The sequence below is a fragment of the Ruegeria sp. CDSA034 genome (assembly GCF_059612275.1).
On record NZ_JBXWQH010000003.1, the window covers coordinates 1 to 112,201 of the forward strand.

The following is a 112,201-nucleotide window of genomic DNA, read 5'->3' on the forward strand; positions in this document are numbered from 1 at the left end:
GCGATCAACTCGATCTCGTCGCGCTGACGACCCAGCTCGGATGTGATCGAGCCGAACAGCTCGGGATCACGGTCAGATAGGGACTGGGTGAAAAATCCGGTATCACGGAGATTGGCGTTCATGGGGGCTCCACATGGCTGGGTAAGAATCTTGCGGATTTCCTATCGGAAACGGTACATGCGCAAAAGCTTTAAAGCGACGAATTGGCCCGCTGTGGCGTCAAGTCTGGCTTATCGGGGAAAGGTATGGTTGTTTCGGAACCAAATGTGCAAGACCGGAAACCGCAACAAATGATCCAGAGAATCGCTTTCCTCGCCAGCGACGTCAAAGTGGCCCAAACAGCCCGCGACGTGCTGGTGAAACGTTATGGAAACGCGGCACCGCGGGATGCCGATGTTGTCGTTGCACTGGGCGGTGACGGGTTCATGCTCCATACGCTGCACAGCATGCAGCACCTGGATACGCCGGTTTATGGCATGAACCGAGGAACAATCGGCTTTCTGATGAACGAGTTCCACGAAGCCGACCTTATGGCCCGTCTGGGCGAAGCCGAGGAAGAAGTCATCAACCCACTGGCCATGCGTGCGATGGATCAGTCAGGTAAGATGCACGAAGCGCTTGCGATCAATGAGGTCTCGCTGCTGCGCGCAGGGCCACAAGCCGCGCGCCTCAGGATAAGTGTCGATGGCCGTGTTCGCATGGATGAACTGGTCTGTGATGGCGCGTTGTTGTCCACGCCTGCCGGATCGACCGCCTATAACTACTCGGCTCACGGCCCGATTCTGCCAATTGGATCAGATGTTCTTGCCCTGACGGCTATTGCTGCATTCAGGCCGCGTCGGTGGCGCGGTGCGCTGTTGCCCAAGATCGCCAAGGTGCGTTTCGATGTGCTAGATGCGGACAAACGCCCGGTCATGGCCGATGCAGATTCGGTGTCATTCCCTGATATCGACTGGGTCGAGATCCGCTCTGAACCTGCAATCCAACACCGCATTTTATTCGACCCGGGGCATGGGTTAGAAGAGCGCCTGATATCCGAGCAATTCACCTAAATTTTGGGACTTACGAATTTTTTAGAAGTTGTGTGAAGCAGTTCACATGAGCTTCATTAACTTTCCGCTAATCTGATCTTGCCCGGAGAACACGTCTCGGTGGGAGTGAGTGGCCACCAAACGACGTTTTCGAACGATAGCGCAGTTTACGCGCTGGCGAGGGTAGGTGGTGCTACGCTCGTTAATGATATCTGGGCTTATTTTAGTAAGCGGACCCCGGGCACAAAAACCCGGGGTCTATTTTCGTTTTGGGTCGCACTACGTGCCCATCTTCTCCCACAACGGCAAGCACATCTGACCGACGCGCGCCTCAATTGCAGCGGCGGCATCCACGGCCATATCTTCGCGCCAGCGGCGGGCAGCGATCTGGACATTGATCGGCTGCGGGCCGCTGGGCAAATCCGCCAGCCGGGACGGAACGCAAGCGGCGGGCAGGCCAAGGAAGTTCATCGCATAGGAATAAACGGCGCAGCCAAGAACCTCGTGCACCCCTTCGGCACCTTCGGTGTCCCGATCCGGCTTGAAGAATGGTTGCGGCAGGAAGGGCGACAAGACCAAAGCATAGTCTTCCATAAACAGTGACCACTCGCGGGCGTAGTGGCTGCGCTTGGCCAGCATCCGGATCAGGTCGGTGTCCACGATGGGTGGGAACTCTTGGAAATAGACATCAAAGATTTCGCGGATGGTTTCAGATCCTGCTGCCTTGATGTCGCTTTGCATCAGGGTCAGAACTTCGCCCATCAAGGCGCGATACCCAGACCGACCGCACTCGAATACATCCGGCGGGTCGATCTCTTCCACCAGATAGCCAGCGTCGACCAACGCATCGCGGGCCGTGTCCAGCGCCTTGTCGACCTCGGGGTGCAGCGCATAGCCGAAGGTGTTTTTGGTGAAGGCCACTTTTATGGGGCCTTCCAAGGCTTCCCCGCGCCACGGCATTGAAACGTGAAACGGATCGCGCGGGTCGGCGGCGACCAAGCTGGGCATGGACAGATGCAGGTCGGCGGCAGAGCGGGTAATCAGCCCCTGCACCGACATGGATTGTGCCAGAATTCCGCGTTCGGCTTGTTGGCTGGGGTTCCAAGCGGGGACACGCCCCAACCCGGGTTTAACCGTGACCGCGCCATTGGCCGCCGCGGGAAACCGCAGACTGCCACCGATGTCGTTGCCATGCGCCAGCGCGCCGATCCCAGCCATCACGCCCGCACCGGCCCCGCCCGAAGACCCACCGGGCGAGATATGGCGGCCCCACGGGTTATGTGTCCGACCATGCAGCGGGTTGTCTGTATCGGCGCGGAATGAGAATTCGGGCGTGTTGGTCCGCCCGATCACGATGGCCCCGGCATTCTGCAGATTGCGCACAACCGGCGCGTCGTCGGGCGCGATCACATTCTTCAGGGCAACAACACCGTTCGAGGTCGCGTACCCCTTTTGATCGACGTTGATCTTGATAGTGACGGGAACGCCATGCAACGGCCCCACGGGTGCACCGCCCGCCACGGCCGCATCCAGTTCACGCGCACGCTCCAACGCCTCGGTGCTCAGGTCTTTGACCACCGCGTTCAGGTCTGGGTTGGCCTGATGCATTCGGTCGACTGCATTCTGAGTAGCCTCCAGTGCGCTCAACTCACCGCTGCGGGTCAAGGCGGTCAGGTCGGTGGCGTTCAGACGCCAGATATCGGTTTGTGTCATGGGCCCTCGCTGTCTTGGGATGACAGTAGGGGGCTTGTTTCAGGTTGCAAGAGAAAGACATGCGGGCGACGGATCGTCGCCCGCATGTCTGCTACTGAGCGTAGCCAAGGGTTTTCAACGCGACGGTGATCTCGTCCAGAATAGCCGGGTCATCGATGGTAGCTGGCATCTTGTAGTCCTTGCTGTCCGCAATCGACACCATCGTTCCACGCAGGATCTTGCCCGAGCGGGTCTTGGGAAGGCGGTCTACCACCACGGCTAGTTTGAACGCAGCCACCGGCCCGATCTTTTCGCGCACTAGTTTGACGACGTCTTGAACCACCTCGCCATGGTCGCGGTCACAGCCTGCATTCAGGCAAAGGAACCCTACTGGCATTTGACCTTTCAACTGGTCGGTCACACCAATCACTGCACATTCGGCCACGTCGGGGTGGGCGGCCAGAACCTCTTCCATCCCGCCGGTTGACAAGCGGTGGCCAGCAACGTTGATCACGTCATCGGTGCGCGCCATGATGTAAAGGTAGCCATCCTCGTCCACCATGCCTGCATCGCCGGTCTCGTAATAACCGGGGAATTGGTTCAGGTATGAACTTTTGAACCGATCCTCGGCATTCCACAGCGTTGGCAAGGTGCCCGGGGGCAGGGGAAGCTTGATCGCAATTGCGCCCAGCTCACCAGGTTTCATCGGATGACCACCTTCGTCCAATATCTGCACGTCATAGCCCGGCATCGGTTTAGCGGGCGAGCCCAGTTTGACCGGCAGTTCCTCGATCCCCAGTGGGTTGCCGGCGATTGTCCAGCCGGTTTCGGTCTGCCACCAATGATCGATCACCGGCACCTTCAGCGCGTCTTGCGCCCATTCGATCGTATCGGGATCAGCCCGCTCACCTGCCAGATATAAGGCGCGCAAGCAGGAGAGGTCATACTTCGCCAGCATTTCCCCCTTGGGGTCTTCACGCTTCACGGCGCGGATGGCGGTCGGGGCGGTGAAAAAGCTTTTGACCTTATGCTCGGAAATCACCCGCCAGAACGTGCCTGCGTCGGGGGTGCCAACAGGTTTACCTTCGAACACAATCGTCGTGTTGCCGTGGATCAGCGGAGCGTAGCAGATATAGGAATGCCCCACGACCCAGCCCACATCCGAGGCCGCCCAGAACACATCGCCCGGATCGACATCGTAGATGTTCTTCATTGTCCAGTTCAGCGCCACCAAATGGCCTGCGGTCGGGCGTACAACACCTTTGGGTGCGCCGGTGGTGCCGGAAGTATACAGGATGTACGCCGGATGATTGCCATCGACTGGAACGCATTCTGCCGGTTCGACACCATATTGGAAGCCATGCCAGTTGTAGTCGCGCCCTTCAATTAATTGCGCCACTTCCTGCTCGCGCTGGAAGACCACGCAGAACTCGGGCTTGTGGTTGGCCATGTCGATGGCCCCGTCCAGCAGCGGTTTGTAATGCACGACGCGACCTGGTTCCATCCCGCAGGATGCGGCGATGATGGCCTTGGGCTTGGCGTCGTCGATCCGGACAGCCAGCTCATTGCTGGCAAAGCCGCCGAAAACCACCGAGTGCACGGCCCCCAGACGGGCGCAGGCGAGCATGGCCTCCAGCGCTTCGGGGATCATTGGCATATAGATGATGACACGGTCGCCCTTTTCGACGCCCTTGGCGCGCAATGCCCCGGCCAGATTGGCCACGCGGTTGCGCAGTTCGACATATGAAATCTCGCGCTTGGTGTGGGTGATCGGGCTGTCATAGATGATTGCGGCCTGTTCGCCGCGACCGTTTTCGACATGCCGGTCGACCGCGTTCCAGCAGGTGTTCACCTTGGCATCGCTGAACCACTCATACAAAGGGGCGTTGTCGTCAAACAGGGCTTTGGTCGGCGGTTGAACCCAGTCAATAGCCTTTGCGGCGTTCATCCAAAAAGCTTCTGGGTCCGATTTCCAGCCTTCGTAAATGTCCTGATATGCCACGGTGAACTCCTCCTAAATCTCCTTGAGAAATGTGTTATGTGGCCAGGGGGCACCGCACAAGCGAGCGCTGTGACGGAGCGTCACTTTATCGCAAAAAATTTGCAAGAATCCGCAGGTTGGCCTGCAAATTTTTGCAAACCATCGCCTTTTTGCTGACTTTTAGCGATCAAATTTGCGCTTTTGCAAAGTTGAATATTTTGGCGTGCAAATTATTGCCTGCTGTGAATCAAACAGGGCGCCGATACTGGCGCCCTGAATACTGTGCTCAGGTTAATTAACCGTAATGCGCTACGGGTGTACCCGCGATCGCCGCCATATTGAGCAATCCGCGCGCAGTGATCGACGGCGTCACGATATGCGCCTTGTTGCCCATGCCCATCAGGATCGGGCCGACCTCTAAGCCATCGGCCTTCATTTTCAGGATATTGCGCACTCCGCTCGCCGCATCCGCATGGGCAAAGATCAGAACGTTTGCTGTTCCTTTCAGGCGTGAGTTTGGGAAGATCCGCGAACGCAGTTCAGGGTCGAGGGCCAGATCCAGATTCATTTCACCTTCATATGTGAAATCGCGCGGCTCGGCGTCGAGGATATCCAGTGCCGCCCGCAACCTTTTGCCCGATCCTTCAGCCTGATTGCCAAACTGCGACTGAGAACAGAAGGCGATTTTAGGCTCGATCCCGAAACGCCGAACATGACGCGCGGCACCAATGGTCGACTCGGCTAGCTCTTCTGGGGTTGGCAGCTGCCGAACATGGGTATCGGCAATGAACAGCGGTCCGTCCTCGAGGATCATCAGCGACAGCGCGCCATGCGGGTGCAGATCGACATCGCCCAGAACCTGTTCGACGTAGTTCAGGTGCCAACGATACTCGCCAAAGGTGCCGCAGATCATGCTGTCTGCCTCGCCACGTTGCACCATGATGGCCGCAATGGCGGTGTTGTTCGTCCGCATGATCGCCTTTGCCAGGTCCGGCGTGACACCGCGGCGTTGCATGATCTCGTGATACGAGTTCCAGTAGTCGTAATATCGCGGGTCGTCTTGCGGGTTTACAATCTGGAAGTCTTTGCCGGGACGGACCGTCAGCCCCAACCGTTCGCATCGTGCATTGATCACTTCGGGGCGGCCGATCAGGATTGGGGTTTCGGTTGTTTCCTCAAGAATAGCCTGAGCTGCGCGCAGAACACGCTCGTCCTCGCCCTCGGCAAATACGATCCGGCGCGAGGCCACGGCCGCGGCCTCAAAGACCGGGCGCATCAGCAGGGCAGACTTGAAGACAGACTGATTCAACCGTTCTTTGTATGCCTCGAAGTCGTCGATCGGGCGCTTGGCCACACCGCTTTCCATCGCGGCTTTGGCAACGGCCGAGGACACGACGCCGACAAGGCGCGGGTCAAAGGGTTTGGGGATCAGATAATCGGGGCCAAATGTCAGTTGCTCACCTTTGTAGGCCGCAGCCGCCTCGGCGCTGGTCGTGGCGCGTGCCATCTCGGCGATCCCGTCCACACAGGCGATCTGCATTTCGTCGTTGATTTCGGTCGCACCCACATCCAGCGCTCCCCGGAAGATGAAGGGGAAACACAGCACGTTGTTGACCTGATTGGGAAAGTCGCTGCGGCCGGTGGCAATGATCGCGTCCGGCGCGACTTCGCGTGCGGCTTGTGGCAAAATTTCCGGGCTTGGATTGGCCAGCGCGAAGATGATCGGGCGCTTGGCCATCTTCTCAACCATCTCGGGCTTCAGGACGTTCGGCCCGCTAAGGCCAAGGAACAGGTCTGCATCGCCGATTACATCGTCCAGCGTGCGCAAATCCGTTTTTTGTGCGAATTGATCCTTGTGCGGGTTCATGTCCTCTTCACGGCCTTCATAGACAAGCCCGTGAATGTCGCACAGCCAGATATTCTCGCGTTTGACGCCCAGTTTGACCAGCATCATCAGGCAGGCAATTCCCGCCGCGCCGCCACCGGTTGAGACCACTTTGACGTCTTCAAAATTTTTGCCGGCGACGTGCAGCGCATTCTTGGCCGCGGCACCCACGACAATCGCGGTGCCGTGCTGGTCGTCGTGAAAGACCGGGATGTTCATCCGTTCCCGGCACAGCTTTTCGACAATAAAACAGTCCGGCGCCTTGATGTCTTCAAGGTTGATCGCGCCAAAGGTCGGTTCCAATGCGCAAACGATATCCGCCAGTTTCTCGGGGTCGGGTTGATCGACCTCGATGTCAAAGCAATCGATCCCGGCGAATTTCTTGAACAAGACGGCCTTGCCTTCCATCACCGGTTTGGATGCAAGTGCGCCGATGTTTCCCAGCCCCAGAACAGCTGTCCCGTTTGAGACGACAGCTACCAGGTTCCCGCGTGCGGTATACAGCTCGGCGTTGGCAGGATCCGCTTTGATTTCCAGGCTGGCCTCTGCCACACCGGGCGAATAGGCGCGTGCCAGATCGCGGCCGTTCGCCATCGGTTTTGTCGCTTTGATTTCAAGCTTACCGGGCTTTGGATGGGCGTGATATTCAAGCGCGGCCTGCCGCAGGCTGGGTGTGTCCGACATCGGCGACTCAACTCCTCAGAAAATTTGATTTAGTGTTAAACTATTTCCCCGGCTTTGGCTACGCTACGTCATTTTGCAACAGTTTCGCTAAAGTTCACCGACTTCCCGTTGAAAAGCGTCGTATTGCTTTTACATTCGGGCAACTTTGGAGCCAACTTAGACCTGTCGAGCACTGAAAGCCATAAATGAGCTATAAAGACGAAATTCAGGCCGGGACTGCCTTCCCGGCGGAGCAAGTTGTGGTTGGCCCGGATCGCGCCGCTTACGTATCGGTTTTGCTGATCGCCATCCTTATCCTTGTCGCCGTCAGTATATGGCCGGTTCAAGCCCTTGCTCTGAACGAAGAGGGGGGATTGTTCGAAACGATTTCGGCCGCAGCGCTTTTTGCCTCAGGTCTGGCCGCGCTCTGGCGCTATCCCGGCATCACCCGTCTTTATATTGCGCTGGTCTGTCTGTTGCTGGCGGAAAGAGAGCTTGAGGCGGAAATCTATCCAGTCGACAGCCTGCCATATTGGGTCCTTAACGGTTTGGACAGTGTGCTTGATATGACGTCGGTCCGGATTGTTCTGGCCGTCATCGTGATCGGAGGTGCCCTATGGCATGGAGCCCCGACGGCATGGCGGGCGGCAAAGCGACGGGCGCCTTTTTTCGTGATTTTCGTGCTGGCGGGATTGCTGGCGGTAATCGCTCAGCTGCTCGAGGAAGTTTCCGGAATTTACCAGGCAGATCTGTCCACACTTATGACAGTGCGGCTCTTTGTGCTGGAAGAAACGCTTGAGATGTTCTTTTCGATTGGCATTTTGGCCTCTGTTCTGATCGGATGGCCAAAATCCGATGCCGAAGAGACGCTGAATGACCTCGACCTTGAACAACAGCCAGACGCGCGCTGAAATCCGACTGCCCACCAGCGAGCTGCGCGACGATATCCCGTTTTTCACAAAGACCCTCGGAATGAGGATGGATATGATCTATCCCGCTGACGATCCGAGTGTTGCCGTGTTTTCAGGCCACGGGTTGCGCCTTCGGGTTGAGAGGGACGCGCCTGAAGCGGCAGGCACGATCCGCATCCTGACAGACGATCCTGACGGTTTTGCGGGCGGACAGCGGACTCTGGTCGCGCCAAATGGTACACGGGTTGAGATTGATGAACTGAACCCGCCGATGGTGATGCCTGAAACGGTGCATTCCTTTGTGGTTCGCCGCCTCAAGGATCAAGCGCCCTGGATCATCGGGCGGGCGGGGATGCATTACCGCGATCTGGTGCCAGATCGGCTGGGTGGGTCGATCATCGCCAGCCATATCCGTATCCCCGATGGCGGCCCGGTGCCGGATATGGTGCATTTCCACAAGGTCGGGTTCCAACTGATTTTCTGCATCCATGGTTGGGTTGATGTCGTCTACGAGGATCAGGGCGACAAAATGCGCCTGACAGCCGGGGATTGCTTTATCCAACCCCCAGAAATCCGCCACCGCGTTCTTGAAGCATCGGACAATGTTCAGGTGATCGAAATCGGTGTTCCCGCCGAACATGTCACCGAAATCGACCACGAGTTGGACCTGCCTACGCCAAATTTCCGCCCGGACCGCGAATGGCAAGGGCAGCGTTTTGTTTATAACAAAGCCGAGAATTCAGAGTGGGGACCATTTCGCCTGCCAGGATATATCTGTCGCGACACGACGATTGCCGAGAATACCAAGGGTGTTGCAGGCGTGCTGGTCGTACGAAAAGGGCAGGGTGAACCGGTCTGGGCGACGCATGACACGGATATCCATTTTACCTTCGTCATGACGGGTGAGGTAACTCTGGAAGGTGAAGGGCGCGACCCCTACCGTCTGGAACAAGGGGATGCGTTCGTGATCCCGCCCGGTATGCGCACCAAACTGTCCGAACCTTCCGATGATGTCGAATTGCTTGAAGTCACCCTTCCGGGGGTCTTCAATACCGATCTGGGCTAGGAGAGAATTTGCCTGGGAATCTTGTACTCGGGGGTTCAACTCCCCGGGCAGTTTCCTTTAGGGTGTGATTTTCTGACCAGTTGATCAAAAATGGGGAATCGCCATGACTTTGAAAGATGCAGCACTGTCTGTCCGGGAAAAAGCCTATGCGCCTTATTCCAACTTCAAAGTTGGAGCTGCACTCCGGTCAGCCAGCGGTGAGGTCTATTCCGGCTGTAACGTGGAAAATGTGGCGTATCCCGAGGGCACCTGTGCCGAGGCCGGAGCTATTGCCGCGATGGTCGCTGCGGGCGAACAGGAACTGTCCGAGGTCTATGTTGTCGCCTCAAGTCCGCAACCGGTTCCGCCGTGTGGCGGTTGCCGGCAAAAGTTGGCCGAATTTGGCAAGCGGGACGTCAAGGTGACGTTGGCGACCATGGATGGCGCCGAGTTTGTAACCACGATTGGACAATTGCTGCCGGGCGCTTTCGACGCCTCGCACATGGAGGACGTGTGACCCCATGGACGCCCGTTCGATCATTGCAAAACTGCGCCGGAATGAAGTGCCGACCGGAGATGAGCTAAACTGGTTCGCGCAAGGTTTGGCCGATGGTGGTGTCAGCGACGCCCAAGCGGGCGCTTTTGCCATGGCCGTCTGCATGGGCGGATTGGGTACCAAAGGGCGCGCCGATCTGACAATCGCAATGCGCGACAGCGGTGATGTGCTCAGCTGGGATTTCGATGGCCCGGTAATTGACAAACACTCGACCGGTGGAGTGGGAGACAGCGTAAGCCTCGTGCTCGCCCCTGCACTGGCCGAGATGGGGGCTTATGTCCCTATGATCTCGGGGCGGGGTCTGGGTCATACTGGCGGTACCCTGGACAAGCTTGAGGCCATTCCTGGTGTCAGCACCCAGATCGGTCAGGACCGCCTGACGCAGATTTTGCGGGATACAGGCGCGGCCATTGTCGGGGCTACGGGGCAGATCGCCCCGGCCGACAAACGCCTTTATGCGATCCGTGATGTGACGGCGACCGTTGAAAGCCTGGACCTGATCACAGCGTCGATCCTGTCCAAGAAACTGGCCGCCAGCCCCGAGGCATTGGTGCTGGACGTCAAGGTCGGCAGCGGCGCGTTTATGAAGACGCTGGAGGATGCGCGCAAACTGGCAAAGGCCCTGTCGGAAACTGCGAATGCAGCAGGTTGCCGGACCTCGGCGGTCATCACCGATATGCACCAACCTTTGGCGCCTGCGCTGGGCAATGCGTTGGAAGTGGCCGAGGTGATGAAGGTCATGACGCAAGACCCCTATGCCCCGCTGGCCGAAATCTCGGCCGAGTTGGGCGGGGTTCTGCTGGCGGATGCCGGGATGTTCGCAACCGCCGAAGAAGGGCGCGACAAGATCACGGATGTCATCCGCGACGGTCGCGCGGCGGAACGCTTTGGGCGTATGATGGCAGCCGTAGGCGCACCGCTGCAGTTTGTTGAAAACTGGTCCCGGTACTTGCCAGAGGCCAGCGTGATCCTTGAGGTTCCGGCACCGACCAACGGACACATCAAAGCGATTAACGGTGAGGCGCTGGGCCTGACAGTTGTTGCACTGGGCGGCGGACGGCAGGTTGAAGACGACGTCATTAACCCGGCCGTGGGTTTGTCTGACATCGTCCGGTTGGGCGACAAAGTCGAGAAGGGCGCGCCTTTGGCGGTAATCCACGCTTCGCGGGAAGATGCCGCGCGGCGGGCCGCCCAGAGCGTTCTCAGCGCGATCACGATAGGTGCCGATGCCCCGGCAGAGCCCACTCTTGTCCACGAAAGGATTACGCCGTGACCCGCGCGTTTCTTGTGGTAATGGACTCGGTTGGCATCGGCGGCGCGCCGGATGCTGATCGGTTCTTTAATGGCGATGTGTCGGACACGGGTGCAAACACACTGGCCCATATTTCACAGGCCTGCGCCGAAGGGCGGGCTGAAGACGGGCGCTCAGGCCCACTGTACCTGCCAAACTTAGATGCGCTGGGACTGGGGGCCGCAACGCGGTTGGCGTCGGGGTCGGAAACGCCGGGGTTGGAGGTCGATCCGTCTGGGCGCTGGGGGTGCGCGAGAGAGCATTCACTGGGCAAGGATACGCCTTCGGGCCACTGGGAGCTGGCCGGTCTGCCTGTGCCGTGGGATTGGCATTATTTCCCGGATACCACGCCAACCTTCCCCGCCGACTTAAGCCGGGCTGCGGCCCAGGCGGCTAGAACAGACGGTATTCTGGGTGATTGTCACGCTTCGGGCACGACCATTATCGCCGAACTAGGGGCCGAGCATATGCGGACGGGTTGGCCGATCTGCTACACCTCCGCTGACAGCGTTTTCCAGATCGCGGCACATGAGGAGAGCTTTGGCCTCGGCCGCCTGCTGGACATGTGCAAGGCGCTTGCCCCGCGGTTGCATGAGATGAAAGTGGGTCGGGTCATCGCGCGACCTTTCACAGGCTCACCTGATCAGGGCTTTACCCGCACCACCAACCGAAAGGATTTTGCCATCCTGCCACCGGCGCCGGTTTTGACCAATTGGGTGCAGGATGCAGGACGCCGCGTCCATGCGGTGGGCAAGATCGGCGACATTTTCTCGATGCAGGGGATCGACACGCTACGCAAAGGGTCGGATGCCGAGTTGATGGGCCACTTGTCCGATTTGGTCGATCAGGCCGACGAAGGCAGCCTGACCTTTGCCAATTTTGTTGAATTCGACAGCCTCTATGGCCACCGCCGTGATATCAGCGGCTATGCCCGCGCCTTGGAATGGTTCGACCGCGAGATCGGTTTGATTCTGAACAAGCTGCGCCCGGGCGATCTTATGCTTTTGACCGCCGATCACGGCAATGACCCCAGTTGGATCGGAACCGACCACACGCGCGAACAGGCGCCCGTTCTGATCGCGGGGCAGGGCACGGGCCAAATCGGGGCCGTCGATTTTGCCGATGTCGCTGCAAGTATCGCACACCATCTGAACATTCCGGCACAAGGGTCGGGGAAGAGTTTTCTATGACCGTCGCAGACCTACCCAAAATCGAGTTGCACCTGCACCATGAAGGGGCAGCACCGCCTGAATTCATCCGTCAGCTTGCGCAGGAAAAACGCATAGACCTGAGCGGTATCTTTAAATCAGACGGAAGTTATGACTTCCGCGACTTCGCCCACTTTCTCAGTGTCTACGAGGCCGCCTGCGAGGTGCTTAAATCACCCGAGGATTTCCGTCGCCTGACCTTGGCCATTCTGGAGGAGAGTGCTGCGAATGGGGTGGTCTATTCGGAAACTTTCCTCAGCCCTGATTTCTGCGGCGGCGGGGATGTGCACGCCTGGCGTGACTATCTGAACGCCATTCAGGATGCGGCAGACGAGGCCGAGCGCAAGTTCGATATCACCCTGCGCGGCGTTGTCACGTGCGTCCGGCATTTCGGACCCGAACAGGCGAAACAAAGCGCCTATTGCGCAGCAGAAACCGCCGGTGACTGGATCACCGGGTTTGGCATGGGCGGTAATGAGGGCGTCGGGACGCAGGGCGATTACAAATGGGCCTTTGACTGCGCCCGCGAAGCTGGGTTGCGCCTGACCACCCATGCCGGAGAGTTCGGCGGGCCCGAAAGCGTACGCGATGCTGTTCGGAACCTCGGTGTCGAACGGGTCGGCCACGGCGTGCGGGCCATCGAGGACGACGATCTGATCCGGGAACTTGTCGACCGCGAAGTCACACTTGAAGTCTGCCCCGGTTCCAACGTGGTTCTGGGCCTGTTTCCCGATTTTGAGGCACATCCTATTGCCCGGTTGCGCGATCAGGGCGTGAACGTCACAGTTTCCACCGACGATCCGCCGTTTTTCCATACCACCATGCGGCGCGAATATGAGATGTTGCATCAGGCCTTTGGCTGGGACGCCGAGGATTTTGCGGCCCTGAACGACACAGCCCTGAACGCGGCCTTCTGCGATGATGAAACCCGCGAACGGGTCAAGAAAAGACTGGAGAGAACATGAGCGAACACCTGACCGTCGTTGACCACCCGCTGGTGCAGCACAAACTGACGCTCATGCGGGACAAGGGCACCTCGACCGCTGTTTTCCGACAGCTGCTGCGCGAAATCACCCTGTTGCTGGCCTATGAGGTCACGCGTGAACTGAAGCTGACCACCCGCCACATCGAAACCCCAATGGAGGAAATGGACGCCCCCATTCTGGCCGGTAAAAAACTGGCTCTGGTGTCGATCCTGCGTGCGGGCAACGGAATGCTGGACGGGGTGCTGGAACTGGTTCCCTCGGCCCGTGTCGGGTTTGTCGGGCTGTACCGCGACGAAGAAACCCTGAAGCCTGTGCAATACTACTTCAAAGCGCCTGAAGGTCTGAAGGATCGGCTGGTCATCGCGGTTGATCCGATGCTGGCAACCGGCAACAGCTCGGCTGCGGCGATTGATTTGCTGAAAGAAGCCGGGGCGACGGATATCCGTTTCCTCTGCCTGTTGGCCGCGCCCGAAGGCGTCGCCCGCATGAAAGAGGCGCATCCTGACGTGAACATCGTCACGGCGTCGCTGGATCGCGAGCTGAACTCAAAAGGGTATATCATGCCTGGGTTGGGCGATGCCGGCGACCGGATGTTTGGCACCAAGTAATCGGTTTACTCGCCACAGATATTCTGCAGCCGGACCCAATCGCGGTCCGGCAGCACTTGTGGCAGCGGGCGTCCGGCCATCGGGTCGGCCTCGATCAGGCCGAGAGTGTCTTCCCCCGTGACATCCACAGCATAGGCATACGGCGTTGAAGGCAGCGCCGCCTGGGCGAAAACTTCTAGCAAAGCTTGGTCGGGCAAAGTTGGGCGCGGTTCTGACAAGACCTGTTCCGTATAGGCGTCAACGATCTCGGCCGTCAGCTCTCCGGTTGTTAGCAGGCGGAATGCCGTGGTTGGGCCGGTTCGGTCCAGTACCTCGTCCAAGGGATCCTGTGCGGCAGCCCGCGCGCGTTCGGCGATGATGTAACCGGCGGCGATGGATGGGTCCTCGTGATCTTCAACCAATGAGCGGTTCAACAGAATGATCCCACCAGGCAGGCCGAGGCTTGTTTGCACCCCGGCGGGCAGAATAACGACCTCTCGCACTCCGGTTCGGGCTGCCAGTTGGTCCAACGCAGCCTGTGCATCCTCTGAGGTGCACGAAACACCCGAAACCCGTTCAATCCGGTGCAGGATCGCATCCCCGATATCGTATCGCTTGATCTCGGGGACAACAGAAACGACGTGGTTTTGCAGTGCGGCCGGAACCCAAAGCAGCAATAGTGCGGCAACTGCAGCAACCACTCCCGCAACACTAAGCCAACGCAACCGCCCGGGATGCGGGCGCGACCGATCAATTGCCTTTTGCAAACGGTCGATCGCCGCGATCATCGTCGTCTCGGTTTCCTCCAGCTCCAGCGTTTCGTCGGGGTCTCCGTCCGGGTTGAAGATTGCGGGATAAAGTCCTGGGTTCTGTCGCTCCAGCGCAGCCAATGACCAATGCGTCAATGCCCGATCGTTGAAATCAGAAATCGTCAGCGTTGCTTCGCCAATCGACACCACAACCTCGCGCCGCTGCACGTCGGGCGAGGGGCGCCACAGACCGGTGGCTTCGATCCGTTCGTACTGTTTCAGAGCCGTCATCAAGGTGAAGTTTGCTCGTTATTATTTTGCCCCAGCTTAACATGGTAAATTCAAAGGGCGCAAACCAGTTGCGCCGTCTGCAGTAAATGTGCTGGATACAACAGCGCGCGAAGGATCGGCCTGTCGTGCTCCACTGTTATGCTGAGGTGAATGATGCAGGCGGACACTCAGACGTCACCGATACTGGCATCGGTGCTGATGATCAGCGCGATGGCGATCATCGGCGTGATAGACAACGTAGTGATCCTGTTGGCGGAAACGGTTGGCCTGTGGCAATTCCACCTGAGCCGCGCGTTGCTGATGTTGCCGCTGATCTTTGGTCTGTCGCTATTGGGGCTGGGCAGTATGCGCCCGAAACGATTTGGCCCGGTGATTCTGCGCAGCGTACTGATCACCCTGGCCATGTTGTTCTATTTCGCGTCGCTTGCGGTCATGCCGATTGCGCAGGCGCTGGCCGGGTTGTTCACGTCGCCGATCTTTGTCCTGTTGATCTCGGCCTTGGCAATGAAACAACGGATTGGTCCTTGGCGTATCGTTGCGGTTTTGCTGGGGTTTGCAGGGATCCTGTGCGTGCTGCAGCTTGACCCCTATGATTTCGATACCCGCAGCCTGTTGCCGGTCGCCGGGGGCCTGTTCTACGCGTTGAGTGCCGTTATCACGCGCAGCCACTGTTCGGATGAAAGCACCGTCGCTCTGTTGGCCGCGATGATCATCACGCTGGGGGCAGCCGGGGGGATCGGTCTTCTGGTTCTCGAGCTGATTCCGGTGGCCGCGCCGGATGGTCCCGACGGTTTCGCCGCGCGGGGTTGGGTCTGGCAGATGCAGCCCGCATTGTTGTGGATCGCAATACAGGCGGTTGGTTCCACGATTGCCGTCTTCATGTTGATCAAGGCCTATCAGGTGGGCGAGCCGTCCTATGTCGCGGTCTTTGAGTACTCGGTCATGATCTTTGGTCCGCTCTTTGCTTTTGCGGCCTTCGGGCAGGCAATCGGGCCGATGCAGATTGCTGGGATTGGCTTGATCGCAATCGCTGGTGCCCTGTTGGGATGGCGTGCAGGGCGCGAGGCTGCTCGGCCAGAACCGGTTTAGCCGTATCCTGAGGCCAGCTTATTGTTTTGAGAGGGCAAGCGGGGATCATTCAGACCTGACCCCGATGGGTGTAACATGACCCGGGCGATTTCAATCGACGGGCTCCGACAGATTCGGCCGCACGGATAAGCGCTGGTGGTCATTATAGTTTCCAAAAACCTGCCAATATTTCCCAATTGCGCAGTGTTGTTCAAAGAATTGTTGTTTTTCACGGCTTTAAGAACGCAAATTGGGCAGCAATGTGTCTAAACAAAGTCGGCCATGTTTAAGTTGTGCTAGTCGTTATGAGTAGTTGTTTTTGTGTCAGAAGTGGGTGCGACACGTGTTAAAAGTACAGAGTGTTTTGAGTTATGAGGCGGTTCCGAACCATCAAGTGCAGGACAACCCTGCGGTTTCGCTGAACGCGCGTCGGGGTGGTTTTGTCCACGGAACTAAGATCGCGACGGATCGCGGTTGGCAGCCTGTTGAAGGACTGCAAGCAGGCGATCTGATCCGAACGATGGACAACGCGTTCAGGGCAGTCTCGCGGGTTGCGACCGATTGCATCGCAATCCCTGCCAGTGAGACCAAAGCGGAAAACCTGCCGGTCCGTGTGCCGTCAAACACTTTGTATAATGGCGATCCGGTCTGGTTGATGCCAGAGCAGGGCGTGGCGTTGGATAATACCAAATTGAACCGGGGTCCGATCACGCTGCCGATCAGCATGCCCGTGGTCCCTGCGCGGGTTCTCAGCGGTACGTTCCGGCTTTCGTCCAGCGCGCCATCATTGCTGTTTGAGGTTTGTTCGTTGTTCTTTGAGCAAGACGAAGTGATCTATATCGAGGGTGGTTTGCGCGCCTTTTGTCCTGCGGGCCGCTTTGGGTCGAACAGCCGGCCCGCGAACGCCTCTTACAAGGTGGTCGATGCTGAGCGGACCGAAGATCTGATCGACATGGTCGCGCATAGCAGGGATATAGCAGTGCTTGCAAACTCACTGGGCGCGCTACCGGCGCCGATCATGCAGAACCCGATATTTCCAGCGCGGCCTGTTATGGGCGCGCGACGTCCCGGGCGGCCGGGGCGGCCTGCTCCGATATTCTAATTTATTTAAAGCTATTAATTAAAGAATGGCGCTGGCGCGGTAACCCGCACCAGCGTCTATTTTTTAGGCAACTTTTGCTTCGGGGTCAAAGCGACCATAGAAGCTCTGGCCTTTCTCAGCCATCTCACGCAGCAGCGGCGGGCAGGCGAAACGTTCACCATACTGTGCCGTCAACTGGTCGCAACGCTCGGCGGCGTAGGGCGTGCCAATGATGTCCAGCCAGCTGAGCGGACCACCCGACCATGGCGCAAAGCCCCAGCCAAGGATCGCACCCACGTCGCCTTCGCGGATGTCCTCCAGAACGCCTTCTTCCAGCGCGCGGACCGCTTCCAGAACCTGCGCGAACATCAGCCGTTCCTGCACTTCGATCAGGTCAGGCTGGTCCTCGGCATGCGGGTATTTCTCCTGCAGACCCATCCAGTACTCGGTACGCTTGCCTTTTTCGTCATAGTCGAAGAAGCCCGCGTTTGCCTTGCGGCCCAGACGGCCCTGTTCTTCCATCCAGAAGATCAGATCATCGCCCGGGTTTTCCGGATAGGCATCGCCCATCGCGGCTTTGGTGGCGCGAGCAATCTTGGCGCCCAGATCAATCGAGGTTTCATCGTTCAGCTGGATCGGCCCAACGGGGAAGCCCAGCTGACGCGCGGCATTGTCAATCAGCACAGGGCTGACGCCCTCGGTGATCATGCGCAAACCTTCGTTGATATAGGGGATGATGCAGCGGTTGGCGTAAAAGAAGCGTGCGTCGTTGACCACGATCGGCGTCTTGCGGATCTGGCGGACATAGTCCAACGCCTTGGCCACCGCGCGATCACCGGTTTCCTTGCCCTTGATGATCTCGACCAGGAACATCTTCTCGACCGGTGAGAAGAAGTGAATCCCGATGAACTGATCCGGGCGCACGCTCGCCTTGGCCAGATCCGAGATCGGCAGGGTCGAGGTGTTCGAGGCAAAGATGCAATCCTCAGGGATAATCGCCTCGACCTTCTTGGTCATCTCGGCCTTTACGCCGACGTCTTCAAACACGGCTTCGATGATCAGGTCGCAGCCCTTGAGGTTGTCCAGATCCGGCGTCGCAGTGATGCGACCCAGCATGGCCTCTTTCTTTTCAGCGGTGACCTTGCCGCGCTTCATACCCTTGTCCAGGTAGCTCTCGGTGTAGGCCTTGCCTTTATCCGCGGCCTCTTGGTCACGGTCGATCAGAACCACTTCCATACCGGCCTGAGCTGAGACCAGCGCGATACCGGCACCCATCATGCCTGCGCCCAGAACACCGATCTTCTTGACCCGCTGATCGGGTACGCCCGCGGGGCGAACGGCACCTTTTTCCAGCGCTTCCTTGTTCAGGAACAACGAACGGATCATTGCGCCCGAAGACGGGTTCATCAGAACAGACGTAAACCAGCGCGCTTCAATCTTCAGCGCGGTGTCGAAATCGACCAGAGCACCCTCGTAGACGGCGCTCAGCAGAGCCTTGGCCGCAGGGAAGGCGCCTTGAGTTTTGCCGTTCACCATCGCCGACGCGCCGACAAAGTTCATGAAACCAGCAGGGTGGTAGGGGGCACCGCCGGGCATCTTATAGCCCTTCGCATCCCAGGGTTTGACGATATCCGCGTCCTTGGCGTTCAGCACCCATTCCTTGGCTGCGGCCATTGGCTCGGCTGCGATCTCGTCAATATAACCCGCGCCCTTGGCTTTCTTGACGTCCAGCATTTTTCCTTCCAGCAGCAGCGGTGCCGCGGCAATCGCGCCAACCTTGCGGACCATCCGGGTGGTGCCGCCCGCGCCGGGGAAGATGCCGACCATGATCTCGGGCAGGCCATATTTGGCCTTGGGGTTTTCGGCCGCAAAAATGCGATGCGTAGACAGCGGCAGCTCCATGCCAATGCCTGCGGCAGTGCCGGGCAGAACGGTAGCAATCGGCTTGCCGCCCTTCTTGGTCTTGGGGTCCATGCCCGCCAGTTCAATCTTGCGCAGCAGGGCGTGCATCTGCATCGTGCCCTCGAACAAGCCTTTTGCCGGGTTGTCGCCCGCCTGTTCCTTCATCACGGCCAGCAGGTTCAGGTCCATGCCGCCTGCAAAGGAGCCTTCTTTACCGGATGTGATAACGATCCCTTTGACGTCGTCATCAGCCAACGCCTGATCGACCAGATCGCTCAGTTGCGCCAGCCCGTCAAAGGACATCACGTTCATGGTTTTCCCGGGCACGTCCCAGGTAATAATGGCGACGCCGTCTGCGTCTTTGCTCAGAGTGAAATCAGTCATTGTCATCTCCAATCTGGTCAGCCGTCAGCGGGCTGCCATCCTTGCGGGTGAAGGCGAATCCGTTCTCGTCATCCTTCACCATCATGTCTATGTCGCTGTAATAGCCGGTCTCGGTCGGGGTCCGTGTGCCCACTACCAGAAAGGTCGCGGGCGCATCGGTTTTGTTCACAAGGTGGTGGCCATTGGCCTCACCTGCGGGCCAAGCGGCGCAATCGCCGGGCTGCATCTCATGCTCACCATCGTCATCGATCAGCACGCAGGTGCCGCTGAGCATGATGGCAAATTCGTCCTGCTCCATGTGGTAATGGCGCAGCGAAGACATGCCTTGCGGTTCCAACCGTACGATGTTGACCCCGTATTGGGACAGCCCGCCTGCATCGCCCACACGCTGGACGAAACGACCTACGGTCGCCTCGGCCAGTTTGCCGGGATAGGCCGAGCCACCCAGAAACGGGATCTGAGAGAGATCCAGCTTGGGCATCAGACGCGCTCGATGATCGTCGCTGCACCCATGCCGGATGCAATGCAGAGCGTGGCTAGACCGGTTTCCTTGTCCTGACGCTCCAGTTCATCCAGCAGAGTGCCGATGATCATCGCACCGGTTGCGCCCAGCGGGTGGCCCATGGCGATCGAACCGCCGTTGACGTTGACCAAACCGGGGTCGACATCAAACGCCTGCTGGAACCGCAGAACGACTGAGGCAAAAGCTTCGTTCACTTCGAACAGGTCCAGATCGCTGATTTTCATTCCGTTGTCGGCCAGAATCTTCTCGGTCACCGGTACCGGGCCAGTCAGCATGATGGTCGGGTCGGTGCCAATCTTGGCCGTCGCTTTGATGCGGGCACGTGGCTTGAGGCCGTACTTCTCGCCGAATTCCTTGTTGCCAATCAGAACCGCGGCAGCACCGTCCACGATGCCCGAGCTGTTGCCCGCGTGGTGGATGTGGTTGATCTTTTCCAGATGCGGGTATTTCAGCATCGCCACCTTATCAAAGCCGGGCATCTGTTCGCCCATCATCTGGAAGGCCGGGTTCAGGCCGCCAAGGCTTTGCATGTCAGTGCCAGGGCGCATGTATTCGTCGCGGTCAAGAATGGTCAGGCCGTTCTGATCCTTGATGGTGATAACCGATTTATCAAAGCGGTTGTCTGCCCATGCTTCCGCGGCGCGGCGTTGGGATTCCATCGCCAACGCGTCTGCGTCATCACGACTAAAGCCATATTCGGTCGCGATGATATCGGCCGAGATTCCCTGTGGCACGAAATAGGTGTCCATCGCCAACGAGGGATCAACGGCAATCGCTGCGCCGTCGCTGCCCATGGCAACGCGTCCCATCATTTCCACGCCACCTGCGATGTACGCTTGGCCAGCGCCGCCCTTGACCTGGTTTGCCGCCAAGTTCACAGCTTCCATGCCGGACGCACAGAAACGGTTGATCGCCAGACCGGGGATCGACTGGTCCAGGTCCGAGGCCAGAACCGCGGAACGTGCCAGACAGCCGCCTTGTTCCATCACCTGCGTGACATTTCCCCAGATCACGTCCTCAACGGCGTGGCCTTCCAGATTGTTGCGCTCTTTCATCGCATTCAGGGTCAGGGCGGACAGGCGTACCGAGGTTACCTCGTGCAGGCTGCCATCCTTGCGGCCCTTGCCGCGCGGGGTGCGCAGGGCGTCATAAATATAAGCTTCGGTCATGGGGTCTCTCCTTAAGCTCGATCCGACGGTTTGCCGGGCATCAGGTCATAGGGGTGTTTCCAGCCTGGCTGTCCCGACAAGCGGGTCAGCCAAGCGTCGATATGGGGCCAGTCGGAACGGTCAAAGCCGAATGGTTCAGGATAGTACAGATAGCTGCAGCAGCTGAGATCGGCATTCGTGACGTCATCACCAACAATCCAATCGCGACCTTTTAGATGAGTGTTTAGAACGTCATAAGCCGCTTTGAGGCGACCTTGATTGAAGGCAATTACATCAGGATTTCGGTGCTGTTCAGGCAGAAAGTTGATCAGGAAACGGGTCAAGCCAGCCATTGAGCTGAGCTTGTGATTGTCCCATAGCACCCAGCGCAGAACGTCGTAGTTCTCATCCCGGTTCTTGCCGCCGAACTTGCCGGATTTCTCGGTCACATAGGCCTGAATGGCACCCGATTGGCTGGTTCGGAAATCGCCATCGACCAGCACGGGCGCTTCGCCCATTTCATTGACTTCGGCGCGGTATTCGGGAGTACGTGTCACGCCTTTGAAGAAGTCTACAAAAACCGGCTCCCAGTCCAGCCCGGACATTTCCAGGGCCAAGGCGGCCTTGTAGCTGTTTCCGCTTTCTCCGAAGCAATGAAGTTCGATTGTCATGCGATCGCCCCTCCCAAGGCGTACGGTGCGAAGTCGAAACTCGCGTATTTCGAGAAAAACAATCCGCTTAGCTGAGCGCCAAAGGGCATTGTCTTGCTGAAAACACGCCCACCTGAGTGAAGGTGGCTGTAGTGTTTAACGCTTGCGGTCATCCAACTCGGAATTGAAGATTCGCAGGCGATGGGTCAGGTTGTCCTCGTTGATCACGCTGTTGAAATTCTCGAACAGAAACGACAGCGCCTCTCCTTCGTCCAATCCAGCATCACGCGCGAACGTTTTGAGCTTGCGATACCCGTCTTCGGTCATTGCGACGGGAAAGCGGCGGGTTAGTCGAAAACGCTTTGGCATGTAGTTCCTCCGGTAAGCTGGGTCCGGGCAATATCGCCCGGACCCAGACTGAGATCAGAAGTTCGCCGCGTCCAGAGCCATGACCGTGTCCGCGCCCGTCTGGATGCGTGCCAGATGCATGCCTGTAGCAGGCAGGCGGCGCGCCATGTAGAAGCGCCCGGTGTTGATCTTGGTCTCGTAGAACTCTTTGTCCGACGCGCCGCCATCCAGCGCATCTTGCGCGGCTTTGGCCATCTGCGCCCACATCAAGCCCAGGCAAACATGTCCGAACATGTGCATGAAGTCATAAGAACCGGACAGAGCATTGTTGGGGTTCTTCATGCCTTCCTGCATGAAGTACATGCCAGCGGCCTGCAGGTCTTTGGACGCAGCCTTCAGCGGTTCGATGAAGGCCTTGTCATAGGCTTCGTCTTTACCAGCGTTGTCTTTGCAGAATGTCTTGACCATGTCGAAGAACGCCATAACGTGCTTGCCGCCGTCTTGCGCCAGCTTACGACCAACAAGGTCCAACGCCTGAACGCCGTTGGCGCCTTCGTAGATCATCGCGATGCGTGCGTCGCGGGTGTATTGCGACATGCCCCATTCTTCGATGTAGCCATGACCGCCATAGACCTGCTGTGCCTGAACGGTCATGTCATAGCCCTGATCGGTCAAAAAGCCTTTGATGACCGGTGTCAGCAGCGAGATCAGTCCGTCCGCATCTTTGTCGTCAGACCGATGCGCCTTGTCGATCATGGTCGCGCCCCACAGGATGAACGCACGCGCACCTTCGGTGAAGCTTTTCTGATCCATCAGGTTGCGGCGGATGTCCGGGTGCACGATCAGCGGATCAGCTGGGCCGTCCGGGTTCTTTACACCGGTCACGTCACGGCCCTGCAGGCGGTCCTTGGCGTATTCTACAGCATTCTGGTAGGCGGCTTCGGCCTGCGACAGACCCTGCATGCCCACACCCAGACGCGCTTCGTTCATCATGGTGAACATGGCACGCATGCCTTTGTGCTCTTCGCCCAGCAGCCAGCCGGTAGCTTCGTCATAGTTCATGACGCAGGTAGAGTTGCCGTGGATACCCATCTTCTCTTCGATCTTGCCGACCGAGACACCGTTACGCTCGCCCGGCGTGCCATCTTCATTGACGATGAACTTGGGCACGATGAACAGGGAGACGCCCTTGATGCCTTCGGGGCCGCCGGGGATCTTGGCCAACACCAGGTGGATGATGTTGTCAGCCATGTCGTGATCGCCGGACGAGATAAATATCTTTTGGCCCGAAATCTTATAGCTGCCGTCGCCCTGCGGTTCTGCCTTGGTGCGCATCAGGCCCAGATCGGTGCCGCAATGCGGTTCCGTCAGGTTCATGGTGCCGGTCCATTCGCAGCTGACCATATTGGGTAGGTATTTGTCTTTCTGTTCGTCGGTTCCGTGCGCCAGGATCGCTGACGCCGCGCCGTGCGTCAGGCCCTGATACATCACGAATGCCTGGTTCGCAGCCGAGAACATCTCACCAACGGCGGTGCCCAGGACGTATGGCATATTCTGACCGCCATACTCTTCCGGCATGTCGAGGCCAGTCCAGCCACCTTCTTTCATCTGCTCAAAGGCGTCTTTGAACCCGGTGGGCGTGTATACGATACCGTTTTCCAACCGGCATCCTTCGGTGTCCCCAACCACGTTCAGTGGGTGCAGAACATTGGTGGCCACTTTGCCTGCTTCTTCCAGAACGGCGCCTGTGAATTCGGCTTCAAGCTCGTTGTACCCCGGAACGTCGGAGTCCGAGATTTTCAGTACGTCGTGCAGAATGAACTGCGTATCTTTGTTTGGCGCGTTGTAGACGGGCATGTGAAGCTCCCTTTAATTCATATGTCCGGGTGGTAGGCAGGCGAGGGCGTTACTCGGCAGCCTTTTTGTCTTGTTTGACCGAGGCGATGACTTTCTCGCCCCAGCGCAACTGTTCTTTCAGATCGTCGATCGCCTGGGTCAGTTCCTCACGGCGCGCTTCCATGTCTTCCAGACGCTCGCACGCAATTTCATAGGTGCGCGATATCTGAGTCATCTGTTGGTCGCCGACATGGTAAAGGTCCAGAAGCTGGCGAATTTCTTCAAGGCTGAACCCAAAGCGCTTGCCGCGCAGGATGAGTTTCAGGCGGGCACGATCACTTTTGGTGAACAGCCGTTTCTGACCTTCACGGATCGGAAACAAAAGCTCTTTGGCCTCGTAAAACCGCAACGTGCGGGGCGTGACATCATATGCCTCGCACATTTCTCGGATGGTCATCAGATCTTCGGTCATGGTTTCAGCACTCTCGTCACTGGCGTCAATGAAAGTCAGTTGCGCAGTCGATGCGCACGTTACAACATGTAGATGACGTTCACGTAATGTGAACGCTGCGTCACAACAGAAGTTTACGTAACTTCCGCGCGCGTCAAGTCGCGGATTTCCGACTTTTTCGGAATTAACGTAACGGAATTTGTGGGTGCCAATTCCCGCAGAGCGACCCAACACACCTTAAGGCATGACCGAAGTGTGCGAGAGTCGCTTCATTTTTTGAGTGCGCGATGGTGCGCCAACGGAATCACTCGAGCGATTTGGCAGTCTGGTCACGCATCTCGGTCAGGGCATCAATTGCCTCGTCCAATTGCTGTTTTTGCTGGTTCAGTTCGACGATCTGCTTGTCCGCGACGTCGACAAAAGCACGCATTTGGATCTCGTTGCCTTCATTTTCATAGATCAGCAGCCACTGCCGGATATCTTCCAGCGAAAACCCATATTTGCGGCCGCGCAGGATCAAAGTCATGCGTGCGCATTCCCGCGGACCATAATATCGCGATCTGCCTTCCCGATCGGGTTGCAGCAATTCGATGTACTCATAGTAGCGCAGGGTACGTGGAGTCACATCGTACTCGGCGCACATCTCTTTGAATGACAAACGGTTGTCGGACATTCCTGATCTCCTCTGGCGCAGCCTATGTTCTGTCAGCGGCAAGCGCAACCGGCGGGCTTGCTCTTTTGGCGGACACGGGCTCATAAAGGGATAAACCAAAAGAACGGATTCAAGTACATGGTCGACAAAGCCGCAATTGCGCGCCAGTTCATCGAGGCGATCCCGCATGCAAGGGCGTTGGGTCTGAAGCTGACCTCAATCGGAAATGGCGAAGCGGGTATTACAATGCCGTACAGCAAAGAGCTTGTTGGCGATCCGCGCACCGGGGTGATTCATGGCGGCGCTGTTTTCGCCGCACTGGATACCTGTTGTGGTGCCGCCGTCATGAGCCATCCGTCGGCCCCAGGGGGTACGGCGACAATTGACCTGAGGATCGACTATATGCGGGCGGCAACACCGGGACAGACGATAACGACCCAGGCGACATGCTACCACATCACACGGAACGTCGCCTTTGTGCGCGCGACGGCGATGGACGAAGACGAAGGTCTTCCAGTGGCCACAGCGGCAGGGTCATTCACGGTGGAGGGTCTGTAATGGCGCGTACTCGCCCGGAACCCGTCCAGGTCGTAAAACAACGCCGGGATGCGGCGTTGAACGCGATTGTCGATGGTGTGCCCTACATTCGGTTCCTCGACATCGGCTTTGATCGCCGCGGTGATGAACTGACTGGTGTTTTGAACTTTGACCAGAAACTGATCGGTAATCCGTTACTGCCCGCATTGCATGGCGGCGTCACGGCGGCGTTTCTAGAAGTCACGGCCGTCATCACGCTGAGTTGGGAGTTCTTGCTGCCCAAGATCGAAAGCGGGGAACTGAATGCCAGTGATATCGCCGACTACGAAAAAGTACGTTTTCCAAAGACCGTCGATTTCACCGTCGACTATCTGCGGTCAGGCCTGCCGCGTGATGCTTATGCGCGCGCGTTCATCAGTCGGGCCGGGCGTCGCTATGCCTCTGTCCGGGTCGAGGCCTGGCAGGACAATCACGCGAAGCTCTTTGCACAGGCTTCGGGGCATTTCCTGATGCCGCGGCCCACTACCGACGGAAAATAGAAAGCTATGCAGGACGCTTCGGCACCCATTACGCATAAGCGGGTGCTCCGGATTGCAGCGCCGATCGTATTGTCCAATGCGACGGTGCCAATTCTGGGGGCGGTGGATACTGGTGTCGTGGGGCAGTTGGGTCAGGCGGCCCCAATCGGTGCGGTCGGCATGGGAGCCGTTATTCTAGCGACCATCTACTGGGTGTTCGGGTTCTTGCGTATGGGGACAACCGGTCTTGCTGCCCAGGCACGTGGTGCAGGGGACACGGCGGAAACCGGAGCCTTGCTGATGCGCGGGCTATTGTTGGGCGGCGCGGCAGGTTTGTTCTTTATCCTGACACAAGTCTGGTTGTTCTGGGGGGCGTTCGCCCTGTCTCCAGCCAGTCCCGAGGTTGAATCTCTGACCCGCGCCTATCTGGAGATCCGTATCTGGGGTGCCCCGGCAACGATTGCGCTTTTTGCCGTCACGGGCTGGCTGATCGCGGTAGAGCGCACCAAGGGTGTGTTTGTTTTGCAGATCTGGATGAACGGGCTGAACATCGTTCTGGATCTCTGGTTTGTTCTTGGCCTTGGCTGGGGCGTCGAAGGTGTCGCCATCGCGACGCTGATCGCCGAATGGACCGGGTTGGCGCTTGGTCTCTGGTTGTGCCACGACGCTTTCGCTGGAAATCAGTGGCGCGACTGGCCCAGGATCTTTGACCCAGCGCGTCTGCGCCGAATGATGCAGGTGAACGGCGACATAATGGTGCGTTCGGTGCTTTTGACCGGCGCATTTACCACTTTTTTGTTTGTTGGTTCCGATCTGGGGGACGTCAATCTGGCGGCAAATCAGGTGCTGCTGCAATTTCTTGAGATCACGGCTTTTGCCTTGGACGGTTTCGCCTTCTCTGCCGAGGCGCTGGTGGGCAGTGCGGTCGGCGCGCGTGATCGGGCCCAGGTACGGCGCGCGTCGATCATGGCCTCGCAATGGGGCGTCGGAGGTGCGTTTGCCCTGGGTCTTGTGTTTTTTCTGACCGGACCATCCCTGATTGATCTGATGTCAACCTCACCCGAAGTACGGGTTGCCGCGCGCGAGTTTCTGCTCTGGGCGGCCCTTGCGCCGATGATCGGCGTAGCCAGCTGGATGTTCGACGGTATCTATATCGGGGCGACCTGGACCCGCGCCATGCGGCAGGCGATGATCCAGTCCGTCGCGATCTATGTGGTGGCCCTGTTCCTGCTGGTGCCGACGTTCGGTAATCATGGGCTTTGGGCCGCGCTGATGGTCCTGAACATCGTGCGCGGGGTCACGTTGGGATGGCGTTACCCTAAGCTGGAAGCGCAGATCGCTTAAAGCAGCGACAGCAGGTTTTCGGGCGGACGACCAATCGCGGCCTTGTCGCCGGCAATGGCCAGAGGACGCTCGATCAGGATGGGGTTTTCCGCCATAGCCTGGATCAGCTCGTCCTCGGGTGTCGTTTTTGACAGGCCCAGTTCCTTGAACCGCTTTTCGCCTGTCCGCATCATCTCGATGGCCGAAATTCCCAATTGGGACAACACCGCGCGCAGCTCATCAGCCGACGGCGCATCCGCCAGATATTTGCGAACCTTGACGGTCGCACCTTTTTCTTCCAGCAACGCCAGACCTGTGCGAGATTTTGAACAGCGCGGGTTATGCCAATATTCAATCACAGCCAGTCCTCTCTTTTGCTGCCAACGGCCTCTGCGACCGAAGCGAACCCGTCTTGCGCCAGCAGTTCATCCAGACCTTGGGCTATTTCTGCGGCTAGTGAAATGCCGCCATAGACCATGGCCGTATAGAACTGCACAGCCGAAGCCCCGGCGCAGATCTTGGCATAAGCCTGCTTTGCCGTCCCGATCCCGCCAACGCCCATCAACGGGATTTGCCCGTCGGTCAACTGGCTAAGACGTGCTAGAACGCGGGTCGATTTCTGGAATAACGGTGCGCCGGACAGACCGCCTGCTTCACCCTTATGGGCACTGCGCAGACCATCGCGTGACAGGGTTGTGTTGGTGGCAATCACCGCATCCACGCCGGTTTCGCGGGCCACATCGGCAATGTCTTGCAATTCGCCTTCGGTCAGATCCGGAGCAATCTTCAGGAAGATTGGCAAGGGGCGGGGCAGTGCGTTGCGCGTCTCAATCACGCCGCTTAGCAACGCACTCAGGGCCGCCTTGCCCTGAAGATCACGCAGTTTTTCCGTATTCGGGGATGAGACGTTGACCGTGGCAAAATCCAGATGCGCGGCGCAATGGGCCAGGACCTTGGCAAAATCGCCGGGGCGGTCGTCGCTGTCTTTGTTGGCACCCAGGTTCAGGCCAATCACCGCGTCCTTTGGGCGGTCAGCCAGACGGCGGGCCATGACCTCCATGCCTTCGTTGTTGAACCCGAACCGGTTGATGGCGGCCATGTCCTGGGTCAGGCGGAACAGGCGTGGTTTCGGGTTGCCGGGCTGCGGGCGCGGGGTCACGGCACCGACCTCGATAAACCCGAACCCTGCGCGGGACAAAGGCGCAAGAACCTCACCATTCTTGTCGAATCCTGCGGCCAGGCCAACGGGATTCGGCAGGTCCAATCCCGCCACTTCGGTGCGCAACCGATTGGAGGTCACTGGACCCGGCGCGGGGGCCAATCCGGCCTTTAGCGCCTTGATCGATAATCCGTGAGCTGTCTCAGGATCCATGCGTTGCAGGGCTGCCAGCCCCAGTTTTTCAGTCAGTTTCATCCGAATGCCTCTCCGCCAATGGTAGGGGCGCATCGTATAAGGCGCGAGGTTTCGACGGCGGCTTGGCGGTGCACCACAGCCATTTGGTAAACCGGGTCCGTCACCATTTCCAGAAACGCGTGCGCTGTGGGATAGCGGGCGATGAATACTGCGTCCCAGTTTTCGTTTTGCGGGCCGATCAGTGTCGTCTGAAACACGCCGCGCCACAGGATCGAAGCGCCAAGGCGCGCTATGATCGGAGCGGTTTCCGAGCCGTACTTGCCGTAAGCCTGCGCGCCGGTCAGCCCGGCATCCACGAGTTTGTGCCCTGCGGGATACTCAGCAGCGTCGCGGAACTTCACCAAGTTCAGCATCTCGATCGGGTGGTCCCGATCAAGGTCCTTGAAGGCCTCAAACTGGGCGCGGTCCGGATCGACAAAATTGGTCATTCCATATCCTTGGGAAACTGGTGAGCGGTTCCATCAAAGGGCAGGGCGCGCGACCAGACAACATCGGTCATTTTGATCTGCCGATAAAGATGGGGGAAAAGCGCGCCACCGCGCGAAACCTCCCATTTCAGGTCGTCGCCCATCACATCGGCGTCACACGCCAGCAGGGTCAGCCCTTCGACCCCGGCAAAATGTTTGGCGGCTGTTTCTGCCGCCTGCTTGGCAGTCGAGAAATGAACATATCCGTCAGAGACATCAATCGGCGCCCCGTCTGATGCGCCTTGTGCCTGTAACGTGGCCCATTCATCGGCCCGAAAAATTTTGTAAATCAGCATGCGGTCGTGATGCACCGGGCCACGGGTAGAATCAAGCCGGATTTCCCCCTTTGACTCTCGGCGTTGCGCGTCGCAACATCTCCGCAATTAACAATAGGGAGTTAAACTATGCTCACCCGTCTTTTGACATCTGCTGCGGTGCTCAGCCTGACCGCAGGCATGGCATTTGCCGAGTACAAACTGACGATTCTGCACACCAACGATTTCCACTCGCGTTTTGAGCCGATCAACAAATACGACAGCGGTTGCGGTGATGAAGACAATGCCGAAGGCAAGTGCTTTGGCGGTTCCGCGCGCTTGGTCACTGCAGTCGAGGAGGCACGTGGCCGTGCCGAAAACTCGATTCTGGTTGATGGCGGAGACCAGTTTCAGGGATCGCTGTTCTATACTTATTACAAGGGCAAGGTCGCGGCCGAGTTCATGAACAAGCTGGGCTACAACGCGATGACGGTGGGTAACCACGAATTCGACGACGGCCCCGAGGTTCTGCGCGGCTTTATCGACTCGGTCGATTTCCCGGTTCTAATGTCCAATGCGGATGTTGCGGACGAAGAGTTGCTGACCGACAAGATCAAGAAATCGACCGTAATCGAAGTTGGCGGCGAAAAGATCGGCCTGATCGGCCTGACACCTATCGACACTGATGAGCTTGCCTCGCCCGGTCCGAATATCTCGTTCTCGGACCCGGTGCCTGCGGTTCAGGCTGAGGTGGATAAGCTGACCGGTGAAGGCGTCAACAAGATCATCATTCTCAGCCACTCGGGCTACGGTGTGGATCAGCGCGTTGCGCAGGAAACCACCGGAGTTGACGTGATCGTAGGTGGCCACTCGAACACATACCTGTCGAACACCTCGGACAAGGCCGCCGGCCCGTACCCGACCGTGGTAAACGGCGTGCAGATCGTTCAGGCCTATGCCTACGGCAAATTTCTGGGTGAGCTGAATGTGACCTTTGACGATGACGGCAACGTGGTCGAGGCTGCTGGCGAGCCGCTGATCATGGACAACACAGTCACCGAGGATCAGGCCGCTTTGGATCGTATTGCCGAGCTGGCCGTGCCATTGGATGAAATCCGCAACAAAGTGGTTGCAAACTCTGCCGATGCCATCGAAGGCGACCGCGCTATTTGCCGTGTTCAGGAATGCCAGATGGGCAACCTTGTGGCCGACGCAATGTTGGCACGCGTCGCGGATCAGGGCGTTAAGATTGCGATTGCCAACTCGGGCGGTCTGCGGGCTTCGATCGATCCGGGCGACGTGACCATGGGCGAAGTGCTGACCGTGCTGCCGTTCCAGAACACGCTGTCGACCTTCGAGATCAGCGGCCAGGGCGTCATCGATGCGCTGGAAAACGGCGTCAGCCAGGTGGAAGAGGTCAAAGGCCGCTTTCCGCAGGTTGCTGGCCTGACCTTCACCTGGGACCCGGCCGTTGCGCCGAACGAAGGGCGTATCGCTGAGGTCATGGTTGCCGACGGAGACGGGTTTGTTCCCATCGATCCGGCCGCGACTTATCTGGTGGTCACCAACAACTACGTCCGCAATGGCGGTGACGGCTACAAGATGTTCTCGGGTGACGACAAAAACGCCTATGACTTTGGCCCCGATCTGGCCGATGTAACGGCAGAATATCTTGCCGAAAACGCGCCCTACACGCCTTATCTGGATGGGCGGATCAAGCAGAAGTAAATCTGTTTCGATAAACAAACCAAAAGGCCGCGTTTGACGCGGCCTTTTCAGTCTTATGGTCAGAAACGGCTTGATGGTGTTCCACTCGGTATCGGCGCGGGCGACATTAACCTACAATTTCTGAAAAAGGGACAAGGCCTATGTGCGGACGGTTTGCCGTAACACTTCCCAACGATGCAATGGCGCAGCTTTTTTCGGCCCGCCCGGCTAACACTTTGCCAGCGGTGCCGAATTTCAACGTCTGCCCGACCAATCAGGTGCATGTGGTGCGCGCGGGCGAAAACGGGCGCACGCTTGATCCGCTGCGCTGGGGGTTTTTGCCCCATTGGTACAAGGGCGAAAACGCAGGACCTCTGTTGATCAACGCGCGGGCGGAAACGCTTGCCGAAAAGCCCGCCTTTCGCGCTGCATGCCGCGAACGCCGCTGCCTGATCGCCGCGACGGGGTTCTATGAATGGACCAAGACGGAACAAGGCGACAGGTTGCCATGGTACATCTTCCGTCAAGACAACGCACCGATTGCCTTTGCCGGTGTTTGGCAGGATTGGGGGCCTGAAGATGCGCGGCAGGGCACCTGCGCCATCGTCACGACGCCGGCCAACCGTCACCTCAGCGCGATCCATCATCGCATGCCTTTGATTCTGGAACCCGATGACTGGCCGCTGTGGCTGGGGGAGGCCGGAAAGGGGGCCGCGCGTCTGATGCAGCCGGGGGACGAAGATGTCCTCAGCTATCACCGCGTCAGCCCGACCGTGAATTCGAACCGCGCCAGCGGGCCGGAATTGATTGAACCGATCGAAACCTAGCCCTGCCTTTTCATTCACGGCTTTGCGGGATAGACCTCTGACATGGTTCTGAAATTCGACAGTTTGCCCGATCTATTTGCGCATGAATTTGACACGGTGATCGACGTGCGCAGCCCGGCGGAATTTGACGAAGACCACCTTCCCGGTGCAATCAGCCTTCCCGTTTTGGACAACGAGGAACGCGCCCGCGTCGGCACGATCTATGTTCAGGAAAGCCCGTTTCTGGCCCGTAAACTGGGGGCCGCGCTGGTGTTTCGGAATGCGGCCAATCACATCGAGAACAGCCTGTCCCATAATGAGGGAGGATGGCGACCGTTAGTCTACTGCTGGCGCGGCGGGCAAAGATCGGGCTCGTTCACATGGATGCTACAACAGATCGGCTGGCGGGCCGAAGTGGTCGAGGGTGGCTATCGCACCTATCGCCGGTTGGTGAAACGGTATCTCTATGATGACCCGCTGCCGCATCACCTGATCGCGCTGGACGGATATACCGGCACGGCGAAGACCGAACTATTAGTGCATCTTGCGGCTCGCGGCGTTCAGGTTCTGGATCTAGAGGGGCTGGCCAACCACCGTGGGTCCTTGCTGGGTGATATGCCCGGTGGACAACCCAGCCAAAAGGCGTTCGAGTCTGCCCTGTCCGCTGTGCTATGTCGTCTGGACATGTCGCGCCCGGTGGTGGTCGAGGCGGAGTCGTCCAAAATCGGGTCTCTGATCCTGCCGCCGACGCTGTGGGCAGCCTTGCGCCAAGCCCCTCGCATCCAGATAACAGCCTCCGTTCAGACGCGTTCGGACTACTTGGTATCCGCCTATGATGACGTTCTGTCGGACTCTGACCGCCTGCGCGACCGCCTTTCCCCGCTGCGGTTTCACCGCGGGCATGACGTGGTGGACGGTTGGCTGGACATGATTGACGCTGGTGACAAACGCGCACTGACTCAGGCGTTGATCGAGCAGCACTATGATCCTGCATATGCCAAATCTGCCCGAGTGCGCAGTTCAGACGTTATCGCGAAAATCCATGCTTCGGCGCTGGATCATGCTGGCTTGTCTGCAACAGCAGCGCAGATCGAAGCCATCCTGGATCAGGTTTGAACCCGAAGCCCCGGTGCATCGGTCATGTGCCCAATGATTACGGCAGGATATCCCGCTTCGCGCAAAGCTTCGCAGATAATCTGCTCTTGATCTGCTGGTACCGCGGCCAGCAAGCCTCCGGCTGTCTGAGGATCATACAGCAGGTCCGCTTTGCCGCCCGTCGGTAATTCGGGCGTAATCGCGCGATTGTCTTCGAATAAGGTTGACCGGATGCCCTGCGCGGCCAGTTCCAGCGCGCCATCCATTACCGGAACTGCCTCCAAATCCAGGGTGGCACCACAACCCGAGGCCTCGGTCATGCCCAGCAGGTGCCCTGCCAGACCAAATCCCGTTACATCGGTCATCGCATGTGCGCCTGCCAATATTTCCGAAGCCCTGCCTTGTGGCTGCACCATATGTGCAAGGGCCGCCGCAACCCATTCGCCTTTTGCTGCGCCCGCCATCTCTGCTGCCATCAGAACGCCACTGCCCAATGGTTTGGTCAGGATCAAGGCATCACCGGGTGTCGCGCCGGACAGTGTGATCGGGTCGGCGTCGCACAGACCGGTCAGGGTGAACCCGATCGTCATCTCGTCACCCATCGAGCTGTGGCCGCCGACAATCTCGGCCCCGGCGTCACGGATGACGTCGCTGGCCGTGGCCATGATCTCGGCCATGGTGCGACGCTGAAGGGTTGGCGACATGCGGGGCAGGATGATCGTCGCCGTGGCGGCCTGTGGGCGGGCCCCCATGGCCCAGATATCCCCAAGGGCGTGAACCGCTGCAATGCGTGTCATCAAAGCGGGATCGTCCACGAAGCCGCGCAGATGGTCCGAGGTCATGACCTGCCGGGCACCCCCGGTCTGTAACAGGGCAGCATCATCGCCGGGCAGTGGTGTCACATCCGCACGAACTGGGGCTGGCAGATCGGCAAGCGCGGATTGCAACGCGCCGCGCCCGACCTTGGCACCGCAGCCCCCGCACATGGGTTTGTCGCCCAAGGCTTCAGTCAAACCGGCCGCGTGATGGCGCGGCAAGGACGGAGGCTTCATCTGCGGCAGGTTGCGAAACTTGTCCATAAAGCTTTGATCGATGTGGTTTTTCCATTTCCACATCAACGGCCCGCTGAACGAAGTCCCAAGCCGTTCTCCCAATGCAGACTTGCCGCCTAATGAAATCAGCTTGAGGTAATCTTTTTGCGGCTCATACCGCCGCATGGCATCTGACCCTAAGGCGGCCCTTAGGTTTTGGAACAAAACGGGGGCCTCGCGGACTGCATAGACACCTGCTTTGGGGCGGGGATTTTCGCTCAGATGTACGCAGTCACCCGCCGCAAAAATGGCGGGGTCGCTGGACTGCAGGTGCCCGTCGACGCGGATGAAGCCGTCCTGAAGGTCCAGCCCTGTATTCGCGATCCAGTCATACGGTTTTGCACCGGCTGCGCCGGTCACAAAGCTGGCCGGGATTTGGCGGCCATCCTCTAGCGCGACGTGATCCTGAGCGATGTGCGAAACAGATGCCTGTTCGACCACTTCGATACCCAGATCAGCCATCGCTTTGCGAATGGTCTGCGCGGACTTGGGATGGGTCGCCGTCAGGGCACGTGCGTTGTCAATCAGGGTCAGGTGCGCGGTGCGCCCCTTGGTGCGCAAGGCAAAGGCCATAGCCATGATAAGCTCAGCCCCGGCGACCCCACCGCCAATCACCGCGACCGTAGCATCACCTGATCCTTCCAAGTACTCTGCCCATCTGGCAGCAAACGGACCCAGCGGTTTGGCGGGAACGGCATGCTGGTCAAAGCCGGGCAGGGCTGGCATGTCCGATGTAATTCCAACATTGACCGATGCTACATCAAACGCCACCGGAGGACGGTCTGGCACATGAACCTCGCGCCGGTCTGGGTCGATGCCGGAAACCGCGCCCAGAATGATCCGCGCGCCGGCAAAGCGGGCTAGTTTGACCAGATCTATGTTCAGGTCCTGACGTGCGTAGTGCCCGGCGACAAAGCCCGGCAGCATCCCCGAATATGGCGCCGTGGGACCGGGGTTGATCACCGTCACCCGCGCGCCGGGCAGGGGGTTCATGCCCCACTTGCGCAGCAACAAAGCATGGGTGTGGCCCCCGCCAATTAGAACCAGATCGCGGGTTAAGGGCAGCGGTGGGTGGTGCATCAAACTCAGGACTTGCTGTGATCAGGGACGTCTTCGACTTGCTCAACCGCGTGCGTGGCCCAAAGTTCATCCTCGCCCGCATCTGGCAGATCGCTGGGTTTTTCATGGCGGTGAATGTGCCATTTGGCAATGAACAGGGCCGTGATCGGCGCCGTCAGGAACAAGAACAGTGTGATCAGAAGCTCGTGCAGTGACAGGTGCTGTTCGATCAGAACCGAGTGGCAGATCGATGCCAGCAACACGCCACCCACGCCCAGGGTCGTCGCCTTAGTGGGTGCGTGCAGGCGCGACATAGGATCTTTCAGCTTGATCATGCCGTAGGACCCGACAAAGCCGAAGATACCTGAAACAACTAGGAAGAAGGCGATCAGAAGTTCTATGGTGAAACTCATACCACCCTCACTCGATGATATTGCCACGCAGCATGAAGCGCGCGTAGGCAACCGTTGAGACAAAGCCCAGCATGGCGATGATCATGGCGGATTCGAAGAACACTTCGGTTCCCAGAGTCAGACCATAGAGGATCAACAGCGCGATCGTGTTGATGACCATCGTATCCAGAGCCAGAACGCGGGTGCCGACGCCGTCCGCGGTGATGATCCGCCAAAGGCACATCATGATGGCCGCGCCAAAGCAGGCGAATGCAAAGGCGATTGCAATGTCGATCATTCGAAAATCTCCTTCAGGCGACGCTCATAGCGGCTTTTGATCTGGTCGCGCACTGCATCAGGATCGGGGGCATCTAGACAATGCACCAGCAGGTTATGCCCCTGTGCGGACAGATCGCTGCTGACGGTTCCGGGGGTCATGGTGATCGTACCCGCCAGCACTGTGATAGCTTCAGGTGTGCGCAATTCCAGCGGGATCGAGATCCAGGCCGGCTGACGATCTGCGTCGCGTTTAAACAGGATAATCCGGGCAACGGTGATGTTCGCGATCACGATGTCCCAAAGCACAACCAGGATGTATTCAACGACCATGGGCCAGTTGCGCAGCTTTGGGCGATCAGGCCAGTAGGGCTGAGTGATGAAGGGAATGATGATGCCCAGGATCAGGCCAAAAACCAGCGAATTCAGCGTCAAGTTATTGGCCAGCAGGACCCACACGATGGTCAGCAGAAACGTCAGATGCGGGTGCGGAAATATTCGGTGCAGAAGTCTGATCATGTGTCGCCTCCCAATACGGCTGCGATGTAGTTCTCAGGTGTGAACAATTGCTCGGCCGTTTTATTGGTATACTCCAGCGCAGGTCCCGCAAACAGGGTCAGCAGCACTAGGCCGATCGCCATTGCGCATACGGCGGTGAAAGCCAGCCCGGGGTTGGGCTCGGGCGCAGGCGCGGGCGGGGTTTCTTCTTCGTTTTCAGGGTCCATTTCCGTGTTGTGCTGGGCATCATGGCTTTTCCAGAAGATCAACGAGCCCGCTCGGGCAAGGCCAACAATAGTCACGAAGGAACCGATCAGGATTACGGCCCAGATGGCGTTTGCATCCGGTGCGTCCCGTGCGGCGTCCAGCACCAGCAGCTTGCCGACAAAACCCGATAGCGGCGGCATACCCGCCAGTGCAATGGCACCCACAAAGAACAGAGCCGATATCAGACCCGTTTGCGGCATTGGTGCAGTTGGAGCAATCGCGCCGCCCCGGCGCTCCATCACCAGATCGGCAACCAGGAACATAAGCGCAGTGGCCAAGGTGGAATGATACACGTAATACAGTGCCGCCGCTGTGGCCGTTTCCGTGAACAGCGAGATCGCAATCAGCAACGTTCCCATCGAGGTGATGGCACAGAACGCCACCATACGCGCAATATGCTGTGTGCCCAGTATGCCGATGGCACCAACGGCCAGCGTCACCAAAGCGGCGGGTTGTAACCAAGCGCCAACAAGGCCCTGCGTAGCCTCAACCTCTGGGCCGAAGCCCAGCGTGTACATCCGCAGGATCGAGTAGGCGCCGACCTTGGTCATGATCGCAAACAGGGCGGCCACGGGCATGGGTGCACTGGCGTAGCTCGCCGGTAGCCAGAAGTGCAGTGGCAACACAGCGGCTTTGATGCAAAACACCAGCAGCAGCAAAACCGCACCAACCCGCAGCAGGGCGGTGTCATCTGCAGGCAATTCGGCCACCCGCACGGCCAAGTCGGCCATGTTCAACGTTCCGGTCACAGCATAAAGCGTGCCTAAAGCAAACAGGAACAGGGTGGACCCCAGCAGGTTATAGGCCACATATTGCACCCCGGCTTTCAGCCGTACTGCACCGCCCCCATGCGTCATCAGGCCATAGGACGCGATCAACAGAACTTCGAAGAACACGAACAGGTTAAAGGCATCACCGGTCAGGAATGCGCCACAGACACCCATCAGTTGAAAGTGGAACAGGGCGTGAAAATGTTTGCCCCGGTCGTCCCAGCCTGAGGCGATAGCATAAAGCACGATCGGCAAAGCCAACAGTGCAGTCAGAAGCACCATCATGGCCGATAGCCGGTCCAACACCAGAACGATGCCAAAGGGCGCAGGCCAGTTGCCCAGTTCATAGACCTGAATGTCGCCACCCGCGGCCTGTGCGGTGATGGTCAGGGCAATACCAATTAGGGCCACCACACCGGCAACCGAAAAGATGCGCTGCAGGTCCAGGTGAAAGCGCAGGACCATGATGATGAACGGGGCCAGGATCGCGGGCAGGACGATTGGCGCAACGATCCAATGGTTCATGCGTCTTCTCCCGGCGCGTCGACGCTGTCATTGGCGTTCATGTCGATATGGTCATCCTTCGAGGACAGGTAGGCGCTGAGCGCGATCATCACGATCACAGCGGTCATTCCGAACGAGATCACGATGGCCGTCAGCACCAAAGCCTGCGGCAGCGGATCGGTATAGGGCACCTCTTTGTATTTGTTCAAAACGGCAGGCGCGTCCAAAGCCAATCGGCCCGTTGCGAACAGGAACACGTTCACGGCGTAAGTCAGCAGAGACAGACCCAGAATGACAGGGAAGGTCCGGCGGCGCAGGATCAGGAATATCCCGGCAGCAGTCATGACGCCAACGGCAGAGGCTACGAGCGCTTCCATCAGACCTGCTCCTTGTTTTCTTCTTCTTGCGGCGGATTATCCCGCAATGGGTTGATATCCATCGGGAATTCCTGCGCCATACCCGGTTGCCACGCAAATCGGGACAGGCTGTCCAGCGCCAGCATCACCGCCCCCAGAACAGCCAGGAAGACGCCGGTGTCGAACAGGATGGCGGTGGCCCATTCGAACTCTTCCAGCGGTGGCCAGTGAATATAGCCAAAATCGCTGGTCAGGAACGGACGATCGTTAAACCACGCACCCAGACCCGTAGCGGCGGCAATCAGCACGCCCCAGCCAATGGAACCATGGTAGTAGAACCTTTGGCGTTCGATGGCCCAAGTATAGCCGCTTGCCATGTATTGCATCAGGAAGGCGATTGCGACGACAAGGCCCGCGATGAAGCCTCCGCCCGGCTGATTGTGGCCCCGGAAAAAGATGTAAGCCCCGACCATCAGCGCGATGGGCATCATCATTCGGGTCACGACCACCATCATCAACGGATGCGAGTCCCCCGACTGTGGCCAATGCGGTTTCCTGTTCAGCAGATAGCTGCGGACATTGGTGCCCAGAACGGCCTCGGTCAGGGCAAAGATGATAAGCGCGGCAATGCCCAGAACGATGATTTCGCCAAAGGTATCAAAGCCCCTGAAGTCCACGAGGATGACGTTGACCACATTGGTGCCGCCACCACCTTTGTACGAATTCGCCAGATGGAATTCTGAAATCGTCGGAAAGGCAAAATCCCGCAGCAGCAGCGCATAGATCAGCGCGCCCGAACCAATGCCCGCCACGACTGAAATAGCCGCGTCGCGCCAGCGGCGCGCAGCGCTGCTGTCCCACGGCGTATCCGTGGGCAGGAAGTTCAGCGACAGCAGCAGCAGGATCATGGTGACCACTTCGACCGAGATCTGCGTCAGCGCCAGATCCGGGGCGGACAGATAGTTGAAGGCCATCGAAACGATCAGGCCGACAACACCAATCAGCACCAGCGACAACAGGCGATTGCGGTGGAACCACATAATCGCCAGCGTTGCACCGACAAGGCAGATCCATCCGATAAGCGGAATAATCTGAATGGGCAGCGCCTCCCGCGTTTCGAGTCCAATCGTGCCGGTTGTATAGGCATAATAACCCAGCGCGAGGGTGAAACCGATCATAACGATCGCGTAACGGCTGAGGACGCCGTTATGCAAAGTATCGGTGATCAACCGACTGAGTTTTGTCAGCACGCCAATCACAGTGTCAAAGATCACCTTGGCCTCGGGACGCGGCAAAGCATTCCAGATTTTCTCTTCATGCCGATGCAAGCTTAGCAGGAACAAACCGCCCAGTGTCGCGACCACGGACATATAGAGGGCAGGCGTAAAGCCGTGCCACAATTTCAGCGAATAATACGGCAGCTTCTCACCGCCAATGACCGCGCTGGACACAACAGCGACCAATGGGCCCACGATGGCGGCAGAGTTCAGCCCGATCAGTACCACCAGCACGACAAGGAAGGCAGGCGCCAACCATAGACCGACGGGTGGATCATGCGGATGGGCCGGGTAATCATGCCGCTCCGGGCCCAGGAACACGTGGCTGACAAACCGGAAGGAATAGGCCGCTGAAAACAGCGCCGCCAACAATGCCAGACCCGGCACAAGATAATGAGAGTGCAGCCATGTGGTGTGAACGGTCTCTTCCAGCATCATTTCCTTGGACAGGAACCCGTTCAGGGGCGGTATGCCCGCCATCGACAGCGCAGCGATTGTGCCAATCGTAAAGGTGATCGGCATCAGATGACGCAGACCACCCAGACGTTTGATATCCCGCGTACCGGTTTCGTGATCCACGATCCCTGCGGTCATGAACAGCGCAGCCTTGAACGTGGCGTGGTTGATGATGTGAAATATCGCGGCTACGGCGGCGATCTTTGTGCCAAAGCCTAGCAACATGGTGACCAACCCCAGATGCGACACGGTCGAAAACGCCAGAAGGGCCTTGAGGTCATCCTTGAACAGAGCGATCACCGCGCCCATCAGCATGGTGATAAGTCCAGTTGTGGCAACAATGTAGAACCAAGCGTCGGTGCCGGCCAAAACGGGCCACATGCGTGCCATCAGGAACAACCCGGCCTTCACCATGGTGGCCGAGTGCAGATAGGCCGAAACCGGTGTCGGGGCCGCCATGGCGTGGGGCAGCCAGAAATGGAATGGGAATTGCGCCGACTTGGTAAAGCAACCCAGCAGGATCAGGATCAACGCGGGCAGGTAATATGGCGACGCCTGGATCAGCTCTTTGTTTTGCAAAATTACGCTTAGGTCATAAGACCCGACGATATTGCCCAGGATCAGCATCCCGGCGATCATCGCCAACCCGCCAGAGCCGGTCACTGCAAGCGCCATCCGCGCACCTTGACGTCCTTCGGGCAGGTGTTTCCAATATCCGATCAACAGGAAGGAGCTAAGCGATGTGAGTTCCCAAAAGATAAGCAAAAGCAGTATGTTGTCGGACAGAACAATCCCGACCATCGCGCCCTGAAACAGCAGAAGATAGGTGTAGAACTGCCCCATCGGGTCCTCGCGCGACAGGTAGAACCGTGCGTACAGGATGATCAGCAACCCGATCCCAAGGATCAGCAGAGCAAACAGGAAACCCAACCCATCCAGCATGAAATTCGCGTTCAACCCAAGGGCAGGTATCCACTCGAACCGCGCAGTTACAACGTCGCCTCGCATCACAGACGGGATGTGGATCAACAGACCCATCAGCGCCAGAAATGTGGTCAACCCAGCAGCAGAAGCAGCTGCATTTCGTCCTGCCCTGATCAGAAGAGCTGGAAAAACAGCGCCGAGAAAAGGAAGGGCCGCAATGAGGAATAGGGACAAGTGCGATACTCCGTTCTGGGCGGTCAAGTAGTACTGATTTTGTAAGGATAATTTTCTTACTGTCCAGCTAATACAACTCATTTGCCGCGCGCCAACACAGCGAGGCTGCGGCTTTTGCCTGCAAAAATGACGTGAACTTGAACTGCCAGGATAAATTCGGCGCGGATTCCAAATCTGCGCTGTGATAGAAACCCGGAGTCAGGTCAGGAGGGTGCGACGTGGCCCGAAACTTAAACCGATCCCGCAGGTGGATCTTGATTGGAGGCTGTGCCGCAGTGGCGGGGGGATTTGCGATACGCGAATACCGGCTTATTCCGCCTGACTATTCGGGACGGCAACTTAGCGTGCAGGATGCACATACGCAGGCCGTGGCCGGGGACGTGTTGTTGCTGGACATTCGCACCCCGAAAGAGTGGCAGTCCACCGGGATCGGAGAGGGCGCGAAATGTTTGGACATGCGCCGTGACGATTTCATTCCCGCTCTGACGCAGCTCGTCAAAGGTGACAAGGGCGCGGCAATTGCGTTGATCTGTGCGCGGGGCGTGCGTTCGGCGCGGTTGAGCAACCGGCTGACCGAGGCAGGATTTACGAATATTATTGATGTGCCCGAAGGCATGTTGGGGTCGGCCGCTGGGCCGGGATGGGTACGCGCCGGATTGCCGGTTCGCGACTACGACAGGAGTGCAGTATGATCCGGGAATTAACACTGGCAACGGGTTTGGCGCTGGTCGGGCAGTCGGGGCTGGCCGCCTGTGCCGATCTGGAGGGTATGTGCGAAACCGCCTCAGGCGGATACCATATCGAATTGCCCGAGGATGAGAATCCGCCACTGGTGGTGTTTCTGCACGGCTATGGTGGCACCGCCACCGGTACTTTGAAAAACCGTGGCATGGTGGAACCGCTGCTGGCGCGCGGGTATGCGGTGATGGCGCCAGAAGGGTCGGAGCGCAACGGGCGGCAAAGCTGGAACTTCTTTCCGGGTTGGGAAGGTCGCGATGAAACCGCCTTTTTGACCGAGGCGGTTCAGGATGCTGCGGATCGGTTTGGCGTTGATACCGACCGGGTTGTCCTAGGTGGGTTTTCGGCTGGTGCTTTCATGGTTTACTACCTCGCCTGCGCCGCGCCCAATACGTTCTCGGCCTATGCGCCTGTCTCAGGCGGGTTCTGGCGCCCGGACCCTGAGGCGTGCGATGGCCCGGTTCGGATGTTCCACACCCATGGCTGGACGGACAACGTGGTGCCTTTGGAAGGGCGATTGCTGGGCGGTGGCCGGTTTCATCAGGGCGATATCTTTGCCGGGCTCGAAATTTGGCGCATCGCTAATGGCTGTATTGATACAAAGCCCAGCGGGTTCTCGACCACCGGCTCTTTCATGCGCCGATATTGGAGCGGATGTGACGACGGCAGCGCGCTGGAGTTTGCGCTGTTTCCCGGTGGTCACATGGTGCCCAAAGGCTGGGCTGATATGATTATCGATTGGTACGAAGGTTTGCCGGGTGGGTGATCACTCGGCCGGAGTCATCACGCCCTTACCCTCGATCACTTTCTTCAGCTCATCCCTGTAGCGACGGGCCGAGCGTGTGATTGCGGGCTCGTTATAGTCCTCTTTCATGCCAACCATACGGCGGGCTGCTCCGGCCGATACGCCACTGAGCGCGGACAAAGGAATCGCAAAGGCAAGGCTGATCGCAATCGGGGCCAACCAGACTGATACAAGACCGGACAGGATGCCCACGCTAAGGGCCGCGCCGCTGATCGTTTCGACCGTGTGGCAAAGGATCAGCGTGCGCAGACCATAGCTGCCGCCATCCCGCGCCTGTGGGGACCAACCCTTTTGGATACCAAAGGTGGTGCGAATGACGGCGATCATCTGTTGCACCATCAGAATGGGGGCGTAGAGGATCGACAGAACAACCTCGGCCAGGAATGAGGTCAGGAACTTGCGCCCGCCACCGAATTCGGCATAGCGCACTCCGCTGAGTGGCAGGGCCAGAACACCCAAGACCTTTGGCGCAAGCAGCATCGCATACATGACCAGAATGATCAGCACATGGCGGGTTTCCGTCATCTCAGGCCATTGCGGGAACAGTGGATTGTCTGGGCTGAAATAATGCAGGACCGAGGCATCCTCACCCTGACCGATCAGCGCCCACATCACCAGCAGCGCAAACCAAAGCGGCGACATCAGATATCCGACTGCGCCGTGGAACATGTGGAACCGTGACACCGACTGGAACCCGGCTGAGCCCAACAGTTTCAGGTGCTGCAAATTGCCCTGACACCAGCGCCGATCGCGCAGGGCGTGATCAATTAGTGTCGGCGGCGTTTCTTCATAGGACCCGCGAATGCGGGGCAGGAACCGCACACCCCAACCGGCCCGACGCAACAGACCGGCCTCGACGAAGTCATGGCTCATGATCAGTTTTTCCTGACCGTTCAATGCCCGCAGTTTCGGCAAACCCGCGCAATTGGCGAATGCTTGGGTGCGGATAATGGCGTTATGACCCCAATAGTTGCCTTCCTGCCCGCACCAGCGTGCAAGCCCTTCGGCAAAAGCAATCCCATAGACGCCATTGGCGAATTGCTGCATCCGCGCAAAGACCGATTGCGCACCGATCAGCTGAGGATAGCTCTGAATCAATCCTGCGCCCGGATCGCGCGCCAGCGCGTCGGTCAATCGGGCGATGGCGCGACCGGTCATCAGACTGTCTGCGTCCAAAACCAGCATCGCATCCCACTCGGCACCCCAGCGGCTGACCCAGTCGGCGATGTTGCCAACCTTGCGGTCGGTGTTTTGTTCGCGACGGCGGTAATACAGTTCCAGCCCGGGGGCGAGGGTGGTGCGCAGCGCCTCGACACTGGCTTGCTCCTGTGCGGCGATCTCGGGGTCGCGCGTGTCCGAGAGGATGAACATGGCATAGTGATGCTGCCCACCGCGCGCCTGCAAATCTTCAAGCATGGTCCGGGCATTGCCCAGCACGTTCCAGGGAACCTCGTTATAGACCGGCATCAAAAGGGCGACACGCAACGGCTGGGCGCGACCCTGACGTACGGGACGCTCCTGCCGGGACAGGGAGACCATGCCCAGCAACACAGTGCAGACCGTGAAGGAGATCCAGAAGAAGTTGAATGAAATCAGTGCCAGAAGGATGGCCTCGATCAGGTTGATGCCTTCGGCGTCGAACCAGTCCGTCATCACCCATAACAGTCCCAGCGTCGCCGCCATTGCGGGCGAAAACGCCAGCGCACGCCAGAACCCGGCCGAGGGACGTTTGGCATCAGGAACCTGTGCATCCCGAAACCCTGCGCTGAAATCCTGCGCGGGCATGGCCAGAGGCGTCTCGGGCGGCATGATATGAAGATCTCTGGTCATGAGGTCCAACGGTATAGCCAGACCTCAGAGGCTGGCTGTTTGTCTTTCAGCAACTGCGCGCGCAATTCGACATGGTCGCGGTCGCCGGGCTCGAACGAAAACGCCAGCCGCAAACCGCCTGTGTCGGGGTTGCGTTGCAGCACACCTTCGGATGTTTCGGCATGCGGCGAGTCTACGAAAATGGTCATCGCCTCTGGGTCGTTGAACAGCTCGCTTTCTTCAAAATCGATGACGGCCAGACGCCCTTCACCAAACGTGTTGTCGCCCATCGCGGTGTTGATCACGCGCGCCATCGGTGTGCGCTGGGGCTCATCCCCCCAGATCAGGCGATAGGACAGGTCGACCTGGCTGCCAGCCGTATAGGGTTCGGCAGGGCGCCAGTAGGCAACGATGTTATCGTAGATTTCCTGATCAGCCGGAATTTCAACCAGCGTGACGGCACCTTTGCCCCAATCCGCACCGGGTTCGACCCACAGGCTGGGGCGCTTGTGGTAATTCGCCTCAAGATCCGCGTAATCCGAGAATTCACGCTTGCGCTGCAACAGGCCAAAGCCGCGCGGGTTGGTGTCGACGAACGACGAAATCTGCAGGCGGGTTGGGTTCGCCAATGGCCGCCACAGAACCTCTCCAGCACCGTTGCGCACCAACAGACCATCGCTGTCGTGTACGGCAGGGCGGAAGTCGTCGAACCGGCTGTGGTTGGTCTGATCGAACAGGAACATCGACGTGCCGGGGGCGATACCCACATGCGTCAGCTCTTCGCGTGGGAACAGCGTGGCTTCGATATCCATCACACAGTCCGCACCGGCGGTGACATTGAACCGATACGCACCGGTCACGCTGGGGCTGTCCATCAGCGCATGGACGACCATGTCGCGCTGGCCGGGTTTTGGGCGTTCCAGCCAAAATCGGATGAATTCGGGGAATTCCTCTCCACCCGGGTCGCCGGTTTTCAGGGCCAGACCACGGGCGGAGAGGCCATAGACCTCATGCAAGCCAATGGCGCGGAAATAGCTGGCTCCTTGCCAGACGCAGAACTCATCGGTCTTGCCGGGACGGTGCATTTCGGTGCGCAATCGCAGGCCGGAGAAGCCCAGCGTGTCGTCGATTGGCAGTTCCGGGACGTCCTCGGATTTGTCGAACATCTCCAGATCAAACGCGACCGGAGTAGCCATTCCATTTTCAACGGTTTCAACTTTAACAGTGCGCGGGAAGTACAGGCCTGGTGTGAAAAAATCGACGTTGAAAGGCGTTTCCGTTTCATACCAAAGCGCGCGGTCCAGCCGGAACCGGATCGAGCGGTATTGCTGGTACGTCAGATCCTGCCATTCCTGCGGCACCATCTCGCGTTCCGCATAAGGTCGGCTGGCCAGATCTCGGGCCATCTCAATGACGACATTGCGGTCAAATGGGACCTCACCGCCCGTGGCAAAAGTTGCTGGCGCGAATGCAAGCGCCGAAGTTGAGATCAGAAATGCGCGACGTGTAAAATTCATTTCTTAGACTTCCAAGGTTGTGACTTAAACCAAGCGGCCATGTATGCCACGCCGATGATCATCGCAAAGCCAATCATGTTGGCGACGAAAACACTGGCAACATCCCGCCCACTCAGGTCCAGACCGACGCCGATAAGTCGTGCTGCAGCCATCGAAAATACGAACACTGCCAATGATTGTTGCCCAACTTTGGCGATGACGGTCAGCAGGAATTGCCAGACTTTGGCCGCGGTACCCTGACCGGTTGCAATCAGGCGATGCCCATGTTCCCCGGCGACAACCCAGCCCAGATAGGCGAGTGACAGGAAATGCAGATAGCGGAACAGGCCAAAATCGGTTTTGTCGCGGAACTCTTTCGTCACGGGCCAGACCTTGCGGATTTCGTCAGCCAGATCGGGGGCCGCTGCGTTGATCCATGTGAATACCTTCCACGAACCAAAGGGCATCGAGAAGATCAGGAACAGTGCTGCCGCCCAGATCAAGGTTTTCGATACCGGGGGGGCAGGTATCCAGCCGCGCATGAAGGCGAAACCAGTAAAGAACAGCAGTTGCCAGCCAAAGGGGTTGAAGAACCACTGCCGCTCAGACCACGGTTCGGCTGGGAGGTCCAGAATGTCGGTCTGTGCGACCAGCCAGATCGCGACGGATGTCCCAGCGACGGCCCAGAAACCGAACCGGTAGAGGCCCATAAACATGGGCATCATTGCCAGAACCACCAGATACATCGGCAGGATGTCGAAATAGTTCGGAACATAGGTCAGCGTGAACAAACCCACGATCTGAGGCGCAGGATCGTTGAAGAAGTGCTGCAGGTTCAAAGACGAAACGTAGGTCTTTTCGAACAGCCCTGATTGATCCAGCGCCGCCATTGACATGGCGACAAAGAAGAACAGGCAAATATGCGCCCAGTAGACCTGCCAGATACGGAACGACACGCGGGCCGTTCCAATCCACCACCCCTTGCGCAGGAACGCTCCGCCAAAGGCAATCGCCGACGCCATGCCCGAGCAGAACACAAAAATCTCGGTCGCGTCCGAGAATCCAAACCGCGCGGGAATCCACTTGGCCCATGGATCGTTCGGGATATGTGCGATCAGGATGATGAACATCGCGATGCCGCGATAGAAATCCAGGCGCGGGTCGCGCGTGCGGGCAGGGGCCGCCGCAGAGGCAGCCACTGGCGCAAAATCAGAAGCGGGCGAAACTGTCGCCATACGTATTCTGTCCTTCTTGGTCTTAGTTTTTGTTATTCAGCCGGGACGCTTTGTGCGTCTCCGTTGTCGCGTGCCGCATCGATCAATGTGCGGCGCGCAAGAGCGTAATTGTCTTCGCCCCCGGCTCTTTTGGCGCGACGGTCATCCAGGATGCGCTCGACAGCATCCAGACGGCCGGCGCGCAGGCCGGAATCAATTGTGATGCGCTCGAATACATCACGTTGGGCGTGGCTTCCACCTGCCAGTTGCATACCTGCTCGGGCGTTCGATAAAAAGTCGAAGGCGTCGCCGTAAAGGCCTTCGCCAAAGGCTTCAAGCCCCTTGGCGGCCGCAATGCCCGGATCGGACATGCGGATCGGGGTGTCCCCCTGATTGCGCTGCGCATCTTTTTGAATACGCTGCAACATTTTGCCTGTCGCCTCTGTCCGGTTGTCGCCAGTCAGAGCAAGAAGGTAGTGAAGATCGGCAAAAATCAGACAGCCGTCTTCGGTGCGCGCCGCACTGAGATCCGCCAGTTCTTCCCAGCGGTTGCCCACGTTGACGCCCTCAAGCTCAAGCCGTGACAGCAGGGACGTGGCGTTCGAGATATCGCGGTAGTCGTCGGTTTTGTCCTGACGGATGTAGTTGTCATACAGCTCCATCACCTGATCCACCTGACCCAGATCCAGATGCATCAGCGCCTTGTGCCACCAGACGTGATAGCGGAAGTTGTTGCAGTGGGTCCAAGCCTCTTCGCGTCCTGCCAACCAATCAAGGCCCAGCTGCGCGTTGCCCGTCATCTCATGCACGTGTGCAACGGCGTGCAGACCCCAGGCATCGTCCGACACCATCCACAGCGCCTGCCGACCTGCGATTTCGGCCTTTTCGTAGGCACCGGTTTCTTCCAACGCAAAGGAATGACAGCCCAGCAAATACCCACGACCTGCATGATCGGGTTCGTACGCCGGCAGAACCCGCTCGATCGACCGGCGCATGCCTTCCGCGTCGCCAAGTACAAATCGCGTCGCGTGGCTGAGTTTCATTGCCAGCGAGTCTTGTGGGTGGTCGCGCAGAATCTCTTCGAATTTTTGAATGGCTTGCGTGGGCAGGTCAGCCAGATACAGACCCAGCGCTTCGACATACAGTCGCTCGCGCGCTGAGACCGGCTGGCGTTCCATGGCACTGTTGGCGGCTGCCATCGCTTCGACGGCGACCGGCATCATCTCGCGACGGCCCAGCAGGACCATGAACAAGCCTTTGATTGCGTGACCCAGGGCAAAATCGGGTTCAAGCTCCAGAACTTTGCCAAGATGCTGCGGCGTCACGGCGGCATGGGCCATGAACCCAAGCAGAACACCATCCCAGGCCTCGGCACTTGCCGGGTGGCTGAGGGTGTTCATCTGTCCGAAAACGTCTTGCTTCATGTTCATGTTCCGATCCAATCGAGAATATCTACATCACCTGATGTAGCAGAGACTCTGGGTGGGTCGTATCAGTATCGGCCCTGCTCTCGAATTGGTGAAATGCCGTGTGGGCAAAAATTGAAAAAAACCGCCGATTCAATGGCATGTTTCAGCAACATGCCGCCGAAATGGGCAGAGTGTTTCAATCGCCAAAGGGGTGTTCAGCGCGCAAAACGGCCTGCGTATCGGCCCCAAAGACGGGCGGAGCAGCCCGATATGTTACAGGTGTGCGCGACAGTTTCAGCGGATTCCCGATCAGTTGAACATCACCCGGTGCGGCCTGCATCGCGATCTGCATCTGGCGGGCTTCGACCTGATCGGTTGAAAAAACCTGATCCAAAGTCTGTACTGGACCAACCGGAACCTTGCGGGCTTCGAGCTGCTCAATCATGGTCTCTGAAGCATGGGTCTTCACCACCGGACGCAGCACGGCGTTTAACGCGTCACGATTTTCCAGCCTAGCTGGGTTGGTGGCGAAACGCGGATCATCCGCCAGATCGGGGTGATCGATGAATTCGCAGAACCGGCGGAACTGACTGTCATTTCCGACGGCCAGAATGACGTGGCCATCGGCGGTGTCATAAACGTCATAGGGTACGATGTTCGGATGCCCGTTACCGCGCCGTTGCGGTACGGTGCCTGAGGTCAGATAGTTCGCACCTTCGTTGATCAGCCACGCGATCTGCGCATCTACCAGCGCCAGATCAATCTGCTGGCCTTCGCCGGTCTGATCGCGGTGGCGCAGGGCCGCCAGAATGCCGACACTTGCGTACATTCCGCACATCACATCGGCGATGCCCACGCCCACCTTCATCGGCGCGCCATCGGGTTCGCCTGTCAGCGACATGATCCCGCCGTACCCCTGTGCCATCAGGTCATAACCCGGCTTGGACGCATTTGGCCCGGTCTGGCCGTAACCCGATATCGAGCAATAGACGAGGCTGGGAAAGTCTTGCGACAACGTGGCGTAGTCCAGACCGTATTTCGCCAATCCGCCGGGTTTGAAGTTCTCGATCAGAATGTCCGCATGCGAGGCCAACCGTTTGATTTCAGATTGCCCCTCGGTCGTGGTGATGTCGATAGCCACGGATTTCTTGTTGCGGTTGGCCGACATGAAATAAGCGCTTAGATCGGACCGGTTGCCTTGCGCATCTTCGACGTAAGGAGGGCCCCATTGGCGGGTGTCATCCCCGCCGGTCGCGGGGTTTTCGATCTTGATCACGCTGGCCCCCAGATCGCCCAGCAACTGCGTGCAGGTCGGTCCGGCCAAAATGCGACTGAGGTCCAGGATTTTGACGCCCTTCAGCGGTCCTTCAGATCCGGCCATCATAGCCCCCACGGTCAATTTCTGCGGCAATCACGGTGAATGAGTTGGCTTTCATCGCCTCATTCAGGGCATTGCGCAGTTCCTCGCGGTTGCGAACGGTGTGACCTTTACCGCCAAACGCCCGGCCCATGGCTGCAAAGTCGTGATGGTCGAAATCCACGCCCCTGTTGCCCATCTGGCGCTGGCGCTGTTTCAGCTCGATCAGCGCAAGGCTGGCATCGACAAAGACAAGAAAGATCGGGTTTCCGCCCATTTCGGCGGCAGTCGACAGCTCTCCGGCGACCATCAGGAACCCGGCGTCGCCCGAAAAACTGATAACCGGGCGGTTTGGTTCGGCCAGTTTCAGGCCAATCGCCATTGGCACGGCGCAGCCCATGGTACACAGCGCCGAGGACTGGATCAGTCCGCGTTCCTCGGAACAATCCCACATCTGACTCAGCAAGATACGATGCGCGCCACTGTCGGCTGTAGCCAGTGTTTCGGCAGGCAGGGTTGCACGGGTTTCGGCGATGACAGCGGCGGGGCCCCATTCCTCATCGGTCGGGAACGCCTCAGCCAGCGCGGTTTTGACCCGTGTGGGTTCGCCGTCCGGCCACGTTTCGCGGGCAGGGTTGCCCTTTGCCATGGCCTCCAACGTGGCACCCGTATCGGCGACCATATTCAGGCTGGCCTGATGCATATAGTGGTCATTGACCACAGCCGAGATGTCGATGACTCGCTTTTCTTCAGGGTCCCAGACCTCGCGCCAGCCGGGGCGCATCTCGATCGGGTCGTAGCCAAGGCACAAGACCAGATCGGCCTGTTCAACCAGCGGCAAAAGGTGTTTGTCGGCCAGCGGTGACAATCCGGCCCCGCCAAGGCAAAGGGGGTGATCTTCGGGCACAACTCCCTTGGCTTTGTAGGTGGTTACAAAGGGGATGCCGAAATGTTCCAGAAACGCCTGCACAACATTGCGCGATCCGTCATACAGCACGTCCAGCCCCACAATCGCAATGGGACGTTCCGCGTCAGCCACCCAACGGCGCGCTTTCTCAAGGCAATTGCCCTCGGGCGCGACGGCGGCAGCCTTGACCAGTCGCCGCTTCTTGACGCTGGATACGCACATATCCGCAACCGAGATCGGAATATCGATATGCACGGGTCCGGGGCGCGGCTGGTTGGCCAGCGATACGGCCTTGTCTGCCACGATATCCGCGCCCTGTGCCGTCAGTTTAAAGGTTCCTTTGGTGATCGAGCGATAGACCTGTGCGTGATCCATAACCTGATGGGTATAGGTCAGCGCTTCATCCGCATCGACGCAACCGGTCAGCACGATCATCGGCACCCGGTCCTGCAAAGCGTTCGCGACCACGTTGATCCCGTTCATCGCACCGGGGCCAAGCGTCGCCACCAGAATGGCAGGCGCGCCGTCGCGGTGATGCACGGCTTCGGCCATGAATCCGGCGGCGTTTTCGTGCTTGGTCAGGTGAAAGGTGATCCCCGCCTGTTCCAGCGCATCCACCAACGTCAGAACCTCGCCACCGGGCATACCAAAGGCATGGCGGCATCCGGCCTCGTAAAGTCTTTGGGCCAAAAGGTCCGCAGCGCGGGGCGAAAGGTCCTGCATTAGTTATGCTCCGAAATAATACGTCATTGCAGATTGCGGAGGACGCGTCCGGACGCAAGCAGGTTCACGGCAGTGTGACTAATTGACTGCGGATTCCGCCACTGCCTGAAACTTTTCATCCAGTTCCGCCGCAATTTCTTGCAGTGGCTCACCGCCTTGCTTGGCATAGGGGGCAAAGACGTGGCTTGGGGTTTTGTAGGACAAAGTCGCCGTGCCATCCGCATTCTCGGTCACGTAGAACCGGATGGGCGCTTCGATCATTGCGTCGACCGAGGTTTCCAGAACCCGCACCGCGTAGTCGTTGTTAAAGGCACCGATTACCAAGTTTCCGGGAATAATGATGCCACGGGCCGCCGCCGCCTTGGTGGGCCCGGCCTGCGTTACAACAATCAGACCATTTTCTTTGACAGCGGCCTTCGTATCCGCGACCAAAGCATCATGGCTTTTGTCGGTGAAGTGAACGGCCCAGCCCGGCAGCGGTTCTTGCGCCAGCGCGGGAAGGGCCAGCAAACACAGTACGGTCGAAATAGCCTTCATCGTGCTGTCCTCATGGGTATGGGTACGAAATTGATGCCAGAAACTCGTATTTCGCGCAGTCACAATCCCGTGGGTAGCAGTCGCAGAAGTTGCCTTCGGATCAGTCCACGTGCCTTTTCAGGAGATAGATGTCCATGATCCAGCCATGATCCGCCCGCGCTTTTGCCCGCGTTTCGACTATCAGCGACGCCATATCAGCCAAACGACCGTGGATCAGGATTTCTTCCTTCATCCCCACATAAGCGCCCCACCAGATTTCGTAGTTGGCCATCTCAAGGCTTTGAAACGAACACTCGCCGTCCAGCATAACAGCCACTTTTGAAGCGTTTAGCGGCCAGCCTTCATCCCGAATGCGCCGACCGGTGGTCACGACATACGGCGCGCCCAGATCGTTAATCGGTATCGCATGCGCCGCGGTCAGCGCCTGAAGCGCAGTGATACCAGGGATTACGCGCGTCTCCGGTTGGGGTTGCAGCCGATAGGCGATGCGCAGCGAACTGTCATAAAGCGAGGGATCGCCCCAGATCAAAAGGGCAACCCGCTTTGCATCACGATGCGCCGCGATCGCCTCCTGCCATCGCAGAGCGATGGCATCGTGCCATTCATCCACGCCGCGCAGATAGCCATCATCGGCGCGTCGTTTGGGAATATCAAAATATGCGATCTGTGGCGCGGTGTCGGTTACCTGCGCGATAATCTCTTCTCGCAAATCGGCCAGATCGGCCTTGTTTTCGCCCTTGCGCGGGATCAGGATCAGGTCTGCGTCCCGAATGGCACTAGCGCCTTGAAACGTCAGGTGGTCCGGATTGCCGGTGCCAATACCGATCAGGGTCAGGTCAAACATCGTCAGTCTCTGCCAGAGGGCCGTAAAGGATCAGGGCAGGGGCCGTGCCGATCTCAGCACCCAGCTTGTCCGCCAACTCACCAACCGTGGATCGGTGTAGTACCTGATCCGGGGTTGAAACGGATTCGGCCATCAGCGCCGGTGTTTCCAGCGGCAAGCCATGTTCATTCAGCGCCTTGACCAGCAAAGGAAATGTGCGCTTGCCCATGAACACAACCGTGGTGGCATCTGGGTCGGCAAGCGCGGTCAAATTCAGATCGTCCGGCAGCTTGCCACTGACATCGTGGCCGGTGACGAATTGCACGCGACGCGCCGTGAGTCGCCGCGTCAGGGGAATGCCAGCCGCCGCTGCTGCGGCAACCGCTGATGGGATGCCAGGGATAATCTCATATTCGATCCTGGCCTCGCGCAGCGCCACCAGTTCTTCTTCCAGACGTCCAAACAGACCGCCATCGCCGGATTTCAGTCGCACAACGCGGGCACCGGTTTTGGCATAGTCTACCAACAGGCGGCTGACGTGGTCTTGTTTCGGTGACGGGCGACCGGCGCGTTTGCCGACGCCAACAAGGTCTGCGTCCTGATGCGCATGGCTCAGGATTGGGCCACTGCTGAGGTCATCGAACAGCACTGCGTCTGCCTTTTGCATCCGGTCCACGGCCTTAAGCGTCAGCAGTTCCGGATCCCCGGGACCGGAGCCAATGAACGAAACGAAACCGCTCATGCCTGCGCCTCTGCGATCAGATGAAAAAATGTTCCGGTCACGTTGCCCCGAAATGATCCGGTTTGTGGACCCTCAACCCCTTCAGCATCGAACACCCGGGCCAAAGGCGCATCGGGTTGTTCCACGATCGAAGAATAATGAAACTCATGGCCACGCAATGTCGCTTCAGCGGCATACCCTGCCATTGGGGCCAACAATTGCGCCTTGCGATACCCAAGATTGAACTTTCGCTTCTCATAGGAGGTCACGAGCCCAAGCAGACCTGCCATCTGATGCCGGCCCCCTTCCTTGTCGACCAGAGCTTCGCCCAAGGCCATATACCCACCGCATTCCCCATGAACGGGCTTTGTCTCCGCGTGTTTGCGCAGACCGCTCAGGAATGCGTCGGCAGCTGCCAAAGTGCCCGCGTGCAGTTCAGGGTAGCCACCGGGCAACCAGACCAGATCGGCATCCGCAGCCGGGGCTTCATTGGCCAGCGGTGAAAACGGCAGGATTTCCGCCCCCGCCGCGCGCCAGCCTTCCAGCAAATGCGGGTAGGTGAACGAAAACGCCGCATCTCGTGCAAGCGCGATCCGCTGTGCCGGAGGCCGCGGCAGCGCGGCTGACGATGGCCCCTTGGGGCCTGAGGAAGCCGCAGCTTTGATCGCCTCAAGATCCACATGCTCGCGCAGGAATGTGGCGTATCCGGCAATCGCGCTTTCCAGATCCGGGTGCTCGACCGCCTGAATCAAACCAAGATGCCGCTCGGGCAAGGTCAGATCTCCACGCCGGGGCAACACGCCCAGAACCGGCAATCCTGTTCGCTCCATACCCAACCGGGTCAGGCGTTCGTGGCGTGGGCTGGCGCAGCGGTTCAGGATCACACCGGCAAAGGGCAGGTCGGGATTGTACATCCGAAATCCCAGCGCAGTGGCCGCCGCAGATTGGGCCTGACCGCCCACATCCAGCACCAGAACCACGGGCCAGCCCATACGCTGTGCGGTTTCGGCGCTTGATCCGTGCCCAATCTCTCCGGGTTTGGCAACGCCGTCGAACAGGCCCATCGAACCTTCGGCCACGACGATATCCGCGCCCTCGGCCTGGGCAGAAATCGCGTTCAGCAGCGGATCGGCCATCGCCCAGCTGTCCAGATTGAACGAGGCGCGTCCGGCTGCGGCACGGTGAAAGGCTGGATCGATATAGTCCGGTCCGCTCTTGAACGGTTGCACCGTCAGGCCATCCTCGGCAAGCGCACGCAGAAGACCCAGCATGACGGTGGTTTTGCCTGTCCCGGAAGACGGCGCAGAAATCAGTAATCCCGGAGGGTTGGTCATCCCGTCATTCATTCTCGGGGCTCCAGCTTGACCACGGGCTGTCCGCGCTTTGCGGGCGATACCGGCGGTCGTAACCTTTTGAATAGAGACAGCTTTCGTCAAAGCCTTCGCCTGCAAGTGCCGGGCCAACCATGATCAGAGCGGTGCGAGAGATACTCTCGTCCAGTGCGTCTTTCAGGGTCGCCAACGTGGCGCGAATGATCCGTTCGTCCGGCCAGCTGGCGCGATATACCACTGCCACCGGGCAGTCTGCTCCATAGGCCGGGGTAAGGTCCGCGATCACGTTGTCCAGATTTCCGATCGACAGGTGAATGGCCAGAGTTGCGCCGGTACGGGCAAAGTTCTCAAGAGTTTCGCCTTCGGGCATTGAAGATGCGCGGCCGGGCGTCCGGGTCAGGACCACAGATTGCGCCAATCCGGGCAAGGTTAGTTCCGTTCCCAGCGATGCAGCCGCTGCGGCGAACGATGGTACACCGGGGGTCACGCTGACCGGAATGCCCATCTCCTTCAATCGCCGCATCTGTTCACCCATTGCCGACCAAACCGACAGGTCGCCGGAATGCAGACGTGCAATGTCATTGCCAGCCTTATGCGCTGCCTCAATCTCGGCCATGATCTGATCCAGATCCATTGGCGCGGTGTTGATGATCTTTGCGCCCTCGGGGCAGTGGGCCAGAATCTCTTCGGGCACCAGCGATCCTGCATACAGGCACACCGGGCACGACGCGATGATATCACGCCCCCGCAGGGTTAGAAGGTCGGCAGCGCCGGGTCCGGCGCCGATGAAATGAACGGTCATGTTTGTCCTCCGATGGCGACGGCGCAGGTTGCAAGCCGGTCGTCCGAAATCTGTCTGGGTGAGGTCAGCCGCGCGCCTGTTCCGGCAGCGGCAAGGGCGGATGCTTCAGCTACGCTGCCGGTGCCATAGATGGCTCGACTGCGGTTCGAGCAGGTGAGAGTGCGCTGTCCCGCCAGATCGGCAGCAGCGATGAAATGCAGGGGCAGGGCAGTCTCTGCAGCAAACTCCGACAGCGCGGCGTGACCTTCCTTGTCGGCAACAGTGGCCAGCGCGTCGACGTTTTGCCCAACGCTGGCCCGCTCAAATACAGCGCGCAGGCTGTCCACGGTCGCAGTTGATGAAAACCCCAAACCTGCGATGATCATAGGATTACGCTCCACTGCACCACCGGATATGCAGATTTCCAGCAGCGCCGAGGTCCCAGTGCCGAAGCCTGCGCCAGTTCGATGCGCAAAAGTTCTCCGCCTAGTTTTTCGTGCCATTGCGCCAGTAAGGCTTCGCTTTCCAGCGTCACAGCATTGGCGACCAACCTGGTGCCGGCGGGCAGGGCGGTGTGCAACCAATTCAGCAATTCGGTACTCAGGCCGCCGCCGATGAATACCACATCCGGAAACCCAAGGCCGTCCAGCGCGGTCGGCGCTGTGCCATGCACGACTTGCAGCCGGTCTTGCCCTAACGTGTCGGCATTTCGGCGAATGCGGTCCGCGCGATCCTCGCGGGGTTCGATCGTGGTTGCGGTCAGGGTCGGGTCGCACATCAGCCACTCGATGCTGATCGAGCCGGTGCCGCCGCCGATATCCCACAGATGCTCGCCGCGCTTGGGGGCCAGCGCCGACAGGGTCAGCGCCCGCACGGGGCGTTTGGTGATCTGGCCATCATTCTCGAAGATATCATCCGGCTTACCCGAGGCCTTGGGCAGCGCCTTTCCTTCACCCGCAACTTCAAGCCCAACGCAGACTGGATGGTCGAACCCGCCCAGCAGGGCTTCGGTCAGCGACACGCTGCGCGACCGTTCGCGGGGGCCGCCAAGGGCTTCCATGACATGCAATTGCGTATCGGCAAAGCCAGTTTCGTTCAGATATGTCGCAAGCTCGGCCACTGCAGCGCCGTTGCGCAGCAGCAGGATGGCGCGCAATCCAGGCGAAAGATGCGGGCGCAGACGGGTCAGCGGGGCGGCGTGCAGACCAAATGTCTGCGTGCTTTCCAACGGCCAGCCCAGACGTGCCGCAGCCAGCGAGAACGTGGACTGACCCGGATGGGCTGTCCATTCTCCGGCGTCGAAATTGCGCGCGATTACCGAGCCCGCGCCGAACCAAAAGGGATCGCCTGAAGCCAGAACAACTGTTGGGCGTCCGCGAAACCCGGTCAGGATCGGCAGGCCGTCGGAAAAAGGCACGGGCCAATCTACGCGCTGTGCGCCTGTGTCGGGGATCAGTGACAAATGGCGCGGCGGGCCCATGATGATTTCGGCACGCTCCAGTACTTGACGACTTGCGGGTGACAGGCCATCCAGTCCATCTTCGCCCAAGCCCAAAACGCTTAGCCACGGAGCTTCATGCATGACCAACCTCCTGATCCTTGGTGGCACGACCGAGGCCAATGCACTGGCCAAAACCTTGGCCGATCAGGGCATCCCGGCAACCTATTCCTATGCCGGTCGGGTAGACAATCCAAGGCCGCAGCCCCTGCCAGTGCGTGTTGGAGGGTTCGGCGGCGTCGAAGGCCTGGCCCGTTACCTGACGGACCACGCGATCACTCATGTAGCCGATGCCACCCATCCCTTTGCCGCGCAAATGAGCACAAACGCCATTTCTGCGTGTCGCGAGGCCGGGGTGCCCCTGGTCGCTTTGACGCGCCCGGCATGGCGCGCGCAGGACGAAGATCGTTGGCAGCACGTTTCTGATATAGGCGCGGCGGTTACCGCCTTGAGCGGTCCAAAACGGCGCGTTTTTCTGGCCGTTGGCCGCCTGCATCTTGAAGATTTCGCGGCTCAGCCCCAACATCACTTCTTGCTGAGGCTGGTGGATGAACCGGATGCACTGCCGCTGCCCGATTGCGAGGCGATCGTGTCGCGCGGACCTTTCACTGAAGCAGGGGACCGGGCGCTGATGCTGCAGCATGGAATTGAACTGGTTGTGTCCAAGAACTCTGGCGGCAACGGTGCACGCGCAAAGCTGGATGCCGCGCGCGCTCTGGGCGTACCGGTGCTGATGATCGACAGGCCGACCCTTCCGCAAAGGACCGAATTGTCGAACGTGACGCAGGTTCTGGACTGGTTGGCTCATTCCGGGGTGAACCTCGGGGTATAGACGATCGGCGCGCTGTCACGGTTGATGACGCGCGTCAGGGATGACCCGACAATGACGACGGTTTGCATGTCAGCCATGTCAGGCGTCGCCTCGGCCAGTGTTGAAATCCGGATCGCCTCATCCGCGCGGGATACGGCACGCGCGAACAGGATCAGGCGCTCGGGCTCGCATTCTTCGCGTAGGATTTCCAGTGTTTTTACAAAGCCTTCCGGGCGGGATTTCGAGCGCGGGTTATAAAACGCCATCGCGAAATCCGCCTGTGCTGCTAGGCGAAGACGTTTTTCAACCAGCGACCAGGGTTTCAGATTGTCGCTGAGGTTGATGGCACAGAAATCATGGCCCAGCGGTGCCCCGGCCCGCGCGGATGCCGCCAGCATCGCTGTTATGCCGGGTAGGACATCTATGGGAATGTTACGCCACTCGGAGGGACCGTTCTCTAGGGCTTCGAACACGGCCGCCGCCATGGCGAACACACCGGGGTCGCCAGAAGATACGACGACCACCCGTTTCCCCTCAGCCGCCATCTGCAATGCGTGTTGGGATCGGTCGATCTCGACCCGGTTGTCGCTGGCATGCAGCGTCAAACCAGGGCGCTCGGCCACGCGCGCGACATAGGGGATGTACCCGACCACGTCCGTGGCATCCGTCAACGCAGCTGAAACCTCGGGGGTTACGAGATCTTCGTTACCTGGCCCCAGGCCCGCAATCTTAACCCAACCGCTCATGGCCGCCGTCCCTGACCATGCACGATGATGATCGAGAAATAGGGCGTCACCTTTTCGCATGCCTCGGACAGTTTCGTCACCACCTGGTTCGGCATCTGTGCAAACTCGACGATCCATGCGCGGTCATACAGACCGGCTGTTTTTAGCGCGCGCTTCACCTTGTCGATATTGCGTCCGATTTTCATGACAACCAACGCGTCGGTCTGCGCCATGCGAATTGCCAGATCTTCTTCGGGCAGGGTGCCGACCAGTACTGTCAGCACATCATCGCCCCAGGTGATCGGGTTACCCGTTGCTGTCCATGCGCCGGACATGCCGGTAATGGCTGGCACGACCTCTACATCAGCCTGATCGCGCAAGCGGCTGTAAAGATGCATGAAAGACCCATAGAAAAACGGATCACCCTCACACAGAACCACCACATCCTCACCCTGATCCGATAGGGCTTTGAGATGCGCGGCGCAGTCTTTGTAAAAGGCCGAGAGCAGTTCGTTATAGCGCGGATCAGCCAGCGGAATTTCCGTAGTGACAGGGTATTCCATGGGAAACTCAACTGCGCTGTCCGGGATCATCCCATTGACGATCTTGCGTGCCTGACCGCTGCGACCAGGCTTGCGAAAGAACGCGACGTGACGTGCATTGCGGAGCAGGCGGTCGGCCCGCACGCTCATCAGGTCCGGATCACCGGGACCAAGGCCTACGCCGTATATCTTGCCGGCGCTCATTCGGTGCGGCTCGCAATGGCGTTGATTGCGGCGACGGTGATGGCGCTGCCGCCCAGACGGCCTTTGACGATGCAAGATGGTACAGGCTGGGCCTCCCACAATGCGTCCTTGGATTCGACGGCACCGACAAAGCCCACCGGGCAGCCGATGATGGCGGCCGGGCGCGGGCAGTCGGGGTCTTCCAGCATATTCAGCAGGTGAAATAGCGCGGTCGGCGCATTGCCGATCGCGACCACAGCGCCTTCCAGATGTGGACGCCACAGCTCCAGCGCGGCGGCAGAGCGGGTATTGCTCATCTCAGCTGCCAACGGGCGTACGCGCTCGTCATGCAGGGTGCAGATCACCGGATTGTCGGCGGGAAGGCGGAACCGGGTCACGCCTTCGCTGACCATCCGTGCATCGCACAGGATTGGTGCGCCATTCTCCAACGCGGTCCGTGCGGCTGGCACGAAGCACGGCGAAAAATGTACGAATTTTTCCAGACCGACCATTCCGGCGGCGTGGATCATGCGAACCGCAACCTGCTCTTCATCAGCGTCAAAACGCGCCAGATCGGCCTCGGACCGGATTGTGGCAAAGCTTTGCTTATAGATCGCTGCGCCGTCGGTTTCGTATTCATAGGGCATCAGGTGAGGTCCATAGTCATAAGTGTTTCGGGTGTCAGCCCGCGTTGGGACGGCTCATCCCCCGCGCGACCGTTTTTGACAAGATCAAATCGTCCGTCGTTGCCGACCAGTGTGACATTTGCCGGACCCATACGGGCACAGCCTTTGGCACAACCGGATACATGCAAACTTCCTGGGATTTGGGCGGCCAAGACGCGGGCAACTTCGCGGGTTTCCACCTGAGCTTGCGGGCAGAACGGTGCGCCGGGGCAGGCATCGGTTGTCATCAGCGGGTCGGTGCCATCTATGACAAAGTCCGGTGCTTGTATCGCCGCCCCGCCTTCCAGCAGAATCAGCCGCCATGGGGTGACCCGCAAGGCAGACGCCCCGCTGTCTGCAATGAGGTCAGAGAGCTGTCGCGCCGGCAATTGTCCGAACACCGCGCCATACAACACACCCAGATCGCAGACGCCGGGCTGCGGCGGTGTGCCGATGTCACCGGGCGCGCTGCCTTGCCACTCCGCTGGCAAATCCTGCGTCGCGGCCACCCGCGCCATGCGGCGGGTTTCTGGCGTGAAACGTTCGGAAAACCATCCGGCCAAGGCGATAAGCCGGTCAATTGCGTTGGTTTCTGTGACCCGGCAGCCAGTCTTGGCCCCGTCGGCGCGCAGGATGAGGCCATCAGTGCCTGCCTCGACCCGGATATCGGCCGAATCCGCCGCCAACAGGCGCTTGGGGCCAGTGTCGATGGCAAAGCCGAATTTGGCGGGCAGAGTCGGCAATTCCTCCAACCGGTCGATCAGCTCCTGTGTCAGATGTGCGGTTCGATCACTTGATCGGTATAGGGGCGACACCAGGATATTGCGGCGCATTTCAATACCGGGCTCAGCATCCAAAAGGTTCAGCGCGGCCAGCTCGGCCAGCAATGCTTGATGATCGTCTTCTTTTACCCCGCGCAGCTGTAAATTGGCGCGGTTGGTCAGGTCGATCGTGCCATTGCCAAATTGCTCGGCCAACTCACAAAGACCACGTGTTTGTTCCGCGCTCAAACGGGCCAGACGCGGGCGCACCCGAACCACCAGACCATCGCCCGACATCATCGGCCGATGCGCACCGGGGCACCAACCCTGAACGACCGGGGCGCTCATCCCAGCCCCTCCAGATCGGCCCGGATTGAGTTGCGGCGGGTGTTCCAAAGGCCCGCGTCCAACAACGCGCGGAACCTGTCCTGCATCGCCTGATACGCGCGCGGGTTGGCCTCTTGCAAAAATGCGTCGACCTCGGCGTCGCCCAAAGTCGCGTCGTGATAGAGGTCGAACAGATGCGGCGCGACCGTGCCAGACAGATGGGCGAAAGAGGCCATATGATCCAGCGTCGCCGCTATTTCCGCAGCGCCCCGGAAGCCATGCCTTTGCATGCCTGCGATCCAGTTCGGGTTGGCGGCACGGGCGTGAACGACACGGCTGATTTCTTCAGGCAGCGTTCGGGCGCGCGGGTTATCCGGGTTGGTGTTGTCCAGATGGTATAGCTGCGCCGTACCACCGGTGATTTTCTTGGCGGCGGCGAATCCGGCCTCATGGGTGGCATAGTCGTTGGCCAACAGCAGATCGGTTTCGGTCAGATCCTGCAGGTGCACGAAACTGTCGGCATTCGTGACCCGTTGGGTAATGCCGTCCATATCCTGTGTGATGTATTCGCCTTCCAAAGCGAAAGAGCTGGCCTCAAGCCATGCCTCACCCGCCTGCGCGCGGGCCTCATCCGTATAGATTTCGGACAGCTGGGTCATGTTCACGCCATAGCTGCCCGGGGCCGGGCCAAAGACGCGCGCCGCCGGGGCCTGTCCGGCATAAGGGTTCCAGTCCGGGGCTTCATCGCGATCCGACAACGCGCGAACAGCTTGACCATAAAGCGCTGAAAGGGTCGGGAACACATCGCGGAACAAGCCTGAGACGCGCAAGGTCACGTCCAGACGTGGGCGGCTGAGGTCAGTGATGGGCAGCACTTCGATGCCCGACACCCGCTCGGACCCTTTGTCCCAAACGGGTTTGACGCCCAGCAAGTGCAGCGCCATGGCAAACTCTTCGCCCGCCGTGCGCATCGTGGCTGAACCCCAGAGATCAACGATCAACCCCTTGGGATAATCGCCCTCTTCCTGCAGGTGTCGCCGCACCAATTCTTCGGCCAGCTTCACGCCTTGGGTATAGGCCGCACGGGTGGGGACTGAGCGCGGATCGGTGGTATACAGATTGCGCCCAGTGGGCAGGACGTCTGACCGTCCGCGATAGGGGGACCCGGACGGGCCAGCCTCGATCCGTTTTCCTGCTAGCGCGTCGATCAATGCCGTGCGTTCGGCATGGGCAGAAGGAGCCGTGTCAAAATTGGCGGTGGCTTCGGGCACACGTCCAAAGATATGCAGCCCGTCTCCGAACTGGCTTTCCTTGATGTCACAGACAAAACGATCGATCCGGGTGATCGCCTCGGCGATGCAGGTGGCCTGATCGAGACCGAGGTCGTTCTCCAGCCCGATGGCTTGCGCTTCGTCCCGAATATCTTCTTGCAGGCGGTCGCGGCGCTTGGGGTCCAGACCATCTGCGTTCGAGAACTCATCCAGCAGCGATTCCAGCCGAACCATCCGATTCGGGGTACCGCTTTCCTTCATTGGCGGTGGGATATGGCCGAGCGTGACCGCCCCGATCCGGCGCTTGGCCTGCGCGGCCTCGCCAGGGTCGTTGACGATGAAGGGGTAGATGACAGGTAGATCGCCGATCAGTACCTCGGGCCAGCATTCGTTGGACAGCGCCACAGATTTGCCTGGCAGCCATTCCAGCGTACCGTGCGCACCGATATGGATCAGTGCATCCGCACCAAGACCTTTGCGCAGCCAAAGGTAGAAGGCCACGTAGCTGTGGCGCGGGGTACGCGACAGGTCATGATAATCGTCATCACGCAACTCGGGCGTGCCGCGTTCAGGTTGCAACGCGACCAGCGCCTTACCGCGGCGCAGGGCGGTGAAGTGGAACGCGCCATCTGCAAAGGCCGGATCATCCTCGGGCTTGCCCCAGACGGTTTCGAGGTCTGCGCGCAGTTGTTCCGGCAAGTCTGCCAGCGCAGTAAGATATTCGCCAAGCGACCACGTAATCCGCGCGTCCAACAACGTATCAGAAATCGGTTGGGCAGGAGCGGTGTCATACCCTTCGCCCTGCAGGTCGGCCAGCATCGCCTCGGCTGATGCCAGTGCGTCGAGGCCTACTGCATGTGCCATCTGCCAATCTTTGCCGGGATAGGTGGACAGCACCAAGGCGGGGACCTGATCCCCTTTGGGCTTGTCGTTCAGGTTCAACCAGCCGGTGACCCTGTCGATGATAGCCTCGATCCGTTCCGGTTCAGCCCGGTGGGCAAAACGGGAATACTCCAGATGCGGGTCACGCTTGCCCGGTTCCTTGAAAGAGGCGATGCCTGCCGAGATCCGACCGTCCACTTCGGGCAGGACGACATGCATCGCTAGATCAGCGGGCGAAAGACCGCGTTCCGCCTCGGCCCAGGCTTTGCGGCGGGACGTTGCGAGAGCAACCTGAAACACCGGCACATTGGCGGCGTCCAGTGGAGAGGTGCCGGATGCGCCTTTGCCCGAGAAAGAGGTGGCATTAATGATCGCCGCCGGGTTCAGCGCCACGACATTTTCGCGCAGCCAATCGGCGGCAAGCGGGGCTTTCAGCGAGGGAGCGAACAGACCGACGGCCTCAAACCCGCGTGCGCGCAGGCTGCGGATCAAAGTTGCGACCGGGGCGGTGTCCGCCGAGGTAAGGTAAGCCCGGTAGAACGTTACCAAGATACGCTTTGCGTCGGTGGTGAACGCTTTATCCGCCGGGATGACGCCGCGATCCGGGCACCATGCACCGCACTCGGGCAGGGTCTTGGCCCCCATCACCGGTCCGGCATAGAGACCCGCCGCAAGCGCCATTTGAGCCAAGGCCGCTTGCGCCGCAACCTCACCGCCGGTGTCGCACAGATGCGCAAGCCGCCGCAGGGTCGAGACGGGCAAGGTGGAGTAGTCATCCAGACGCGTGTCCTCGCGCCCGTCGGCGGGTAGGACGGCCAGCGCGATGCCCTTGGCCTGTGCCAGCGCCAGAACTTGCTGCAATCCGTAGGACCAGTAAGGGACACCGCCGATCAGGCGGATCAGAATGCCCTTGGCGCCCTCGAGCGTTTGCTCGACATATGTGTCGACCGACAGCGGGTGTTTCAACGCTGTCAGATTGGCCAGCCGCATCGTCGGCATCCGCCCTTCGGCACCACCACCGCGATGCCATCCTGCCGCGAAAGCGCCAAGGTCGCTGTCCGAAAAGGACAGCACCACCAGATCCGCCGGGCTCTGGCCCAGATCGGTTGGGGTTTCGGTCTCTTCTAACCCGTGGCTTTCGCGGAAGACGACGTGCATGGCTTACTCGGCGGCCTCGGTCACACCCACGAGGATATCGCGGATGGCGGCCTCTTTGATGTCGTCATGCTCGGCAATGACCACCAGACGCGAGCGGCGCTCTTCGCCGGGCTCCCACGGGCGGTCGTACTGATGACGCACGCGGGCACCAACGGCCTGCACCAGCAGACGCATGGGTTTGCCCTGAACGGCGGCATAGCCTTTGACTCGCAGGATGTTCAGCTCATTGGCCAGACGTTCGATATTGGCCACCAGTGCAGTGGGGTCGGTCTGTTCGGGCAGGTCGACGATGATGCTTTCGAAATCGTCATGTTCGTGATCGTCATGGCCGTCATGGTGGCTGGGACGGGCGTCCATGTCATCCTCGGCCGCGGCTTCCAGCCCAAGTACGACGCGCACGTCCACGGCACCTTCGGCGACTTCGACGACGGGCAGGGGACGCGGGGTCTCGGCCGCGATGATCTCTTTGGCTTTGGCCACACCTTCGGGGCCGGCCAGATCGGGTTTTGTCAGCAGGATGATGTCGGCGCACGAGATCTGGTCCTCAAACACCTCGGACAGAGGCGTTTCGTGGTCGATCGAGTCATCGGCCAGGCGCTGGGCGTCCACGGCTTCGACGTTAGGGGCGAAACGACCTGCAGCGACGGCCTCGGCATCGGCCAAAGCGATCACGCCATCGACGGTGATTTTCGAGCGGATATCGGGCCAGTCGAAGGCTTTTAGCAGCGGTTTGGGCAGGGCGAGGCCGGATGTTTCGATCAGGATGTGATCGGGGCGCGGCTCCAGCGCCATCAGTGCCTCGATGGTTGGGATGAAATCATCGGCCACGGTGCAGCAGATGCAGCCATTGGCAAGTTCCATGATGTTTTCTGCCGGGCAATCCGGAATGGCGCAGGATTTCAGGATATCGCCATCCACACCCACATCGCCAAACTCGTTGACGATAACGGCCAGGCGCTTGCCCTGCGGGTTCTGCATCAGGTGTTTGACAAGCGTGGTTTTGCCCGAGCCCAGAAAGCCGGTGATCACAGTGACGGGGAGTTTTTCAAGGTTGCTCATTTCAGGGCTCCAATCGGGGGAATGCGGGCCGCACAGTTTTTGCGGAAATGTTCGGGGCGTTCGCGCCATTTCACCAGACCGTCTTCAGCGGCCAGATACTTGGTGACGCCTTCAACGATGGTCTTGACATGGTCGGTCTCGTCGAGGTTTTCATAAACGAAGGTCCATCGGGACGGGCCGCCTCGCAAAACGATCGAGCATCCCTGATCACAGTTCGACAGACACTCTACCGGTTTCAAGTCGACGCCGTCAGGCAAGCCAGCCTGTTCAAGTGCTTTATGCAGCAAAGTGCCGGGTCGCTGGGCGTCATCTTCGATAGGTAACCCACGGCGGCATGTCGTGCAGACCAGCAACTCGACTGGTGCGGTCTCGGTCACGTCTCTCATCCCCCTCATCCTTTATACGGGGGACGGGGTTTCATGCGGGCCACGCGTCTGCACATGGACCCGACACCGGAACACCCCGCCCGGTTTCAACTTCGGGTGCTGGCAGGTCTCCCGGCTTGCGGATGTCAGAGCGTTTGCCCTGTCGGATGTCCCGCCTTCCCGGCCTATTGGGCCAGTGGCTTTGGGCACCCTCTCCGGTCACGGTCGCGGGGGCGGCTGTACTTGGCGATGACATCGCTGGCACATTCCCTTTTCATCCATCCGAGGATGGACACCAACGCATGCGACATGCGGCACGGGCAGGGGGCTTGTCAAGCACGACTGGGGTTTGAAAACCCGCTACGTCAGAAAAGCGACTTGCCGAAGTCAGTCAGCGGCATCCGATGCGATCCGATCACGCAGCGAGGCGCAATTCAGCCCGGCCGTCGCAGATGATTCAGCACTTCTCGGTTTGGCAATCAAGTAGTGCGGTTGTGTAAATGGAATCGCTGGACCCGCAATCGCAACATGCATCTGATACTGACCTTTAGGCGTCCGAAATTGCGAAAGCAGCGCAGAAAGCTAAATGCTTGAAATTAAATGGAGGCGAGTACCGGAATCGAACCGGTGTACACGGATTTGCAATCCGCTGCGTCACCACTCCGCCAACTCGCCTTTTCAAGTAAAATCAAATACTTGCCGTGGTGTGACCGGCGTTTTAGCAGCTTTCTACAGGAGCGTCCAGAGGGGGGAGCGCAAATTTCAGGGCCGGGTGCCAACTTAGTCTTTGGTTGCGACGTTGTATCTTGTGAATATTGGAAAGTTTCCGTGTCTGGGCCGTTGCTGGTTTTTCAAGGATGTGGCAGAACTCAATCACCCAAGGGAGCAAGATGAGCGATCCAATGACAGATTTCGCAGCCCGCCGCCGGACGATGGTCGATACGCAGATACGTCCTTCTGATGTCACGAAGTTTCCCATCATAGACGCGATGCTGACCGTCAAGCGCGAGAATTTCGTGCCGGATGCACAGCGCGAGGCGGCTTATGTCGAGGGATTGATCGAACTGGGTGACGGGCGCTGCATGTTGGAGCCGCGGACCCTGGCTAAGATGCTGGACATATTGAACATCTCCAACGACGAGTCGGTTTTGGATATTGCTCCGGCCTTGGGGTATTCGACCGCTGTTGCCGCGCGCATGGCACAGCTGGTTGTTGCCGTAGAGGAAGATGAAAATCTGGCGGCCGAATCTCAGTCTATCCTGATGGAGGCGGAGGCAGACAATGCGATTGTCCATGTCGGCCCTCTTGAACAAGGTGCCCCCGAACATGGGCCCTATGACGTGATTATGGTCCAGGGTGGTGTGGAACAGGTTCCGGATGCGTTGATCGCGCAACTTAAGGACCATGGGCGAATTGCGTGCCTTTTTGTCCAAGGTGCACTGGGGATCGTCCGTATCGGCCATAAATCTGGGGATCGGGTGACCTGGCGGGACGCGTTTAATGCCAATGCACCGATTTTGCAGGCATTTTCCACGAACCGTGTATTTTCGCTATAGTTTTATGGCGGATTGTTCTGCCGCCTTGATTAGTTGAACACAAACGCGCAAACTGTCGGCAGAGCAGCGTAATTTTGATTTGAGAGGATTTCGTTATGAGTTCTATGGCGGGAGGAAAGCTGGTCAAGGCGCTGGCGCTGACTGCGGGGGTCGCACTTAGCTTTGTACCGGGACGGGCCGTTTGGGCCGACAATATTACTGACGCATTCATTGGCGCGTACAATACCAGCGGGTTGCTGGAACAGAACCGCGCATTGTTGCGTGCGGCGGACGAAGACGTGGCAATTGCATTGTCAGCGCTTCGACCGATCATCAACTGGACGGTCGCGATTAGCAGCAACTATAACCGTCGCAACGTCAGCGATGTGGTGACAAGAACCGACCCGAACAACTTCTTTACGGGGCTGACCCTCAGCCAACTGCTCTACGATGGTGGGGCCGCTGTTCTGGGCAAGCAATCGGCGCAAGAAACGGTGCTGTCGACCAGGCAGACCCTTGTTGATATCGAACAGCAGGTTTTGTTCCGCGGTGCCAATGCGTATCTCGAAGTGCTGCTGCAGGAAGAAACCGTACAGATCCGCCTGAACAACGTCGATGTATCGGCAGAGGAACTGCGCGCATCGCAGGACCGGTTTGATGTTGGCGAAGTCACGCGTACGGACGTTGCGCTGTCACAAGCCCAGCTTGCAAGCTCGCAAGCTGATCTGGCCGTTGCACGCGGTAACCTCGACACGGCGCGGGCGGAATACGTGAATGCCGTTGGCAAATCGCCCGGACGCACAGCTGGTCAACCGAGCCTGCCAAATCTGCCAAGCTCGGAACCGCAGGCCGTCAGCCTGGCGCAGCGAAACCACCCCGCCATTCTTTCGGCACAGCATCAGGTGCGTGCCTTCGACCTGATCGTTGCGCAACAGCGCGCCAACCTGGGTCCGAATGTCAGCCTGAACGCCGACGCCGGTATCACTGAGACCTATGACAACGATGACAATATCGAAGACGGCAGTGTTTCGCTGAACTTCAGTCAGCCGATTTACGCTGGTGGCCGTTTGGCCGCAAGCGTGCGCCGCGCCATGGCTACACGGGATGCATCGCGCGCCAACCTGTTGAATGTGCAGAAAGATATCACTCAGGGTGTGACAGATGCCTACGCCCGTTTCCAAGCCGCGTCAGCAAGTTTGCGGGCGTCGACCGAACGGGTGCGGGCATCGCAGGTGGCATTTGATGGTATCCGCGAAGAAGCTACTTTGGGTGCCCGGACCACGCTGGATGTACTGAACGCACAGCAGGATTTGCTGGACGCGCAACTGGCCGAGGTTGCATCGCGGATCGAGCGATCGCGGGCCGCATACCAGTTAGTGCAGGCACAGGGCCTGTTGACCGCCGAACGTTTGGGACTGGCCGTGCAGATCTATGATCCGACGCTGTACTATAACCTGGTCAAGAAAGCGCCGGCTCAGGTCAGCAGACAAAGCAAGGACCTGGATCGCGTTCTCAAAGCGTTGCGTCGCGACTAAGGGCCAATACTATCTGTTGTGACGACCGGTTTGTTTGGCTACACTCAATCCTGAGGATAGAGCGGTAGAGAACAATGACGGAAAAAGTCGTGAACGGCAGAGTAGAGGACGTGCTGTCCTCGATCAAACGGCTAGTCGGTGAAAGAGGTGAGCAAACCTCGGAGTCGGCGCCTTCAATCGCCCGCAAGCCCGGGCGATTGGTACTTACCGATGCATTGCGAGTCGGCGGAACGTCCAGCATTCAGGACGGCCCGGAGAATGAAACAGAGGTCAAAGCAGGCTACACGGCTGACGCGTCGGTCAAGCCGATGCTTCTGCGCGCGTGCGACATCGTTAATCGTGAAGACCCCGCCAACAAAGAACAGGCCGCGCCAGAGCCGCCCAAAAACCCGACTAACAGTCTGAGCGCAAAGATCGAAGCCCTAGAAGCGGCGATTGCACGCACTGAGGACCAGTGGGAGCCGGATGGCGACAGCGAAGACGAGTACTCCGGTACTCCGGCGAAGGCCCTTGAATTCAGCGCGCGCAAAGAATTTACGGATACCGAGGGAAAGAAAGCCGAACCCACTCAGGCAAAGGCCAAAGAAGCTGTCGCGACGACCAAGGCAACTTTCGTTCGCGACCCCGAGGTGATCACCGCACCACCTGTTCACCCAGTCGAAGCAGCAGCGGAAGATTCAGCGATAGCTGGTATTAGCGAAGACGCATTGCGCAAAATGATCGCTGAGGTTGTCCGTGAAGAATTGCAGGGTGTTTTGGGCGAACGTATCACCCGCAACGTCCGTAAGATGGTCCGGCGCGAAATCTACAAGGCCCTGGCCGAGCAGGACCTCGAGTAACACTCAGACGCTTTTGGGCGTTTCTGCAAGCGCCAGCAGGCGGTCGAGATCCATATTCTGTTCAAGGTGGTCGGCCAGCGCGTTCAACGTATCATCGACCCCGTCTTCATAGGCCAGGTCCGAGGTCACGCCCAATCGCGACAGGTAAGTCGCGCGGAATGCGTCCGAGCTGAAGATACCGTGCAGGTAACTGCCGCGGATACGACCAGAGGCGTTTGCAGCACCTTCTGGCCGCCCCTCGACCTCGAGCCAAGCGCGAGCGCAATCAGGGCCTTCGGTACGGCCCATGTGGATTTCGTAGCCCGACACCGGTTCTCCTCCGCCAAGGGCGCGGGCCGATGTGAGCGTTACCTGTTTCTTCCCTGCCATCACGGTCTCAACATCCAGCAGGCCCAACGCTTCAACAGTCCCCGGTTGTCCGTCGACGCCATCCGGATCAGCGATTGTCTTGCCCAGCATTTGATAGCCGCCGCACAGGCCCAGAACATGACCGCCCCGGCGGACATGGGCATATAGGTCGATATCCCAGCCCTGAGCCCGGAAATAAGCCAGATCGCCAATGGTGGATTTGCTGCCTGGCAGCAGTACCAAATCGGCATCACCGGGCAGGGGGCGTCCTGCTGGCACGATCTCGACCGAGACACCGGGTTCGCTAGACAAAGGGTCGAGGTCGTCAAAATTTGCCATGCGTTCTAACTGCGGAACAACCACCTTGCAGGCCCCGCCAGAGTGGGACCGGATATCCATCATATCCTCGGCTGGCAGTTTCCACGCATCATGGAACCAGGGAACGACGCCCAGACAGGGCCATCCGGTACGTGCAGCGATTTCATCGCGACCTTCATCGAAAAGGGATACGTCGCCTTTGAACCGATTGACGGCAAAACCCCGGATCATCTCCAGATCGCCTGCATCCAATACCGCCTGGGTGCCTACGATCTGGGCAATGACACCCCCGCGGTGAATGTCACCTACCAGAATAACGGGTACGGCTGCAGCGCGCGCAAATCCCATATTGGCGATGTCACCCTTGCGCAGGTTGGTTTCGGCCGGGCTACCCGCGCCTTCGATCAGGACAAGATCCGCGTCGCTGCACAAGCGGTCAAAGCTTTCAAGCGCTGCGCCCAGCAGTTTGGATTTATCCTTGCGGTAATCGCCCGCTTTCATCGTGCCGGCGCGTTGGCCCTGAACGATGATCTGAGCGCCAGTGTCGGTTTCCGGTTTCAGCAGAATCGGGTTCATGTCCGTATGCGTCGCACGCCGCGCCGCCAGCGCTTGCAGGGCCTGTGCACGGCCGATCTCTCCGCCATTTTCGGTGACGGCGGCATTGTTCGACATGTTCTGCGGTTTGAACGGTGCAACGCGCAGCCCGCGCCGGGTGAAAGCCCGCGCCAGACCGGCCACTAGAACCGATTTCCCGACATTGCTGCCGGTGCCCTGAATCATGATGGACCGAACCATGGACTGTCTCCTATGTTGACGCGCAGATGACCTGATTTGCGGGCAAAGGAAAAGCCAAAGTTGAACACGCCAGCGCATCTTTTGATCGGAGTTGCAGCCTTTGCCCGCCCAGCCCACGGACGTATCCTGTGGGCCGCTCTGTTGGGTTCGCTATTGCCGGACCTGTCGCTTTACGTGATGGCGGGCACGTCCCTTTACGTGCTTGGGATTCCCCTAAGCGTGGTCTTCGACCAGCTTTATTTTTCCGACGGCTGGCAGACCGTGTTTGCGATCGACAATTCCTTTGTCCTTTGGGGGGGTGCCTTGCTTATCGGGGTATGGATGCGCTGGAAGGTCTGGACCGTTGGGGCGTCCGCCGGGTTGCTGCATCTTTCGATGGATTTTCTGCTGCATGCCGGGGATGGGCGGCCGCAGTTCTGGCCATTCAGCGATTGGGTGTTTCACAGCCCCATCAGCTATTGGGACAGCACGCATCACGCTTTGTGGGTGGCACCAATTTCGGCCGTGCTTTGTGTCGCGTGTTACGCCATTTTGTGGCGTCGCGGCATGTCCATCTGGACGAAAGCGTTCTTTGCCGTTCTGCTGATGGCCGAACTATGGGTCGCGCGGCAGTGGTTGTTGTTCTTTTGACTGGTGGCATAAGAAAAGCGCGCTCCCAGCTAGGGAGCGCGCTTTTTCATGCGAAAGTCACCTTGGATCAGGCGGCTTCTGCTTGTTGGGCCGCGTTGCGACGTTCGCTTTCTTCACGCGACAGCGCAACCGAGGTGCGCACACCACGTCCAACGAACTCCATCAGCCCGCCAACAACGCGCTCATTCGGGTCGATACCCGCGCAGGACAGGACCTCGCGACCATCACGAGAGCGCGCCCAGCGGGCGATTTGTTCCGGGCCATTACCATATTTTTTGTCATCGGCAATAGCGTCATCCAGCGCAGCCAGTACGACAGCCGCGAAAAGTTTGCGTGCACGATTGCCTTGCTCGTTGTTAAAGGCAGTGCCGTCAACGAAATCTCTCATCTCGTCTTCCTTGTTGTTCTTGCTCTTGCATTTTCGGCGTGACGGTTCTTATGACCGATTAAGTGCGATTCGGATACACTTAAAATGCATAGTTGCGTTGCGTCATTTGCATAGCTTGCTGCAGGTGCAGCACTAAGTCTCGTCATCTTGTCAGGTGTGTTCCCGCCAGATATAGGAGCGGGAACTGACGCATCAACCGTTTGTGAAGGATTTAAGTCATGCCCAAGATAAATGGGAACGAAATTCGCCCCGGAAATGTGCTTGAGCATAACGGCGGGCTATGGGCCGCAGTCAAAGTTGACCACGTAAAGCCAGGTAAAGGCGGCGCTTTTGCGCAGGTCGAACTGCGCAATCTGCGCAATGGCTCGAAGCTGAACGAGCGATTCCGCTCGGCCGACAAAGTCGAACGCGTGCGTCTTGAGCAGAAAGATCAGCAGTTTCTGTACGAATCTGACGGCATGCTGGTGTTCATGGATTCCGAGACGTATGAGCAGATCGAACTGCCTGCAGAACTGCTGGGCGAACGCCGCCCGTTTCTGCAGGACGGCATGACAATTGTCGTCGAATTTTATGAAAGCGAGGCTCTGAACGCCACGGTGCCTCAGAAAGTGACCTGCAAGATCGTTGAGACCGAGCCTGTGGTCAAAGGTCAGACCGCCGCGAATTCGTTCAAGCCGGCCATTCTGGACAACGGTGTCAAAGTCATGGTGCCGCCATTTGTCGGTCAGGATGAGATGATCGTGGTGAACACCGAAACCATGGATTATTCCGAACGCGCCTAACCACGCGTTTGCCAGAGTAAAGAAAAACCGCGTGGACCCGTGCCGCGCGGTTTATTTGTCAGCTGCCCCGTCTGATTTGGCGATACCGTTCGGGATTGGGGCCAAACAGTTCAAGCATCAGTTCATACTTGATGCGATTGGCGCTGACCTGCCGGTAAAAGGCGATCAGGAATGCCGTGGGGCCCTGAATGCGGCTGAGGCCGCTTGTGGCGGCGACCACAGTGCCGACATCCGTTTTCCCGTTCAGAACCAAATAGCCGCCCAACATCAGGACACCGACTGTTCCGGCTCCGTTTATGACGCTCAGTAGAAACTTGGCCGAAAGTTTCCAGATGAACATCTTGCGCCGTGTTTCGTAGATCTCGTCGAACTGCGCCTCAACCTCGCGCGCGATTTCGTTGATCCGCTCGACATTCAGCTTATCGTTGGCTCCGCGTAAAATCCGGACACGTTCGGCGACAAACACGTTCACCTTGCGTTGGGATACCAGCACGATGATGATCTGCGGCACGATCATCGAAAAGGCGATCATGCCCAGCCCAGGTTGCGTTGACGAGATATAGCCGATCACACTGATCAACGTGCCGATCTGAACGACCGGGTCCGAGAAAGCGCCGCCCGCGAATTTCCCCAGCTCTTCTGCCTCGGCTGAAATCGCCGTGGTCATCGTGCCCTTGCGCATCGTTTCGCCCGAGACATTGATATCTGAGGCACGCAGCAGCAGCCTTTGGCGGATCATGCGGATCAGATCTTCGCCCAACGTTCCTGCGCGATAGCTCAAAAGCCACTTTAGGGCGAGGCTGAGTAAGATGACCGACATCATTCCGACACCCAGGTAGATCAGCCTGTCCGTGCTTACATCGGCCGAGGTCAGGTGGTTGATGATGTCGCGCTGAAACTCCAGCGGAACTGCAGCCAGACCCGCAATCGCAATGGACAGAACGATGAGGATGATCTGCCGTCCGGCGCTGGCGCGCCAGATTGCCCTGTATAGCTGGAACATACGTGCATCCGGATTGCTGATTTCAAACCAGTGTGACAGCGCGGTTGGCTATGTTCAAACCACACCAATTCAGTCGGTTGCTCAGCCGTGCCGGTTCGGCAACACGTTAAGTGTCCAACTGTATGGTGGCGTCACCGGCCTGCATGTCGTTACCCACGCGGTCCAATCGCAAATAGGCGATCCCGCGACCATTGGATTGGGTGAACAATGTACCGGCCGGTTTTCCGCCAGAAGTAATTGCAGTTCCAACCGCTGCAGACCCAGTGACGCTAACGCTGCGCAGACCCTTGCGCAGTTCAGTCTTGTGTTTCATCCGCGCGGTGACTTCTTGCCCGACATAACAGCCTTTCTTGAAGTCCACGCCGTTTAGCGCCTCGAACCCGGCCTCAAGGATATAGCTTTCGGGTGTCAGTTCGATTCCAGTTTCCGGAATGCAGTGTCGCACGCGGATTGAATCCCAATCTGTACCGTCGTCGCTTTCCGAACCCGATGTATAGGTCCGCCAGCCCATATCCGGGTGCCTTGGGTCGGGCAGGGCACCTTCGGGCGCAGGGCCAGTACCGCGCTGCAGGCTCAGGTCGCTGTCTTCGATGCTGACATCTGCGCGTAGCTTGTACATGCCCAACCGTTTGGCAAATCCATCGGCAAGGCCTTCGGCAACATCCAGCAAAACCGCGTCACCCTCGCGCTTCAGAAAGAAGTCCGCCAGGTATTTGCCTTGTGGGGTCAGCAGGGCGGCGTAGACCAGCCCATTGTCCAACCCTGCGGTGTCGTTGGTGATCAACCCTTGAAGAAAGCTGTCGGTGTCCGAGCCGCTCAGGCGCAATATACGGCGGTTGGGCATCTGGGTTGTCCTCGTCTTTTCCTCGGACCTCGTGATATAAGGGTTTCCGCTGCCATGACCAGAGGGTTTCCGCCGTGCCTGCGCCGATTAGCATCGTTGTCCCGACCCTGAATTCGGACGGCAACCTTCCCGCGACCCTTGCGGCCTTGATGGAGGGCCTGCATGCGGGGCTGATCCGCGAATTGATCGTCTCGGACGGAGGGTCGGCCGATCAGACTTTAAAGATTGCAGATGAGGCCGGGGCTGAGATCGTGACCGGGCCACCTTCGCGCGGGGGGCAATTGGCCAGAGGATGCACCGCAGCCAAAGGGGACTGGCTGCTTGTTTTGCATGCCGACACGGTTTTGCAAGCGGGGTGGAGCAAGGTTGTAGGCGACCACCTTGGCACTGGAACCCCGGCGGCGTTTCGTCTGGCATTTCGGGCATCAGGCTTTGCGCCGGCATGGGTGGCGGGTTGGGCCAATCTGCGCAGTCGTCTTTTTGGCCTGCCATATGGCGATCAGGGCCTGTTGGTCCCGAGTGAGATGTATCGAAAGGCGGGGGGCTTTCCTGATCAACCCTTGATGGAGGACGTCGCTTTGGTCCGCAGTTTGCGCGGCATCACTTTGCTGCCCAGCCGGGCAGTTACGAGCGCGGATCGCTATGAGCATGCGGGCTGGTTGCGTCGGGGAGGGCGGAACCTGTGGACACTGACGCGGTATTTTCTGGGGGCAGATCCTGCGAAGCTGGCGCAGGACTATCGGCGCTGAGCGACGCGCGCAGCTCGACCACAGATTTGCCCAGACGGAACGGCGCCGCGAAACTGACCAGACATAACGCGATGATCTGCAGTACAAGTATATGCGCATTGTCTTGCAGGTATTCCCATTCGTCCTTCAACTTGCCGACCTGTTCCACCAGATCATCATAGCTTTGCGCCAGGATCAGATAATCTCCGGCAATCGCGGGGACTTTGCGGCGCATGTTGTCGATCGCGGCCTGTGTTATGTCGTCCAACGTGGTAAAGACTAGGAACTGATCGATGTTGAACGCATCAGCCTTGTCGGCCATTGCGCGCATTTCGTCCTGTTCGTCTTTTGCCTGACTGCCAAACAAAAAATGCAGCCCCTGCAGTGGCGCGACCTCATTTGTGACTGCGATGAACAATGGCAGGTCGGCATTGCTGGCGGTTGAGGCCGACAGGAATTCGACCTTTTCGCACAGCACTGCAGTATCCGGATCAAAAGCCGGGTCGCAGAACCGCAGGCGGAACCGCGCGGCATCACGGTCAAAGGCCAGCCCGGCGGCGTAAGCCACGTCTATTTGGCGATCCAGTCGCGAGCTATCCGAAGTGTAAAGCCCGGCCAAAACCGCGACCAGCGCGCCAACGCCACCCAGCACGACCCAGACTAGGTCCGCGAGTTTCCAGGCGCGATGCCCGGCGGGTTTACGGAAAAGAAAGGCGGTGCCAATCGATCCAATCAGAAAGAACAGGATCAAAAGCGGCAGTTGGTTTTGGGTCACGAAACTCATGCCCTCAAAGTGACGGCCTGCCATGCGGCTGGCAACACTCCTCACGCTCAGTTGTTCCGTTTGGGTGGTAAAAAGCCGTTATGAGCCCGAGCTTTGACCGAATTTCCGGAACAGTTTGGTGCGGTCAAAAGCTTGCTCCAACTCATCCGTGCGCTCTTTAACCGAATCCCACAGCCGTTCTTGTACTTCGGCGATGACGCATTCCATCAAAACCAGAATGGCCGCCATGGAGTCCCACGCGGACGGCACGGCAATGCGTGCAGCAAAGGTGTGTTTGGCCAGCCGATGAATGGGTGAGCGCCACTGATCGGTGAACAGAACAATTTCAGCCTCGCGTTCATGGCACAGCTGGCCGATCAGCAGTGACGCGTTTTCATATCGGCGAACATCCAGCGTCACCAGCACATCATCTTTGCGTATGTCCAGCAAGTCATGCGTCCACGATGCTGCAACGGGCAGCAGTCGGACATCCGGGCGGATCATTTGCAGGTGCAGGTACAGGTATTGTGCCAGCGTACCAGTGATGCGGCCGCCGGTAATGAAAATGCGCCTGTTGGGGTCACATAACAGATTGCAAAAGCTGTCGAATTCACCGGGGTCGACCTCATCAATCGTGCGTTTCTGATTGGCGAGAGTCTGTTGGGAATACCGGTTCAGGATGTGTTCTTCGGGCAGGTCGTTCTGCCATAGGTCACGCTTGGCGACCGGCCCCGAGATCATCTCTTTCACCTCACCCCGAAGGGCGGCCTGAAACTGCGGATAGCCGTCAAAGCCGGTTTTCTGCAGCATTCGTGCGACGGTCGTGGTCGAAACTGAGGCGGTGCTGGCCAGCTCGGTGATGCTGCCAAGGCCGGCCATGGGGTAGTCGTCCAGCAATACACTGACCAGTTGACGCTCGGATGGGGTCATCTTGTCTTTGTGGGCCAGCAGCCTGTCCGTCACCCGCACGCGGCGTTCCTCCTGCATCTTTTCGATCTTAGTGTGAATAATTTTTCAGCAAGATCAAGAGTGGTGAAATTTATACAGGAAAAATATTGACAGGTTAAGGTCTCTTGTGGAAATTTTTCCACACGCATCTTAATTGGAATCGCAAGGCGGTATTTTGGACTTCGGAACAGTCGTTCACACGGACACAGTAGATGGTCCCCTTTCGGTAATGCTGGTCTGCGAACACGCGTCCAGCCGCATTCCCGCGTTTTTGGGGGATATGGGATTGCCCGTGGACGCGCTGCAAAGCCACATCGCGTGGGATCCGGGGGCATTGGCCGTGGCCAAGCTGATTGCGGCACGCCTGTCGGCACCGCTGGTGTATGGCGGGGTGTCCCGGCTGGTCTATGACTGCAATCGCCCTCCTGAAGCCGCAGGGGCCATGCCGGCGCGCAGCGAGGACTATCAAATCCCAGCGAATGTCGATCTGTCCGAGGAAGAGCGCGAAAGCAGGATTGAGAGCATCTACCGGCCCTTCAGCAGGGCGCTGTCTGAACTAATCTCTCAAAACGGGGATACGCTTGAACTTATGGTCACGGTCCACAGCTTTACACCAGTCTATCATGGTCAGACGCGTGAGGTGGAACTGGGCATATTACACGGGACGGACGACCGGTTCGCCCAGGCAATGATGATGACAGCACCCGCCGACCAACCCTATGAGACTCGCTTGAATGAGCCGTATTCGGCGGCGGACGGAGTTGCCCATACCCTTGACGCGCAGGCGCTGCCGAACGGGCTGTTGAACGTCATGATCGAGATCCGTAATGACCTGATACAAACGCCCGAGCAGCAAGAGGCGATGGCCGACTGTCTGGCGTCATGGATCGCGCGGACCCTTGCAGAGTTTCAGAAAGGGGGCGCGGCGTGATCAAAGCGATGGCGTCATATGTGCGGATCGTTGATGCGGTCAACTACCGGATCGGGCGGGTCATGATGTGGGGCCTGTTCGTGATGATGGGCATCCTGCTGTGGTCCTCGATCTCAAAAACGTTTTTCGTGCCATCGCATTGGACGCTGGAAATGGCGCAGTTTGCGATGGTGACCTATTACATTATGGGCGGACCGTATTCGATCCAGCTGGGATCGAACGTCCGAATGGACCTGTTTTATCACAACTGGAGCCCGCACCGGAAAGCCTGGTTCGATGCCTTCACCGTTCTGCTGCTGATCTTCTACCTGGGGGTATTGTTTTATGGCGGGCTTGGGTCGACGGCCTACAGCCTTGGCTATTGGGGCGATGACCCGGTCTCCTACTTTTTTGGACTGTTGACAGGCAGTGAGGAAATTGGCCGGCTTGAACGCTCATCAACAGCGTGGCGGCCGTATATCTGGCCAGTAAAAACCATCATGGTGTTCGGCTTCTTCCTGATGCTGCTGCAGGCGATATCGGAATTCTTCAAAGACATAGCCCGGATCAACGGGCAGGAAATCGGGGTCGTGCGGGCATGAGCCAGGAATATATCGCCATCTTCATGTTCGCATTGATGATGCTGATGCTGTTCACAGGTCAGCGGGTCTTTGGCGCGATTGGCGCGGTGGCTACCATTGCCGCGCTGGCGCTTTGGGGAACAGGCGGGCAGGACATCACGTTCTCGGCCGCGATGAAGCTGATGAAATGGTATCCGCTGCTGACGCTGCCGATGTTTATTTTCATGGGGTATGTGCTCAGCGAAAGCCGGCTGGCGGATGACTTGTATAAGATGTTCCACGTCTGGATGGGGCCTATCAATGGTGGTCTGGCCATCGGCACCATCGGTCTTATGGTGCTGGTCTCGGCCATGAACGGCCTGAGCGTTGCAGGTATGGCCATTGGCGCGACCATTGCGCTGCCGGAACTGCTTCGGCGCGGCTACGACAAGACGATGGTGACCGGGGTCATTCAGGCGGGTTCTAGTCTTGGTATTCTGGTTCCACCCTCGGTGGTTCTGGTCCTCTATGCGATGATCGCGCGCCAGCCTGTTGGGCAACTGTGGCTGGCGGGGATTATACCGGGTCTGCTGATGGCTGCGATGTTCATTCTCTACATCTGGATCCGCTGCCGCATTCAGCCCGAGCTGGGACCCGCAATGGAAGACGCGCATGAGGTGCCGCGGGCCGAGAAGATCCGGCTTCTGGGGGCAGGGGCGCTGCCGCTGATCATCTTTGCGGCCATGATGGTGCCGTTTGTGAATGGCTGGACGTCACTGGTCGAAAGCTCGGCGATCGGAGCGCTGACCGCTCTGGCTGTGTCCGTCATCAAGCGCCGCATGACCTGGAAGATTTTCGAAGACTGCACCAAGCAGACGTTGGCCATTTCCTGCATGTTCATGTGGATCATTCTGGCCGCGCTGGGCTTTGGGGCCGTATTTGACGGTCTCGGCGCGGTGAAAGCCATCGACAATCTGTTCACCGATCAACTTGGCTTGTCGCCCTGGATGATCCTGATCCTGATGCAGCTGAGCTTTATCGTCATGGGCACGTTCCTGGATGATACGGCAATGCTGGTCATCGTGGCACCGCTTTATGTCCCGCTGGTCGGCGAGTTGGGCTTTGATCTGATCTGGTACGGGGTGCTTTATACGATCACGACGCAGATCGCCTATATGACGCCGCCCTTCGGGTACAACCTGTTCCTGATGCGCGCGATGGCCCCGCCCGAGATCACCCTGCGGGACATCTATGGTTCGATCTTTCCTTTTGTCGCGGTGATGGTACTGGCGCTGACAATCATCATGATTTTCCCGGAAATCGCACTGTGGTTGCCCGGGTATGTCTATGGAAATTAACAAGAATGCTCGGTGAACGGGCACAGAAACTTTAACGGAGAGGAATTGACATGACGACAAGACGTAAGTTTCTGAAAACCGCTGGGGTTGGCGTTGCTGCCGCACCGCTGGCGACGCCTGCCTTGGCGCAGAACACGATCACATGGCGGATGCAGACCTATGCAGGTCCTGCGCTGGCCGAGCACGTGATTGATCCTGCGATCAAGATGTTCAACCAAATCGCCGGTGACCGGATGCAGATCGAGCTGTTCTATGCTGATCAGCTGGTTCCCACAGGAGAGTTGTTCCGCGCGATGCAGAAAGGCACAATCGACGCGGTACAGTCGGACGACGACTCGATGGCATCGCCTACCGAAGTAACTGTGTTCGGTGGCTATTTCCCGTTCGCTTCGCGCTATTCTCTGGACGTGCCTGTGCTGTTCAACCAGTGGGGCCTGAACGAGATCTGGGACGAGGAATACTCCAAGGTCGGCGTCAAGCACATCAGCGCCGGAGCATGGGACCCTTGCCACTTTGCGACCAAGGACCCGATCAACTCGCTGGCGGATATGAAGGGCAAACGCATCTTCACCTTCCCGACGGCGGGGCGCTTCCTGTCTCAGTTCGGCGTCGTGCCGGTAACCCTGCCGTGGGAAGACATCGAGGTTGCGGTTCAGACGGGCGAACTGGACGGTATCGCTTGGTCGGGCATCACCGAAGACTACACCGTCGGCTGGGCCGATGTGACCAACTATTTCCTGACCAACAACGTGTCGGGTGCCTGGGCGGGTCACTTCTTTGCCAATATGGACCGCTGGAACGAACTACCCGAAGATCTGCAGACCCTGTTCAAGGTTTGCTGTGATCAGTCACATTACTACCGTCAGTGGTGGTATTGGGGTGGTGAGGCCAACCTGCGCGTCAACGGCACCAAGATGCAATTGACTTCTATCCCGGACGAAGAATGGGTAACCGTTGAGGAAGCCGCCGTGAAGTTCTGGGACGAAGTGGCAGCCGAGTCCGAGACCAAAGCGAAAGTTGTCGACATCTTCAAGCGTTACAACGCCGAGATGCTAAAGGCTGGTCGGCCCTATCGTTACACCTAAGAAACCCTTCTTCCCGACGCGTGGGGCACCCCGTGCGTCGGGATTGGACATCAATAAGCGACATCATTTATGCTCTCGTCTGTTCCAAGAATAGAAAAACAAAACCGGAAGCACATTTGTGCGCACCGGTCAGACGAGGTGTGAACATATGGCTATCGCGAGCTTTTTGATTGAGATTTTTGCCGCAACCATGTTGCTGCTATTCGCCGTACGCTTGGTTCGTACCGGTATCGAACGGCGCTTTGGTGCGCTGTTCCAGTCGATCCTGACACGCCACTCCAACAGCTTTGTTGCAGGGGGGGCTGGCATGGTTCTGGCCACGATCCTGCAAAGCTCGGCCGCCGTTACGGTTTTGCTGACCGGTTTCGCTGCGGCGGGGATGGTGACGTTTGGAATGGCGCTGGCGGGTGTTCTGGGCGCGGATTTGGGCGCCGCTTTAGTCATTCAGGTTCTGTCCTATGATCTGGGCTGGCTTCAACCTGCATTGTTGGCGTTGGGCGGTTGGCTGTACCTGAAATCCGAACGGTCGAATGTCCGGCTTATGGGGCGGATCGTTCTGGGCGTCGCCTTCATCCTGATTTCGCTTCAGTTTCTGCGCGAAGCAGTTGAGCCGATCCGCGAAAGCGCGTTTTTACCCGCAATCGCGGGGTATCTTGAGACCGATTATTTCAGCGCCTTTATCGTTGGTGCGGTGCTGGCCTTTGTCATGCACAGCTCGGTCGCGACGATCCTGATGTGCGTGGCCTTGGTTCAGATCGGTGCAATTCCCTTTGCCGCCGGGTTGTCGCTGGTGCTGGGAGCAAATCTGGGTTCGGCCTTTATTCCAATGTGGCTGACGCGCGATATGACCGTCTCAGCCCGGCGTATTCCTCTGGCCAACCTCTTATTGCGGGGAAGCGCGGCGCTGGTAATGCTGATCGTCGTGAATGTTGGCGGGTTGCACGAGGCGCTATTGGTGACGAGCCCGGCGCAGTCTCTGATTTTTGCACATATCGGATTCAATTTGGCTGTATTCCTGCTGGCCACAGGCTTCGTGAACCAGTTGGAACAGCCGATGTCCGTTCTGATGGCGGAGCCCAAAGCCGAGGCCAATGCGCTGGATCAGTTCTCGGATGCGCTGACACCGCTGGGTGACCCCAGCGGCGAAAGGGCCAGCGTTGCGATGTCCTCGGTGCGTCACGAGCTGTTGCAGATGATCACGCAAGTCGAGCGTATGTTCCGGCCCGTTTTGGATATCTACGAACAGGATGACAGTGACGCGATTTCAGCGCTTTGGCAGCAGGACGAGCGGGTGAATACGCAACTGACCGAGATCCGCCGTTTCGTCGCGCGCATGCCGCGGCAGAATATGAGCAAAGGGCAGATCAAAGCCGCACGAGGGTTGGTCGAATATGCCATCCGTCTTGAAGCTGCGGGCGATGTCGTCTCCAACCGGATGACCCGGACGGCGCAGATCAAACACACCGAACGTTCGGAGTTCTCAGCGCAGGGCTGGAAAGAGCTGAAAGATTTGCACGCGGCCATTCTGGAAAGCTTCTCGCTGGCGCGTCACGTGCTGTTGGTGGACGACATGGATTGTGCCCGACGGCTGGTGTTGGACAAGGCCGAGGTCAAGCGGATGTCCCGCAATAGCCGCAAGGCGCACCTCAAACGGTTGGAGCGCGGTCAGACTGAGAGTTTCCAGTCCTCCGATCTGCACCTGGAAACGCTGCGGTCCATGCGTGATCTGCATGGGCACATCGCCGCCATCGCCTATCCGATCCTCTACAAAAGCGGTCAGGTTCTGGAAACGCGCCTGGTGATGGAAATGGAAAAAGAAGCCAACGATGACTGACGGCAGGTAATCGAAACCGAGGTCTCTGTAAGTGACAAAGGATACCAATGATGGGCAATGATGCGATTTTGGCTGATCTGAAAGCCAAATTCGAGGCGGGCGAGGTCGACACGGTGCTGGTCTGCATGGTGGACATGCAGGGCCGCCTGATGGGTAAGCGGTTTCACGCAGGCCATTTCGTGGCGGGCGCATGGGAAGAGACACATTGCTGCAACTACCTGCTGGCCACAGATCTGGAGATGGCGACACCCGACGGCTATGCCTCGACCAGTTGGGAGCGGGGTTATGGCGATTATGTCATGAAGCCGGACCTGAGCACGCTGCGCCCAGTGCCGTGGCTGGAAGGCACGGCGATGGTGATGTGCGATGTGCTGGATCACCACACCGATGAAGAGGTTCCACACGCGCCTCGGTCTATTTTGAAGAAGCAGGTCAACCGGCTGAAGGCCATGGGCTATGACGCGATGTGCGCCACCGAGCTGGAGTTTTTCCTCTTTGAGAAGAGCTTTGACCAGATCCGCAAGGAAGGGTTCCGCGATCTGGAGCCGATCTCGGGCTATAACGAAGATTATCACATCCTTCAGACCACCAAGGAAGAGCATGTGATGCGCCCGATCCGCAACCATCTGTGGAATGCGGGGATTCCGGTTGAGAACTCGAAAGGCGAGGCCGAGACCGGGCAGGAAGAGCTGAACATCAAATATGCACCGGCGATGGACACGGCCGAATACCACTCGATCGCCAAGAACGCGGTGAAAGAGATCGCCTGGCAACACGGTCACGCGGCGACATTCCTGCCGAAGTGGCACCATGACAAGGTGGGCAGCTCGTCCCACGTGCATCAGTCGCTTTGGGCGGATGGCAAGCCAGCGTTTTATGATGCGGATGACGCGTTGGGTATGTCGGCGCTGATGAAAAGCTATATGGCGGGTCTGCTCAAATATGCCGCTGACTATACCTATTTCATGGCCCCCTACATCAACAGCTACAAGCGGTTCATGAAGGGTACCTTTGCGCCGACACGGATTATCTGGTCGGTAGACAACCGTACGGCTGGCTTCCGTCTGTGCGGCGATGGGACGAAAGCCGTGCGGGTTGAGTGTCGTATTCCGGGATCAGATATGAACCCGTATCTGGCGATGGCTGGCATGTTGGCCGCCGGGATCGCCGGTATTGAAGAAGGCTTGGAACTGCAATCGCCCACCACCGGTGATGTCTATCAGGGTGACACCGGCATGATCCCCGGCAATCTGCGCGCAGCACGGGATGCGTTGCACGGGTCGTCGATGCTGAGGGCTGCCATGGGCGAAGAGGTGGTCGATCACTATACCCGCGCGGCGGAAGTCGAGATCGAGGAATTCGAGCGGGTTGTGACGGATTGGGAAATTGCCCGGGGGTTTGAGCGGGCTTGAGATTGGGTCCGGCTGGGGGCTTTGCCCGCCGCCATTGGCGCTCGAACCAATGGCGCACCAATGGCAGCACCCAAAGGATGTTTGTGGCCAGATGAAGCAGGGATCCTGTTTCTTTCGGAATTGGAGTGGATATGGGGCAGATGTTGAAATGTGTCTCGCCGATTGCTGGATCGGTTTTTGCTGAACGTGAAGTGCTATCACGGGATGCAGCGTTTGAAGCGGCAGCGCGATCGCGGGCGGCACAGGCAGAATGGGCGGCGCGGCCGTTGCAGGAACGTATTGATCTTGTCATGGCAGGCGCGGCTGCGGTTGGGGCGATGAACGATGAGATTGTGCCCGAGTTGGCGCATATGATGGGGCGTCCGGTACGTTATGGCGGTGAGTTTGGCGGCTTTAACGAGCGTGCGAGCCATATGGCTCAGATTGCCGAGGCGTCTCTGGCTGATATCGCAGTGGGCGAGGATGAAACCTTCAAACGCTATGTCAAGCGCATTCCGCATGGCGTGGTCTTTGTAGTGGCGCCCTGGAACTATCCCTACATGACCGCAATCAACACTGTGGCCCCGGCGCTGATCGCGGGGAACACTGTGATCCTGAAACATGCCACGCAGACGCTGCTGGTGGGCGAGCGCATGGCGCAAGCGTTTCATTCTGTGGGTATACCCGAAGATGTATTTCAGAATGTCTTCCTGAGCCATGACATGACCAATGACCTGATCGCAGGCAATGCGTTCGACTTTGTGAACTTCACCGGGTCAGTAGGTGGTGGCCAAGCGATGGAGCGCGCGGCTGCTGGGACATTCACCGGTGTTGGCACCGAGCTGGGTGGTAAGGATCCGGGCTATGTCATGGATGACGCTGATCTGGATGCAGCGGTCGAAACGCTGATCGACGGTGCCATGTTCAACTCGGGCCAGTGCTGTTGTGGGATTGAGCGGATTTACGTTCACGAAAGCCTTTATGACGACTTCGTCGCCAAGGCAGTCGATGTAGTGAAAGGCTATAAGCTGGGCAATCCTCTGGACAGCGATACAACGATTGGTCCGATGGCCAATGTACGCTTTGCCAAAGAGGTGCGCGCGCAGATTGCTGAGGCCGTTGGGGCCGGGGCGGTGGCTCATATCGACACGTTCCCCGAGGACGATGGTGGAGCCTATCTGACACCGCAGATCCTGACCAGCGTCACCCATGACATGCGGGTGATGCAGGACGAGAGTTTCGGCCCTGTGGTCGGCATTATGAAAGTGTCCTCGGACGACGAAGCCATCGCCTTGATGAATGACAGTGAATTTGGTCTGACCGCCAGCCTGTGGACCCGCGATGTAGACCGGGCCGAACGCGTGGGCGATGCGATCGAAACCGGAACCGTGTTCATGAACCGCGCCGATTATCTGGATCCGGGTCTTTGTTGGACTGGCTGCAAGAATACTGGACGCGGCGGCGGTTTGTCCGTCATTGGCTATCACAACCTGACACGTCCTAAATCCTACCACCTGAAAAAGGTCACGGGCTAAGGGCACCGGCCTGCCCGGTACTGACCCCCTCGGCCGGGCAGGTCTCAAATCACAAAGGAAACCTGACATGTCACTTGTTGGAAACTGGTCGTATCCGACCGCTATCAAATTCGGCGCAGGCCGCATCAAGGAACTGCCCGAGGCATGTGCTGCCGCTGGTATGAAAAGGCCGTTGTTGGTCACCGACAAAGGGTTGGCCGATCTGCTGATCACCGCGGCAACGCTGGATATCATGGAGGCCGCAGGGCTGGGGCGCGGGCTATTCAGCGACGTGGATCCGAACCCGAACGAAAAAAATCTTGAGGCAGGGGTCGCGGCCTACAATGCGGGCGGCCATGATGGTGTGATCGCTTTTGGCGGCGGTTCCGGGTTGGATCTGGGCAAGATGGTTGCCTTTATGGCAGGGCAGACGCGCCCGGTTTGGGATTTCGAGGATATCGGCGATTGGTGGACTCGCGCCGATGCTGATGTCATCGCGCCGATTATCGCTGTGCCGACCACAGCCGGGACCGGGTCCGAGGTCGGGCGCGCCAGTGTCATCACGAATTCCGAAACCCACGCGAAAAAGATCATATTCCATCCCAAGGTTCTGCCGACAGTGGTGATCTGCGACCCCGAGCTTACAGTTGGCATGCCCAAGTTCATCACGGCGGGCACAGGTCTGGATGCATTTGCGCATTGTGTCGAGGCGTATTCCAGCCCGCATTATCATCCGATGAGCCACGGCATTGCGTTGGAAGGTATGCGGCTGGTCAAGGAGTATCTGCCACGCGCCTATGCAGATGGCACGGATATTGAGGCCCGCGCACAGATGATGAGCGCGGCAGCCATGGGGGCGACCGCCTTTCAGAAAGGTCTGGGCGCGATCCACGCCATGAGCCACCCGATTGGCGCGGTTTTCAACACTCACCACGGCACCACCAACGCGGTTTGCATGCCGACAGTGCTGGAGTTCAATGCGCCAGCTATTGCTGATCGGTTTCAGTCGGCGGCAGCCTATCTGGGAATTGATGGCGGCTTTGATGGCGTCCGCGGTTTTGTCCAGTCGTTCAACGACTCGCTGGGTATCCCAACTAGGCTGTCCGAACTGGGTGTTACCGAAGCTGCAATCCCGGAACTGGTGCAAGGCGCGATCATCGATCCGTCTTGTGGTGGTAACCCAATCGAATTGACAGAGGACAATCTGACCGCTCTGTTCAAGGCTGCATTGTGATCGGTCTTGCTCTGTCCAAGTAACGAAACCGGCCCGTATCTTGGGCCGGTTCTCTCTGCGCGAAAGGTTCGGACGTGACTCTGTTTGTCATCGCCATCATTTTGACGGCTGCGTTGCTGCATGCGGTGTGGAACGCCATCGTCAAAACAGCCGCCGACCGAACGACCACTTTGGGCCTTGTCGCATTTGGGCATGTCATCCCTGCGACAGCGATGATCCTGCTGCTGCCTCTGCCCAGCGTTGAGAGCTTTCCCTATATCCTGATCTCGACCGTCGTGCATTTTGGGTACTACTACATGCTAGGCAAAGCCTATCAGCATGGGGATCTGAGCGTCGTCTACCCGATCGCCCGTGGTATCGTGCCTGCGCTGGTCTCGCTCTGGGCGATGATCTTGGTGGGCGAGGTGCTGCCATTGCAGGCATGGGGCGGGATTGCACTGATCGCGCTTGGTATTCAGCTCAGCAGTTGGAGTGCCTTGCGGTCCGGCGTCGGGCGCTGGGCGCTGTGGTTTGCACTGGGTACGGGGTTTTGCATCTCGATCTATTCAGTTGTGGACGGCATTGGCGTGCGGTTGTCGGGCAATACGCTCAGCTATTGGGCCTGGGGCGCGTTTCTGCACCTGTTCATCGCCGGGTTCGTTGGCATCAAAAAGCGGGACACACTGGCCAGCCTTCCCGCCAAGGTCTGGATGATCGGCATCCTGGGCGGGCTGGTGTCGATGACGGCCTATGGTCTGGTGCTTTACGCCAAGAATTTCGCACCACTGGGTGCGGTTTCAGCACTGCGCGAGACTTCGGTGATCTTCGCTGCGTTGATCGGGTTTATCTTCCTGCATGAAGGCAACTGGATGCGTCGCCTTGGTGCAGCCCTACTGATGGCCGTTGGCGTAGCCCTGATTGGTATGTCTGTCTGACGCCGGCGGTCTTGCCGCGCGCGCCTGTCGTCTCGCATAGTGGGGGCAAGTGACGAGAGGGCGTTTTGATGACCAAAGAGATTGTTCTGATCCACGGGGCCTTTGCCGGACCTTGGTGTATGGCGGACTACGCGGGTTTCTTCCGCGCGCGCGGTTGGACGGTGCACACCCCTGCGCTGCGCTTTCATGGTGGGGACCCCAAGGCCGAACCTGACCCCGGACTTACGGATACCAGTGTCGCGGATTATACCAATGATATTGCCGAGTTCGTACAGGGCTTGGACAGCAAGCCTGTCATCCTCGGCCATGCCATCGCGGGCGTTGTGGCGCAGCAAGTGGCCGCGCGCGGGTTGGCCAGCGCCATTGTCCTGATCAACCCGAACGCGCCGTGGGGCACCTTGCCCGAAACCGACGATGAACGCGCCATCCCGCGCGCGCTGATGGAGGGTGGGGCGTTCTGGAAACAGCCCATGCATGTCGAGTTCGACCTGATGGCCCCTTTTGCGTTGAACAAGATGCCCGAGGCACAGCAGCATGAGGTGTTCGACCAGTTGGGGGCCGAAAGCGGGCGGGTGATGTTCGAGATGTTCTTTTGGATGTTCGACGACCACCACGCGATGAGGGTCGACATCGACAAGGTCGATTGCCCGGTGCTGATCGTGTCGGGAACCGAGGACCGCGCCGTCAACCCCGACACCTGCCGTGCTCTGGCCAACCTGTACGGGGATCGCGCGACGTTTATGCCCGTGAAAAACCACGCGCATTTCCTGTTCATGGAGCCCGGCTGGGAGCATCCCGCCGGCCAGATTGCAGACTGGCTGGAGGGGAAGGTGGGTTAGAAGGTCCGACCTTTCAGTTCAGCGATTGACCTGAATACCGCTCTCTGGTTTCCACTTCATGGCACCGTCGCCGCCTTTGATACACCGCAGAAGGTGTTCTTCGCGCGTACTGGACGTTTCGGTCACGGTGTTGTTGCCAGAGATCACAACATAGGCGTCCACCGAATAAGCGAGGCCGTTGTAATAGCAGAACCGTAACTCTGCCCCGACCGGAATAGGCGATGCGCCGATCAGCGACTGCTGCGCGCTTGCCTGACTGGCCAGCAAGGCAAAGGCCAGCCCGAGGGTTAGTGCTTTCATATTGTCCTCCCGTTCGAAATTTATGTTCGTTCAAATTGGGTCTTGGACGCTCGGATCCTCAAAATTTGTTCTTTGATGACAATTGCGCGCAAGTGTGAACGGGATCAACGGGTTAGGCAAGGGGGGTGTTTGGGGGAGTGGTTGTGAGGAGGATGTCTGCTAGCCATCCAGCGCTTGAATCGCCGCATCAGACAGGCATTTAATCCATAATTCATCGCGCTCGAGCTATGAGTGGCAAATCCCCAGATCTACTGCAAAACCAACGTTCGATGGCCTTGTGGCAAAGATGTCTGCGTTTGTACCGTCAACGAGTTTCGCAATGTCTCTTGGCTTCAACGACGAACTAATTCCCAAGATTACTTTGCTCAGTTTTAGGTTCTTTCCAAAATCGACAAATGTCACTTTGGAAGAAGTTTCTCCGTCGTGATCTTTCGTAAACATTCGCCATTCATCTTCGTATTCCCAGTGCTTGGATTTGGTACGCATGGCATAGTCGATACTTTCGCTCAGCCTATCAGGATTTTCTGTCAAAAGAGCTTCGCTTGGAAATTCGATAAACTCCTCCACATAGTCGATCTTTGAAAGAAGTTTTGACGGTTGCGGTAGGTAGTAAGCTTTGTCTGGCGCATCGAATTCTAAACAAATTCCTCTGTGGCAGTCTGCATAATTTGCCCACATAGAGGGGCTTGCAAAATTCCCACTAAATGAAATGAAGCCTCGATTCCGGGTGTGGGTTTTCAAGATTTTGCGAAATAGATCTCGAGATTGACCACTGGCAAACTTGAAAGGAAACATCTCAAATGGATCGTTTGTTTCCGTTGGCTTAGATACTTTCAATCTTCTGAAGGCCAAAGTCTCAAGGGCGTATCGTTCACCAATAAACTTATAGATTTTCATTCAAATCAAACATCCAGCTCCTCCACAAACCGCGCGTTCTCCTGAATGTATTGGAACCGCAGTTCGGGTTTCTTGCCCATCAGGCGCTCGACCAGATCGCCGGTCTCACCGGGTTCGTCCTCGTCGATGGTGACGCGGATCAATTTCCGGGACGCGGGGTCCATTGTGGTCTCTTTCAAGTCCTTAGCGTCCATCTCACCCAGACCCTTGAAGCGCGAGACGTCGATCTTGCCCTTGCCGCCCAGACCTTTCTCAAGCCACTCGTCGCGCTCGGCCTCGTCCAGACAGTAGACGCGTTTAGCGCCTTGCGTCAGGCGATACAGGGGCGGGCAGGCCAGATACAGGTGGCCCGTGTCGATCATCGGGCGCATCTGGGTAAAGAAGAACGTCATCAACAGCGCCGCGATATGCGCCCCGTCCACATCCGCGTCAGTCATGATTATGATCTTGTCATAGCGCAGATCGTCGACGTTGAACTTGGTGCCAAGACCGACACCCAGCGCTTGCGTCAGGTCGTTGATCTCGGCATTGGTGCCCAGCTTGGAACTGGCCGCGCCCAGCACGTTCAGGATCTTGCCGCGCAGGGGCAGCAGTGCCTGCGTTTTGCGATTTCGGCCCATTTTTGCAGAACCGCCCGCAGAATCTCCTTCGACGATGAATAATTCTGTTCCGTCGCGTGTTGAACTAGAACAGTCCACCAACTTGCCGGGAAGGCGAAGTTTTTTAGTGGCGGACTTACGTTGTGTTTCTTTCTCGGCGCGTCGGCGCAGACGTTCTTCGGACCTCAGAATGAGGAAATCGAGAATAGCACCGGCGGATTTCGTGTCCGCGGCCAGCCAGTTATCGAAATGGTCGCGGACCGAATTCTCTACCAGCCGCTGTGCTTCGACGGTGGCGAGGCGATCTTTGGTCTGGCCCACGAACTCCGGTTCACTGATAAAGCAGGACACAAGCGCGCAGCCACCTGTGATCAGGTCGTCGCGGGTGATCTGAGCGGCCTTCTTGTTGTTGATCAGTTCGCCATAAGCCTTGATCCCTTTCAGGACTGCAGCCCAGAACCCGGCGACATGAGTGCCGCCTTCGGGGGTGGGGACAGTGTTACAGTAGGACTGGATGAACCCGTCGCGCGAGGGCGTCCAGTTGATCGCCCATTCGACCTTGCCAGGGGTGCCGAACTTTTCCCGAAAGTCCACGGTGCCAGCAAAAGGTTGCTCGGCATAGGTGGACGAGCCGTTCATCGTTTCCTTCAGGTAGTCAGACAGCCCGCCGGGAAAGTGGAAGCTGGCCTCGGTTGGCGTTTCGCCATCGTCGATATGGGATTTCCAGCGAATTTCGACGCCCGAGAACAGGTAGGCTTTGGAGCGGATGGATTTGAACAACCGTGCGGGTTTGAACTTGTGATGGCCGAAGATTTCTTCGTCCGCGTGGAATGTCACGGTGGTGCCGCGCCGGTTGGGCGCCGCGCCGACTTTTTCGACGGGGCCCAGAGGGACCCCGCGCGAGAACCGCTGTTCGAACAGAGTCTTGTCACGCGCCACCTGAACGACCATCGAATCCGACAGCGCGTTGACTACGGACGCACCCACACCGTGCAAACCGCCCGAGGTCTGATAAGCTTTGCCCGAGAACTTACCACCCGCGTGCAGGGTGCAGAGGATCACCTCAAGCGCCGATTTGTCCGGAAACTTGGGGTGCGGATCGATCGGAATACCGCGCCCGTTGTCGCGCACCGTCAGAGCGTAATCTGCGTGCAGCTCGACCTCAATCCGGTTGGCGTGACCCGCAACTGCTTCGTCCATCGAGTTGTCGAGGATTTCGGCCACCATATGGTGCAGCGCACGCTCATCCGTGCCGCCGATATACATACCGGGGCGTTTGCGAACCGGTTCCAGCCCTTCAAGCACCTCGATCGAGGAGGCGTCATAGGTATTGGTCGCTTCTGGCGTCAACAGATCGTCGGGCATGGGTGCTGCTCTTGTTTTTGGGTTTGGTCCCATTATGGCAGGGGATGTGGTCCGGGGGAAGGGGCGCGCGAAGTGTTGTGTGCGGTTTGTCGGCTATGATGCGCCCCGATTGGGAGCTGAGGTTGAAACGCTACATGTTTGACTAGGCTGGAACCACGGTCACAACGCCAGCCAGAGAGCCCCATTCCGATAGCCACCCTGCACAAGCTCTTTGGCCTGCAGCACATCCGGATAATCGTCAACCCAGTCGCGAAAACGGTCATTTGTGACAATGGTAGCACTTAGGTCGCGAGCGACCTGTAGAACAAGCGGGTCGGCTGGCGTTCCCTTGGGTGCGACCATAACACGGTCAACGGGCAACCCAAGCAGAGAGGCAAGGGCTTTGTCATTCATGTAGCGATCCGAGATTTTGTAGCCGACATTTGCATCGAACACGACACCGGGAGTCAGGCCGGAGGTGGTCAAAGCGTCGACAACTTCTCGCACGGTGGCAATGTCCGGAATGCCCTCTCGCCAGTGCAAAATATTTGATCCATCAACCACGGCCCAGTTCTCTGGCGCTTTCGATCTGCGCAACCATTTTCCAAGCAGCAATATCGCGCTTGCAACGGTGCAAAGCCCTGCGACCATTGCCCAATCAGAAAAAGCAGGGCGGGACAGTGCCGCGAACAGGCCGCAGATTGACAGGACAAACAAGAACAGAGGAAGGCGCATCGCTGGAAAATCAATATAGTGAAACGGGGTGTCGGCAGTTCTTTATCAGGTGGCAGTGGAGGATGCCCAGAGCGTTCTCATTGCAGTCACGTGAAATGTTCCGGGTAAGCGTGGCCTCCAAGGCCTCGCATTGTTTCTGCATTCTGTTTAGGTTTGGCTGCAAAAGCAAATGGATACGGGAGGCAAAGCGATGAGCTGGATCAGAACCATCCCTTTTGATGAAGCAACGGGAAAACTCAGGAAACTGTATGACCGTGTTACCGGCCCGGGCAACAATGTAGACAACATCATGATGGTGCATTCTTTGCGGCCACATTCGATGGAAGGTCACATGGCCATGTACAAGAACGTGCTGCACCATTCAGCCAACACGATCCCGAAGTGGTTTCTTGAGGTGTTGGGCGTGTGGGTCAGCGCGCTGAACAAATGCAGCTATTGTGTTGAGCACCACTACAGCGGTTTGCAGCGTTTGTTGGGCGATCCGGAGCGTAGTCAGGCAATTCGCGCGGCGATTCAGGCTGGCTCGCCAGAAGAGGCCCCGTTGGATAGTGCCCAGATTGGGGCCATGCGTTACGCGCGCAAACTGACTGAGGCCCCTGCGGAGTTGAAACAGCAAGACGTGGAAGCCCTGCGCAAGGCCGGCTGGGACGACGGTGGGATCCTCGAAATCAATCAGGTCTGCGCGTATTTCTCTTATGCGAACCGGACCGTTTTGGGGCTGGGGTGTTCCACAGATGGTGATATATTGGGCCTGTCGCCCAACAACTCGGATGACCCGGCGGATTGGGGGCACCGGTAAACGGATTTAGCGCGCCATCCAACCAAGGATTGCCTGCGCCACCGCTTTGGGTTGTTGGTGATGCAGCCAGTGATCAGCGTTCGGAATGTCGATGCGCGCCAGATCGGGTGCGTAGTCTTCCAACCCCTCAGTCGATTCTGGTAGCAACGCCTTGTCTTCACGCCCCCACAGCAACAGGTGGGGGCAGCGAACCATCAACCGGTCCTTCGGCAGCTCTGGCAGATCCGTGCGCGGTGCGCCGGGTTTCGCAACCACCAGCGGTGACGCGCGGTACCAGTTCAGCATAGTCTCCAGCCGCCCGGGCCGGGCCCATTCTGTACGATAGACCTGCATTTGCTGGTCCGTCAGCCAGTCTGTTCCCATCCCGAAACGAAAAAACTGTTCAAGCTTGGCAAAATTGTCCGCCGACAAACGCTCTTCCGCGTCTGGTGCGCGCAGTGCATTGATGTATTGCGAAGCCTCGGATTGCGCCCCTCCTGCGGCCATGGCCCGTTGGAAGGGCACTGGGTGCACGCCGTTGGCGATGATCAATCGGTCCACCAGATCCGGGCGGAACATGGCCAAACCATAGGCCACAGACGCTCCCCAATCGTGGCCAAGAACACAAACCGGACGGGCGAGCCCCTCGATCAGCGTCACCATGTCCGAGACCAGTCGCGACAGGGCATAATGGCCGACGCCCTCTGGCGCCCAGCTTTTCCCGTAACCGCGTTGATCGGGGGCGATGCAATAGAAGTGGGAAGACAGATGCGGGGCCAGGTCCTGCCACGCGCCGCTATATTCGGGAAACCCGTGAAGCATCAACAAGGGCGGAAGGTCGGGGTCCCCCCAGCTGCGCAGAAGGAACCTCTGGCCGTTAAGATCAATGAACTTGTTTTCCATAGCCGAAGCCCTGTGTTGTACCTGAAGCACACGCCCAGAAAGATGTAAAAGTTTGACACCAATCAAAGCGTGTTTTTCACCCGACTGCTAGGCGTTTTCCCGGACAGTGAGACAAGGAGAACCTGAATGGAAGTAGTGACGCAGATCGAGAATGTGCAAGACCCTGCCAACCTGTCGGCGATAGCCAAAACCTCACCGACCGAGCCTAGCCCCGAGAAAATTCGTCAAGCCTTTGAAAGCGGCAAATATCCTTACGATCGCAAGATGGCGCGTAAAGCTTATGAGGCGGAGAAGGCGCAACTGCAGGCAGAATTGCTAAAAGTACAACATTGGGCACAGGAAACCGGCCAGCGGTTTGTCCTGCTGTTCGAGGGCAGGGATGCCGCAGGCAAAGGTGGAACGATCAAGCGCTTTATGGAGCACCTGAACCCACGCCAAGCGCGTGTCGTTGCGCTGAATAAACCCACCTGGGAAGAGAAGGGACAGTGGTACTATCAGCGCTATGTTCAGGAACTGCCCACGGTCGGCGAAATGGTTTTCTACGACCGGTCCTGGTACAACCGCGCCGGGGTTGAACGGGTGATGGGATTTTGCTCACCCAACGAATATCTAGAGTTCATGCGTCAAACGCCCGAGCTGGAGCGGATGCTGGTGCGCTCGGGCATCCAGCTCTACAAATACTGGTTTTCGGTCACGCAACCTGAACAGCAACGCCGGTTCAAAAGCCGCGAAACCGATCCTCTGAAACAGTGGAAACTGTCACCAATCGACAAGGCCAGCCTTGATAAATGGGACGATTATACCGAGGCCAAGGAGGCGATGTTCTTTTATACCGATACCGCCGACGCCCCGTGGACCATCGTGAAATCGAACGACAAAAAGCGCGCGCGCCTGAATTGCATGCGCCACTTCCTCTCTACGCTGGACTATCCGGACAAGAACCATGAAATCGTCGACAGCCCCGATCCTTTGATCGTCGGCCAGGCGCATCACGTGATCCAGCACTCGGAACATATTCTGGGCAATTCACTGCATCCTGAAACCGTGTGACAGGAGTCCTCTCAGGTAACATTTGAACCTGCGGGTGTAGTCTCAAGGTGAAATTTCGTCGTTCGCCTCTTGTCCCGGCCTCGGGCCGGGCATAAGGCTGTTCGGATGAGTAAGGTGATGACATATGGCGGCCACTTCCGGGCCATTTCTGTGCTGGGCCTGCCGCTGATCGGCGGGCACTTGGCCCAATTTGCTATTGGGCTGACGGATACGGTCATGCTGGGTTGGTACGGTGTCGAGGCACTGGCCGCCGTGACCCTGGCCAGCAGCTATTTCTTTGTGTTGTTCCTGTTTGGGGCCGGATTCGGTTTGGCCGTCATGCCGATGGTGGCGACGGCTGCGGCTGAAGAAGACGAAACAAGTATTCGCCGTACAACGCGCATGGGGTTGTGGTTGTCGTTGATCTATGCGGCCGTCATGATGCCAATGCTGTGGTGGTCTTACCCTATTTTCCTTGCGTTGAAACAGGACCCGCAAGTCGCTGAAACCGCGTCCCAGTACCTTAGGGTTGCTGGGTGGGGCCTAATTCCGGCGCTTTTGGTGATGGTGCTGAAATCTTATCTGGCCGCGTTGGAGCGCACCCAGATCGTTTTGTGGATCACCGTGGCCGCGGCAGTGGTCAATGCGATTACCAACTATGCCCTGATCTTCGGCAATTGGGGAGCCCCTGAGCTGGGTGTGATGGGTGCCGCCATCGCGTCGGTTGTCACTCAGATCGTATCGTTGGTCTGCGTGGTGATCTACGCCATGCGCGTTTTGCCCGAACATAGCCTGTTCCAAAGGTTCTGGCGCCCGGATTGGGAGATGTTTCTAAGCGTTCTCCGCCTTGGCGTGCCGATTGGCCTGACGACCCTGTCCGAGGTCAGCCTGTTCGCAATGTCAGCGATCATGATGGGTTGGCTGGGTCAGGTTCCGCTGGCGGCACATGGCATTGCACTGAATTTGGCATCCGCGACGTTCATGGTGCATCTGGGGTTGTCAAACGCTGCGACGATCCGGGCAGGGAACGCGTTGGGCCGGAAAGATAGGCCACATCTGGAACGCGGCGCGATTGCGGTGACGGGGATGTCTTTGGTGATCTCGGTCCTGACTGTCATCCTGTTCCTTGCCTATGCCGAGCCTTTGATTTCCCTGTTCATGGAACCGGATGACCCGCAGCGTCCGGAAATCCTGATGATCGGTACAGGCCTGCTGGCCATGGCGGCGTTGTTCCAATTGGTGGACGGGGCACAGGTCATTGCGTTGGGTCTGCTGCGTGGCTTGCAGGACGCAAAGGTCCCGATGGTCATGGCCGCGCTCAGCTACTGGGGCGTGGGGATCACGTCGTCGTATTACTTTGGCTTCGTATTGGGCATGGACGGAATCGGGGTCTGGCTGGGCCTTGTTCTGGGTCTGGCCTGCGCAGCGGTTATGCTGATGGCGCGGTTCTGGATGCGCTCGGTCCGCGAGGTTGGTGTGCCCGCCGAGTAAGCTGCGACGGGTCATTCCGAGTCATTCTTTGCTGAAGCGGTCTGCCTTTTTTCGCACCAGGACAGAGCGTAGATCATGCATGGCCAACAGCAACCGGTCGGTTACGTCTTCCAGCTGCTCTGGTGTCGCCTTGGATTGCGCCCATTGCGTAGTGAGGTTCAGGTAATCAACCGCGCGGTGAATGTCGTCGATGTCGCGCTGGGCCAACAACGCTTTGCGCGCCTCCATCCAACGGGCAATCTCGGCCTTGTCGGTGTCGGACAACGGGCGTTGGCCTTGCGGTTTCACCTCGCCATTGCGGATGTTGATGACTGCGATCTGATCCATCTCGATCCGGCGCTGGCGGTTTTCAGTGTCGATCCTGAAAACCGCCGCACCATTTTCGCGAACGCGGAAATAATATTCGGGCAGTTCCGAAGTCATTCGCGCTTACTCAAGTCAATGATGCGCAAAAGCGCTGGATGCGGGTGCAGGCTTCGGTCAGCGCCTCGTCCGAGGTCGCATAGCTGACCCGAAAGTTCGGCGACAGGCCAAAGGCTGCACCGAACACGACGGCCACGTCCACCTCTTCCAGCAAGGCGGTGGCAAACGCCTCATCCGAGTCGATCACAGTGCCTGCGGGGGTGGTTTTGCCAATTAGCCCGGCAATGGATGGATAGACGTAAAACGCGCCCTCAGGGGTTGGGCAGCTGATGCCGTCGATTTCGTTCAGCATGCTAACGACCAGATCGCGGCGGCGTTTGAACGTTTCGTTGTTGGGGGCCAAAAAGGACTGCGTCCCGTTCAGTGCCTCAACGGCCGCCCATTGGCTGACTGAGCAGGGGTTCGAGGTCGATTGCGATTGGATCTTGCGCATGGCGGCGATGACCTCGACCGGTCCTGCCGCGTAACCAATGCGCCAGCCAGTCATGGCGTAGGCCTTGGAGACACCGTTACAGGTCAGCGTCCGGTCATACAAGCGGGGTTCAACTTCCGCCGGTGTGCAGAATTCGAACCCGTCATACGCCAGATGTTCATACATGTCGTCGGACATGACCCAAACATGCGGATGGCGCATCAGGACGTCGGTTAGTTCTTTCAGCTCTTCACGGCTGTAGCCTGCACCGGTGGGGTTCGACGGTGAGTTGAAGATAAGCCACTTGGTCTTCGGCGTGATCGCAGCCTCAAGCTGATCTGCAGTCAGTTTGAAGTTGGTCTGGATCGAAGTTTCCGCGATTACCGGAGTGCCTCCGGCCAAAAGCACCATGTCGGGATAGCTAACCCAATAGGGTGCAGGGATCACAACCTCATCGCCCTCGTTCATCGTGGCCATCAGGGCATTGTACAAGGTTTGCTTGCCGCCGGTGCCGACCGAAATCTGCGCGGGCGTGTAATCCAAGCCGTGGTCACGCTTCATCTTGGCGCACGCCGCTTGTTTCAATTCTGGGATGCCGTCAGGCGCAGTATATTTGGTCTTCCCGGCTGCGATGGCCGCTACTGCTGCGTCCTTGATGTTCTGCGGAGTGTCGAAATCGGGCTCGCCCGCGCTTAGGCCGATGACATCGCGCCCTGCAGCTTTCAATTCGGCCGCTTTAGCGGTTATCGCAATGGTGGGCGATGGCTTCACGCGTGACAGTGTCGCAGAAAGGAAACTCATGGTCGGCCTCGATTTGTATGTTCAGCTTGACTGTCATAGGGTGCGCTCGAATGACGATCAAGCGATATGAATAATGGAATTGGAGAGCCCGATGAACGACGAGAATGACTGGTACGGACCGGACTCTGCGACATTCGGGGACAGGCTGGCAGGGGCACGCGAAGCGGCTGGTATGACCCAAGCCCAGATGGCCCGCAGGCTTGGCGTGAAAAAGACAACAATTGCAGCCTGGGAAAATGATCTGTCCGAGCCGCGCGCGAACCGTCTTTCCATGATGGCAGGCATGGTCAACGTGTCGATCATGTGGTTGCTGACCGGTGAAGGCGAAGGCATGGATGCCCCTGTCGAAGCGGAAGAGGGCGCACCCGAGCTTGCGGATGTCGTGGCTGAGCTGCGTTCCATTCGCGGTGAAATGCGCGCCAGCGCCGAGCGGGCCGCGAAGCTGGAGAAAAGGGTGCGTCTGATGCTGGAGCAGGGTCGGTGAACGAACCACGGGACGTTCGAATAAAGCGGCTGAAGATGCGATCCATGCGGCGTGGGATCAAGGAAATGGATCTGATCCTGTCGGCCTATGCTGACCGAAATCTGACGGCCATGGAGCCGTCGGATATGGATAACTATGATGCGTTGCTGCACGAAAACGACCAGGATCTTTATCAGTGGGTCACAGGGCAAGTGCAGCCGCCCGAAACCTATTCTGCATTGATATCGGACATCGCGCAGACCTTTCAAAAATAAAAGAAAACCCGGCTTAACCGATTTTTCGGGATTTCCATTCATCCTGCCTGAAACAGCGCGACTGAATCGGAGGATCGGATGAGTATGGAAATGCAGGTCTCCGCGCCGGGAACCAAAGGGTTCATGACCAGCTATCTTGAGGCACTTGCCTTGGTGGAACGGCTGCACCGGTTGCTATTGGACGTCATCAAGGATGAGTTTGAGCGTGTCGGCGTATTGGAGATCAACGCCGTGCAGGCATTGCTTTTGTTCAATATCGGCGACCATGAAGTCACCGCGGGTGAACTGAAAAGTCGTGGGTATTATCAGGGCAGCAACGTCAGCTACAACCTGAAGAAACTGGTCGAAATGGGGTACATGCACCATCAAAGATGCGAGATCGACCGCCGTTCCGTAAGGGTTCGATTGACCCCACGCGGTCGTGAAATACGCGATGTCGTATCCGAGTTGTTTTTGCGCCACGCTGAGGGACTGCAAAATCGCGGCGTGTTGGGGCTGGAAGGCATCGACGACATCACCACATCCCTGCGTCGGGTCGAGCGGTATTGGACGGACCAAATCCGGTACATCTATTGATCAGGGGCGCAGGGAATCTGTGGCGTCGGACAGGGTTAGCCCCTCCAGCTCGCGTATCAGTTTTCGGGTCATCGCGTCCTCATAGGCCTCAAAGCCCAAAGCGACTTCGACGAAGGCTCCGGGCCCCAGAATAACCCATGTGTTGTAATAGGCGGAAAGCTCACCGACCTGGACATAGCGTTTGTCGCCATGACTGGGATCGTCTGCTCCGATCACGAGCCCGTTGATCGTGATGCCGGTGTTTTCCAGTTCGGCTTTCACGCTGCGTGGATGAGGGCCCAGATTGTGCTTACCGTCCCCTGACAGATCCAATGTGCGTTTCCAGCAATTCGGTTGCTGCGACAGTAGATTGGCTCCGAACCGCATTGCCGACCCAACAGCCGTGCCCTGTGGTGCGTTACCCCGCGCGACGGTCTTCAATTGGTCGCTGATCCGTGCAAGATCTTGTGCCGTGCGGATCTCAGTCCAGTTTACCAACATGCGTTGATGGCGGGGCTCGCTCCATTCGTAGATCGCCAATCGCACAGGCGCGCCGATGTCGGACAGGATCAGTTGAACAACTTCAGGGCGTTGCAAGGCCGCAGCCAGACCGCCGGTTTGCATCCTATACTCGGCGCTGTCGACCGAACCGGACACGTCCAGCCCCAACGCCAGTGCTTGCCTGCATTCCGACGCGGCGGCGCTGGCGAACATGACAAGTATCGTGGCCAGGAGGCGGATCATTGATGTGCACCCTCCTGCAAAGCACCGATCTGCAACCCTTTCAATTCTCGTTCCAGCTTGCGACGCATCGCGCGCTCAAAATCTTCGAACCCTTGCGCGATTTCCAGAAACGCACCGGGGCCGTGCAGAACGTTGTTCTCGAAGAACGGGATGAGGAACAGCTCTCCTTCAAAGTCTGCAGCGTTGATTACCAACCCGTTGACCACGACGTTTTGAAAGGGAAAGTGCCGGTATGCAGAGTCCGGTCCATAGCCGTCATTGTTTGAACCATCCCCTGACAGATCGATAGTTTGGAACAGGCAGGGCGGCGCTTGCTGCATCAAAGTCGCGCCAAATGCCAAGGCATAGCCCATTGCTGTGGCTGAGCCACTATCCGAACGAACAGATTGTTGCACTGTTGAGGCTGCGACCAGCAGATCGGCCTCAGTGTTGATCATGGTCCAGTTTAGAACTACGCGTTGTGTGGTGCGTCCGCTCCACTCATACACGGCCAGCGCTACCGGTGCGGGCGAGGAAAAAAACGCCTCGACCACTTCTGGTGCGATCAATGCAGCCGCAAGACCCTGCCGTTGCAAAACGTCTTCGTTCTCGTCCACGGAAGTCGAGATATCCATAGCGAGTGCCAGTGCAAGCCGGCAGCTCTCGGCCCGAAGGGGGCTGGCCAGAACGGCCAGACCCAGTGCTATCAGCCAGCGGATCACCAGGTGCCGGTGCTTTCCATGCTGGCCCAGGGTTCAGCTGGTGCCAGCGCTTCGCCGTTTTGCAGCAGTTCGACCGAGATATTGTCCGGAGACCGCACAAACGCCATACGACCATCGCGCGGCGGGCGATTGATCACGACGCCGTTGTCCTTCAGGTGCTGGCAAACCTCATAGATGTTGTCGACCCCATAAGCGAGATGCCCGAAATGACGGCTGTCGCTGGGCAGGGTGTCATCCCCATCCCAGTTATGCGTCAGCTCGATCGGCCGATCCTCTTGTCCCGGGGGGGCCATGAAGATCAGCGAAAATCGGCCCGCTTCGCTGTCATAACGGCGGGTTTCCTTCAGGCCCAGCAGTTCATAGAACGCCATCGACTTCTCCAGATCCTTCACGCGGACCATGGTGTGAAGATATGTCAGCCCCATTGTGGCTTCCTTTCTAATCAGGTGATGGGCTGCAGCTTAGCGCGCGGGCCAAGCGTGTCGAGGGGCAGGGTGGACACAATTTGGAAATTGCGACGCTTGGTGCACATGTCGCGGTTCCTGTCTGTGAATTGCCGATATATAGTGGTGAGCGACTCATTGCTGGAAAGGAACATTCATGCCGCTGTCCTCTGACCAACTGGCCGAGATCGAAGCGCAACGGGCGCAATCGCATCCAACACGCCGCGTTGTGGCTGAGGGGATGGAAGACCACCTCTATACCGCGCATCAAGTACTGGACCACGGATTTGTGCGCGTCATTGACTACATGGGGGATGACGCAGCAATTTGTCAGGCGGCACGTGTATCTTACGGCAAGGGCACCAAATCGGTGCAGAACGATGAGGGTCTGATCCGCTATCTGATGCGGCACTGGCACTCGACCCCGTTCGAGATGTGCGAAATCAAGCTGCACGTCAAACTGCCGGTCTTTGTGGCCCGTCAGTGGATTCGTCACCGCACCGCCAACGTGAACGAATACTCAGCCCGCTATTCGATTCTGGACCGCGAGTTCTATATCCCCGCACCGGACCACGTGGCCGCGCAGTCCGAAGTGAACAATCAGGGCCGCGGCGACGCCCTGCAAGGCGAAGAGGCAGCCCGCGTTCTGGAAATGCTCAAGGCCGACAGCGCGCGGTGCTATGACAATTACGAAGCCATGATCAACCAGGATGGTCAGCAGGGGCTGGCGCGAGAATTGGCGCGCATGAACCTGCCTGCGAATATCTACACGCAGTGGTACTGGAAGGTGGATCTGCACAACCTGTTCCATTTCCTGCGCCTGCGGGCCGATCCACATGCTCAGTACGAGATCCGCGTTTACGCCGACATGATGTGCAAGATCGTCGCCGACTGGGTGCCCTTCGCGTATAGAGCGTTCGAAGATTACCGTTTGGGTGCGGTCAACCTTTCGGCGCAGATGGTTGATAGCCTGCGACGCATGTTGGCCGGTGAAACTGTGACGCAGGAAAACTCGGGCATGACGGCACGGGAATGGCGCGAGTTCGAGGCTGTCATTCGCGAGGGTTAAAGCCGACAGAACTCTTTCTTCTGATGTCATGACGCCTTTTCGAGTGGTTCATGACATCAGTCATCAGTGTGATGTGAGAACGCTCGGAAATCGTGGTGTTCGGCTAAAACGAAAGCACTCATGCCGATACCAAACCGACGCGAGGGTAAGGTTTCAAACCCTTGAGAATGGACAACGGCCGGAAATTGGCCGTTGGCCTGCTTTTAGTACCCGCAGATGACGGGGTGTTTTATAACGGCTTCAAATCAGAGGCCATTTGTCGGCCGTCGCGTCCGTCTTCCAACTCATACGAGACTTTCTGATTGTCAGCGAGTCCGGTCAGACCGGACCGTTCTACGGCCGAGATATGAACAAAAACGTCCTTGCCACCTTCGTCAGGGGCAATAAACCCATAGCCTTTCGTGGTATTAAACCATTTCACGGTGCCAGTTGGCATTTCCCGTGTCTCCTTCTACTTACACGTTGTCCCACAAATTGGTGGGGGCAGTGGTTGACGCAACCACAACGCATCACCGCTTCGCCCACACGACGCAGCCCGAATTGTGTGTTTCGTCTTTTTCAACATTGCACGGTGAAGTAAAAAATCAAGAATAACTGGATGTAGCAGGCAAAAATGCCAAAAATTCATACAAGTACAGGAATGGTCCCAAAATGCGTCTATATGGCCTGAGAAACTGCGATACTTGCCGTAAGGCACTGAAAGAAATTGAAAATATTGAATTTGTAGACGTTCGCGCGCAAGGAGTTCCCGATTCTGTCCTGACAGAGGCGTTTGATACGTTCGGCGAAGCTTTGCTCAATACCCGGTCGACAACTTGGCGTGGATTGGACGCGGAACAACGCACGCGACCACCGCTGGAGTTGCTGAAGGAACACCCGACTTTGATGAAGCGCCCCTTGATCGAAGATGACGGTACGTTGTTGTTGGGCTGGACCGCGAAAACCAAGGCAAGCCTTGGCGTTGCCTGAACGGGCGCTTATGTGACTGACGTAAATATGAGGGTTTAAATGCGCAACGCATCAATGATTTTGGGCGTCATTGCCGGTTTGATCGGAATGATTGTTGGCTTTTTTGGCTATGGCTATATCGAATTCATAAACCACTACGGCGAGATCGAAGGCCTTGCTGAGCAAGTGGACAACGTACAGTTCATCCAGACCGCTTCCATTATTGCGCCTTTGCTGGCCATCGCGGGGGGCGCAATGGCCCATGCGCGGGCTCTGATCGGTGGAATATTGCTGCTGATCTCAGCCGTCGGGATGTATTTCGCGTTTGGATTCAACGTCTTCACGATGTTTCCGGTGGCCTTTGCCGCCGTGGCAGGCATCCTTGGGCTGGCCGCAGGAAAACCGGACGAGCCCAAGGCACATTTCTAGGTCATTTCACGTGCAGGGCCCGGTCGACAGACAAGGGGCCTGCGCCGTTGATCACGATAACGAGCAGCACGAAAGTCCAGAGCGTCCGCTGGTCCAGCACGTTTGGTGCGGCGGTGAAAAAGCTTCCAAGCGCTGCGCCATGCCCGGTGACGTCGACAATTGTCTGAACCCAGACAAATCCGATCATACCCAAGGCCGCCAGCCGGGACAGAAGGCCCACCAGAATCAAGGCCGGCAGCAGAAACTCAGCCCAGGTGCCGGCAACTGCGATCACCCAATAAGAAAAGCCGAGTTGTGAACTGTCATAGCTGACGGCTTCCATTGCTTTGGGAAAAATCTGGACGTATGCACCGTCAGACGGGAACAGGAAACCCAAAATGCCACTGCCAAGTTTAGTGGTTGCTGAGTTCCAATAGTAGACAAGCAGAGTCGCGGCAAAAACCACCCGGGCCAGTGTTGGCGTGAGCCAGCCAGAGGTCATTTCTAGCCGTCCCAGGGTATTATTGTGAAAAGAGATCAGGGCAGTCATGTTGCCAGCCTTTCGATAGACACAGAAGTAATCGCGCCGCCCTGCAAAAGCAGCGCCAGAGTGGCCCCAAGGTCAAATTCGGGGAATTCGGCAGAGGTTTGTTCAAATGCCTCGCCAATGGTAAGCCCGGCCTGAACGTGGGCGATCCAGTCCGCTCCGCCCTTAGGCAGCAAATGCGGGGCCGGGTCGAATTCGGGTCGGGTGATCAGGATATCTTCGGACCCGGGTGCAGGTTTGGGTGCACCCTCTTCGGAATTGAAGCGCCAGATCGAAAACAGTGGCCAATCTGACCGAAGAACCTTCATGGATGGCGCAAATTCTAGCTTTGCCAAAACGATCTCTTCCGGTGGGATGGCCAGCGCATCGGGCAGTGCGGCCTGGCTGTCGGCAGAGTGGTAGGACCGGCGCAGTGCCAGTTCCAGACGCGCTACGTCGGCAAGGTAGCCAAGGTGCGACAGTTGCTCCATCCCGGCAAGAAATTCGGGGAATTCCTCACCGTAGAACATCATCAGCGGTGAAGACGGGGGGTGTTTGCGCAGGAAAAGCCCGGCAAGCCCATCCATGTTCTGAGGCCCCAGCAGCCGTGCGATCACGGGAAATGCCTGATGCATCGCTTCGGTCAGTGAGACAGCCACGTTGTTGCGGTAAACGCTGAACCGCCGCCCGGCGGGGCGTTCTGCGGCATCCCACAAACCGTTCGGGACAGCCGCCGACGGGTCAAGCAGGGCTGCGCGGAACGTGGTTTGCGAAACGCTCATGCTGGGATGCGGTCCAGTGCCGCCTGAGCCCGATCTGCTTCGGCCCGAAGAACGGACCAGTCGGGTACGTCCGTATCCCATTCGATCAGAACGGGTTTGGGGCCGGAACGGTCCAACACGTAATCCAGCAACGTCCACACGGGATCAACGACTTCGCGACCGTGGCTGTCGATCAGCAAAGGACGACCATGGTCGTCTTCGTCTTCGTCATGACCGCCAAGGTGTATCTCGTGGACGTTGTCCAGCGGGTAGGCGTCGATGTAGCTCTGCGGAGAGAAGTCCAGATTGGTGGCCGACACGAAGACATTGTTCACATCCAGCAAAAGACCACATCCTGTCCGATGTGCGATTTCACGCAGGAAGTCAGGCTCGGACCATGTACTTTCTTCAAAAGCCAAATAGCTGGATGGGTTTTCCAAAAGCATTTGCCGCCCCACGGTTTCCTGAACCTGGTCTATATGGGCACAGATACGCTCCAGCGTTTCGTCCGTGTAGGGCAGGGGCAGAAGATCGTTCAGGAAATGACTGTCATGGGTCGACCAGGCCAGATGCTCGGAAAAGCTGGCCGGATTCAGCCACCCCACCAAGTGTTTCAGGCGCGCCAGGTGAGCGGGGTCCAAGGGGCCTTCTCCACCGATCGAGAGGCCAACGCCGTGGACGGAAATGGGGAACTTTTCAGAGAGGTGGCGCAATTGAGCCAGCGGCCTGCCGCCATCACCCATGTAGTTTTCGGCATGGATCTCAAGCCAGCCGACCGGATGCGCATGGTCCAGAATCTGGTCGTAATGCTGGGGTTTATACCCGACCCCCGGTGCCGCGGGCAGCCTGTTTGATCGAAGTGAACTATCCAGCATGTGCAAATCCTCCGGTCACGAAAAGAGGCGGGCGATAGGGCCCGCCCCTCCGACTCTCAGATGCTTGGGCTTATGCCGGCAGGTCGCGCTCCAGCGGTTCCAGCGAACCTTCGCGCGCTGCACCATCTGCCGACTTGGGCAGTTCGATATCGGCGCAGGTTCCAGCGTCGACCAGAGTCCAGGCATTGCCCTGATAGTCAACGGTCGAGGTGCCCGCGCAGGTGGTGCCGGGGCCAGCGGCACAGTCGTTCTGACCGGCCAGCGAAACGCCATAGCATTTCTCTTTGGCTTGTGCGGAGGCGGTTGTGGCTACGCCAGATACGGCTGCTGCAACTGCGCTTGCGATAACCAGGGTTTTTGCGGTGTTCGACATCTCGGTAATCCCTTTTGATGACTGCGTATGTCTTCTTGTGACAATGACAAAGGTAGTAGCTAAATCGGGGCAGGTGAATTCACGAGCCCGTGTCTCACAACCCCGTCAAAGAGCGTAATGCCCTCTTGAAGGTTAACAAACTGTTTTTGAAATGAAAAATGGAAAATGTTTCAATCCGACCCCGAAATTGGGGTCGGATTTCGGGCAATTTGTCGCCGAATGTTACAGAAGATCAGGCGGCGTCGCGGCCAATGACAGCTCTTTTGTTACAGCCTCAAGAGATTGAACTTGTGTCTGTTTTTCGCCAAGGCGGCGCACACTTACGGTACGCTCTTCAACTTCGCGGTGACCGACTGCCAGAATGATCGGCACCTTGCCGACCGAGTGCTCACGAACCTTGTAGTTGATCTTTTCGTTGCGAATATCCGCCTCGGCCCGCACGCCAGCAGCCTTGAGCGTTTCGACAACCTCCAAAACATAGTCATCCGCCTCGGACGTGATCGAGGCGACCACAACCTGACGCGGGGCCAACCAGAACGGCAGTTTGCCAGCATGTTCCTCGATCAGGATACCGATGAAGCGTTCGAACGAGCCCAGGGTTGCACGGTGCAGCATGAACGGACGGTGCTTGGCACCGTCGGCACCGATAAAGTTCGCATCCAGACGCTCCGGCAAGTTTGGATCAACCTGCAGGGTGCCGCACTGCCATGTCCGGCCGATCGCGTCGGTCAGAGTGAATTCCAGCTTGGGGCCATAGAACGCGCCTTCGCCTTCCTGAACCTCATAGTCATAGCCCGCTGCCTTACAGGCATCACCCAGCGCCTTTTCGACCAGATCCCAGCTTTCGTCCGATCCGATCCGTTTTTCCGGTCGGGTCGACAGCTTGATTGTCCAATCATGGAACCCGAGGTCAGCATAGACCTTGGACAGGAACGCAATGAACTTGGCGGTCTCAGATTCGATCTGTTCCTCGGCGCAGAAGATATGGCCATCGTCCTGCGTGAAACCACGGACCCGCATGATTCCATGCAAAGCGCCCGAGGGTTCGTACCGGGCGCACGATCCAAACTCCGCCATACGCAGGGGCAGGTCGCGATAGGACTTCAAGCCCTGATTGAACACCTGCACGTGGCACGGGCAGTTCATTGGCTTCAGCGCGTTGATCGCCTTTTCGCGGGCGTGTTCTTCGTCGACTTCGACGATGAACATGTTCTCTTGATATTTGTCCCAGTGGCCAGACGCTTCCCACAGCTTGCGGTCCACGACCTGCGGCGTGTTCACTTCGACATAGCCGTCTCGTTCCTGCATCCGGCGCATATAGTCCTGCAGGGTGGTGTAGATCTTCCAGCCGTTCGGATGCCAGAAGATCTGGCCCGGCGCTTCTTCCTGCATGTGGAACAGGTTCATCTCGCGGCCCAGCTTGCGGTGATCACGCTTGGCAGCCTCTTCCAGCATATGCAGATGCGCTTTAAGCTTTTCCTTGCCGGTGAAGGCCACGCCATAAATGCGCTGCAGCATTGCGCGGTCGCTGTCGCCACGCCAATAGGCTCCAGCAATGCTCATCAGCTTAAAGGCGTCGCCCGGCAACTGGCCGGTATGCTGCAAGTGCGGGCCACGGCAGAGATCCTGCCAGTGGCCGTGCCAGTACATGCGAAGCGGTTCGTCACCCGGAATGGCTTCGATCAGCTCGACTTTATAAGGCTCGTTATTGGCCTTGTAGAATTCGATTGCGCGCTGACGGTCCCAAATTTCGGTGGTCACGGGATCGCGCTTGTTGATGATCTCTTTCATCTTTTTCTCGATAAGGCCGAGATCTTCGGGGGTAAACGGTTCTTCCCGGTCGAAATCATAGTACCAACCGTTGTCAATCACGGGGCCGATGGTGACCTTGGTTGCAGGCCAGATTTCCTGTACCGCGCGCGCCATCACGTGCGCCAGATCGTGACGGATCAGCTCGTTGGCCTGTTCCTCATCTTTCATGGTGTGGATGGCGATCTGCGCGTCAGATTCGATGGGCCACTGCAGGTCCCAGTGCTGGCCGTTCACGGTGGCCGAGATGGCCTTTTTGGTCAATGAGTTCGAGATATCAGCAGCGACCTGAGCTGGCGTGACGCCTGCGTCATAGGATCGTGCATTGCCATCGGGAAAAGTAAGGGAGACTGACTGTGAGTCCAGGGCCATATCGGCTCTCCTCGTCGGTTTGGCGCCCACTGAACGCCCGGTTGCGGGTTATGTGTGTTCGATCCATTTGGCAGTTGCAGCATGACCTGTCAAGCACCCAGCCGCGTTGGGGCTGACGCGGCGGGAGGTTCGAATTCGGGAATTGCAGCCACCGGGCAGCCGTGCATGATGAACCCCAAAAGGAAAGAGGGCGACATGGCAGCGACGGATTTTCTGGAAACGGCACAAGGGCGGCGGCTGGCTTATCACAAAAGCGATGGGGCAGGACCGACGGTTGTATTTTTGGGCGGGCTGAAGTCTGACATGGAGGGCACCAAGGCGGTGCATCTTGAGGCTTGGGCCAAGGCCCGCGGTCAGGCATTCCTGCGGTTCGATTACTCGGGCCATGGCGAGAGCTCGGGCAAATTTGAGGACGGATGCATCGGCGACTGGCACGAGGATGCTTTGGCCGCGGTAACTGCCCTGACCGATGGGCCGTTGATCGTGGTCGGGTCGTCTATGGGCGGCTGGCAAGCGCTTTTGCTGGCGAAGGCAATGCCGGATCGGATTGCAGGTATGGTTACCATCGCCGCCGCGCCTGATTTCACTGAAGACGGTTATTGGGCGTCGTTTTCTGACACGCAAAAACAGGTGTTGGAAACCGAAGGGTATGTCGAATTACCCTCTGACTATATGGAGCCTTATATCATCACGAAACGCATGATTGAGGACGGAAGACAGCAGTTGGTTCTGCGGGATGCAATTAATCTTCAGTTTCCGGTGCGTCTTCTGCAAGGGACTGCAGATACTGCTGTTTCCACTGAAACCGCTGTGCGTCTGGTGGAACATGCCACCGGTTCAGATATGCGCCTGCTCTTGGTCAAGGATGCAGACCACAGATTCTCGGACGGGCCATGCCTGGAAATCATCGAAAACGCCGTGCTTGAAGTGATGGGCGCGCAATGATCCGGGGGGTGGGCAAGGCCATCGGGCGTGTTCTTCTGGTGCTGGTCGCGGCTGGTGCCCTGATCTATTGGTTCGGTCCGCGCGAAGAAGTGAACCTGAACCCGACATTTGAACCGCGCAAGTTTGGCGAAGGGGTGCAGGTCTATTTCGAAAGCGTCGAGTCCGCTTTCGATGACATCACTGCTGGTGTCGAGAAACGGGTTGTCTGGCAAGACGGGTTCAAGGAACAGCGCACCCCGGTTTCCATATTGTATTTGCATGGGTTTTCCGCCTCGTCCGAGGAAGTTCGCCCTGTCCCGGACATGGTCGCCGATGCGTTGGGGGCCCATCTGGTCTACACCCGCTTGCAGGGTCATGGGCGCGGCGGGGAGGCGATGGCCGAAGGCACCGCCTCGGGCTGGATGCAGGATATGGCCGAAGGGTTGGCCGCCGCCCGTGCAGTGGGCGATCAGGTCGTCGTGATTTCAACCTCGACCGGCGGAACACTGGCTGCGGCGGCGACATTGGACGATGCACTGATAGAAAACGTAGCCGGTTTGGTCTTTGTTTCTCCGAATTTTGGTGTGAACACGCCCGGTGCCTGGATACCGGGCCTTCCATGGGCGCGAAGCTGGTTGCCATTGATCATGGGGGAAGAACGGGACGTCTCGGGGCCGGATCCCGAGAAGAACAAGTACTGGTCGTCGGTTTATCCGTGGGAGGCAGTTGTGCCTATGACCGCCTTGGTTGAGACTGTTTATGCCATGGACTTCTCGCAGGCGCGTGTCCCGGCGCTGTTCTGGTTTTCTGACGATGATCAGGTTGTGCGCCCGGACTTGACCCACAAGGTGGCCGAAGCTTGGGGCGGACCTGCAAGTGTTCAGACGGTTACGATGGGGCCGGGCGATGACCCATCGTCCCATGTCATTGCCGGACGTTTGATGTCTCCGGGACAGACCGATGCTGCCGTCGCTGGAATTCTGGCATGGTTGAAAGAGCAGGGGATTGAATGATGGAACAGCGCGTCAGCCTAATCACTGTCGGGGTGGAAGACCCTGAAACCGCCGCTGCATTCTATGAAAAGATCGGCTGGAAACGTGTCGACAGCCCGGACGGTGTGATTGCCTTTGATCTGATCGGGCAGACGCTGGGGCTGTATCCTCTGCCGGCACTTGCCGATGAGATTGGTGTTGACGTGGGCACCTTGGGCCGTGGGGCGCTGACGCTTAGCTATAACTGCCGGTCAAAAGAAGATGTCGCGCTGGTTTTAAGCAAGGTTCAAGCCGCTGGTGCCGAGGTTCTTAAACCGGCCTCGGATGTGTTCTGGGGCGGGCATCACGGTTATTTCCGCGCACCCGAAGGCACGATCTGGGAGGTCGCTTTCAACCCGTTCTCACCTCTGGCCCCTGATGGGGCGTTTCGTTGGAACGGGTACGGGTGATGCGTAAGCCGGGTAGCATGTGGAGCCTTGAAAACCTTGGCCGCGTGCGCCTGTCCCGGCATTTTTTCATGCGTGATTTCTTGTATTCCGAGATTGGAAATTTCCATGAAAAACAAAATCTTCCCGACAATCCTGATCTTGCCATCGAAACCGGCCGAGCCTTTTGCCAGACGTTGCTGGACCCTTTAGAAGAGACGTTCGGACGCGTGGCAGTCCGGTCCGGTTACCGATCGCCGTCGTTGAATCAATATGGCAATGAAAACCGGCTGAACTGCGCCCGAAACGATAATCCACTGGAGTGCCATATCTGGGATTGGGGCACCGGCGATGATCGGATTGCCGGGGCGTCGATTGTCATTCCGTGGTTCGCGGATCGTTACGCGGAAGGCCGGGATTGGCGCGATCTGGCGTGGTGGATGCACGATCATCTGGAATATTCCGAGATTTGGTTTTTCCCAAAACTCTGTGCTTTCAATCTGGTGTGGCGGCCAATTCCCCTAAGGCGTATCGACAGCTACATCGCCCCGCGCGGGAGCCTGTTGCGTGCGGGCGAAAATCCCCGCGAAGACCTGAAGACTCGTCAAAAGCGCTATGCGGATTTTCCCACGTTTTGCGGTATTGCCTATCCGTGAAGTTTAACTTGCTCAGGCCGAAAAAACCTCTCA

112 protein-coding genes, 1 tRNA gene, 1 pseudogene and 1 riboswitch are annotated in these 112,201 nt (G+C 58.3%); of the genes and pseudogenes, 48 read left to right on the top strand and 66 right to left on the bottom strand.

Annotated features, from left to right (window positions below; genetic code table 11):
- Positions 1-290: 290 nt before the first annotated feature.
- Positions 291-1,052, top strand: coding sequence for an NAD kinase (locus tag AC2FLJ_RS06770; protein WP_058274290.1), 762 nt, complete (start codon positions 291-293; stop codon positions 1,050-1,052).
- A 258-nt stretch (positions 1,053-1,310) separates the two neighbouring features.
- Here the strand turns inward: AC2FLJ_RS06770 and AC2FLJ_RS06775 are convergent, their stop codons facing one another.
- The 3 genes from AC2FLJ_RS06775 to AC2FLJ_RS06785 form a co-directional block, all read right to left on the bottom strand.
- Complete coding sequence (locus AC2FLJ_RS06775; protein WP_496704960.1) at positions 1,311-2,744, bottom strand: amidase family protein; 1,434 nt, start codon at positions 2,742-2,744, stop codon at positions 1,311-1,313.
- A gap of 91 nt (positions 2,745-2,835) precedes the next feature.
- The gene (prpE, locus tag AC2FLJ_RS06780) at positions 2,836-4,725 is read right to left on the bottom strand and encodes a propionate-CoA ligase PrpE (protein WP_058274227.1); all 1,890 of its coding nucleotides are present in this window, start codon (positions 4,723-4,725) and stop codon (positions 2,836-2,838) included.
- A 274-nt stretch (positions 4,726-4,999) separates the two neighbouring features.
- Positions 5,000-7,273, bottom strand: a complete 2,274-nt coding sequence (locus AC2FLJ_RS06785) for an NADP-dependent malic enzyme (protein ID WP_058274225.1) — start codon at positions 7,271-7,273, stop codon at positions 5,000-5,002.
- Positions 7,274-7,458: 185 nt separating this feature from the next.
- Here AC2FLJ_RS06785 and AC2FLJ_RS06790 point away from each other — a divergent pair, with 185 nt between their 5' ends.
- From AC2FLJ_RS06790 to upp, 7 genes are all read left to right on the top strand, one after another.
- On the top strand, positions 7,459-8,163 hold the full coding sequence (locus AC2FLJ_RS06790; protein WP_496697079.1) for a hypothetical protein: 705 nt from the start codon (positions 7,459-7,461) through the stop codon (positions 8,161-8,163).
- Complete coding sequence (locus AC2FLJ_RS06795) at positions 8,126-9,229, top strand: cupin domain-containing protein (RefSeq protein WP_496704962.1); 1,104 nt, start codon at positions 8,126-8,128, stop codon at positions 9,227-9,229. The genes AC2FLJ_RS06790 and AC2FLJ_RS06795 overlap by 38 nt, the downstream gene beginning before the upstream one ends.
- Positions 9,230-9,332: 103 nt before the next feature.
- Positions 9,333-9,725, top strand: coding sequence for a cytidine deaminase (locus tag AC2FLJ_RS06800; protein ID WP_282153767.1), 393 nt, complete (start codon positions 9,333-9,335; stop codon positions 9,723-9,725).
- A 4-nt stretch (positions 9,726-9,729) separates the two neighbouring features.
- On the top strand, positions 9,730-11,037 hold the full coding sequence (locus AC2FLJ_RS06805; RefSeq protein ID WP_496704964.1) for a thymidine phosphorylase: 1,308 nt from the start codon (positions 9,730-9,732) through the stop codon (positions 11,035-11,037).
- On the top strand, positions 11,034-12,245 hold the full coding sequence (locus tag AC2FLJ_RS06810; RefSeq protein ID WP_496704966.1) for a phosphopentomutase: 1,212 nt from the start codon (positions 11,034-11,036) through the stop codon (positions 12,243-12,245). Before AC2FLJ_RS06805 ends, AC2FLJ_RS06810 begins: the two co-directional genes overlap by 4 nt.
- Positions 12,242-13,228, top strand: coding sequence for an adenosine deaminase (locus AC2FLJ_RS06815; RefSeq protein ID WP_496704968.1), 987 nt, complete (start codon positions 12,242-12,244; stop codon positions 13,226-13,228). The genes AC2FLJ_RS06810 and AC2FLJ_RS06815 overlap by 4 nt, the downstream gene beginning before the upstream one ends.
- On the top strand, positions 13,225-13,857 hold the full coding sequence (gene upp / locus AC2FLJ_RS06820; RefSeq protein ID WP_058274218.1) for a uracil phosphoribosyltransferase: 633 nt from the start codon (positions 13,225-13,227) through the stop codon (positions 13,855-13,857). The genes AC2FLJ_RS06815 and upp overlap by 4 nt, the downstream gene beginning before the upstream one ends.
- A gap of 5 nt (positions 13,858-13,862) precedes the next feature.
- On the opposite strand, the gene AC2FLJ_RS06825 is transcribed toward upp, so the two are convergent.
- Positions 13,863-14,876 (bottom strand): hypothetical protein, encoded by a 1,014-nt coding sequence (locus AC2FLJ_RS06825; RefSeq protein ID WP_496704970.1) that lies wholly within the window; start codon positions 14,874-14,876, stop codon positions 13,863-13,865.
- A gap of 153 nt (positions 14,877-15,029) precedes the next feature.
- Between AC2FLJ_RS06825 and AC2FLJ_RS06830 the strand changes: the two genes are divergently transcribed.
- The gene (locus tag AC2FLJ_RS06830; RefSeq protein WP_282169187.1) at positions 15,030-15,965 is read left to right on the top strand and encodes a DMT family transporter; all 936 of its coding nucleotides are present in this window, start codon (positions 15,030-15,032) and stop codon (positions 15,963-15,965) included.
- 322 nt (positions 15,966-16,287) lie between these two features.
- Positions 16,288-17,046, top strand: coding sequence for a Hint domain-containing protein (locus AC2FLJ_RS06835; RefSeq protein ID WP_496697069.1), 759 nt, complete (start codon positions 16,288-16,290; stop codon positions 17,044-17,046).
- A gap of 63 nt (positions 17,047-17,109) precedes the next feature.
- On the opposite strand, the gene AC2FLJ_RS06840 is transcribed toward AC2FLJ_RS06835, so the two are convergent.
- The 8 genes from AC2FLJ_RS06840 to AC2FLJ_RS06875 form a co-directional block, all read right to left on the bottom strand.
- On the bottom strand, positions 17,110-19,311 hold the full coding sequence (locus AC2FLJ_RS06840) for a 3-hydroxyacyl-CoA dehydrogenase NAD-binding domain-containing protein (protein ID WP_496704973.1): 2,202 nt from the start codon (positions 19,309-19,311) through the stop codon (positions 17,110-17,112).
- The gene (locus AC2FLJ_RS06845; protein ID WP_496704975.1) at positions 19,304-19,792 is read right to left on the bottom strand and encodes a cupin domain-containing protein; all 489 of its coding nucleotides are present in this window, start codon (positions 19,790-19,792) and stop codon (positions 19,304-19,306) included. Before AC2FLJ_RS06845 ends, AC2FLJ_RS06840 begins: the two co-directional genes overlap by 8 nt.
- A complete protein-coding gene (locus AC2FLJ_RS06850) occupies positions 19,792-21,003 on the bottom strand; it encodes an acetyl-CoA C-acetyltransferase (protein ID WP_472724145.1) in 1,212 nt (403 codons plus the stop codon). The genes AC2FLJ_RS06845 and AC2FLJ_RS06850 overlap by 1 nt, the downstream gene beginning before the upstream one ends.
- Before the next feature lie 11 nt (positions 21,004-21,014).
- On the bottom strand, positions 21,015-21,653 hold the full coding sequence (locus AC2FLJ_RS06855) for a glutathione S-transferase family protein (protein WP_496704977.1): 639 nt from the start codon (positions 21,651-21,653) through the stop codon (positions 21,015-21,017).
- Positions 21,654-21,788: 135 nt separating this feature from the next.
- Complete coding sequence (locus AC2FLJ_RS06860; protein ID WP_496704979.1) at positions 21,789-22,001, bottom strand: hypothetical protein; 213 nt, start codon at positions 21,999-22,001, stop codon at positions 21,789-21,791.
- 54 nt (positions 22,002-22,055) lie between these two features.
- Positions 22,056-23,837 (bottom strand): acyl-CoA dehydrogenase C-terminal domain-containing protein, encoded by a 1,782-nt coding sequence (locus AC2FLJ_RS06865; RefSeq protein WP_496704981.1) that lies wholly within the window; start codon positions 23,835-23,837, stop codon positions 22,056-22,058.
- Between the two features lie 49 nt (positions 23,838-23,886).
- The gene (locus tag AC2FLJ_RS06870) at positions 23,887-24,288 is read right to left on the bottom strand and encodes a MerR family transcriptional regulator (RefSeq protein WP_496704982.1); all 402 of its coding nucleotides are present in this window, start codon (positions 24,286-24,288) and stop codon (positions 23,887-23,889) included.
- A 283-nt stretch (positions 24,289-24,571) separates the two neighbouring features.
- Entirely contained in the window at positions 24,572-24,940 is a 369-nt protein-coding gene (locus tag AC2FLJ_RS06875) for a MerR family transcriptional regulator (protein WP_058275812.1), read from the bottom strand.
- A gap of 117 nt (positions 24,941-25,057) precedes the next feature.
- Between AC2FLJ_RS06875 and AC2FLJ_RS06880 the strand changes: the two genes are divergently transcribed.
- From AC2FLJ_RS06880 to AC2FLJ_RS06890, 3 genes are read left to right on the top strand one after another with little or no spacing between them, the layout of a single operon-like run.
- Positions 25,058-25,477, top strand: coding sequence for a PaaI family thioesterase (locus AC2FLJ_RS06880; protein ID WP_113790396.1), 420 nt, complete (start codon positions 25,058-25,060; stop codon positions 25,475-25,477).
- A complete protein-coding gene (locus tag AC2FLJ_RS06885; protein WP_282169191.1) occupies positions 25,477-25,995 on the top strand; it encodes a PaaI family thioesterase in 519 nt (172 codons plus the stop codon). The genes AC2FLJ_RS06880 and AC2FLJ_RS06885 overlap by 1 nt, the downstream gene beginning before the upstream one ends.
- A 6-nt stretch (positions 25,996-26,001) precedes the next feature.
- Positions 26,002-27,318, top strand: a complete 1,317-nt coding sequence (locus AC2FLJ_RS06890) for an MATE family efflux transporter (RefSeq protein ID WP_496697060.1) — start codon at positions 26,002-26,004, stop codon at positions 27,316-27,318.
- On the opposite strand, the gene arsC is transcribed toward AC2FLJ_RS06890, so the two are convergent.
- From arsC to AC2FLJ_RS06910, 4 genes are read right to left on the bottom strand one after another with little or no spacing between them, the layout of a single operon-like run.
- Positions 27,315-27,656, bottom strand: a complete 342-nt coding sequence (arsC, locus tag AC2FLJ_RS06895) for an arsenate reductase (glutaredoxin) (protein ID WP_496697058.1) — start codon at positions 27,654-27,656, stop codon at positions 27,315-27,317. The genes AC2FLJ_RS06890 and arsC overlap by 4 nt on opposite strands.
- On the bottom strand, positions 27,653-28,711 hold the full coding sequence (locus tag AC2FLJ_RS06900) for a quinone-dependent dihydroorotate dehydrogenase (RefSeq protein WP_496697056.1): 1,059 nt from the start codon (positions 28,709-28,711) through the stop codon (positions 27,653-27,655). The genes arsC and AC2FLJ_RS06900 overlap by 4 nt, the downstream gene beginning before the upstream one ends.
- Entirely contained in the window at positions 28,708-29,139 is a 432-nt protein-coding gene (locus AC2FLJ_RS06905) for a DUF1330 domain-containing protein (protein WP_496704985.1), read from the bottom strand. The genes AC2FLJ_RS06900 and AC2FLJ_RS06905 overlap by 4 nt, the downstream gene beginning before the upstream one ends.
- Positions 29,136-29,474: a DUF952 domain-containing protein gene (locus AC2FLJ_RS06910; RefSeq protein ID WP_496697053.1), complete on the bottom strand. Its 339-nt coding sequence runs from the start codon at positions 29,472-29,474 to the stop codon at positions 29,136-29,138. The genes AC2FLJ_RS06905 and AC2FLJ_RS06910 overlap by 4 nt, the downstream gene beginning before the upstream one ends.
- 108 nt (positions 29,475-29,582) lie before the next feature.
- Between AC2FLJ_RS06910 and AC2FLJ_RS06915 the strand changes: the two genes are divergently transcribed.
- The 3 genes from AC2FLJ_RS06915 (at position 29,583) to mnmH (ending at position 33,061) form a co-directional block, all read left to right on the top strand.
- Positions 29,583-31,160, top strand: a complete 1,578-nt coding sequence (locus tag AC2FLJ_RS06915) for a bifunctional metallophosphatase/5'-nucleotidase (protein WP_496704987.1) — start codon at positions 29,583-29,585, stop codon at positions 31,158-31,160.
- Between the two features lie 140 nt (positions 31,161-31,300).
- Positions 31,301-31,966: an SOS response-associated peptidase gene (locus AC2FLJ_RS06920; protein WP_496697049.1), complete on the top strand. Its 666-nt coding sequence runs from the start codon at positions 31,301-31,303 to the stop codon at positions 31,964-31,966.
- A 42-nt stretch (positions 31,967-32,008) separates the two neighbouring features.
- Positions 32,009-33,061 (top strand): tRNA 2-selenouridine(34) synthase MnmH, encoded by a 1,053-nt coding sequence (gene mnmH, locus AC2FLJ_RS06925; protein WP_496704990.1) that lies wholly within the window; start codon positions 32,009-32,011, stop codon positions 33,059-33,061.
- Here the strand turns inward: mnmH and selD are convergent.
- Genes selD through AC2FLJ_RS06960 form a run of 7 tightly spaced genes read right to left on the bottom strand, consistent with a single transcriptional unit; the run spans position 33,052 to position 41,144 of the window.
- Positions 33,052-35,211, bottom strand: coding sequence for a selenide, water dikinase SelD (gene selD, locus AC2FLJ_RS06930; RefSeq protein WP_496704991.1), 2,160 nt, complete (start codon positions 35,209-35,211; stop codon positions 33,052-33,054). The genes mnmH and selD overlap by 10 nt on opposite strands.
- Before the next feature lie 5 nt (positions 35,212-35,216).
- Positions 35,217-35,603: a Na+/H+ antiporter subunit G gene (locus tag AC2FLJ_RS06935; RefSeq protein ID WP_496697043.1), complete on the bottom strand. Its 387-nt coding sequence runs from the start codon at positions 35,601-35,603 to the stop codon at positions 35,217-35,219.
- 7 nt (positions 35,604-35,610) lie between these two features.
- On the bottom strand, positions 35,611-35,880 hold the full coding sequence (locus tag AC2FLJ_RS06940) for a K+/H+ antiporter subunit F (RefSeq protein ID WP_058274196.1): 270 nt from the start codon (positions 35,878-35,880) through the stop codon (positions 35,611-35,613).
- Positions 35,877-36,377, bottom strand: coding sequence for a Na+/H+ antiporter subunit E (locus AC2FLJ_RS06945; protein ID WP_370247519.1), 501 nt, complete (start codon positions 36,375-36,377; stop codon positions 35,877-35,879). Before AC2FLJ_RS06945 ends, AC2FLJ_RS06940 begins: the two co-directional genes overlap by 4 nt.
- Positions 36,374-37,918, bottom strand: coding sequence for a monovalent cation/H+ antiporter subunit D (locus AC2FLJ_RS06950; protein ID WP_496697040.1), 1,545 nt, complete (start codon positions 37,916-37,918; stop codon positions 36,374-36,376). Before AC2FLJ_RS06950 ends, AC2FLJ_RS06945 begins: the two co-directional genes overlap by 4 nt.
- Complete coding sequence (locus AC2FLJ_RS06955; RefSeq protein ID WP_058274194.1) at positions 37,915-38,274, bottom strand: Na+/H+ antiporter subunit C; 360 nt, start codon at positions 38,272-38,274, stop codon at positions 37,915-37,917. Before AC2FLJ_RS06955 ends, AC2FLJ_RS06950 begins: the two co-directional genes overlap by 4 nt.
- Entirely contained in the window at positions 38,274-41,144 is a 2,871-nt protein-coding gene (locus tag AC2FLJ_RS06960; protein ID WP_496704994.1) for a monovalent cation/H+ antiporter subunit A, read from the bottom strand. The genes AC2FLJ_RS06955 and AC2FLJ_RS06960 overlap by 1 nt, the downstream gene beginning before the upstream one ends.
- A gap of 275 nt (positions 41,145-41,419) precedes the next feature.
- Between AC2FLJ_RS06960 and AC2FLJ_RS06965 the strand changes: the two genes are divergently transcribed.
- Together AC2FLJ_RS06965 and AC2FLJ_RS06970 are read left to right on the top strand one after the other, a co-directional pair.
- A complete protein-coding gene (locus AC2FLJ_RS06965; protein WP_496704996.1) occupies positions 41,420-41,836 on the top strand; it encodes a rhodanese-like domain-containing protein in 417 nt (138 codons plus the stop codon).
- Complete coding sequence (locus AC2FLJ_RS06970; RefSeq protein WP_496704997.1) at positions 41,833-42,648, top strand: CE1 family esterase; 816 nt, start codon at positions 41,833-41,835, stop codon at positions 42,646-42,648. The genes AC2FLJ_RS06965 and AC2FLJ_RS06970 overlap by 4 nt, the downstream gene beginning before the upstream one ends.
- On the opposite strand, the gene mdoH is transcribed toward AC2FLJ_RS06970, so the two are convergent.
- From mdoH to cbiE, 13 genes are all read right to left on the bottom strand, one after another.
- Positions 42,649-44,517: a glucans biosynthesis glucosyltransferase MdoH gene (mdoH, locus tag AC2FLJ_RS06975; protein ID WP_496704999.1), complete on the bottom strand. Its 1,869-nt coding sequence runs from the start codon at positions 44,515-44,517 to the stop codon at positions 42,649-42,651.
- The gene (locus AC2FLJ_RS06980) at positions 44,514-46,013 is read right to left on the bottom strand and encodes an OpgD/OpgG family glucan biosynthesis protein (RefSeq protein WP_496705001.1); all 1,500 of its coding nucleotides are present in this window, start codon (positions 46,011-46,013) and stop codon (positions 44,514-44,516) included. The genes mdoH and AC2FLJ_RS06980 overlap by 4 nt, the downstream gene beginning before the upstream one ends.
- Positions 46,010-47,227, bottom strand: coding sequence for an OpgC family protein (locus tag AC2FLJ_RS06985; RefSeq protein WP_496705003.1), 1,218 nt, complete (start codon positions 47,225-47,227; stop codon positions 46,010-46,012). Before AC2FLJ_RS06985 ends, AC2FLJ_RS06980 begins: the two co-directional genes overlap by 4 nt.
- Positions 47,228-47,259: 32 nt before the next feature.
- Entirely contained in the window at positions 47,260-48,630 is a 1,371-nt protein-coding gene (locus AC2FLJ_RS06990) for a tetratricopeptide repeat protein (protein ID WP_496705005.1), read from the bottom strand.
- A gap of 181 nt (positions 48,631-48,811) precedes the next feature.
- Complete coding sequence (locus tag AC2FLJ_RS06995; protein WP_496705007.1) at positions 48,812-49,996, bottom strand: CaiB/BaiF CoA transferase family protein; 1,185 nt, start codon at positions 49,994-49,996, stop codon at positions 48,812-48,814.
- Entirely contained in the window at positions 49,983-51,602 is a 1,620-nt protein-coding gene (locus AC2FLJ_RS07000; protein ID WP_496705009.1) for a thiamine pyrophosphate-binding protein, read from the bottom strand. The genes AC2FLJ_RS06995 and AC2FLJ_RS07000 overlap by 14 nt, the downstream gene beginning before the upstream one ends.
- Positions 51,603-51,680: 78 nt before the next feature.
- Positions 51,681-52,139, bottom strand: coding sequence for a DUF302 domain-containing protein (locus tag AC2FLJ_RS07005; RefSeq protein ID WP_496705010.1), 459 nt, complete (start codon positions 52,137-52,139; stop codon positions 51,681-51,683).
- A 100-nt stretch (positions 52,140-52,239) separates the two neighbouring features.
- Positions 52,240-52,983 carry a precorrin-6A synthase (deacetylating) gene (gene cobF / locus AC2FLJ_RS07010; protein ID WP_496705012.1) on the bottom strand — a complete coding sequence of 248 codons (744 nt, stop codon included), beginning with the start codon at positions 52,981-52,983 and terminating at the stop codon, positions 52,240-52,242.
- Entirely contained in the window at positions 52,976-53,704 is a 729-nt protein-coding gene (gene cobA / locus AC2FLJ_RS07015) for a uroporphyrinogen-III C-methyltransferase (RefSeq protein WP_496697020.1), read from the bottom strand. Before cobA ends, cobF begins: the two co-directional genes overlap by 8 nt.
- A complete protein-coding gene (locus AC2FLJ_RS07020; RefSeq protein WP_496705015.1) occupies positions 53,701-55,029 on the bottom strand; it encodes a cobyrinic acid a,c-diamide synthase CobB in 1,329 nt (442 codons plus the stop codon). Before AC2FLJ_RS07020 ends, cobA begins: the two co-directional genes overlap by 4 nt.
- Positions 55,022-55,816, bottom strand: coding sequence for a precorrin-4 C(11)-methyltransferase (gene cobM, locus AC2FLJ_RS07025; RefSeq protein ID WP_496705016.1), 795 nt, complete (start codon positions 55,814-55,816; stop codon positions 55,022-55,024). The genes AC2FLJ_RS07020 and cobM overlap by 8 nt, the downstream gene beginning before the upstream one ends.
- Positions 55,813-56,181: a cobalamin biosynthesis protein gene (locus tag AC2FLJ_RS07030; RefSeq protein WP_058274181.1), complete on the bottom strand. Its 369-nt coding sequence runs from the start codon at positions 56,179-56,181 to the stop codon at positions 55,813-55,815. The genes cobM and AC2FLJ_RS07030 overlap by 4 nt, the downstream gene beginning before the upstream one ends.
- Positions 56,178-57,377, bottom strand: coding sequence for a precorrin-6y C5,15-methyltransferase (decarboxylating) subunit CbiE (cbiE, locus tag AC2FLJ_RS07035; protein WP_496705018.1), 1,200 nt, complete (start codon positions 57,375-57,377; stop codon positions 56,178-56,180). Before cbiE ends, AC2FLJ_RS07030 begins: the two co-directional genes overlap by 4 nt.
- On the opposite strand from cbiE, the gene AC2FLJ_RS07040 reads away from it, so the two are divergent.
- A complete protein-coding gene (locus AC2FLJ_RS07040; protein ID WP_496705020.1) occupies positions 57,376-58,125 on the top strand; it encodes a cobalt-precorrin-6A reductase in 750 nt (249 codons plus the stop codon). The genes cbiE and AC2FLJ_RS07040 overlap by 2 nt on opposite strands.
- On the opposite strand, the gene cobJ is transcribed toward AC2FLJ_RS07040, so the two are convergent.
- The 8 genes from cobJ to AC2FLJ_RS07080 form a co-directional block, all read right to left on the bottom strand.
- Positions 58,098-58,850, bottom strand: a complete 753-nt coding sequence (gene cobJ / locus AC2FLJ_RS07045) for a precorrin-3B C(17)-methyltransferase (RefSeq protein ID WP_496697012.1) — start codon at positions 58,848-58,850, stop codon at positions 58,098-58,100. The genes AC2FLJ_RS07040 and cobJ overlap by 28 nt on opposite strands.
- Positions 58,847-59,575, bottom strand: coding sequence for a precorrin-2 C(20)-methyltransferase (locus AC2FLJ_RS07050; RefSeq protein ID WP_109313940.1), 729 nt, complete (start codon positions 59,573-59,575; stop codon positions 58,847-58,849). Before AC2FLJ_RS07050 ends, cobJ begins: the two co-directional genes overlap by 4 nt.
- On the bottom strand, positions 59,572-60,201 hold the full coding sequence (locus AC2FLJ_RS07055; protein ID WP_496697010.1) for a precorrin-8X methylmutase: 630 nt from the start codon (positions 60,199-60,201) through the stop codon (positions 59,572-59,574). The genes AC2FLJ_RS07050 and AC2FLJ_RS07055 overlap by 4 nt, the downstream gene beginning before the upstream one ends.
- Positions 60,201-61,328: a precorrin-3B synthase gene (gene cobG / locus AC2FLJ_RS07060; RefSeq protein ID WP_496697008.1), complete on the bottom strand. Its 1,128-nt coding sequence runs from the start codon at positions 61,326-61,328 to the stop codon at positions 60,201-60,203. Before cobG ends, AC2FLJ_RS07055 begins: the two co-directional genes overlap by 1 nt.
- Positions 61,325-64,618: a cobaltochelatase subunit CobN gene (gene cobN, locus AC2FLJ_RS07065; protein ID WP_496705023.1), complete on the bottom strand. Its 3,294-nt coding sequence runs from the start codon at positions 64,616-64,618 to the stop codon at positions 61,325-61,327. The genes cobG and cobN overlap by 4 nt, the downstream gene beginning before the upstream one ends.
- A gap of 3 nt (positions 64,619-64,621) precedes the next feature.
- The gene (cobW, locus tag AC2FLJ_RS07070) at positions 64,622-65,677 is read right to left on the bottom strand and encodes a cobalamin biosynthesis protein CobW (RefSeq protein ID WP_496705025.1); all 1,056 of its coding nucleotides are present in this window, start codon (positions 65,675-65,677) and stop codon (positions 64,622-64,624) included.
- On the bottom strand, positions 65,674-66,063 hold the full coding sequence (locus AC2FLJ_RS07075; RefSeq protein ID WP_496705027.1) for a DUF1636 family protein: 390 nt from the start codon (positions 66,061-66,063) through the stop codon (positions 65,674-65,676). The genes cobW and AC2FLJ_RS07075 overlap by 4 nt, the downstream gene beginning before the upstream one ends.
- 84 nt (positions 66,064-66,147) lie before the next feature.
- A riboswitch (cobalamin riboswitch) is annotated at positions 66,148-66,357 on the bottom strand.
- Positions 66,358-66,643: 286 nt separating this feature from the next.
- A tRNA-Cys gene (locus AC2FLJ_RS07080) sits at positions 66,644-66,717 on the bottom strand.
- A 227-nt stretch (positions 66,718-66,944) separates the two neighbouring features.
- On the opposite strand from AC2FLJ_RS07080, the gene AC2FLJ_RS07085 reads away from it, so the two are divergent.
- The 3 genes from AC2FLJ_RS07085 to AC2FLJ_RS07095 all read left to right on the top strand — a co-directional run bounded on the left by AC2FLJ_RS07085 (position 66,945) and on the right by AC2FLJ_RS07095 (position 69,951).
- The gene (locus AC2FLJ_RS07085) at positions 66,945-67,598 is read left to right on the top strand and encodes a protein-L-isoaspartate O-methyltransferase family protein (RefSeq protein ID WP_496705407.1); all 654 of its coding nucleotides are present in this window, start codon (positions 66,945-66,947) and stop codon (positions 67,596-67,598) included.
- Positions 67,599-67,693: 95 nt separating this feature from the next.
- Positions 67,694-69,112 (top strand): TolC family outer membrane protein, encoded by a 1,419-nt coding sequence (locus AC2FLJ_RS07090; RefSeq protein WP_282119905.1) that lies wholly within the window; start codon positions 67,694-67,696, stop codon positions 69,110-69,112.
- A gap of 74 nt (positions 69,113-69,186) precedes the next feature.
- Positions 69,187-69,951 carry a hypothetical protein gene (locus AC2FLJ_RS07095; RefSeq protein ID WP_496697002.1) on the top strand — a complete coding sequence of 255 codons (765 nt, stop codon included), beginning with the start codon at positions 69,187-69,189 and terminating at the stop codon, positions 69,949-69,951.
- 3 nt (positions 69,952-69,954) lie between these two features.
- Here AC2FLJ_RS07095 and AC2FLJ_RS07100 read toward each other — a convergent pair whose 3' ends face one another.
- Positions 69,955-71,412, bottom strand: a complete 1,458-nt coding sequence (locus tag AC2FLJ_RS07100; RefSeq protein ID WP_496705029.1) for a cobyric acid synthase — start codon at positions 71,410-71,412, stop codon at positions 69,955-69,957.
- A 60-nt stretch (positions 71,413-71,472) separates the two neighbouring features.
- Between AC2FLJ_RS07100 and AC2FLJ_RS07105 the strand changes: the two genes are divergently transcribed.
- Complete coding sequence (locus tag AC2FLJ_RS07105; protein ID WP_496705031.1) at positions 71,473-72,042, top strand: cobalamin biosynthesis protein CobQ; 570 nt, start codon at positions 71,473-71,475, stop codon at positions 72,040-72,042.
- A 67-nt stretch (positions 72,043-72,109) separates the two neighbouring features.
- Here AC2FLJ_RS07105 and AC2FLJ_RS07110 read toward each other — a convergent pair whose 3' ends face one another.
- Entirely contained in the window at positions 72,110-72,430 is a 321-nt protein-coding gene (locus tag AC2FLJ_RS07110) for a DUF6280 family protein (protein ID WP_008757056.1), read from the bottom strand.
- Between the two features lie 218 nt (positions 72,431-72,648).
- Between AC2FLJ_RS07110 and efp the strand changes: the two genes are divergently transcribed.
- The gene (gene efp / locus AC2FLJ_RS07115) at positions 72,649-73,212 is read left to right on the top strand and encodes an elongation factor P (protein ID WP_058274164.1); all 564 of its coding nucleotides are present in this window, start codon (positions 72,649-72,651) and stop codon (positions 73,210-73,212) included.
- 58 nt (positions 73,213-73,270) lie between these two features.
- Here efp and AC2FLJ_RS07120 read toward each other — a convergent pair whose 3' ends face one another.
- Together AC2FLJ_RS07120 and ygfZ are read right to left on the bottom strand one after the other, a co-directional pair.
- Positions 73,271-74,215, bottom strand: coding sequence for an ABC transporter transmembrane domain-containing protein (locus tag AC2FLJ_RS07120; RefSeq protein WP_282153716.1), 945 nt, complete (start codon positions 74,213-74,215; stop codon positions 73,271-73,273).
- A gap of 106 nt (positions 74,216-74,321) precedes the next feature.
- Complete coding sequence (ygfZ, locus tag AC2FLJ_RS07125; protein ID WP_496705034.1) at positions 74,322-75,059, bottom strand: CAF17-like 4Fe-4S cluster assembly/insertion protein YgfZ; 738 nt, start codon at positions 75,057-75,059, stop codon at positions 74,322-74,324.
- 74 nt (positions 75,060-75,133) lie between these two features.
- Between ygfZ and AC2FLJ_RS07130 the strand changes: the two genes are divergently transcribed.
- Positions 75,134-75,808: a TIGR04283 family arsenosugar biosynthesis glycosyltransferase gene (locus AC2FLJ_RS07130; protein ID WP_496705036.1), complete on the top strand. Its 675-nt coding sequence runs from the start codon at positions 75,134-75,136 to the stop codon at positions 75,806-75,808.
- Between the two features lie 7 nt (positions 75,809-75,815).
- Here the strand turns inward: AC2FLJ_RS07130 and AC2FLJ_RS07135 are convergent.
- Positions 75,816-76,571, bottom strand: a pseudogene (locus tag AC2FLJ_RS07135) (hypothetical protein); the annotation flags it as partial.
- A 78-nt stretch (positions 76,572-76,649) separates the two neighbouring features.
- A complete protein-coding gene (locus tag AC2FLJ_RS07140) occupies positions 76,650-77,537 on the bottom strand; it encodes a MurR/RpiR family transcriptional regulator (RefSeq protein WP_108860251.1) in 888 nt (295 codons plus the stop codon).
- A gap of 136 nt (positions 77,538-77,673) precedes the next feature.
- Between AC2FLJ_RS07140 and AC2FLJ_RS07145 the strand changes: the two genes are divergently transcribed.
- The 10 genes from AC2FLJ_RS07145 (at position 77,674) to AC2FLJ_RS07190 (ending at position 89,137) form a co-directional block, all read left to right on the top strand.
- Positions 77,674-78,429, top strand: a complete 756-nt coding sequence (locus AC2FLJ_RS07145; RefSeq protein ID WP_496696994.1) for an N-formylglutamate amidohydrolase — start codon at positions 77,674-77,676, stop codon at positions 78,427-78,429.
- Positions 78,426-79,010, top strand: coding sequence for a TRAP transporter small permease subunit (locus tag AC2FLJ_RS07150; RefSeq protein WP_496705038.1), 585 nt, complete (start codon positions 78,426-78,428; stop codon positions 79,008-79,010). Before AC2FLJ_RS07145 ends, AC2FLJ_RS07150 begins: the two co-directional genes overlap by 4 nt.
- Positions 79,007-80,326 carry a TRAP transporter large permease gene (locus tag AC2FLJ_RS07155; RefSeq protein WP_282169226.1) on the top strand — a complete coding sequence of 440 codons (1,320 nt, stop codon included), beginning with the start codon at positions 79,007-79,009 and terminating at the stop codon, positions 80,324-80,326. The genes AC2FLJ_RS07150 and AC2FLJ_RS07155 overlap by 4 nt, the downstream gene beginning before the upstream one ends.
- A gap of 50 nt (positions 80,327-80,376) precedes the next feature.
- Positions 80,377-81,411 carry a TRAP transporter substrate-binding protein gene (locus tag AC2FLJ_RS07160; protein ID WP_058274157.1) on the top strand — a complete coding sequence of 345 codons (1,035 nt, stop codon included), beginning with the start codon at positions 80,377-80,379 and terminating at the stop codon, positions 81,409-81,411.
- A gap of 148 nt (positions 81,412-81,559) precedes the next feature.
- Complete coding sequence (locus tag AC2FLJ_RS07165) at positions 81,560-83,245, top strand: Na/Pi cotransporter family protein (protein WP_496696989.1); 1,686 nt, start codon at positions 81,560-81,562, stop codon at positions 83,243-83,245.
- Positions 83,246-83,295: 50 nt separating this feature from the next.
- Entirely contained in the window at positions 83,296-84,657 is a 1,362-nt protein-coding gene (locus AC2FLJ_RS07170) for a glutamine synthetase family protein (protein WP_496705041.1), read from the top strand.
- Positions 84,658-84,788: 131 nt separating this feature from the next.
- On the top strand, positions 84,789-86,171 hold the full coding sequence (locus tag AC2FLJ_RS07175; protein ID WP_496705042.1) for an aldehyde dehydrogenase family protein: 1,383 nt from the start codon (positions 84,789-84,791) through the stop codon (positions 86,169-86,171).
- A 67-nt stretch (positions 86,172-86,238) separates the two neighbouring features.
- Positions 86,239-87,384, top strand: a complete 1,146-nt coding sequence (locus AC2FLJ_RS07180) for an iron-containing alcohol dehydrogenase (protein ID WP_496705043.1) — start codon at positions 86,239-86,241, stop codon at positions 87,382-87,384.
- Positions 87,385-87,458: 74 nt separating this feature from the next.
- Entirely contained in the window at positions 87,459-88,298 is an 840-nt protein-coding gene (locus tag AC2FLJ_RS07185) for an EamA family transporter (protein ID WP_472724100.1), read from the top strand.
- A 68-nt stretch (positions 88,299-88,366) separates the two neighbouring features.
- Positions 88,367-89,137, top strand: coding sequence for an alpha/beta hydrolase (locus AC2FLJ_RS07190; RefSeq protein ID WP_496705045.1), 771 nt, complete (start codon positions 88,367-88,369; stop codon positions 89,135-89,137).
- 18 nt (positions 89,138-89,155) lie between these two features.
- Here AC2FLJ_RS07190 and AC2FLJ_RS07195 read toward each other — a convergent pair whose 3' ends face one another.
- The 4 genes from AC2FLJ_RS07195 to AC2FLJ_RS07210 all read right to left on the bottom strand — a co-directional run bounded on the left by AC2FLJ_RS07195 (position 89,156) and on the right by AC2FLJ_RS07210 (position 93,012).
- Positions 89,156-89,437, bottom strand: coding sequence for a hypothetical protein (locus AC2FLJ_RS07195; protein WP_496705047.1), 282 nt, complete (start codon positions 89,435-89,437; stop codon positions 89,156-89,158).
- Between the two features lie 225 nt (positions 89,438-89,662).
- Positions 89,663-90,334: a DUF2971 domain-containing protein gene (locus AC2FLJ_RS07200; RefSeq protein WP_496705049.1), complete on the bottom strand. Its 672-nt coding sequence runs from the start codon at positions 90,332-90,334 to the stop codon at positions 89,663-89,665.
- Positions 90,335-90,339: 5 nt separating this feature from the next.
- Positions 90,340-92,298 (bottom strand): DNA topoisomerase IV subunit B, encoded by a 1,959-nt coding sequence (gene parE / locus AC2FLJ_RS07205; RefSeq protein ID WP_496705051.1) that lies wholly within the window; start codon positions 92,296-92,298, stop codon positions 90,340-90,342.
- A gap of 159 nt (positions 92,299-92,457) precedes the next feature.
- Entirely contained in the window at positions 92,458-93,012 is a 555-nt protein-coding gene (locus AC2FLJ_RS07210) for an NYN domain-containing protein (RefSeq protein ID WP_282119886.1), read from the bottom strand.
- A gap of 190 nt (positions 93,013-93,202) precedes the next feature.
- On the opposite strand from AC2FLJ_RS07210, the gene AC2FLJ_RS07215 reads away from it, so the two are divergent.
- Complete coding sequence (locus AC2FLJ_RS07215; RefSeq protein WP_496705053.1) at positions 93,203-93,811, top strand: carboxymuconolactone decarboxylase family protein; 609 nt, start codon at positions 93,203-93,205, stop codon at positions 93,809-93,811.
- Between the two features lie 6 nt (positions 93,812-93,817).
- On the opposite strand, the gene AC2FLJ_RS07220 is transcribed toward AC2FLJ_RS07215, so the two are convergent.
- Complete coding sequence (locus AC2FLJ_RS07220) at positions 93,818-94,693, bottom strand: alpha/beta fold hydrolase (protein ID WP_496696973.1); 876 nt, start codon at positions 94,691-94,693, stop codon at positions 93,818-93,820.
- Between the two features lie 126 nt (positions 94,694-94,819).
- On the opposite strand from AC2FLJ_RS07220, the gene ppk2 reads away from it, so the two are divergent.
- A complete protein-coding gene (gene ppk2 / locus AC2FLJ_RS07225; RefSeq protein ID WP_496696971.1) occupies positions 94,820-95,743 on the top strand; it encodes a polyphosphate kinase 2 in 924 nt (307 codons plus the stop codon).
- Between the two features lie 105 nt (positions 95,744-95,848).
- Positions 95,849-97,213: an MATE family efflux transporter gene (locus AC2FLJ_RS07230; RefSeq protein ID WP_058274145.1), complete on the top strand. Its 1,365-nt coding sequence runs from the start codon at positions 95,849-95,851 to the stop codon at positions 97,211-97,213.
- Between the two features lie 21 nt (positions 97,214-97,234).
- Here AC2FLJ_RS07230 and AC2FLJ_RS07235 read toward each other — a convergent pair whose 3' ends face one another.
- Together AC2FLJ_RS07235 and AC2FLJ_RS07240 are read right to left on the bottom strand one after the other, a co-directional pair.
- Positions 97,235-97,636 carry a hypothetical protein gene (locus AC2FLJ_RS07235; protein ID WP_496696969.1) on the bottom strand — a complete coding sequence of 134 codons (402 nt, stop codon included), beginning with the start codon at positions 97,634-97,636 and terminating at the stop codon, positions 97,235-97,237.
- A gap of 10 nt (positions 97,637-97,646) precedes the next feature.
- The gene (locus AC2FLJ_RS07240) at positions 97,647-98,849 is read right to left on the bottom strand and encodes a pyridoxal phosphate-dependent aminotransferase (RefSeq protein ID WP_496696967.1); all 1,203 of its coding nucleotides are present in this window, start codon (positions 98,847-98,849) and stop codon (positions 97,647-97,649) included.
- A gap of 91 nt (positions 98,850-98,940) precedes the next feature.
- Here AC2FLJ_RS07240 and AC2FLJ_RS07245 point away from each other — a divergent pair, with 91 nt between their 5' ends.
- The 3 genes from AC2FLJ_RS07245 (at position 98,941) to AC2FLJ_RS07255 (ending at position 100,163) form a co-directional block, all read left to right on the top strand.
- Positions 98,941-99,333: a helix-turn-helix domain-containing protein gene (locus AC2FLJ_RS07245; RefSeq protein WP_058274142.1), complete on the top strand. Its 393-nt coding sequence runs from the start codon at positions 98,941-98,943 to the stop codon at positions 99,331-99,333.
- On the top strand, positions 99,330-99,587 hold the full coding sequence (locus AC2FLJ_RS07250; RefSeq protein ID WP_496696965.1) for a succinate dehydrogenase assembly factor 2: 258 nt from the start codon (positions 99,330-99,332) through the stop codon (positions 99,585-99,587). The genes AC2FLJ_RS07245 and AC2FLJ_RS07250 overlap by 4 nt, the downstream gene beginning before the upstream one ends.
- Positions 99,588-99,665: 78 nt before the next feature.
- On the top strand, positions 99,666-100,163 hold the full coding sequence (locus AC2FLJ_RS07255) for a MarR family winged helix-turn-helix transcriptional regulator (protein ID WP_186437453.1): 498 nt from the start codon (positions 99,666-99,668) through the stop codon (positions 100,161-100,163).
- Here the strand turns inward: AC2FLJ_RS07255 and AC2FLJ_RS07260 are convergent, their stop codons facing one another.
- The 3 genes from AC2FLJ_RS07260 to AC2FLJ_RS07270 are packed head-to-tail and all read right to left on the bottom strand — an operon-like array spanning position 100,164 to position 102,012.
- Positions 100,164-100,886 carry a DUF1194 domain-containing protein gene (locus AC2FLJ_RS07260; RefSeq protein WP_496696962.1) on the bottom strand — a complete coding sequence of 241 codons (723 nt, stop codon included), beginning with the start codon at positions 100,884-100,886 and terminating at the stop codon, positions 100,164-100,166.
- Positions 100,883-101,587, bottom strand: coding sequence for a DUF1194 domain-containing protein (locus tag AC2FLJ_RS07265; RefSeq protein WP_496696960.1), 705 nt, complete (start codon positions 101,585-101,587; stop codon positions 100,883-100,885). Before AC2FLJ_RS07265 ends, AC2FLJ_RS07260 begins: the two co-directional genes overlap by 4 nt.
- Positions 101,584-102,012: a VOC family protein gene (locus AC2FLJ_RS07270; protein WP_496696959.1), complete on the bottom strand. Its 429-nt coding sequence runs from the start codon at positions 102,010-102,012 to the stop codon at positions 101,584-101,586. Before AC2FLJ_RS07270 ends, AC2FLJ_RS07265 begins: the two co-directional genes overlap by 4 nt.
- 175 nt (positions 102,013-102,187) lie before the next feature.
- On the opposite strand from AC2FLJ_RS07270, the gene thyX reads away from it, so the two are divergent.
- Entirely contained in the window at positions 102,188-103,099 is a 912-nt protein-coding gene (thyX, locus tag AC2FLJ_RS07275; RefSeq protein ID WP_058274136.1) for an FAD-dependent thymidylate synthase, read from the top strand.
- Between the two features lie 229 nt (positions 103,100-103,328).
- Here the strand turns inward: thyX and AC2FLJ_RS07280 are convergent, their stop codons facing one another.
- Entirely contained in the window at positions 103,329-103,535 is a 207-nt protein-coding gene (locus tag AC2FLJ_RS07280) for a cold-shock protein (protein ID WP_010439113.1), read from the bottom strand.
- 215 nt (positions 103,536-103,750) lie between these two features.
- Between AC2FLJ_RS07280 and AC2FLJ_RS07285 the strand changes: the two genes are divergently transcribed.
- On the top strand, positions 103,751-104,068 hold the full coding sequence (locus AC2FLJ_RS07285; protein WP_496696958.1) for an ArsC/Spx/MgsR family protein: 318 nt from the start codon (positions 103,751-103,753) through the stop codon (positions 104,066-104,068).
- A gap of 39 nt (positions 104,069-104,107) precedes the next feature.
- Complete coding sequence (locus AC2FLJ_RS07290) at positions 104,108-104,476, top strand: hypothetical protein (RefSeq protein ID WP_058275883.1); 369 nt, start codon at positions 104,108-104,110, stop codon at positions 104,474-104,476.
- 1 nt (position 104,477) lies between these two features.
- On the opposite strand, the gene AC2FLJ_RS07295 is transcribed toward AC2FLJ_RS07290, so the two are convergent.
- From AC2FLJ_RS07295 to thrS, 5 genes are all read right to left on the bottom strand, one after another.
- Entirely contained in the window at positions 104,478-105,005 is a 528-nt protein-coding gene (locus AC2FLJ_RS07295) for a DoxX family protein (protein ID WP_058274133.1), read from the bottom strand.
- A complete protein-coding gene (locus tag AC2FLJ_RS07300; RefSeq protein WP_496696957.1) occupies positions 105,002-105,763 on the bottom strand; it encodes an HvfC/BufC family peptide modification chaperone in 762 nt (253 codons plus the stop codon). The genes AC2FLJ_RS07295 and AC2FLJ_RS07300 overlap by 4 nt, the downstream gene beginning before the upstream one ends.
- The gene (gene bufB / locus AC2FLJ_RS07305) at positions 105,760-106,617 is read right to left on the bottom strand and encodes an MNIO family bufferin maturase (protein ID WP_496696955.1); all 858 of its coding nucleotides are present in this window, start codon (positions 106,615-106,617) and stop codon (positions 105,760-105,762) included. The genes AC2FLJ_RS07300 and bufB overlap by 4 nt, the downstream gene beginning before the upstream one ends.
- Positions 106,618-106,687: 70 nt before the next feature.
- Positions 106,688-106,990, bottom strand: a complete 303-nt coding sequence (locus AC2FLJ_RS07310; protein WP_058275886.1) for a BufA1 family periplasmic bufferin-type metallophore — start codon at positions 106,988-106,990, stop codon at positions 106,688-106,690.
- 222 nt (positions 106,991-107,212) lie between these two features.
- Complete coding sequence (gene thrS / locus AC2FLJ_RS07315; protein WP_496705061.1) at positions 107,213-109,171, bottom strand: threonine--tRNA ligase; 1,959 nt, start codon at positions 109,169-109,171, stop codon at positions 107,213-107,215.
- A 195-nt stretch (positions 109,172-109,366) separates the two neighbouring features.
- Here thrS and AC2FLJ_RS07320 point away from each other — a divergent pair, with 195 nt between their 5' ends.
- Genes AC2FLJ_RS07320 through AC2FLJ_RS07335 form a run of 4 tightly spaced genes read left to right on the top strand, consistent with a single transcriptional unit; the run spans position 109,367 to position 112,168 of the window.
- Positions 109,367-110,116 (top strand): alpha/beta fold hydrolase, encoded by a 750-nt coding sequence (locus AC2FLJ_RS07320; RefSeq protein WP_496705409.1) that lies wholly within the window; start codon positions 109,367-109,369, stop codon positions 110,114-110,116.
- Positions 110,113-111,108: an alpha/beta hydrolase gene (locus AC2FLJ_RS07325; protein ID WP_496705063.1), complete on the top strand. Its 996-nt coding sequence runs from the start codon at positions 110,113-110,115 to the stop codon at positions 111,106-111,108. Before AC2FLJ_RS07320 ends, AC2FLJ_RS07325 begins: the two co-directional genes overlap by 4 nt.
- Entirely contained in the window at positions 111,108-111,536 is a 429-nt protein-coding gene (locus AC2FLJ_RS07330) for a VOC family protein (RefSeq protein ID WP_282120052.1), read from the top strand. Before AC2FLJ_RS07325 ends, AC2FLJ_RS07330 begins: the two co-directional genes overlap by 1 nt.
- 17 nt (positions 111,537-111,553) lie before the next feature.
- Complete coding sequence (locus tag AC2FLJ_RS07335; RefSeq protein ID WP_496697099.1) at positions 111,554-112,168, top strand: hypothetical protein; 615 nt, start codon at positions 111,554-111,556, stop codon at positions 112,166-112,168.
- Positions 112,169-112,201 lie beyond the last annotated feature (33 nt).

Bases quoted from the DNA above. Each gene is read 5' to 3' on its own strand.
- AC2FLJ_RS07090 (WP_282119905.1), top strand. From the start codon at position 67,694: ATGAGTTCTATGGCGGGAGGAAAGCTGGTCAAGGCGCTGGCGCTGACT.
- AC2FLJ_RS07050 (WP_109313940.1), bottom strand. From the start codon at position 59,575: ATGAGCGCCGGCAAGATATACGGCGTAGGCCTTGGTCCCGGTGATCCG.
- AC2FLJ_RS06955 (WP_058274194.1), bottom strand. From the start codon at position 38,274: ATGGAAGCGCTCGTAGCCTCTGCCGTTGGCGTCATGACTGCTGCCGGG.
- AC2FLJ_RS07235 (WP_496696969.1), bottom strand. From the start codon at position 97,636: ATGACTTCGGAACTGCCCGAATATTATTTCCGCGTTCGCGAAAATGGT.
- AC2FLJ_RS07200 (WP_496705049.1), bottom strand. From the start codon at position 90,334: ATGAAAATCTATAAGTTTATTGGTGAACGATACGCCCTTGAGACTTTG.
- AC2FLJ_RS07260 (WP_496696962.1), bottom strand. From the start codon at position 100,886: ATGATCCGCCTCCTGGCCACGATACTTGTCATGTTCGCCAGCGCCGCC.
- AC2FLJ_RS07285 (WP_496696958.1), top strand. From the start codon at position 103,751: ATGCGTCTATATGGCCTGAGAAACTGCGATACTTGCCGTAAGGCACTG.
- AC2FLJ_RS07030 (WP_058274181.1), bottom strand. From the start codon at position 56,181: ATGATCATCGCAGGTTTGGGGTTTTCATCAACTGCGACCGTGGACAGC.
- thrS (WP_496705061.1), bottom strand. From the start codon at position 109,171: ATGGCCCTGGACTCACAGTCAGTCTCCCTTACTTTTCCCGATGGCAAT.
- AC2FLJ_RS07210 (WP_282119886.1), bottom strand. From the start codon at position 93,012: ATGCGCCTTCCTCTGTTCTTGTTTGTCCTGTCAATCTGCGGCCTGTTC.
- AC2FLJ_RS07075 (WP_496705027.1), bottom strand. From the start codon at position 66,063: ATGAGAGACGTGACCGAGACCGCACCAGTCGAGTTGCTGGTCTGCACG.
- AC2FLJ_RS06950 (WP_496697040.1), bottom strand. From the start codon at position 37,918: ATGAACCATTGGATCGTTGCGCCAATCGTCCTGCCCGCGATCCTGGCC.
- AC2FLJ_RS06845 (WP_496704975.1), bottom strand. From the start codon at position 19,792: ATGCCCAAGCTGGATCTCTCTCAGATCCCGTTTCTGGGTGGCTCGGCC.
- AC2FLJ_RS06920 (WP_496697049.1), top strand. From the start codon at position 31,301: ATGTGCGGACGGTTTGCCGTAACACTTCCCAACGATGCAATGGCGCAG.
- AC2FLJ_RS07160 (WP_058274157.1), top strand. From the start codon at position 80,377: ATGACGACAAGACGTAAGTTTCTGAAAACCGCTGGGGTTGGCGTTGCT.
- AC2FLJ_RS07120 (WP_282153716.1), bottom strand. From the start codon at position 74,215: ATGTTCCAGCTATACAGGGCAATCTGGCGCGCCAGCGCCGGACGGCAG.
- upp (WP_058274218.1), top strand. From the start codon at position 13,225: ATGAGCGAACACCTGACCGTCGTTGACCACCCGCTGGTGCAGCACAAA.
- AC2FLJ_RS06850 (WP_472724145.1), bottom strand. From the start codon at position 21,003: ATGACCGAAGCTTATATTTATGACGCCCTGCGCACCCCGCGCGGCAAG.
- AC2FLJ_RS06775 (WP_496704960.1), bottom strand. From the start codon at position 2,744: ATGACACAAACCGATATCTGGCGTCTGAACGCCACCGACCTGACCGCC.
- AC2FLJ_RS07310 (WP_058275886.1), bottom strand. From the start codon at position 106,990: ATGTCGAACACCGCAAAAACCCTGGTTATCGCAAGCGCAGTTGCAGCA.
- AC2FLJ_RS07005 (WP_496705010.1), bottom strand. From the start codon at position 52,139: ATGAAGGCTATTTCGACCGTACTGTGTTTGCTGGCCCTTCCCGCGCTG.
- AC2FLJ_RS07110 (WP_008757056.1), bottom strand. From the start codon at position 72,430: ATGAGAGATTTCGTTGACGGCACTGCCTTTAACAACGAGCAAGGCAAT.
- AC2FLJ_RS07290 (WP_058275883.1), top strand. From the start codon at position 104,108: ATGCGCAACGCATCAATGATTTTGGGCGTCATTGCCGGTTTGATCGGA.
- AC2FLJ_RS07195 (WP_496705047.1), bottom strand. From the start codon at position 89,437: ATGAAAGCACTAACCCTCGGGCTGGCCTTTGCCTTGCTGGCCAGTCAG.
- cobJ (WP_496697012.1), bottom strand. From the start codon at position 58,850: ATGAGCGGTTGGGTTAAGATTGCGGGCCTGGGGCCAGGTAACGAAGAT.
- AC2FLJ_RS06885 (WP_282169191.1), top strand. From the start codon at position 25,477: ATGGCGCGTACTCGCCCGGAACCCGTCCAGGTCGTAAAACAACGCCGG.
- AC2FLJ_RS06890 (WP_496697060.1), top strand. From the start codon at position 26,002: ATGCAGGACGCTTCGGCACCCATTACGCATAAGCGGGTGCTCCGGATT.
- cobG (WP_496697008.1), bottom strand. From the start codon at position 61,328: ATGAGCGCCCCGGTCGTTCAGGGTTGGTGCCCCGGTGCGCATCGGCCG.
- AC2FLJ_RS06870 (WP_496704982.1), bottom strand. From the start codon at position 24,288: ATGACCGAAGATCTGATGACCATCCGAGAAATGTGCGAGGCATATGAT.
- ppk2 (WP_496696971.1), top strand. From the start codon at position 94,820: ATGGAAGTAGTGACGCAGATCGAGAATGTGCAAGACCCTGCCAACCTG.
- AC2FLJ_RS06945 (WP_370247519.1), bottom strand. From the start codon at position 36,377: ATGATCAGACTTCTGCACCGAATATTTCCGCACCCGCATCTGACGTTT.
- AC2FLJ_RS07100 (WP_496705029.1), bottom strand. From the start codon at position 71,412: ATGGTTCGGTCCATCATGATTCAGGGCACCGGCAGCAATGTCGGGAAA.
- AC2FLJ_RS06815 (WP_496704968.1), top strand. From the start codon at position 12,242: ATGACCGTCGCAGACCTACCCAAAATCGAGTTGCACCTGCACCATGAA.
- AC2FLJ_RS07190 (WP_496705045.1), top strand. From the start codon at position 88,367: ATGACCAAAGAGATTGTTCTGATCCACGGGGCCTTTGCCGGACCTTGG.
- AC2FLJ_RS06990 (WP_496705005.1), bottom strand. From the start codon at position 48,630: ATGAAGCAAGACGTTTTCGGACAGATGAACACCCTCAGCCACCCGGCA.
- AC2FLJ_RS06915 (WP_496704987.1), top strand. From the start codon at position 29,583: ATGCTCACCCGTCTTTTGACATCTGCTGCGGTGCTCAGCCTGACCGCA.
- AC2FLJ_RS07155 (WP_282169226.1), top strand. From the start codon at position 79,007: ATGAGCCAGGAATATATCGCCATCTTCATGTTCGCATTGATGATGCTG.
- AC2FLJ_RS07255 (WP_186437453.1), top strand. From the start codon at position 99,666: ATGAGTATGGAAATGCAGGTCTCCGCGCCGGGAACCAAAGGGTTCATG.
- AC2FLJ_RS06985 (WP_496705003.1), bottom strand. From the start codon at position 47,227: ATGGCGACAGTTTCGCCCGCTTCTGATTTTGCGCCAGTGGCTGCCTCT.
- AC2FLJ_RS06865 (WP_496704981.1), bottom strand. From the start codon at position 23,837: ATGCCCGTCTACAACGCGCCAAACAAAGATACGCAGTTCATTCTGCAC.
- cobM (WP_496705016.1), bottom strand. From the start codon at position 55,816: ATGACCGTTCATTTCATCGGCGCCGGACCCGGCGCTGCCGACCTTCTA.
- AC2FLJ_RS06825 (WP_496704970.1), bottom strand. From the start codon at position 14,876: ATGACGGCTCTGAAACAGTACGAACGGATCGAAGCCACCGGTCTGTGG.
- AC2FLJ_RS06980 (WP_496705001.1), bottom strand. From the start codon at position 46,013: ATGAATTTTACACGTCGCGCATTTCTGATCTCAACTTCGGCGCTTGCA.
- AC2FLJ_RS07320 (WP_496705409.1), top strand. From the start codon at position 109,367: ATGGCAGCGACGGATTTTCTGGAAACGGCACAAGGGCGGCGGCTGGCT.
- cbiE (WP_496705018.1), bottom strand. From the start codon at position 57,377: ATGCATGAAGCTCCGTGGCTAAGCGTTTTGGGCTTGGGCGAAGATGGA.
- AC2FLJ_RS06905 (WP_496704985.1), bottom strand. From the start codon at position 29,139: ATGACCAATTTTGTCGATCCGGACCGCGCCCAGTTTGAGGCCTTCAAG.
- AC2FLJ_RS06940 (WP_058274196.1), bottom strand. From the start codon at position 35,880: ATGATCGACATTGCAATCGCCTTTGCATTCGCCTGCTTTGGCGCGGCC.
- mnmH (WP_496704990.1), top strand. From the start codon at position 32,009: ATGGTTCTGAAATTCGACAGTTTGCCCGATCTATTTGCGCATGAATTT.
- selD (WP_496704991.1), bottom strand. From the start codon at position 35,211: ATGCACCACCCACCGCTGCCCTTAACCCGCGATCTGGTTCTAATTGGC.
- AC2FLJ_RS06855 (WP_496704977.1), bottom strand. From the start codon at position 21,653: ATGACAATCGAACTTCATTGCTTCGGAGAAAGCGGAAACAGCTACAAG.
- AC2FLJ_RS07170 (WP_496705041.1), top strand. From the start codon at position 83,296: ATGGGCAATGATGCGATTTTGGCTGATCTGAAAGCCAAATTCGAGGCG.
- AC2FLJ_RS07240 (WP_496696967.1), bottom strand. From the start codon at position 98,849: ATGAGTTTCCTTTCTGCGACACTGTCACGCGTGAAGCCATCGCCCACC.
- AC2FLJ_RS06880 (WP_113790396.1), top strand. From the start codon at position 25,058: ATGGTCGACAAAGCCGCAATTGCGCGCCAGTTCATCGAGGCGATCCCG.
- bufB (WP_496696955.1), bottom strand. From the start codon at position 106,617: ATGCTGGATAGTTCACTTCGATCAAACAGGCTGCCCGCGGCACCGGGG.
- AC2FLJ_RS07330 (WP_282120052.1), top strand. From the start codon at position 111,108: ATGGAACAGCGCGTCAGCCTAATCACTGTCGGGGTGGAAGACCCTGAA.
- AC2FLJ_RS07270 (WP_496696959.1), bottom strand. From the start codon at position 102,012: ATGGGGCTGACATATCTTCACACCATGGTCCGCGTGAAGGATCTGGAG.
- AC2FLJ_RS07000 (WP_496705009.1), bottom strand. From the start codon at position 51,602: ATGCAGGACCTTTCGCCCCGCGCTGCGGACCTTTTGGCCCAAAGACTT.
- AC2FLJ_RS06770 (WP_058274290.1), top strand. From the start codon at position 291: ATGATCCAGAGAATCGCTTTCCTCGCCAGCGACGTCAAAGTGGCCCAA.
- AC2FLJ_RS07020 (WP_496705015.1), bottom strand. From the start codon at position 55,029: ATGAATGACGGGATGACCAACCCTCCGGGATTACTGATTTCTGCGCCG.
- AC2FLJ_RS06800 (WP_282153767.1), top strand. From the start codon at position 9,333: ATGACTTTGAAAGATGCAGCACTGTCTGTCCGGGAAAAAGCCTATGCG.
- AC2FLJ_RS07220 (WP_496696973.1), bottom strand. From the start codon at position 94,693: ATGGAAAACAAGTTCATTGATCTTAACGGCCAGAGGTTCCTTCTGCGC.
- AC2FLJ_RS06790 (WP_496697079.1), top strand. From the start codon at position 7,459: ATGAGCTATAAAGACGAAATTCAGGCCGGGACTGCCTTCCCGGCGGAG.
- AC2FLJ_RS07055 (WP_496697010.1), bottom strand. From the start codon at position 60,201: ATGCCCTATGAATACGAAACCGACGGCGCAGCGATCTATAAGCAAAGC.
- AC2FLJ_RS07180 (WP_496705043.1), top strand. From the start codon at position 86,239: ATGTCACTTGTTGGAAACTGGTCGTATCCGACCGCTATCAAATTCGGC.
- AC2FLJ_RS07280 (WP_010439113.1), bottom strand. From the start codon at position 103,535: ATGCCAACTGGCACCGTGAAATGGTTTAATACCACGAAAGGCTATGGG.
- AC2FLJ_RS07085 (WP_496705407.1), top strand. From the start codon at position 66,945: ATGACAGATTTCGCAGCCCGCCGCCGGACGATGGTCGATACGCAGATA.
- AC2FLJ_RS06785 (WP_058274225.1), bottom strand. From the start codon at position 7,273: ATGTCGGACACACCCAGCCTGCGGCAGGCCGCGCTTGAATATCACGCC.
- mdoH (WP_496704999.1), bottom strand. From the start codon at position 44,517: ATGACCAGAGATCTTCATATCATGCCGCCCGAGACGCCTCTGGCCATG.
- AC2FLJ_RS07335 (WP_496697099.1), top strand. From the start codon at position 111,554: ATGTGGAGCCTTGAAAACCTTGGCCGCGTGCGCCTGTCCCGGCATTTT.
- AC2FLJ_RS06875 (WP_058275812.1), bottom strand. From the start codon at position 24,940: ATGTCCGACAACCGTTTGTCATTCAAAGAGATGTGCGCCGAGTACGAT.
- AC2FLJ_RS06970 (WP_496704997.1), top strand. From the start codon at position 41,833: ATGATCCGGGAATTAACACTGGCAACGGGTTTGGCGCTGGTCGGGCAG.
- parE (WP_496705051.1), bottom strand. From the start codon at position 92,298: ATGCCCGACGATCTGTTGACGCCAGAAGCGACCAATACCTATGACGCC.
- ygfZ (WP_496705034.1), bottom strand. From the start codon at position 75,059: ATGCCCAACCGCCGTATATTGCGCCTGAGCGGCTCGGACACCGACAGC.
- AC2FLJ_RS07295 (WP_058274133.1), bottom strand. From the start codon at position 105,005: ATGACTGCCCTGATCTCTTTTCACAATAATACCCTGGGACGGCTAGAA.
- AC2FLJ_RS07325 (WP_496705063.1), top strand. From the start codon at position 110,113: ATGATCCGGGGGGTGGGCAAGGCCATCGGGCGTGTTCTTCTGGTGCTG.
- AC2FLJ_RS07300 (WP_496696957.1), bottom strand. From the start codon at position 105,763: ATGAGCGTTTCGCAAACCACGTTCCGCGCAGCCCTGCTTGACCCGTCG.
- AC2FLJ_RS06805 (WP_496704964.1), top strand. From the start codon at position 9,730: ATGGACGCCCGTTCGATCATTGCAAAACTGCGCCGGAATGAAGTGCCG.
- AC2FLJ_RS07095 (WP_496697002.1), top strand. From the start codon at position 69,187: ATGACGGAAAAAGTCGTGAACGGCAGAGTAGAGGACGTGCTGTCCTCG.
- AC2FLJ_RS07215 (WP_496705053.1), top strand. From the start codon at position 93,203: ATGAGCTGGATCAGAACCATCCCTTTTGATGAAGCAACGGGAAAACTC.
- AC2FLJ_RS07040 (WP_496705020.1), top strand. From the start codon at position 57,376: ATGACCAACCTCCTGATCCTTGGTGGCACGACCGAGGCCAATGCACTG.
- cobA (WP_496697020.1), bottom strand. From the start codon at position 53,704: ATGAGCGGTTTCGTTTCGTTCATTGGCTCCGGTCCCGGGGATCCGGAA.
- AC2FLJ_RS06840 (WP_496704973.1), bottom strand. From the start codon at position 19,311: ATGACTGATTTCACTCTGAGCAAAGACGCAGACGGCGTCGCCATTATT.
- cobW (WP_496705025.1), bottom strand. From the start codon at position 65,677: ATGAGCAACCTTGAAAAACTCCCCGTCACTGTGATCACCGGCTTTCTG.
- AC2FLJ_RS07230 (WP_058274145.1), top strand. From the start codon at position 95,849: ATGAGTAAGGTGATGACATATGGCGGCCACTTCCGGGCCATTTCTGTG.
- AC2FLJ_RS06830 (WP_282169187.1), top strand. From the start codon at position 15,030: ATGCAGGCGGACACTCAGACGTCACCGATACTGGCATCGGTGCTGATG.
- AC2FLJ_RS06935 (WP_496697043.1), bottom strand. From the start codon at position 35,603: ATGAGTTTCACCATAGAACTTCTGATCGCCTTCTTCCTAGTTGTTTCA.
- cobN (WP_496705023.1), bottom strand. From the start codon at position 64,618: ATGCACGTCGTCTTCCGCGAAAGCCACGGGTTAGAAGAGACCGAAACC.
- AC2FLJ_RS06995 (WP_496705007.1), bottom strand. From the start codon at position 49,996: ATGGCCGGATCTGAAGGACCGCTGAAGGGCGTCAAAATCCTGGACCTC.
- AC2FLJ_RS06900 (WP_496697056.1), bottom strand. From the start codon at position 28,711: ATGAAACTGACTGAAAAACTGGGGCTGGCAGCCCTGCAACGCATGGAT.
- AC2FLJ_RS07165 (WP_496696989.1), top strand. From the start codon at position 81,560: ATGGCTATCGCGAGCTTTTTGATTGAGATTTTTGCCGCAACCATGTTG.
- AC2FLJ_RS06910 (WP_496697053.1), bottom strand. From the start codon at position 29,474: ATGCTGATTTACAAAATTTTTCGGGCCGATGAATGGGCCACGTTACAG.
- efp (WP_058274164.1), top strand. From the start codon at position 72,649: ATGCCCAAGATAAATGGGAACGAAATTCGCCCCGGAAATGTGCTTGAG.
- thyX (WP_058274136.1), top strand. From the start codon at position 102,188: ATGCCGCTGTCCTCTGACCAACTGGCCGAGATCGAAGCGCAACGGGCG.
- AC2FLJ_RS06795 (WP_496704962.1), top strand. From the start codon at position 8,126: ATGACCTCGACCTTGAACAACAGCCAGACGCGCGCTGAAATCCGACTG.
- AC2FLJ_RS07140 (WP_108860251.1), bottom strand. From the start codon at position 77,537: ATGCAGGAGGAACGCCGCGTGCGGGTGACGGACAGGCTGCTGGCCCAC.
- AC2FLJ_RS07245 (WP_058274142.1), top strand. From the start codon at position 98,941: ATGAACGACGAGAATGACTGGTACGGACCGGACTCTGCGACATTCGGG.
- AC2FLJ_RS06860 (WP_496704979.1), bottom strand. From the start codon at position 22,001: ATGCCAAAGCGTTTTCGACTAACCCGCCGCTTTCCCGTCGCAATGACC.
- cobF (WP_496705012.1), bottom strand. From the start codon at position 52,983: ATGTTTGACCTGACCCTGATCGGTATTGGCACCGGCAATCCGGACCAC.
- AC2FLJ_RS07175 (WP_496705042.1), top strand. From the start codon at position 84,789: ATGGGGCAGATGTTGAAATGTGTCTCGCCGATTGCTGGATCGGTTTTT.